This window comes from Parageobacillus caldoxylosilyticus NBRC 107762 (assembly GCF_000632715.1).
Classification (GTDB): Bacteria; Bacillota; Bacilli; order Bacillales; family Anoxybacillaceae; genus Saccharococcus; species Saccharococcus caldoxylosilyticus.
On record NZ_BAWO01000016.1, the window covers coordinates 1 to 84,537 of the forward strand.

The window sequence follows — 84,537 nt, forward strand, 5'->3', positions numbered from 1 at the left end:
TTTTTTGCGCGCCGCTATAGTCGCCCCTATTTAATCGTTTTTTCGCCTCGGCGAGCTGCGAGCTTGCTTTCATTAATTGTTTTTCTGTTATCATATCGGTAAATAACATCATATCGCTTTTCAAAATAGCATTGTCTAATTGTTTGATTGTCGTTTCTAAAAGCTGTTTCGCCTGAGGTTGGGCGCTTTGTTTATATTTCTCCATTAATTGGGAAATCGTCTCTAAATTACGCATGATGTCGCGTTTTATATGTTTAAAGTCAATCGCCGCTTGCGCCATTTTTTTCGTAACGGTTTGTACAATGACATCTTTTGTTTGCAATTGCAAGCTTGTTTGCCATTCGGAATCGAAAAGGTTGTCTAAGCTAGTGGATGGATCGGCTTCTTCGTTGAGTGCCGGAGGCAATGAGGCTTCGATCTCTGTCAATGTTTCCAGCATCGTTTGTCTTGCAGCAAGTTCTCTTCCGTTTTCTTGCAGCTGCAATGCTTTCGCGAAAGAGTCCGTTAGTTTTTTCCCAAGCTCTGGTTCTTTGTTTAATCGCGGCATCGTTTCCGTTTTAATAAAGTCGAACGCTTTTTCTAAGTTTGCTTCACGCTGAAGTGTTTTGATGGCTTTGCGAACAGCATCATATACATGTTGGTTTAATAGTTCTTTTTCATTGGTTATATCTTTCATCTGTTCGCTTTCCAAATTTGTAAGACTAGTAAGGAGCTGTTCGCGGCCGCTTTTATCCAATTTTGCCGCTTCAAACATTGCTTTGGTCAGCTGCGCTACGATGTTCTTATCCGGAAAACGATGAAGCTGCTGGCGTATTTCCCGAATCGCCGCTTCAATGGTCTCCGCCTTGGCAATTGTTTGTTTTATTTGTTGAATCGTTTCAAGTAGATCAGCATGCGGCTTTTGTTCTTTTGCTGCCGCAGCTTTTTCTATTTGTTCAAGTGTGCGAATGAGATGGTTTTTCGCGAATGTTTCCCGGCCGATTTGTTGTAACATCAAAGCGTCTTTGATGGCTTTTTCCATTTTTTGCTGTATTTCCACAGGCACATGGTCGTTATGAACAAGCTGCGCGCGAACCTGTGCCAGCGCCTTCGTCAAATCGGCTTCCTTCATGACCTGACTGCGCACGTCTTTCACTAACTCTGCAAGATTTTGGGACCGTTGAGTGTTCACTCCATTGGCATGCAGTGCTTCCTCTTCTGCCTGCGTTAACGCCTGAACTAAACGAACACGGGCTTCCCCTTCGCGGCCTTGTTGCTGAAGTTGAACGACTTCTCGTAACGCTCGGTCGACTTTCTTCGCGATTTCTTGATCCATCTCCGGCGCATCCACGATGTGTTGACGAACGTGTTCCACTGCTTTGGTCAGTCTCGGTTCGCTTGTTACCTGTTCACTCACTTGTTTCACTTGGTTCGCCACATCGCGCATAAGCGGATTCTCTTGCTCAACAGATTGTTCTAACTCCGCTAGCGCTTGAACAACTTGACGGCGCGCCATTGCTTCTTGCCCGTTTGCTTTCAGCACCTGCGCTTCTTCAAGAACTTGGTCGACTTTTTGTCGTACTTCCTCCGGCACGTTGTCGTTATGAACAAGTTGCGTGCGGACCTGTACCAATGCTTTCGTTAAATCTGCTTCTTTCATTACCTGGCTGCGTACGTCTTTCACTAGCTCTACAAGATTTTGAGATGACTGAGGTTTCGCTTCATTGGCACGCAATGCTTCTTCCGCCTGTGTTAACACCTGCATTAAACGAAGACGGGCTTCGCCTTCACGGCCTATTTGCTGAAGTTGTACCACTTCGCGCAGCGCTTGATTCACCTTCTCTGCTACTTCCCGATCCATTTCCGGTGCATCCACGATGTGTTGGCGAACGTGCTCCACTGCTTTGGTGAGATTCGGTTCGCTTGTTACTTGTCGTTTTACTTGGTTCATAACATCGCGCACGTTCGGTTTCTCTTGCCCAACAGATTGTTCCATCTCCGTTAATGCTTGAACAACTTGGCGGCGTGCCATTGATTCTTGGCTGTTTGCTTTCAGCACCTGTGCTTCTTTAAGGACTTGGTCGACTTTTTGTCGTACTTCCTCCGGCACGTTGTCGTTATGAACGAGTTGCGTGCGGACCTGTGCCAACGCCTTCGTCAAATCGGCTTCCTTTATTACTTGACTGCGTACGTCTTTTACCAGTTCTATCAGATTCGCAGACGGTTGGGGTTTCGCTTCATTGGCACGTAATGTCTCCTCTGCCTGCGTTAACGCCTGGACTAAACGAACACGGGCTTCCCCTTCTCGGCCTTGCTGCTGAAGTTGAACGACTTCTCGTAACGCTCGGTCGACTTTCTTTGCGATTTCTTGATCCATCTCTGGTGCATCCACGATGTGTTGGCGAACCTGTTCCACTGCTTTGGTCAGGTTCGGTTCACGCAATGCTTGTTCACGTACTTGCTTCACTTGATTTGCCGGCTCTTGTGTGCGCAATTCTTGTTCGGCTTGCGTTAATGCTTGAACCAAACGAACACGCGCTTCCCCTTCTCGGCCTTGCTGCTGAAGTTGAACGACTTCCCGCAACGCTCGGTCAACTTTCTTCGCGATTTCTTGATCCATCTCCGGCGCGTCTACGATATGTTGACGAACCTGTTCCACTGCTTTGATCAGGTTCGGCTCACGCAATGCTTGTTCACTCACTTGTTTCACTTGATTCGCCACATCGCGCACGCTCGGGTTCTCTTGCCCAACAGATTGTTCTAGCTCTGTTAATGTTTGAACAACTTGGCGGCGCGCCATTGCTTCTTGGCCGTTTGCTTTAAGCATCTGCGCTTCTTTAAGAACTTGGTCGACTTTTTGTTGCACTTCCTCCGGCATGTTTTCGTTATGAACGAGCTGCGTGCGGACCTGTACCAATGCTTTCGTTAAATCGGATTCTTTCATGACCTGACTACTCACATCTTTTACGAGTTCTGCAAGATGTTGAGACGGCTGGGCCTTCGCTTCGTTTGTGCGCAATACCTGTCCAACTTGATTCATTCGCTGCTTCGCCATTTCTAACGATCTTTCCGTTTGGCCAGCTTGTTTGCTTGCAAGCTCGTTTTCAATTTGCGCGAATGCTTGAATAAGACGGTCTTTCCCAGCTTTTTGAGTGCTGGACAAGCGCTCCATGAATGTTTCGATTTCTGCCGCCGTTTTCTCATCTACATGACTAATAATTTCCGTTTTTAATCGTTGAATCGCTTCCGGCAAATTATTGGTATTCCGAATGATTTCTTTTGCTTTTCGCAGCGCCTTTACCGTTTGTTCAGCTCCATCATGAACTTGCATTTCTGGTGTTTTTGAGTTGGCTGCTATTTCATCCTCCAATTGTGTCAATGCCTGCACTAGCTTTGCTTTGGCAGAAAGAGGATGTCCTATTTGCCGCAATCTCTCTACTTCCTGGAGACTTGCAGCTATTTTTTCTTGAACATCATGAGAAATGTTTTTGTTATCCACCATCTTTTCTTTTACAAGCGCAATCGCTTTGTCCACTAACGGCTCACGTTGCACATGCTCACGTAGTGTTTGCACTTGCTCCGCTAGGTCATACTCACTCATTCCGCGTTGAACATGCTCTCCTTGGAAAACAGATTGTTCTAATAACACTAATGTTTGCACGATTTTACTGCGGGCAAATGATTCTTGACCTTTTTCATGGAAAACGACCGCTTCACGCACCGCTCTATTTAAGACTTCCGATACATCTGTTTCTGCCGTTTTGGCTAATTCGGCAACGCGTTCAATGACTTTGGCAAAATTCGGCTCGCGTTGAATTTCTTTACGAACATTTGCAATTACTTCTTTTGTAACACGGCCATTGTTTTCCATTTCTTGTTTGGTAAATGTAAAGCTTGCATCCAGTTGTTTCGCAATAGACGTTAACACTTCACCCAGAGGCTTTCCATGCAGCGCCTCATGAACCGCTGTTATCTGCGCGTTCGTTATTTCTAATTTTTTATTTACTAAAGCATGAATCGTATCTAGTTTTTGCTCGTCCGTACCCGTGGCTTCAGCGAAAAATGTTTTTAATACGGAAACCGTTTCTTTCGTTAGCGGCATTTCTTTCGAGAGCAGCAATTGGGCCGCTTGTTTTAACTCGGCGGGCACATTTTCCCCTGCGCCGAGTTGGGTTAAAAGCGTTGTGATATCATTCGTTTGCGGCTTTGCTGCGGGTTGAGGCCGGGGGACTATTTTTACTACAGGAACATCGCCTTGTTGGGTTGTTACCTCTATCACCACACGTCCTTCTTGAGGCAATTCCCCTTCTACTTGAACACGAACATCCGTTCCTTTTATATTCACTATCGCTTCATTAGCACTCATTTTTTCTTTTATCGTTGCCTCATATGTTTCGCCATTTTTTAATATGATCGGTTGTTCATACGCGAAAGCTGCCTGTCTTGCTAGGGAATTTCGAATTTCCATCACTATCACTCTCCGCTCGACATGTCCTTACTTTTAATATCGGCACATCTCCAGCGGATGTTTACTGACTAGTCATGACCGAATGAGGGTGAAGGAGGAGATGTCTGTCGCTCCGGCTTGACGCAACACTTTCGCCGCATGCCTTAACGTCGTCCCTGTCGTATAAATATCATCGATTAACACGATACGCTTCCCTTGTAAAGACGTTTTTCCCGAAAACTGAAAAACGTTTTCTGTCCGCAGCCGCTCACGGCGCGATTTTTTGGACTGTTTTTCAAGGTGATGGCGTGTGAGGATATCGTGGATGGGGAGAGCGAGTAGCTCGGCAAGCGCCTTGGCCTGGTTAAAGCCGCGTTCGTACAGCCTCTCGGCGCTGAGAGGAATCGGAACGATCAGAAAGGTATGGTCAAAATGACGATAAAATTCACGGCAAAACTCTTCTTGAAACGCTTGGACAATCGCGTAGTCGCCGCGGAATTTCCAAAGCGCAACCACTTCTTTCATCCATTCATTGTACATATATACCGACCGATTTTTCGTTAATACATCTTTCCACTCATCGTCCTCTTGCCAACGAACACAATCCGCGCATAATCGTCCCTGACGATGCGATGGTTCAAGGCCAGCAAACGGACGGCCGCAAATATCGCAAATTTCTCCGTTCATTCTCATAAACGCATGGCGGCATTTCGAACAAAGACAATCCACTTTTTCTATTGTCAGCAAATGCCGCCAACTCATCATCGGATTATACGGCGTATGGCAAATCAAGCAATTCATTGCGTTTTCAGCAGCCCCCTTTCCGCCGCCTCCTTATTCATTCTCTCCATCTGCCGTTTTGCCGCGATCATTTGCCGCGTTTTTCCGTAATGGAAAAAACGGATGTCACCGCTTGGATATTGGGCGCTTCGGCCGACGCGGCCGGCGATTTGCACGAGCGCGCTTTCTGTAAAAATGTCGTCTTCGGCGCCAAGCACGGCGACATCGATGTTTGGAACGGTCACGCCGCGTTCCAAAATCGTCGTAGTGACAAGAAGCGGAATGCGTCCGTCGCGAAACGCCTGCACTTTCTCGGCGCGCTGCGGATCTTCCGCGTGAACGCCTTCGATCCGCTGATCTAATTGCTTGAGGATGCATACGACTTGCTCGAGCACATCAATATGGGGGACAAATAAAAACGCTTGTTTTGCCGTTTTGATGCGGGATTGGACCCAGGCGAGGACATTGCGGGGAAGACGTCTATGCTTTAACTGCCTGCGCCAGTTGCTGCACCATTCGAAAGATGGAACAGGAAGGGGAAAACCGTGGTAGCGGGCGGGAATGGTGACCGCTTTTCGTTTGCCGCGCTTGATTTCCTTCTGCCAGGCTGGATGGGGAGTTGCGGTTAAATAAATCAGACTCGATGCCTCTTTGCGCGCTTTGGCGGCGGCATATTCCAGCATCGGCTCGACCGAATACGGGAAGGCGTCGACTTCGTCAATCACCATCACATCAAAAGCGCGGGAAAACCGTAAAAGCTGATGGGTGGTGGAAAGGACAAGCGGGGCGAATTTGCCGCGGTCGTCGCTGCCGCCGTACAAGGCGATCAATGGGACGCTGGGAAATGCTTGTTGCAAACGAGGGAAAAGCTCGCGCACAACGTCGGTTCTTGGTGTGGCGATGCATACGCGCTTTCCCATTTCCAGCGCCCGCGCGATACCCGGAAACAATACCTCCGTTTTGCCGGCGCCGCACACCGCCCATACGAGCAATTCGCCATTGTGCACGACCGCGTCCTCCACCGCATCGGCGGCCCGCTGTTGGCCTTGGGATAACGTTCCGTTCCAGGAGAGCGGGGAAAGATAGCGGTCCTGAGGGAAAGAAAAGCGGGATACGACGAGCGGGGTGCATGTGCTGACGCGCCCCATCATGATGCATTTGCGGCAATACGTACAAACCGTTTGGCAGCGGGCGCAAGGAAACGATGCAAAAAAATGATGCTCCTCGTTTCCGCACCTCATGCAGCGCCATCCATGCTTTGTTTTCATCATCCCTTTTTCGTAAGAAAGATAGCCGTGTTCGTAGTGCGCTTGAATGAGATCGAGAGGAAATGGAAGTTCCTCAAGGAGAAGCTGTTTTCCTTCAAGAAAAGAAAGGAGTTCTGGGGAGTAAGGAAACTCGGGGTGCATCGGGATAGAAGGCATGGAATCGATATGGCTAATCGGTTTAGCAGCTGGATCATTGGCTTTTGCCAATACTTCTGGGATCAATCTTCCTTCACTCACGATAAAACGCATACGTTCCCTCCATTTTCAGATGGTCCATCCCTATGCCGCATAAGGCTTGCGGCATAGGGAAAGCAACACTATGGCTGATACCATGTTAGTCCTAACGCGCCTTCGCCAAGATGGGTGCCGATGACAGGGCCGAAGTAGCTGATCATAAAATCGACATGCGGATACTGGCTTGCCAGCTCTTGTTTCCACTGTTTGGCATCATCAGGGCGGTTGGCGTGAATAATCGCCGCTTTGAGCGGCACTCCTTTGGCAGCGTCTTCGGCAAACAATTCTTCAATGCGTTTTACTGCTTTTTTGCGCGTGCGAATTTTTTCAAGCGGAACAATCACTTTGTTTTCAAAGCAAAGCAGCGGCTTAATTTGCAAAAGCCCGCCGATAAACGCCTGCGCTCCCGTCAGCCTGCCGCCGCGCTGCAAATGCGATAAATCGTCCACCATAAAGTAAGCGCGCAGCGTTTTTTTCATTTCATCCATTCGTGCGATGATCTCTTCCGGCGTCTTCCCATCAAGCGCCATTTTCGCCGCTTCGATCGTGTAAAAACCTTGGGCCATGCAGCTGATTTCCGAATCGTACGCATACACCTTCAGGCCATCGACCATATTCGCCGCCGTCAGCGCTCCTTGATACGTGCCGCTAATGCCGCTTGAGAGATGGATGCTTACGACCGCGTCGTAGCCTTCATCACGGAGTGATGTAAATAATTCGACAAACTCGCCAACCGGGGGCTGGGACGTGGTCGGCAGCTCTTTTTGTTGCCTCACTTCTTCATAAAACTGCTCGGCCGTAATATCGATTTCCTCGCGGTACGTCTCTGCGCCAAACGTAACGCTGAGCGGAATCATATGAATCTTGTACCTATCTCGTACTTCTTTCGGAATATAAGCCGTGCTATCGGTGACAACAGCAGTTTTCATTCGTTCCTACCTTCCTCGCCTATATAGTCTTTAATACCTATTATAGCGAAAAATGGAACGAATTTCATTAATTGTTTGGCAACAAATACGAGGCCATCTTTGCCGAATGCTTACCAAATCCGACAGGCGCCGACAATGCCAAGAATGAATGTATCAGCGCACTTCGACCCATCCGTTTTTAATCGCTACGACAACCGCTTGTGTACGATCGTTGACATTTAGTTTTTGCAAAATATTGCTTACATGATTTTTCACCGTTTTTTCGCTGATGTACAGCGCTTCGCCAATTCCACGGTTACTTTTTCCATCCGCTAGCAGCTGCAATACCTCGCATTCGCGGCGAGTTAACAGATGGAGCGGCCGGCGCACTTCCTGTTTTCTGATTTTGCTTTCGTCTTTGCCCGAGGCCAAACGCCGGTATTCGCGAATTAAATTATGGGCCACTTTCGGATGCAAGTACGACCCGCCTTCTGCGACGACTTTTACCGCTTCAATTAATGTATCGGCGTCCATCTCTTTTAATAAATAGCCTGTCGCCCCTGTTTGCAGCGCGCGCATCACATAATTTTCATCATCATGAATGGAAAGCACGACAACTTTCGTCTCAGGATACGTTTCCACCAACTGTTTCGTCGCCTCGACCCCGTTTATATTTGGCATGTTAATATCCATCAAAACGATGTCTGGACGATATTGTTCGACAATGGAAAGCACTTCACTGCCATCCGCGCCATCGGCGACGACTTCAAATTCTTCCTCAAATTCTAAAATGCGTTTAATCCCTTCCCGAAATAGTTGATGATCATCAATGATTGCAATGCGAGTTTTCATTTATGCCTCTCCTCCCTTTTTCATCCTGCATTGGAATGTTCAGTGGAATGCGAATAAACACCGCCGTACCGAATCCCACTTTGGAACGAATCGTTAACGTTCCTTCCAGCAATTCGACTCGTTCTTTCATGCCGATCAGCCCAAAGGCATTTTCTTTTTTGACAGTGGTGTCAAATCCTTTGCCGTTATCTTTTACCATCACAAGCAGCTGATCGCTATTGATCTCCATCTTTACTTCAATGTGCGTCGCTTCCGCGTGTTTAAGGGCATTTTGTACTGATTCTTGAACGAGTCGAAACACGGCTGCTTCCATACGGGACGGCAGTCTCATTTCTTCGCCGACGTGCACAAAGGAGACGGTAACCCCTTTACTATAGTCTTCGATAGTTTGTAGGTATTTTTTAAGTGTAGGCACTAAACCTAAATCGTCAAGAGCCATTGGTCTTAAATCATAAATAATCCTGCGCACTTCGGAAAGGGCGGAACGAACCATTTTTTTGAAATCGCGGATTTCGGCAATCGCTGCATCAATGCCGCGGTCTTTTAATACTTTCTCTAGCAGGTCGGAACGAATCATGACATGGGCCAGCGTTTGTGCGGGACCATCATGAATCTCGCGCGACAATCGTTTTCGCTCCTCTTCTTGCGCTTCAATAATTTTAAGACCAAACTCTTGCTTTTGTTTCGCTCCTTCAATAAATTCTCCAACTTGGCGGAAATCGCTGTCTAAGTAATGAAGCACAACGGTAATTTGCCCGACTAAATGCTCCGCGCGTTCAATGATCTCTTTCAATCCGGCTAAGCGCCGCTCAAGCTCATCGCGCCGCAGCCGCAGCTGTTTTTCCCGTTCGCGAACCATCGCCAATTCCATGTGCAATGCATGCGCCTTTTCGTATGCCTCGCGAATCTGTTCTTCGGAATGGGAGGAAAAATTTTGGCTCACTTCGGAAAGGTGGCGGCGGGAAAGGCGCGCTTTTACTTCAAGCTCGTCCGCTTCATCAATCGTCTGCTTCGTCAGCCGTTTAATTTCGATAAGCTCCTGCAGCAGCCGTTCGTGTTCCTGACGCGATTGTTCGCCAATTTGGAAAATTTCATTCTTGCTATGTTGAACCGTGTTGATCATTTTTTCGACAATTTGATCCAATTGTTTTGTATCGAAAAGTTTGTCTGCAGACATGCCAAATCCCCCGTAAACGCCTAGTTCTGTCGCTGCCAGGTTTTATATACCAGCGCCAAAAAAATTTATTTGAAGGAAAAATGTTGTCGATTTATAATAAGAAAAGCATCTACTTTATCAATCTATTTAAAATTAGTATAACATGTTTTTGTTAGAAATTAGGCAAACTTTTATCGAAAATTACAGCTCTTTTCTCTTCCAGCGAGGTGATTTTTGTTTTGTTGCAAAAGTATTATACCGTAAAGGGGTACGGAGAAAACGAGATTATTATCGAAAAATCCCGTTTTATCTGTTATATCAATAGAGCCACAACGGAAGAAGAGGCCGTTCAGTTTATTCAAAAAATCAAAAAGAAGCATTGGGATGCGACCCACAACTGTTCCGCTTATATCATCGGCGAGCACGATCAAATTCAAAAAGCAAACGATGACGGCGAACCGAGCGGAACGGCAGGCATTCCCATGCTCGAGGTGCTGAAGAAAAAAGGGCTAAAAGACACGGTTGCCGTCGTCACCCGCTATTTTGGCGGCATTAAGCTTGGCGCTGGCGGTCTTGTCCGCGCTTATGGCAAAGCGGTATCCGAAGGGTTGAAAGCCGCGGGCATTGTCGAACGCCGCCTTGCGCGCGTCATGCATGTTACCATTGACTACACACGGCTTGGAAAAGTCGAAAATGAGTTGCGCTCTTCGATATATATGATTAAGGACATCCATTATTCAGAAAATGTCGAGCTGGAAATTTTCGTTGATGAAACAAAAAAACAAACATTCATCGAATGGATGACGGAACTTACCAATGGAAGGGCGGAAATCGTCGAAGGGGAAACGGAGTATCTCGAAACGGACGTCTCTTAAAGCGGGCGCACAGTCAAAACGATGAAAAGGAGTTTTTATGATGGTAAATGAAAGAAAACGGCTTAAAAAGATAAAAAAGAAAAAACGAAGAAGACGCATATTATTTGGGCTATTTGTTTTCAGTTTATTATTGTTAGTTAGCTGCTTAGGATATGCTTCATTTTTAATGCATAAAGCCGAATCGGTGATTAACAAATCGTATGAAGAGATCAGAAACGATAATGGAAAGCATCTGGACCCAAAAAAGGATAATTTCTCTGTACTGTTTATCGGCATTGACGATAGCAAGTCCCGCAATTTTAAAAGCGATACCCGATCCGATGCGCTTCTCCTTGCCACGTTTAACGCGAAAGACAAGTCGGTGAAAATGGTGAGCATTCCGCGGGATTCGTACGTATATATTCCGTGCAAAGACAAATACGATAAAATTACACACGCACATGCTTATGGAGGCGTAAAATGTACGGTCGAATCCATTGAAGATTTGTTTGATATTCATATCGATTATTACGTCAAAATGAATTTCTATGCCTTCATGGATGTGGTGGATGCACTAGGGGGAATCAAGGTCGAAGTGCCTTATGACATTAAGGAAAAAGATTCCGAAGATCACCGTAATGCGATTGTACTGAAAAAAGGAGTTCAGACGTTAAACGGCGAAGAAGCGCTCGCCCTTGCGAGGACCCGAAAAAAAGATAACGATATCGAACGCGGGAAACGCCAGCAAGAAATTTTAAAAGCCATTTTGAAAAAAGCAAGCAAGGCCAGCTCCATTACAAAATACGACGATGTCATCGAAGCGGTTGGAAACAATATGAAAACAAACCTCACATTTGATGACATTAAGTCATTAATTTATTATGTCACAAGCAGAAAAAATATCCATATCGAATCACTCCAACTCAAAGGGACAGACCAAAATGACGGGGTTTATTACTACCAGTTAGATGAGGAGTCTGTGCAAGAAGTAGCAAATACGCTTCGAAAACAGTTAGAGTCATCGGATGAATAGCGGATGGATAAAAAAGGTCATCTCGATACAGACGAGATGACCTTTTTATTTCATTTTCTCATTTGCATAGCGAATGCCTCGCACAATTTTTAAAATTGGACGGTAATTGTGACCAACTAATCCGATTTTTTCAGCGACTAACTCCAGCGCGAGCACGACAATGGCCAATATAACCATAGATACCCATGCGGCAGCTTTGGACAAAATGATGGCCACCAGTCCAAACAAAGCGCTCATGCCGTAAATAATGAGAACGGTTTGGCGATGGCTATATCCAAGCCGAAGCAAACAATGGTGCAGATGCGACTTATCTGGCGCTGACAATGGCTGTCTTTTAAGAAGACGGCGAATAATCGCAAAAAACGTATCTGAAATTGGCACACCCAAAATAATAACAGGAATAATAAACGAAATCGCTGTGACGTTTTTAAACCCAAGCAAGGAGAGAACAGAAATCATATATCCTAAAAACAGAGCTCCTGTATCTCCCATGAAAATTTTAGCAGGATGAAAATTATAAATCAAAAACCCTAAAATGCTGCCGAGCAAAATAAAACCCATGCCTGTGACAAACATGTCACCTTTTAAAATGGCCATCCAGGAAATGGTTACTAGCGCAATGGCAGAAACTCCAGCAGCTAGCCCATCCAGCCCGTCAATCAAATTAATGGCATTGGTAATCCCTACAATCCAAAGAATCGTTAATGGAATGCTTAAAAAGCCGAAATGCAATTGCGAGCCAAACGGCAAATTAATGTATTCCACTTGCACTCCACCAAATACAACAACGACAAAGGCAGCTAACAGCTGTCCCGCTAATTTCACTTTTGGAGAAAGTTCAAATAAATCATCCAAAAATCCGGTAATAATAATGATGACGCTTCCTAATAAAATCGGGACCTCAAACACATTATCCGGATCTAAAAACACAACTCCTACCATAAACGCGATATATATCGCCAATCCGCCTAAACGCGGCATTATTTTCTGATGCACTTTCCGTTGATTTGGACGATCAGTTGCGCCAATTTTAAACGCCAACTTTTTGACAAGCGGTGTTATAAGCACGGAGGTCATAAAGCAAATCAACAAGGTAATAAAATAAGCCATAAAAAATCCTCCTTAACTTTATCATAACCACTCATTCTTTTTTCTTGTCATCATGATTTTGCATTCCCATCAAAATATTGGGAAAAATAACATGAAATCACTATGTATCATTGGTGTCAATCCGGACATAGTATAAAAAAAGACATTTTGACTACCAATGAGGATTATAACATAGACATACAAACTATTAAACAATTAATTTTACACACTACTTGTTTCATAACTTGTTTCTTTATATATCATTCGAAAAAAGCAATTCCTATAAGGGGAATGAGGACAAAAATGGTTTAGAAGTAATCAGAACAACGCTATCGTTTATACTAGTCTTTTACTTTGCATAAACGGATAGATATGTTGAAAAAATGTTTGCTATGGATGGATGTCAAATTTTTGAGGTAGGTAATGGTTATGTAGGATAATTCATGCATTTTGTATAATATTTTCACATTTTTGCTTGTCTACCATGTGGGTTATGGTACAATAAAAGTAAGGACCGTCTTCCGTTTTGTATCAGGATATAGATCGAGAGTGCGATGGACGGGTTGAGGCCAGGAAAGATATCCACGAATAGGTGGATATCTTTTTTTATTTAAAAAAGCTAATATTCAACGTTGTTGAAACGTTGAATATTAGCTTAAACAGACAGACGATCTATGATGATTTTAACAGTGAATATTTTCTTATTTTACAGTGGATATTTTCCATTTACTCAAATCTGGCGCAGACTTTTGGATGAGCTCTTTCGGAAAAATAAATGTCCACGGTTTTGTCGTGTTTGCTTTTACTTCCAAACGGTCAAGGACGAATCCTCCGCGTGCGACCACCTCACCTGCCGCGTCTTCTACTTGAAGCGGAAGCTGCTCAAGATAAATAGTTCGGTCGCTGCCGTTACGAATTAACACGGTGATGTGCAATCCATGTTCCTCCGTTAGTTTTGCCTGAAGACCAAAGAAATTGACTTCCCCTGGCTTTGGCGGCTCAAGTTGATCCACGAATTGCCGTAATTTTTCCTTTTCTTCTTCAGGAAGCGCTTTTTCCCAGCTTTCCTCCAATTCCAAGCGATGCTTTGATTTTAATTCGAAAGCAAGCTTCCATCCTTCGCTTGGAATATCATCCATTTTTAATGTCGCGTTTTCGAAAAGAAAGTGCCATGGCCGGCTGCTTTTTGCCGGAAGTTCCCCCATCTCCTCTAAATCGAACTCTTTCCGCGCAATGATCCCATCGTCTGCGCTTAACAATAAAAGCGTTGCTTTTCCAATTTGAATCGGCTTGGATAAACTATGGCGCACGAACGCGGATACAACCACGCCATCAGCTTCCCTTCTTAAACTAATGCCAGATAGGGAAATTTGGTTTGGTTTTAACGGCGGTAGTTCATTGTTTAAAAAGCGCAGCACATATTGCTCTTCAAGCGGTAAATTCCACGATGGATGCAAGGAAAGCTCTGTATAAACGTCTTCGTCGCCGGCATCATCCGTTTCTTGAATGACATCTTGCGCAGAAACGGCGGTATCTCCGCCGCTTTTTTTCTTTTTCTTTAAAAAGGGAAACAACGTTTATTCCTCCTTATTCGTCCGAAGTATGTTGGAATGATTGCAACAACTGGGAAAGATGCAAACTCATTTCTTTTTCGATCGTTGCGTACATCATCGTGAATAATTCGAATCCGTCCTTTTGATATAATCGCATTGGATCTTCTTGCTGGTAATGGCGCAGCCCGATTCCTTCTTTTAAAAGCGCCATATTTTCTAAATGCTTCATCCAATTTTGATCAATCACCGTTAACATGATATTTTTTAATGCTGTCTGAAGCGATAGGTTGTTTTTCCATGTTTCAAGATACTGAATATAGGAATCTACCGCTTCCTTCACTTTCTGTTTCACATCTTCCATATCTTCTAATGAATGTTCAAAGGAAACTTGCTGCGGGTAGAGAAGACGGTTTAACTCCTCGGTCATCGTTTTAACATCCCATTCTTCTGGAATAAGCTCTGGCAGACAGTATTTTTCGACAATGTTGTTGCACGCGGATTGAACCATCGGAACGATAAGAGAAATCCTGTCTTCTACTTTTAATACTTTATCACGTATATGGTAAACAACGTTTCGCTGCTCATTAATGACGTCATCCAGCTTTAAATTGTATTCCCTAATCGAGAAATTAAGGCCTTCTATAATTCGTTGTACTTTATCCACAAACTCATGAATGTTGCTGTTTATAATTCGTCCTGTTTCATCTGTTTTTAGTTTCGGTTTTAATTTTTCCGTTTCTTCCTTCGCAAAGCGGCGAAACATATCATCTTCAAGGGAAATGAAAAACTGACTCGAACCCGGATCCCCTTGGCGGCCCGCTCTTCCTTTCAGCTGGTTGTCAATTCTTCGGCTTTCATGCCGCTCTGTTCCGATGACGTGCAAACCGCCAAGTTCAGCAACTCCTTCGCCTAACAAAATGTCTGTTCCCCGGCCGGCAATATTCGTAGCAATCGTGATGCGGCCGCGCTGCCCGGCTTTGGCAATGACCTCCGCTTCCTGCTCGACCGTTTTCGCGTTCAACAGCTCATACGGCAAATTTTCTTTATCTAAATATTTAGCTACTTCCTCTGACTGCAAAATCGAAGTCGTCCCTATTAAAACCGGCTGTCCTTTTTCATGACGGCGTTTTACTTCTTTCGCAACTGCCACATATTTGTCATGTCTTGTCATGTACACGTTATCCGGCATATCCACACGAATTTTCGGCCGGTTCGTCGGAATCGGGATGACATCCATTCCGTAAACGTGCTGGAATTCTTTTTCTTCCGTTTTCGCTGTTCCTGTCATCCCTGATAAAATCGGATACATACGGAAATAGTTTTGAATCGTAATAGAAGCTTGCGTTTTGTTTTCTTCGGTAATTTCCAAACCCTCTTTCGCTTCAATGGCTTGATGAAGCCCATCGCTTAACGAACGCCCTTCCATTACGCGGCCTGTAAACATATCGACCAGCATTACTTTTCCGTCCCGGACGATGTAGTCAACATCTCTCTTGAAAATCACATGCGCCCGCAACGCCTGAATGACGTAATGGTATAAAATTTGGTGCTGCAAGTCATACAAGTTGTCAATGCCGAACGCTTTTTCCACTTTTTCGATTCCTTTTTCCGTTAAATTCGTTGTTTTCATTTCTTCATCATATATATAGTCAACGTCACGCTCAAACCTCTTGACTAAACGTGCCGCGATATAATGAAGTTCCGAGCTTGATCTCGTTTTTCCCGCAATAATGAGAGGCGTTTTCGCTTCATCGATTAAGACGCTGTCGATTTCATCGATAATGGCGTAATGATAAGGGCGTTGCACTTTATCGGAAAGATCGTACACCATGTTATCCCGTAAATAGTCGAATCCAAACTCTGTGCCAATTCCGTATGTAATATCGGCTTGATACGCTTTTTTCTTTTCCGAAGGAGACATCATTGGAAGATTCAAGCCGACGGTAAGACCAAGAAATTCATGAATTTGGCCGATTAAATTTCTGTCGCGTTTTGCTAAGTAGTCATTGACCGTGATCACATGCACGCCTTTTCCTTCCAGCGCGCGCAAATAGCTTGGAAGCGACGCGACAAGCGTTTTCCCTTCCCCAGTGGCCATTTCAGCGATATTTCCTTCAGCAAGGACAAGCCCGCCCATAAGCTGGACGTCGAAATGCCGCATGCCAAGCACCCGTTTCGCTGCTTCTCTCACCACCGCGAACGCTTCCACCTTAATATCGTCAACGGACTTTCCCAAAGCCAATTGTTCTTTAAAATATTCTGTTTTTGCCCGCAGTTCCTCATTCGTGAGCTTTTCCATTTGTGGTTCGAGCTGATTGATTTGTTCAACCAGCTGTCTATATTTTCTTAACCGCCGTTCACTGGCATCTCCGATTGTTTTTTTTAAGAGTGAAAGCATTCTGAATTACGCTCCTTTATGACTAATTCTAATATAGTATACCAAATTAGCCATTGTTATGAAATGTGAATCTATTATAGGATGTTTTGTTATTTTTTTGAAAATCATCCCTTGCTTAACTCCTATTTCAAATATGACACTTTATGTGAAAAAATTACTTGTCGACAAACTTTGTCGAATATTATAGAATGACATCGATAGGATTTAGGTTGATAAGCCAGTCCACGGTTTCCGTGGCTGGCGCTTTTTTTGTCTGCAGAAACTATTGAAAAAGAAAAAAGAAACATGATGCCACCTCTTGATGGCACCATGCTTTCTTACTCATGCAGATGGGACCAAATATTTGTATCAACAGAACTTCCACATCGTTACCGCAATCACATCTTCGAAATCCATCTCCACAGGGATATAATCCATAGACAACAAAGTGACATTACTTGGGAAAAGTGCTATACTAACCATTTGAAAGACATTTCATTTTTAGGATGGAGTATATCAAGGGAGGATCGGTAGTGGATATTCTCGTCATTATCCCTGCTTATAATGAAGAAGCGACCATAAAAAAGACGGTCATGAATTTAATCCAAACGTGTCCATATGATTATATTGTGATCAACGATGGCTCCACCGACCGAACATTGGATATTTTAAAAGAGAACCGATTTCATTATTTAGATTTACCGGTTAATTTAGGAATCGGCGGCGCGATGCAGACGGGCTATCGTTACGCACTTAGAAAGGGATATCAATACGCGATTCAATTAGACGCGGACGGTCAGCACGATCCAAAAGACCTAGAAAAGCTTGTTGCGGAAATCAAACAATCTGGCTGCGATATGGTCATTGGCTCTCGATTCGTAGAGAAAACGAATTACAAAGGCAGCCCTTTTCGAAGAATGGGGATTCTTTATTTTTACTATCTGCTCTATTTTCTTTCTGGAGTGAAAATCACCGATCCGACCTCGGGATACCGCATCGTAAACAGAAACGTGATGCGCGAATTCGCGAATTATTACCCTGTCGATTATCCTGAAGTCGAAGTCATCGCGAAATTAGCGAAAAAAGGGTATAAAATTAAAGAAATCAAGGTGGAAATGAACGCAAGACAAGGCGGAAGATCATCGATCACCCCGTTAAAATCGCTATACTATATGACCAAAGTAACCTTTACTTCTTTGATTCGGTCTATTTTTTAAAAAAGGGGGGGAAGGGTTCGGATGAACAAAGTACAGCTAATAACCATTATGTTCGCTTCTCTTTTCCTCATCCAAGTCATTTATTATTCGACTCGCAATAAATTGAGGGACAAGCAGGCATTTCTTTGGTTTTTGCTGGCGGTAATCGGTCTTTTTATCGCCATCTTTCTCGAACCGCTGAATAAAGTTGCCGCGGTGCTCGGTGTTTCTTACATGCCTACCCTCATCTTTACCATCGCGTTTTTAGTTGTCCTAAACGCGCTCATTTACCAATCGATTACGCTTTCCGATCACCAAGAAAAAATAAAAACGCTCGTCCAAGAAATCGCTTATATCAAACACGAATTACAAAATGATCAACGTAAGGAAGAGAAAGATGAGTCTTGTTAATTTTGTATTGATTTTATTAAATACGGTCATTCTCGTCGCAGGTCAGTTTTTGTGGAAATATGGCATGATGAAAACAACGTTGAAACTGGATCCTCTTTCTATTATCAAAATATTGTTTTCACCGTTCATTTTTTCCGGATTAGTGATGTACGGTTTCGCCACCATTTTATGGCTTTTTATTTTATCGCGCGTTCCATTAAGCGTCGCCTATCCTGTGCAAAGCATTGCGTATGTGCTCGCCGTATTTGGCGCCTATTTTGTCTTTCATGAGCCCCTTTCGTCGACAAAAATCATCGGGGTCATTCTCATTATATTGGGTGTTTCCCTCATCGGAATATCACCTAATACTCAATAAAATATTGGAGTGAATATCATGGTGCTGTCCAATAAAAAGAGAAACATCATCATTGCCAGCATGCTGTTAACCGCGCTTGTCTTTCGCCTTTTTGTTTTATGGAAATACGGATTGTCCCTTACCCTGCACAGTGATGACATGGGATATGTAAGAAGCGGCAAAATTCTTTTAGAGAAAGGCATGCTCATTTACCATAATATGAATGAACCGACCGTTCATATCATGCCGGGGATGCCGGTATTGCTGGCAGCTGTTTTTTTTATTTTTGGCACCGGTAGCGTCGGATTGTACGCCGCAAAAGTGGTGATGATTTTATTCGGCACAGCCAGCGTCTATCTCATCTATGTAATCGGAAAAGATATCAACCAAGAATGGGCTGGCATCATCGCTGGATTTTTCACTGCGCTATTTGTTCCGCTTATCGAAACGGACAATTTAACGTTAACCGAACCGCCTTTTCTATTCGGATTTCTTCTTTTCATTCATTTCGCTATCCAACTTGGACGAAATCATAAAATGTCTACTTTCTATTGGCTGATGTTTTCTTACTTGTTCTGCCTGTTGTTTCGAGCTACCTTCGCGTTGATTCCATTCGCGCTTCTTGGCTACTTGCTGCTTATCCAATATCCGCTTCGCCTCGCATGGAAGCAACTAGGAGTAGCTGTCCTGCTCGTGCTGATCGTACTTGGACCATGGTGGGTGCGCAACTATGTTCACTATAAAGAATTCATTCCATTAACCGGCGGTTCCGGTGATCCGCTTCTGTTAGGCACTTATCAAGGATATGGATACCGATATGGCGAGCCTTATAAAGAAGTCATTCAAAAAATCAATGAACAATACCCACATATAAGCAATTACGAAAAACAAAAACTGGAAAAACAAATAGCGATAGAGCGAATAAAAAAATGGTATCATGCAAATCCGAAACAATTCATCGAAAGCTACACAACAAAAAAGGCAAAAACACAATGGGAACAACCTTTTTACTGGATTGAAATCCTAGGCGTACCGAAAGCCGCCGTGGTTTCCTTACACCAATGGATCGTATCACTGGCGTTTGCATCCGTGGCGCTCACCTTGTTTTTGTTCAAGCGCCACCGAAAAGAACTGTTGTTTTTTACTTTCATCATCGCGTACTTTACCATTTTAAACAACGTGTTTTTTGCCTACCCGAGATACAACCTTCCGTTAATGCCGCTTTTGTTTTTATATATCGGCCTGCTCGTTTCAGCCATTGCACGCATGTTTTTCCGCAAAAAAGCAACCTCCTCTTAAACCTCATTGTTTAAGGGGAGGTTTTGTCCTTATTTTGTCCTGGTGTTCATCATGGTTGGAACATCCGCAACGTCATGCTGGAGTACACCGATTGCCGCTTTAACTCCAACCGTAGATCACTTGTTTTCAGGCAAATTTCTAGTTGTCGAATCCGCGATTAAAGCTACGGAATCTGTTTCTCTTGCTCTTCGATTCGGCAACATCATATTTCCACTAATGGATGAACAGCGTCCGAACCTTGATGGGATGCAGCGAGAATTTGATTTCGGTTCGCCGCCTTCCCCTCCTGTCTAAATTGTGTTTTTCTTTGCGGCCGGCTAATTTTTTGATCGTTCTCCACTTTGATCCCTTCCCAAATCTAGAAATACTTTTTCCGCTTCAATGATCTTTTGGAAGAAATGTCTACTTTGTTCCCAATGTTCCTCTTTCACTTTTATTACACTAATTCCATAAATTTAGTATTTTCTTTATCTTTCGTTTTGATTTATACTAAACAAGTATAAACAAGTATTATTTTACTATGGGGGTTATTTTATGAAAAAATTGATTATTTTTACTATCGCGGCATCTCTTGCAATCGCAACATTGCCTGCTTCTGCTTTTGCGATTAGTCCTAATGATCCTGAGCTTCAAACCTACTTAAATGAGATCGGTATGACACAAGAAGAACTAGAAGAATATTTAAGCTACGATGGCTACACATTAGAAGATTTTAAAGATGTCAACGATCTTCGCAACGAGCTTGGCGATGTATTGACAGAAGAAAATTTAGAACAATTGCTTGAAGATTACGGCTTAACGAAAGAGGAATTAAAACAACTTCTTATCGATAACGGTGAACTAGAACCAAACGAAGAAATTACGGAAGCGTTTAAGTTTTATAACGACTTAGAAGAGTTCCTCCTTTTTGAACAATCCTATTCAACACCGATTACCGAAGAAACGCTTGCCGATTTCTTGCAACAGCGGAATATGACGAAAGAACAATTACTTGCACTCCTTAGCAGCCATCATGAATCATTAAAAGATTACAGCTCCATCGGCGAATTGGCTGATGCGATTGATTATTATCAAAGCTTAACTCCGCTTACGGAAGAAACATTGAACGAACTTTTAGACACACTCGGACTTACACGACAACAATTGGAAGAGTTGCTTGCGGCAAACCACGATTCGTTAGATAACTATACGACAGTGGAAGAACTATCAGAAGCCATTGTCGATTATATGCTTCCTGATTTAGAAGAGCTTGGTCTGACGAACGCTGAACTCGAAAAATTGTATCATCACTTCCAATCACTGAATATGGAAGATCCGCAATTTGCGAGCCAAATGGAAGAACTCGGCCGGCGGCTGGAAGCCATTAGTTCGTACGATTTTGAAGGGGTAACAGAGTTGTCCCCGGCACAAATAGCGGAAATTGCCGATGTGATACACGACATGCTTGACATTTTCCAATTGGATGTGAAATTTTATTTGACGAAAAACGGGGAGAAAAAGCCATTAAGCCTAGCCACGCTGCTAACGATGGAATCCACCAACGGCTATGACCTCTTGATCGAAATTTATAACAAACAAGGCGAACTGCTTGCCGACTTCATATTGACAGCGGACATGTTCAACTCTGATTTATTTGAAAACGTAGGCAAAGATTTAGAGAAAGCTGGAAAAGTCGCAAAGATAGAGAAAAAGATTGAGAAAAAGGTAAAACTAAAACCGGTAAAAAGAACGGTAAAAGGAGCAAAACTTCCAAAAACAGCTTCCCCATATGTATCGAATGTGCTTATGGGCGTTGTATTCATCGCTTTGGGAGCGTTCCTATTCCGTGTGAGAAAAGGATTAGGAGCAAAATAAAATGCAAAAACAACGAATCGTTCGCTTTCTTGGCATTAGCTTGATGGTAGTTGGCTTCGCTCTCGTCTTGCTCAACGGCTACCAATACGCAAAGGGGATCAACGCCGCAAAACCGGCGCCAACGGAAACAGCAACGAAAGCAGCCTCTACACCGCCAAAGACTGCAGCAGCGATTTACCCGCGCCAACCAAAAGTGGGCGAAAATATTGGGGAGCTCATCATTCCGAAACTGAACGCCAGTCTTCCGATTTATCATGGCACCAATGAAGAGGAGTTAGAAAAAGGAGTCGGTCATTACGCTGGAAGCGTCCTGCCAGGAGAGCCAGATAACTGCGTCCTTGCAGGACATCGCGACACCGTCTTTCGCAGACTGGGCGAGGTGGGAAAAGGAGACTTGCTGATTGTCAAAACGATCGCTGGAGAGTTTACCTATAAAGTCCGCAAAGTGCGAATTGTAGATGCCGATGACAGAACCGTGATTGTGCCCAAGCCAAAAGCTACATTAACCGTCTCCACCTGCTATCCGTTTCACTACATCGGTGCGGCACCAAAGCGGTATATCCTCGTCGCTAACTTAGTGGCGGCAAGGCATTGATGCCTGCTTTATCCCTTTACTCTCTATGAATTTCATAAAAACATAGTTGTTTCAGTCACCAATCCTTTTTATACAACCCCCACGGAGTTTCCGTGGGGGTTTTGTGATTCGCTCTTCGCTTGCGAAACACTTTTTTCACCAACATGAACGGCATCCATATAATACGTTGCTTTCGTGTAGTGAAGCGTGACAGGCACAAAATGAAAGAGAACTGTCATCATCATGCCGTAAATAGAATTTTTTTAAAACATTGTATTCCCAAGAAAAATAGTTATTTCCCTAGCGCAACTGTAAAAAGGCAAAATGAAATTGCCTGCCTCCTGTTAAGTTTCGGAAACAGGCAATGTCCCAAATAAGCGGGTCAATCCAAACATGAAAGGAGATGTTTTGTATTATGGAGATAATAACTGCTCAAACTGCTGCAATGTAATGTGAGGATATACCCATTGCCGTTTTAACTCAAAAACCGGATCACCTGGATAAACCGTGCCTTTTTTCGTCGTAAACGCCATCGTAAACCCCGCATCTTTCACGATTTGAATCGTCCGTTTGTCGTACGCACCGAACGGATACGCGATAGCCGTCGCATTTACTTTGGCGATGCTCGCTTTTAAATCGTCCATAATTTCGTGATACGGTTTAAACAATAAATAAGGCCCGTTCTTTTTATCAAATAAATGAAAATGATTCGTGTGGCTTTCAAATGTAAACACATCCTGCATTTTTGCTACTTCCTGCTTGCTTAAAAACTGCAAGCCGCTCGGGTCAAACGGCTGCGGAGCCGGTCGCATCCGCCCTGTAATCATAAAGATCGTCGCTTTAAAATTCAACCGTTTCAATACCGGATATGCGTACACATCATTCGATTTCAACCCATCATCAAATGAAATTAATACCGATTTTGGCGGAAGCAGCTGCTCCTTCTTGACGTACGCCAATAGTTGCTGCGGAGTAATCGTCGTATAATGCTGCTCCTTTAAGTAATTCATTTCATTCGTAAATTGGCTTAACGGGACGGTTGTCGTAGCCCGGAAAATCCGCTCATCTTTATCTTCCAAAATATGATGATATAACAAAACCGGAACTCCTGGGTCTTTCTCCGTTATATGTTTATAAATATACCCGTCTCGTCCTCCCAACTCCACAACATAAAACTGTTTCGTCTCCTCCTTTACTGGATAACGAACGCCTGCATGAATCTCCCCAATCGACTGTTTATTTCCATTTTGGAACATATACACTTGCAAATCTTTCGTTCCAATCACGCTTCTTTTTAAGCGGTCTGCTAGTTTCGTAAACTCCGATGGCGGACCAAGTTTTACGTCTTGCTTTTTCACCATCCCTTTTACAAAGCCGTATTGAATGAAATAATAGGTTTCGTTTTCTCCGACTACTTCAAAGGCTTGTCCATGATATATTTTTCCCACTTCCTGAAGCTCATCTGCCACATATGCATACACGGGGGCCGATGGACCGATGGTTTGAATAGATGGACCGGTGGTTCGAATAAATATTTTTTGATTCACGGACGCCTGTTTTTCATAAGGCAATAAAAACAGAAGAACCAAAATCATCATGATGCCTAGTGCCCTGCTGCGCAACGGATTCCCTCCCTGTATCCATTCTATTTTATTATTATTTTATTTACTATTATTTTAGCATTATTTAGTTTACCATGATTTTTGTACCATTTCCTCTTAAACATAAACATTACTTTCGAATGATAACATAATGTGATCGTAACAGGTAAAAATTTGCCTCTTTGTAAAAGAAATACTCGATTGATGACAAATTCTGCACATTTGTATTACAATATGCTTATGCCTATATTGATACATATGGGGGACTAGTCTATGATGTATAAAAGCAATCCGCTAAAGGAAATTCTTCATCCGAAAATCGCATTTGCCCAGCTTAGAGAAGCGGAACGGGTGAAAAATGTAATATTGGTCGCCCTTCTTCTCTTGCTTATGAACGTCATCCTTTCGTTGCTGCGGGCTTATTTTGGCATTGGCACGGAAGAACTGACCAAGCATCTCGACCGGTACACCGGCGAACAATTTGCTTTCTTGCAGCTTTTATTCGCGTTCGGCCATGCCTTGGGCGGTCTGTGCGTTCCACTATTATTTTTATTCATATCCTCTATCATTTATTATTTGCTTTTTGATATAGATTTTGTGAAACTATTAACAATTCAACTGCCGATTTTGCTCATTTTCTTACTCGAAGATTTGTTTCTCTTTCCATTCCAATTATGTTTCGGCGTAAAGGATCTCTTTTCCCCATTTTCCCTTGGTGTGTGGGGGCCTTACATAACGAAACATGCTTTTATATGGGCGCTGTTGCGAACCGTTTCACTCTTTTCCATCTGGGCCATATCGATACAAATTATTGCCCTTCGCTCCTTGACAGAAAAATCGGTTCAACGCATCGCGATGATCGTCATCGCCGTCTACCTCTTTTTCGCTTTATTAGCAGCAGCAGGCACAGAATTTCCGTTTAATGGATTTTAATGAAAGGTAGGAATACCAATGAAACGATGGAAACGATACATATTCATCGTCATCGTGCTATGTATATGCGCAAACTTTTACATCTTGTTTCATGCCCAAAGCAAAATTCCAAAATCGGTCTATGTGAACGAACGGACAAAACCAGAAAAAACAAATATCAAAGAAACCGTCCACACTACCGGCATGACCGTGCCAACAGAGCGAAAATTCATTTACTATAATCCGCAGCTCGGCGCCATCGATGAAATTCTTGTCACAAAGGGGCAAGAAATACAAGTCGGCACACCACTGATACGCTACGTGGATGAAGAAATCGACCGGGAGATTCATCGAATCGCACGAAAAAAAGAACAATTAAACGCGCAAATCGAGCAGCTTTCTAAAGATATCGATGATTATACGGCCATGTCCTCTTCTGCCAAAGAAGATAGCATAGAGAAGATGCAATGGGAGGAAAAAGCAAGGGAAGCGGAGCGGGAAAAAACGCTGCTGGAATGGCAAATGAAGGAATATGAGGAACAACAACATGAACTCACAGAGAAAAAAGACGAACTGATCGTGGAAAGCAACACAGCTGGCGTAGTCGAAGAAATCAGCTATGACAAATCCAAACCGCTGATCACCATCGCTTCCCCTTCCGCTGTCGTTCGCGGAAAAGTGAAAGAAGAAACCATCGGAAAACTCGCTGTCGGACAGACAGCAACCATCAACGTTCCGAACGAACATGAGTCATTTGCCGGTACGATTGCCGATATCGGCAAATTTCCAATCAAAGAAGCGAGCTTTCAAGAAAAAAGCGAATATCCGTTTACTGTGCAACTCAACGAACAACCGAAACAACTTCCTTTCGGGTATCATGTAAACATCACCGTAGTGACAAAAGAAAAAAACGGCGTGATCACCGTTCCTGCCGAAGCGGTGTGGCATGAAAAAACAAAAGCATTTGTCTATGTCATTCATAACGGCAAACTCGAAAAACGAAACGTAATACTAGGAATCAAACATGGAAAGAAACAAGAAATCGAGCAAGGCCTGCGCCAAAACGAATATATTGTGTCCCATCCGACAAAACAGATGAAACACGGAATGGACGTCATCGTTCCGTTTGAGGTGGCAAAACCAAGAAAAGAAACAATCAAGCAATTATCGAAATGGGACATCGTCAAACACTTCCTCGACGGATTTTTCCGTTCCTTCTATTGATAGGGGTTTTCTAAAGAAAAACTGGCCTTTTCCTAAGATATACAGGAAAGGCCAGTTTTTTTCTGCCTTCGCGGCGAAAAAGCCTTACAGAGACTTTTCTCCGCAGGGCTTTCGGGCTTTTTCAGAAAGTGACAGGCGTTTCATCAACTTCGCGGATACTAAAAATGCCAATAATACTTTCGCCATTTGATCGCGTTTGATATAGCTGTTTGGTTCAAAGCGCCCATTTGCTCCCATGGAAAATACCGCTTGATATACTTTTTCAACGGCTTCCCGCGAGGAAGCACCAATTTGTTTTACGTCCTCAAAATCTGTTGCTTTTCTGTTTTTGTTCAGTTTGGTAAAGTCATCGTTTAAGAAAGAGAGATTCATCACTCGTTCGATCATCATAGCCGCTTGCGCTCTCATCGCATTACGGGTGGGTGACAGGCACGCATCCCAATGGGGAGAGGATTGTATTAATTCATCGGTTGATCTGTTGTTTGATCTGTTGATGGATCCGTTGATTGGTCCTGCGGTGATTCATCCGTTGTTCCTTCATCCCATTCACCTTCGTAACTTTCACTCTCATTTAATTCATGATCTTCAGCCGTTTCCTCTCCATCAGACGGCTCTTCTTCTAGATCTGTTTTTTCATCCGTTGGTTCGTCGTTTATTTCTTCCTCATGCCAGCTTTCCTCTTCAGAGATATTGCTTCCATCAATGGAATCGTCCATCTCCACATTTTCTTCTATCGCATCGCTTTCATCGTCGTTTTCATATTCACTATCCGTTTCGGACTCTTGTTCATCATAGTTCCAAACATCATATGTATCATATGCTTCGCTGTAATCTCCGCCCTCGAAATACCCTTCACCTTCGAGGCTCTGATAAAAATACATTCCTTCATTGTTGTAAAACATTGCATAAATCTCATCTTCCGCAAGCGGTGAGGAAATCCACTTCTGTATAAGGCTATATATTTTAAAAATTGGGATACTAAAACCGATATTCGCCTCTGTTGCATGGCGCGCCGAATTAATCGCTAGCACTTTTCCTGTTTTTCGTTCCAATAACGGTCCGCCACTGTTTCCAGGCGCCATCGGGGCAGAGATTTGGTAAACATCTTCATATATATGCGGTTCGATCACGAAATTACGGTCTACGCCGCTAATATACCCAAATGTCACTGTATTTTCCAATCCCATCGGACTTCCGAGCGTAATGACTTCTTCGCCAACTTGCGCTTTTCTTGTTGTTTCCAAAAGAAGCGGGCTTTTATTTTTCAGCGCAGGAACGCGCACAACGGCAACATCGATGTCATTGCTGTAACCGATTACTTTTCCTTGAAATTCTTCTCCGTTTTTGTCACGAACCATGACGTCAATCGACCCTTCGACCACATGCGCGTTCGTTAACACATCTCCTTGTTTGTTGATTAAGAAACCGGATCCTTGCGAATAGCCAGTATAAATGGTAAATACTTTTTCTTGCGCTTCGGCAATAATTTCCGTTACGTCTTTGTTCGTATTCGCCGCTGTTGCTTTGGCGGCAGGTGCGGTCTGGCTTTTCACTTTTTCCACAGGTGTTTTTCTTTCTTTTTTTACCTGCTCGATTGGCTTGCTGGCGACTTCCTCCGTTTTTTTCTCATCATGTCGCCATTGATGGACAAGTGCCGTCCAAATACTAACACAAACGACAAACATGAATATAGCCGTCATCACTAATAGCTTATTAGACTGAGGACGCACAGAAGCACCACAGTTGCTGCAAAATTTTGCCCCAGACTCTGTTTTGTTTCCACATTTAGCGCAATACACGTGAAAAAACCCCCACCCTTTGATCATTTTATATACTTCTATCATATTAGTAAAATATACCTATTTCAACAAAATATCTACAATAATGGGTGATTTTCTGCGATAAACAAACTATTGTCAACAACGATTTAAAATTAGTTCTTACGCTAATTTGGGTAGATGACTTTCTATTAACTACATGGATATAATAGATATCAATAAAAATAAAGGGGCTCGTAACGATGATTAACCTTTCTTGGTCTCCTCTTGATTCAATTATCGAGTTACTAGATGTGTCTGATGTCGATGACAGTTTACGTTTAACGGTAAAAAGCAACCGAAAGTCTTCTTCCTGTCCTGCCTGTCATCATGTTTCCTCCCGCCCGCATAGTCGGTATACACGTGTGATTCAAGATCTTCCTATCGCTGATCGGCCCGTTCAGCTCCTGCTTATTTCTCGAAAATGGTTTTGCGATGATCCTTCCTGTTCCTTTAAAGTGTTTACTGAGCGTTATGACTGGCTGGCGCCGCATAGCCGTCGTACGCTTCGGGCAGAACACACTTTGCGACAAATTGCCTTTTCCACAAGTTGTTTAGCTGCGGAAAAGATTGCACAGGCGATTTATCTGCCTATCAGCCATGATTCATTGTTAACGATGATTCACAAAACTCCTATTCCTGTAGAGGTGTCTCCCTTTCCTCGGAGTCGATGATTTTGCTTTTCGAAAAGGCCATACGTATGGAGCGATAATTTGTGATCTTTGCAGTCATCATCCCTGTTGCTCTCTTGCCAAATCGGCTGCCGCAAACACTTACTGAATGGCTGAAAACCTATTCCCATGTACAAGTGATGAGCCGGGATGGATTTACAGGATTCCGTCAAGGGATTGCTAATGCCAATCCTTCCATCCTTCATGTTTACGATCGATGGAATTTTATGGGAATGAGAAGAAGAGACTAGATTTCCTTCTTTTATCCCTCGTTCCTTCTGTGATGACATGGAGTGAATCGAACACATCTGTTTATGAAATCGAAGTGACAAAGGCAAAAAAGAGGAAAAAGCAGCGCCAGGAACAAAAATGGACACTCATTCAAGAAATCCAAATGGCTCATGAGACGAATCATCGTGACGAATGAACGTAACGATGAGGTGTTTCCAAATGTTGAACACAAGAGGGAGAATAGCGCCTGCTGATCTGCAGAAAAGAACATGCGGAATGATGAAATGCGATTCCTTGTTTACAAATGGTCGTGCCGGCGGAAAAATGGATCCATCGCTCACAAAGATCCATCTGACCACAAAGGTCTTGTATGAAATTCGTTTGTAAGAGAAAAAGTAGACAAAAATCGATCCTACATGATTATTCTAACTTGCCTATTGCCCCCTTTTTAACCCTTCACTTCGAACTTCTTCCTGTAAAATAACAAATCCACTCCACTTTTTTTGATCCGTTGAGCGGATTTTGTCCGTTATGGTGAAGATTTCCCCTATATCCCCTATAATCAATAGCGGCCGCGTCGTCCGCTCCATCCCTCCGTCATCGATGATTTGGGCGTATCCCTCTTTCCTCTCGTTTTTATTTTTTGTCTGACGTAAAATATCCATAAGCATAGGCCTAACCATTGGCCAGCCTCATCCACTCTCAGTCATTACCGCCTTCCTTTTTCACGATCTGGTTGAACATCATCACTTGAAAAGAGATTTGGAGGCTTTGTGTATCGGCTTTACACCCCATGTCCTACGATATGAAAGAGGCCATTTTTACGACTTTATTTCTCCCCGTTTCCTTCGCCCGATATAAGGCTTGATCGGCTTTCTCCAGAAAACCGCTTATCGATCGCATCCTAAGAGTTATGGTATCCTTATCACAAAGGTAAAAATCAAGGCAGCTAAAATAAATCCAAAGCCCAATCGAAAGGAGCAACCAAAGCATGGACGAGAACAAAGAATTCTGCCCATACTGCGGCGCTGATTTGCAGGGAGATCCGATTCCAAAAGAATGACAACGTCATTACGGCAATGCTACCCATTTTAGCAGAAAAATTGGCATATCAAGTCTAGAGGAAGATCCAGTAATTAAATGGCAATGTCCTGACTGTGGGAAGGAATGGGATCGAGAGAAATAAAGAGAAGGAAGAAGCGGTTTGTGGCGTGGCATAGGCATAGCAGCGTATAAGAGAATAAAAAGTCTTGCAGAAAATTCCCTCTGCAGAACTTTTGACATTTTCCGAGTAGTGGTGACAGGCACCGGACCAACTGGAGTCTGTCTGGGAAAGAGCAGTTAAAAGTGAACAGGCTAAAAGTGCTTATTCTTCACTGGTCCGTTTTTGGAAACGAAATAAAACGGAAAAGAGAAGAGGTGTTGATTAAGGTTTCAGATCACTAGATATCATCCATTTCAGAGGAAAGCCATTGCCACTTTGCCTTTTTTCTTTTTAATCGAAGAAAAGGAAGGAAAAAAGAAAAGCCCAGCAGAGATTTCTCTCCGCAGAGCTTTTCGATATATTTCGCTCGATGATAAAGCACTATTTCCTAAGAAGATTAGTCACCAACAACTACTTTTACAGGTACTTGATATCCACCAAAGTTAAATGTTGCTTTAAACGTTTCACCATTATCAGCTCCAGAGATAGCCACAGAAGCAGTACCGTTACCAATAATTGTATGATTTGCTGTGCCGACACTTGTATAGTCAGTAACTAGAATTGATGATGATGCTGTAGTTGTGTCTGCAAAAGTAATTGCACCATTTGCAGGGTTGATTGTTACTGTTTCACCATATTGATCCTCTACAGTTGCTCCTGTTACTAATGCAAACAGATTAGCAGCACTAATATTACCAGATGAATCAGCTACGTTAGCAACACCGTTGTCCACGAGATTTTTATCAAATTTAACAGAAGCTACTTGAGGTTTCGCTTGTGTAATTGTAAACTCTTGTGTTAACTGTTTACCATTAGCATTAATAGTAATTACTGCAGTACCTTTTGCCTCAGTGGCATCTTTTGCATATTGAACAAGTGATGTTCCTGTTCCTGAAGTTTCAGCAGCTTGAACGTTTAATTGATAACCGTGTGATGTGTTTGGTTGAATTACTTCAATACCTTTTGTAGAGCTTGTAACAGTGTATGCGCTTGATGGAAGTACAACTTTCTGACCATTCGCTAATACACCATATACTACAACATCACGAACATAAGAATCAGTATCTGAAGCGGCATTGATATCCACTTTAGAATCATCATATAATGGGTCAATTGCTTTTACTTCGTATGATACATATTCATCAGCTGCTGCTACGCGAGAAGTAAAGCTAAATTCGCTACCTGCAATAGGATTTCCTGCATTATCAAGAAGCGTAAGAGTAACTGTTTCTGTTCCTTTAGCTTGACCTTTAAGAACAATTTTATCTGCATTAGCGTCAATTGTATCTTGAGATGAAACAAAGTCAAGAACTGTATTAGATGGAATCATAGCCTTAATTTGATATTGACCTGCGCCCGTACCTACTTTATCAGTTAATTTGAACTCACGCTCATATTGGTCTTTTACTACAATATTGCTTAGTCCAAGTTCAAATTTTTGACCTACTTCTACGTTAGTAGTAACATCTTTCACACCAGCAATGTAAACTGGCTTAGCTGCTTCTTTTACATCAACAACGAGGTTCACAACTTTTTGAGTTGGTGTAATAGCTGTTACTGTTACTTTTGTTGGATTAGTGACACTTGTTAAGTCTAATACAAGGTTTGTAGTATTTGCTTTTGCATCTTTAACAAATGCAACACTCCCCGCTGTTGAAGTAACTCGAACTGCATTCAATAATTCATATTTATCAACTTTGTTTCCTTGTTTATCGTAAGCCTCGAATGGAAGCACAACTTTTTCTTTTGCTACAGCTAGTTCAGGTTGAGAAAGAACAAAGTTATCTACCTTTGCTCCTTCTTTAACTTCAACTTCATATTGTGCAACTTTTGCAGATGCTAGTGAAATGATTGAAACTGTTGTTTTACCAGCTGTTGCAGTTGAAGTATCAAGTTTCAATGCAATACGTTTTTTGCCATCTACTGTGATTTCTTTAAAATCGCTAGCTGTAGCTTTCGCAACTAGTGGGTTTGAAGAGTTAACAACTACACTGCTCGCATTTAAATCACTAGCTTTCAATTCGTTACCATACTGATCTTTTGCATTGATTAATAGGTAGAAATCAGCATCTCTAGTGTCTTCACTAAGTTCTTTTTTATCAGCATTGTAAAGACCTTCAATTGTTACTTCGCTTACTTTTGAAGCATCACTAACAGTTAATACTTTACTTGTTGCAGTTGCAGTTTCGCCATGAACGAGCGTTAAGCTTAATTTGTCACCTGCTTTAGGATTTGTTAAACCTGTAATATTAACGATACCTTTCGCTGCGTCTGCAGATGCAGAACCAGAACTTGATGTTGCAGTGATTGTTGTTTTTGCAGTGATATCTTCACCATATTGGTTATACACTTTGTAACCAACGCTAACCGAAGAAGTACCTGTTAATACTGCAAGATCGGAAGCAATTTCAATTTTTGCAACTTTTTCGTTTTCAACTTTAACAGTTCCAGTCAATACTTGGTCTGCTAAACCTGTTACGTTTACAGTATAATCTCCAGCAAATAATTTGCTTGCAAGTTCAATTTGAGCTGCAGTTTTATCTTTATTCCAAGTGATTTTTGAAACGTTAGCAGTGATATTGCCACGTTTTACTTCAAATTTAGCTTTAGTATCGTCAACAGCTTTGTTAAATTTAACTTCTAATGTTTTAGCGTTAATCGCACTTACCGAAACCACTTGTGGAGCTACATCAACATTCGCCGCTCTATATACAAATACCGCAAAATCACCGCGAGTGATGTTGTCGTTAGCACCAAATTTAGTTTCAGATTTACCTTTTGTGATTCCGTTTTTGTAAAGCGCTTTTACGTATGGTGCCCATGTATCGTTTACATCCGTGAATGGAAGTGTTACATCGTCACCTTTTAATTTGTAAGCATTCGCAATGATTTTTGCCATTTCAGCGCGAGTTAGTTTGTCGTATGCACCGAATTTGCCAGCTGCTTTACCGTTTAGTACGCCAGCATCTACAAGCGCGTTGACGTATTTTGCACGGTCTTTTGGCACATCTGTGAAGCCTGCGTCTTTTGCATTGTCAACGTCCAGTTTTAATACTTTTGCAAGGATCACTGCTGCATCTAGACGAGTGATTTCATCGTAAACACCGAATTTTGTTTCAGATTTACCTTTTACACCTGCTGATACTAAGAAATCAACTGCATCTTTGTATTGCGATGCAACATCTGTGAAGCCTGCTGCAGCAGATACTACAGGAGCTACCGCAGATGCGACCATGGCAGCTGTTGCAGTTGTTGCAACAAACTTGCGATAGGACTTAGGTTGATAAGCCATGAATGATTTCCTCCCCGTTTTGTGTATATTTTTATGATGAATCGAAGGTATCATAAATACCATCGATCAGTTACCGAGATTAGGAGCTGTAAAAGCCTTTCTATGAGCCATTTCATAGTAGAAAAGGCATGAATCATAAACATAAAAACTCCAAAACTCCCAAACTCTATTACTATTCTACCAAAGACATAGGATTTTTCAACTGTTTTTTTACAAAATTCTCATCACATGCGTTTTTTATGTAACAAATGTTTTATTTGGCTAATAAACGTTAATTTTCCATAACGGACATTCTACATAAATAGAAAAATTGTAAATTACTTTTCTGTGAAAATAGCAAATCCATGCGTGGTTAGGGCTATTTTCATGTCTGGCGGGGAGTAAAATTTACTCATGGATGTTTTTTGTAAAAAAAAAAGCATGCAGCTTATTGCTGCATGCTTGCTGGTTTTTCTTTATTTTGATGCACAAAGGCGATGGCCAGTCCCGACACAAGCCAAAAGATCGTGTTCAACTGCGGGATGAAAATGAGATTGTTAGACAAGTTTTGCACCATGAACGTAGCGCTTCCGGCGATCAACCCGATGACAACGATCTTGCTTAACCGGTTGGCGGCGGAAAAATAAAGGCGGAGCAAGTACACGTAATAGATGACATAGATGGCCAAAAATGCGGCTAGCCCAATAAATCCTGTTTCCGCGCCGACCTTTAAATATGAGTTGTGCACGGAATACTGGTCATGCCCGATATACAGTTCTGGATATTTTGTAACATAGTCTTTGTATCTCACCAGATAATTTCCGATGCCAACACCAAGGATAGGGTTTTCTTTCATCATCACCCATCCCGTTTTCCATAGTGTGACACGGGAGACAACAGCGCGGCTCGTCGTCGCTTCATCCTCTGCTTTTCCTTCTTCTTCCGGTTCTTGTGTAAAAAATCCTCCGCCTTCCCCTTGTGAATGATCAGTATCGGTGACATGGCCTGGAAGGTTGCGAACGAGAATTTTCTCCATTGCATACAGCGCCGAATACGTACGGGACTGGACATCTGGCATGAAATAGACAACCGTAAGCAAGACAACGAAAGAGAGAAGTATATGCGGACGAACGGCGTTTTTGATGAAATCTTTCGGAATGAGCAAGACCATTAATACGAAACCGCCGATCATCGCCACCCAGGCCGCGCGCGTATAGGTGAGCACCAAATTAATTACGTAAATGCCATACAGCGCGAACATCAATAGCTGCGCTTTTTTATCTTTGAAATATACAACCGCTAGTAACACTAAAGTCGGAATGACAAAATTAAGAAAAGAGGCATAGTAATTGGGATTCACCAGCGTTGAGTCTACGCGTCCCTTCGCTTCCTTTAGGGCATACAACCCAGCGGTATTCAAAGAAATGCCGAAAATGTACTGCACAATTCCGTAAACACCGATGATCAAAACGGATAGGCCAAACACTTTTGCAAAGTGGATATATTGTTCGCGTGTAAAGCGAACTTTCACGACAATCAGAAACAAGACAACGTACGAAAGATAGCGGGCAAGCTCCATTGCGGCTGGAGCAAGGCTGACCGCTTGCGTTAACGAAATAACCGCAATGATGAAATATAACAGAAACGCCACTGCGATCGGCTTTATGTTGAAATCATTCAACGCGATTCTTTTCTGCGCATAATCTACGATAGCGGCGATTGTTAACAACGGAATCATCACGACTTCCGCTGACAGCGGCAAAGGACCGATATACGTTTTATAAGAAACAAGCGGAACGAGAAACAGAGATAAAATCACAGCATAATAAGTAAACGGTTGTTGAAGACGCATCGCTTAAACTCCTTTTTACTCACTTCGATTTACAAAAATCATTTTTGATGATGTTTCTCCAGCACATTTTGGTAAGTAGTGATTGTTTCTTTGTACAAGCGATGTAACGAAAAATGGGAAGAGGCGTATTCGTACAACGTCTGCCCCATTTGTTTTAATTGCTGCTTTTTTTCGCGCGCTTCTTGGATTGCCCCAGCCAGCGCCGCGCTGTCGCCGACAGGAACGATCCATCCCATCTCCTTAGAGGCAATGAGCTGTCTAACTCCGCCAACATCGGTGGAAATGACGGGAATGCGTTCGTTGGCCGCTTCGAGCAAGGCTAACGGAAAGCTTTCGCTGTAAGAAGCCATGAGCGCGACGTCAGAGAGGGAATAAATGGCGGCGATATCGCGACGAAACCCAAGAAATTTCACTTGATTTTCGATTTGCAGCTTCGCCGCCTTTTCTTTCAGCTCCTCTTCCAGCGGGCCGTCTCCGACGACTAGCAGCTTGATGTCACGATACGGCAGCGATTGGAGCGCTTCGAATACAAGCGCATGACCTTTAATGGGATGCAATCTTGCGACCATAGCGATGACAAAATCGTCTTCGTTCACGCCAACATGGGTTCGTTGCAGCAGATGGTCAGGAGATGTTTCGTTGAAGTCGATGCCGTTGTAAATCGTCTTGATCCGTTCTTTCGGAATGCCAAAGGCGACGAGATTGTCTTTAAACCGCTCGGACACGGCAAAGAAATAATCGACTTTTTTTAGCGCCCATAAATTTAAGCGGGTAAAAAGGAAGCCTTTTAATCCCGATTTCATAAAATCAAGGCGCGGGTCGCTATGAATCGTCGTCATCCACGGAATCCCGATTTTCCGCTTGATCAGCGCGCCATATAAATTGGCTCTCGGACCATGCGTATGCAACAAATCATAGCGCTCGTGCTGAATAAGCTCCACGAGCTTATGCAAGACAGATAAATCATAGCGGGACGATTGCGGAAGAAGGCGGACATCAATATGATGTTCCCGCGCTTCTTTCGCGAGCGGCCCTTCTTGAAACACCACGAGCGTTGCCGTCTCCTTCGGGAATTTAGATAACAGGGTGACGACGTGTTTGCGCGACCCTCCCGTTTCCCCGCCGCTAATGACGTGCAATACTTTCAACCGAATCTCCCCTTGCTGTTGGAATGAACGAGACACGACTTATTGGACCAAGCCGGTCATTCCACCGATGGTTTTTCCCATAACACTTTCCATAAAAACTTTGGCAATGCAAGCTGCCGTTTGAACCGTTTCGGGTCTGTCACAAGGCGGTAAAACCATTCTAACCCAAGATTGCGGAACAGTTTTGGCGCCCGTTTGACATGCCCCGCGAACACGTCGAAGCTTCCGCCGACGCCTTGCAGCACTTTCACGTTCAAATCGTTCATATATGTTTTGATCCACAGCTCTTGCCGAGGGCTTCCGAGCGCCACAAATAAAATATCAGCATTCGACTCATTAATTTTTTGGATAAGCGAATCGTAATCGTTGACGTAGCCGTTGGAGTAACCGACGATTTGCAATCCAGGATATTTTGCTTCGAGATTTTCCTTCGCTTTTTTGACGACCTCTTCTTTCGCGCCAAATAAGAACACGCGATACCCTTTTTTCGCGGAAAGCTCAATTAACCGCTCCATCATATCAATCCCCGTCACGCGCGAGGTGATGCGTCCGCCTTTCAGCTTTGATGCGAGCACGACCCCAATGCCGTCGGGAATTTGATACGTCGCCGAGTTAATGAGCTGTTTGACGTTTTCGTCTTTACTGGCGGCAATGAGCTTTTCCGGATTCACCGCAACAATCGTTGATTTTTCTCCTGCTGCCATTCTCTTTTCGATATCGGCAAGAATTTCGTCGTAATTTAGCGTGGAAACATACACGTCTAAATATTTTTCTTTCCCCATCACCGATCATACTCTCTTTGGCTGTTATTCTTGGATTGCTTTAACAGAATATAAATTTCCTATTTTATATACCGTTATGCTTTCATCGTTAAGATGTACGCAGTTTTTCGTATCGAAAATGACCTTTGTTTTCATCGCTGCAAAATCTTCCGCTTTCATGTTTTTAAATTCGTTATGGTCAGCGAGAACGACAACTAAGTGCGCGCCATGAACGGCTTCTTCCAACGTAGAAAGCGGAAAAGATACTTGCTCTTGTTTGACATGCGGATCGTACGCGCGCACTTCGAACCGGCTGTGCTGCTTTAATAATTCATAGATTTTAATCGCCGGGCTTTCCCGCACGTCATCCGTATTTCCTTTATACGTCAAGCCAAAAATCGCCACTTTTGGGGACGCAAGTTCGGCGGTCATGCGTTGAATTTGTTCCACGACAAAATACGGCATGGAATTATTAATGCGTCGAGCCGTTTGGATTAACGGTGATTCTTCTTTCGCTTTTTCGATAATAAAATAAGGGTCAACGGCCAAACAGTGACCTCCGACGCCAGGGCCCGGCAAATGGATGTTGACACGAGGATGTTTGTTTGCCAGCTCAATGACTTTGTGCGCATCCACGCCAATCCGTTGCGAAATTTTAACCAGTTCATTGGCAAGTGCGATATTGACATCTCTAAACGTGTTTTCCATTAACTTCGACATTTCGGCGGTGACGGCTTCTGTTTCGATCACTTCGCCTTTGACGATGGCGCGGTATACGTCAGCCGCTTTTTTCGCCGCTTCTTTCGTGACACCGCCGACAATTCTTGTATTTTCAACAAGTTCAATTAAAATACGACCTGGCAATACCCGTTCAGGGCAATGCGCCAAATAAATGTCTTTTTCTGGATCTAACCCGTGTTCGCGAATAATCGGCGCGACGACATCATCCATCGTGCGAGGCGGAATCGTCGATTCCACAATAACAACATTTCCTTTTTCTAAATAAGGAACGATCGATTTCGTCGCGTCCACGACATAATCAATATTTGCTGTATAGTCTTCGTGAATCGGTGTTGGAACGGCGATAATAAACACATCTGCCTTTTCGGGAACAAGTGAAGCTCTGAACTTGCCTTCTTGCACTACTTTTTTGAAAAGTTCAGGCAACCCGTTTTCTTCAATATGTATTTCGCCTGTGTTCAATGTTTGTACGACTTTTTCGTTTACATCCACACCGACGACTTCAAAGCCAGCATTCGCGAAAATCGCTGATGTCGGCAGTCCAATATATCCTAGTCCAACTACACAAACTTTTTTCATCGCAAAAAAACCTCGCTTTGGTTTAGAAATTGGCAAATGTACTTGCCACGCTTCATTATGCTCACTGCAAGCCGTTTTTGTCAATCATGATATAGTATATCAAATTACGACATATTTTGCATCATTGAATATAGAATAGGCAAATGCTACAATTAAGGTTGATTTTTGTGGCAGAAATTATTTTTAAGAAAAAACGATATTGGATAGAGGGAGGAAACGTTTCTTTGAAAATCGTTATTTCAGGTTTTTACGGTCTTGGAAATACTGGGGATGAAGCGATTCTGGAAGCGATTATCGACAATCTTCGCGCAGAATTGGATCATCCGGAAATCACCGTATTTTCTCTTTCTCCAGAAAAAACGGCAAAAACGCATAACGTGAAAAGTGTTTACCGCGGATGGCGTCATGATAATAGAAAAAAAATCAAAGCATTACGCGAAGCGGATTTGCTCATTAGCGGAGGAGGAGGATTGCTGCAAGATACATATCCGACGAGATTTCTATTCGGACCTCTTCCTTATTATTTATTAATTGTCTTTCTTGCAAAGCTTTGTGGAACGAAAGTAATGTTTTTCTCGCAAGGCATCGGTCCTGTAAATACGACATGGGGAAAAATATTAATGAAAGTTTTCGCCAATATGGCTGACTTTATTACCGTACGTGACCAATATTCGAAAGAATTGCTGCATAAACTCGGAGTCACCAAACCAGAGACAGTCGTCACAGCGGATATCGTCTTTGCGTTTAAACATAAAGTGGATGATGCCTGCTTTGATAGCCTTCCGTTAAAAGGAGACGAAAAGCTCGTTGCTGTTTCCGTCCGACCATGGTTTCACCATGAGGAATATTATTCACAGTTGGCGGAAGCGCTCGATCGCTTAATAGAGGAAGAAACTATTACCCCTGTTTTCGTGCCGATGGAAGGTCATCATGACGTGAGAGCCTCCAAACAAGTAATAGAAAAAATGAAGCGGAAAGACGCATGTCATCTTCTTGGTCCGGACTTTACGCCAAACCAATATTTGCACTTTATTAGCCGCTGCCGGATGACAATCGGCATGCGACTGCATTCACTCATTTTCTCCGCACTTACTGGAGTCCCGCACATCGGCATCAGCTATGATAAAAAAGTGGAAAGTTTATTGAAACGCTCGGGAATGTGGGAATATTCTTTCCGCTTAGGAGAAATCGACGTGGAACGTTTGATTGCGAACGCCAAATACGTGCTCAGCCATCGCGACCAATTAAGCGAAATCGTGCAGAAAAACGCCGAATCCATGCGTAAAGATGCGATGGAAAACATTCGGTTGTTAAAGGAAAAATTTCTCGTACATTAATTCTCTTAAGGAGAAGATGAAAGATGAAAATATTATTAGCTACCGTCTTCGATTATCCTCACGCTGGAGGATTATCGACCCATGTCACCACATTAAAAGCCGGATTGGAAGCGAGAGGACATGAAGTCGATGTTCTCTCCTTCAGCGATATTAGCCCTGTAAGCCAAAATCTACTCGCAAAAGGGCCAAGTTTTATTTTGAACAAACTATCGAAAGGCAGCGGAATTATTTGGAGCCATCACGTCCGGCAAAAAATGCTTTATCGCTTGATCGAACAGCATAAATCGAAAGGATACGACATCATTAACGCCCAAGAAGTATTCGCAACGCTTGCGGCGGTAGAAACGGGGATTCCGACCGTCACGACCGTGCATGGATATATGACATATGAAGCAATCAGCCGCGGCTCTGTTGTAGAAGGAAGCCGGCAAGCCCGTTATTTATTGCAAAAAGAAGTCGAAGCCTATACAAAAACAAGAAAAATTGTTACGGTCGACCAGCGCATCAAAAATTATGTTTTTGAGAAAGCAGGCGTAGAGGCGACAGCGATTCGCAACTTTATTGACATTAACAGTTTTAAGCCAGATAAAGAAAATCGTCTTGCTTACCGCCGCAAACACGGCTTTGCCGAAGATACGAACATTATTTTTGTTCCAAGGCGTCTGACGAAGAAAAACGGCGTCATTTATCCTGTACTCGCGCTTCCACAAGTGCTCGAAAAATATCCGAATACGATGCTCGTCTATGCCGGCATGGGCGAAGCCTTTCAAGAATTAAAATCACTGATTCACGAAAAAGGATTAGAAGAGAAAACAAAGTTGTTAGGAGCGATTCCGCATGAAGCGATTAAAGAATATTATGCGCTATCGGATATCGTTCTTGTGCCAAGCGTTCATTCAGCGGGCGTAGAGGAAGCGACGTCCATTTCCGCTCTCGAAGCGATGGGATCTGGCTCCCCGCTCATCGCTTCCGCCGTCGGCGGTCTAAAAGAAATTGTCCGCCATGAACATGATGGTCTTCTGGTGGAAGAGAAAAACGTCGATCAGCTTGCCCAAGCTATCATTTACTTGCTTGATCATCCGGAAATCGGACAAAGGCTTGCGAAAGAAGCAAGACGAAAAATTGAAGAGGAATATTCCCACTTGGCTGCAGCGAAAAAGTATGAAGAAATCTATGCAGCAGCGTTACAGCAATAAAAATGCGGCTGTCTCGTAGCCCTTTAGAGACAGCCTTTTTTCGATTTTTTTATAAGGAAGTGAGACAGATGTCATCATTAAAACGAACGGCGCTTTGGATTACGTTGCTTGCGTTGCTCGTCAAATTATCCGGTTTTCTTCGCGAGAGCATTATTGCCAAACAGTTTGGGGCAAATGAATACACAGACGGCTATTTATTGGCATTTTCGTTTATTACGCTCGTGTTGGCGATCATTTCCGGCGGATTTAATAACGTATTTCTTCCTTTATATATACAGAAGAAAAAAAAGGATCCTGAAGCAGCGGAACAAAACGCCAACGGCATTATGAACGCAACAGTGGCGATTTTCCTTCTCGTTACGGTCATTGGGTATTTCTTCGTTCCTTCGTTCGTCCCGATTATTTTTGGCAATATGACGCCGACGACAGAAAAAGTCGCTGTCGAGATTACCCAAATCTTTTTCCTATTTATGAGCGCCATTGCCTTAAACGGAATTCTTGACTCCTATTTGCAAGGACGGCGCATTTTCGTACCATCGCAAATTTCGAAACTGCTTGCCACCTTAATGGGAGCGGTGTTTGCTCTTCTTTTTTCGGATGTGTGGGGAATATACAGCCTTGCTTACGGGTTTGTGTTTGGCATTATATTAGGCATCGTGCTGATGTTTTTCTACTTACAAAAAAGCGGCTATCGCTGGTCGCCGACATTTGCAGTGGATAAAGAATTTCGCCAAACGTTTCTCGTCTTGCTTGTACCGTCATTATTAAACGCGTTTGTCGGACAAATGAACATGTTTATCGATAAAATGTTTGCTTCTGGAACCATAGAAGGAGCAGTGACATATTTAAACAACGCATCATTGTTAGTCAGCATTCCCCATACCATTTACGGTACGACCATCGCCGCCATTTTGTTTACACTGTTGTCCGAGCAGGTAGACGATCAACGTAAATTTCAACAAACGTTCTTTACGGGAATGGAATTGTCTCTCATGACACTCATGCCGATTGCGGCAGGCTTGCTGTTTGTAGGTGACGCCGCCATTTCCTTTGTCTACGAACGAGGCAGATTTACAGCGGAAGACACCCATAACACGTACATCGCTTTGCTGTTTTATTTGCCTCTTATTGTTACGCAAGGGCTGCAATATATTGTTTCAAAATCGATGTACGCGAAGGGAAAAACGGCGATTGTCCTGCGAATTAGCGTCACGACCATCGTATTAAACACATTATTAGATTATTTATTGGTGAAACCGCTTGGCTACCCTGGACTAGCTTTATCTAGTTCGCTTGTTTCCTTCTATTATTTAACGGCGTGCACCATTTCCGTATATAAAGAGTTTGAACAGGGGGAAACAAAAAAACTATTTTGGTTGATTGCCCGCGTCAGTCTGCCAACTGCTATCATGGCCGTTCCATTATATGTGGTAAAATACTGGACACCCGTTGGACATTGGTACTCCCTTCTTCAACTTGCCGTTCTGGTGCCGATTGGAGTCGTGTTCTATATGGTTGGCACCTACTTCTTTTATCGCGATGGTTTTTACCGTCTTCTCCGTATGGTCAAAACCAAACAGAGGGCAGTATAACAAAAAAAAAACGAGGCAAGCTGTTTGCTTGCCTCGTTTATTTTGCGATTAGCAGCGGTTTTAATAAGTCGCTGCGGATATATGCGTCCTCACCAGTAGGCAAATCGGTGTGGATTTTATACCAAACGTAGCCGTCTGGCTGTTTCGCTGTTTCCCCCAGCTTAATAACCGGAGTGTTATTCAACTTATATGTGTACAATGGAGACTCATTCGTATTCGGTTCACGACGAACTTTGACTCCTTCTGTTGTCGTTCCCGTAATGGTATATTTACCCCAGTCTTTCCAGCCTAAAAATTTGTCAGCCTGATACATAAGTCCAGCAATTTTTTGCCCCCAATATGGGTCAGACGCGTAAAGAACGTTAAAACCAATCGTCTTATCACCAAGAACCGCTCCATTATACTTCCAGCTCTTTGGATTGGCATATCCATTCGATATCATCGTCTGTGCCATATAGTTGATGCAATCTTCAAAGGAATTAAATGTCATAGCACTGTTGAGCGGATCGCTATCAACCGCCTGAATGCCGAATAAGTTTTTCTTCTCTTTCGCAATTTGGCTAGTTCCCCCATTGCTCTCAAGAATCGCATGCGCCAACAAATAAAGCGCATTGACGTTGTATGTTTTCTCTGCTTTTTTAAACGCCTCTCCTAACGTCTTCAGCGGACTGTCGGAGCGATTCGCGGCAGCAAACTTATTCAATTCTTCAGCTGTATAATTTGTTTTCGTACGAATTGGCAGGACGTTAAAGTATTGATATGCCGTGCCGACGAGCTTGCCTGCCCCGTTATAAAACGTTTCGCCGTCCCAACTGTAATACTTTTGCCCATCTTGCATAAACGACGGGGCTTTTCCGTACAGATAGGGTACTGCGTATTTGTTGCTTGTCGTATTGTAAATGTAATGATACAATTCCCCTTTTTTCGCCATATAATACGACCGGCCTTGCAGCAAGGCAGTTGGCACAAGCATCACTTCTGACTGTTTCACATACCCAATCGTATTGGCGATTTGCACTTTCACTTTTTCTTCGTCCGCGCCTAAATATTTCATTTCCGTATTTGGCGCAACATACGTAAGGGACTTGCTTAAAGTAGATTCATAGATTATTGTGGTTGATTTTCCAGGAGACGGTTGGGCAATGACGTTTCCGCTAGCCATTTTAACAATTTTGGTGCCTTGCACAATCACTTGCGAAGCCCAATTCGTAACGGCTGCTTCTGCCTGTGCAAACGTAGCGTAGCGCTTTGGCAGCGGCGTTAATTGCCCGTTTTGAATGACAGCGACTTGATACGCCATTTCCGGCGTCTGCTCCGCCCACACTTCAAGCAAACGATAAAGAAAAGCAGCGGCGTGCGCTCTTGTCGCATACGCTTTCGGGTCAAAGCGGAACGTTTTTCCATCCGTGTTTGGAATTCCGCGAATAATGCCATAATACACATTATGAGAGATTGCAATTTTTGAAGTCGAATAGAGCCCATCCACATCAGTAAAATGGTCGAGCGATGCCTGCTTTTTCTCTATTCCTAAATAATCTAGCGCGCGGTCAATCATTACCGCCATTTCTTCTCTTGTAATTTTATTGTACACGCCAAACGTGCCGTTCGAATATCCTTGAACGATTCCCGCCGCGCTCGCTTTGTAAATGCCATCGGCTAATTTGGAAGATGGCGACACGTCGGAAAAGTGTCCCGATCCTTCCGGAAGCTGTAACGCTCTGGCAACAAACGTAGCAAACTGGCCGCGAGTGACAGGGTCGTTAGGACGATAATGGCCATCAGGATATCCTTCAACGATTCCTTGGTTCACCATCGCGCGCATTTCTTCTTCAAGCGCAATTCCTGTAATATCATCTGCGAACGAAACGGAAATATTAGTAAACAATAAACCAAAAACTAAAAAAAGACTGGCAAGTAACCTCAATGTTTCTACTCCTCCCTGCTATGTTTTAGTAGATTTCGATAAATATGTATATGAAAGAAATTGATTCCTACATCATTCTATTTTATTCTATCAAATATGACAAAAATATGTAAGAATCGAAATTTAAATATTTCCTGTACGACCTATTTTTTCTGCGAAATCCATCATCATCTGGATTTTTTATCCTTTTGCATGATTGCTATGGTGTCATTCATAAGTGACAAATGGACAAAAAAACGGCACGAAGTGAACCCACATGAAGCTCCGTGCCGTTTTGCTTATTTTTGAGAGGCCTGAATCGCGCTGTAAACCGCCGATGCAAAGGCCATTCTTGTTGCATCCATGCCGCCGTGGAAGCTGGAGCTGTTAAATACCCCCGTACGATCGACCGCTTTGATCGCAATAATCGACGGATATGCCCAAAAGCTTGGATGTACATCATTATATTTGACCGCCGCTCCGGCAATGGCTGGACTTTGACTAAGTCGAAACGCGCGGTCGATAATGACAGCCATTTGCGTTCTTGTAATATTTTCATAAGGGCGGAACGTACCATCTTTATATCCGAATATAATTCCTGCTTCTTTCATGGCGGCAATGTCTTTTGCGAAGGACATTCCTAACGAAACATCGGAAAACGATTTTGTCGAAGGGGCAGGTAGTTTTAAATAGCGATTTAATATCGCAGCTGCTTGTCCTCTTGTAACGGGAAGGTCCGGTTTGAAATAAGAACCTTCAAATCCATGGATGATTCCGGCTTTGCCTAGCTCACTGATCGCTTGATATGCCGGATGATCCGGACTGACATCATAAAATTGCCCAGGTGGAAGCGGCTCCTCAATGACGCGTCTACCGCCGGCAAACTTTGGCCCCCAATACGGGTTGTTTATGGATGCGATGGAGACGCCCTGGCTCGTTGTTGCGCTGATGAATTCATCGTTTCCTATGTATATGCCTGAATGAGAAATTCCGGACTTATATGTATTCTTAAAAAATACTAAATCACCAGGCAGCAAATCTTCCTTGTTTACGGCAACTCCCGTTTCATATTGTTCACTGGTTGTTCTCGGCAGTGCAATTCCGACTGCATCAAATACATATTGAACAAACCCGGAGCAATCAAATCCGCTTGGGGTAGTACCACCGAATCGATAAGGAGCGCCAAGCTGTTCTTTTGCCATTTTTACAACTTCATCGCGGTTGTTTTCCGCGTAAGCTCTCGGAAGGCCGCTAATGAGGAATGTAAGCATCAGCAAAAAAGAAAGCGCTTTTTTCACCATCATCACCTGCCTATTCTCGACGATTTTTCTCAAACTTTAACAATTATAAAGAAATTTTAACAAATTTTAGCGAATTACTATTTTACATATGTATTACAAATATATTACTCAAAATGAATTCTTTGAAAAAATAGAGGAATTTTCTTCAAAAATATGATAATATTATAAAAAAGTGATAATCTTTTTATAAATTAAATTAGGAGGGAGAAATTTTTTTGAAGAAGAGAAACCAATCTAAAAAACTACTTACCTTAGGAATGGCTTTATCTTTAGCATTTGGGGGAATTCTCCCTTATGCGAACGTCTCTGTCTCTGCCGCGGAAATAAAACAACAAGAAACCGCTAACCAACTGTTGAATCGATTTGGCCTTTATCATTCTACAAACGAAGTAAAAGCAAGCACGGTGCAAAAGGATAAGGAAAAACAGTTGTTTAGCGAAACTGTGCTGATTGTCAAGTATAAAAATGTACTTTCATCAACAGAACACCAAAAAGCTGGAACAAAACTTGTCAGACGAATTTCTTCTTTGCATTATGATGTCGTGCAAATAACGGGAAAGAAAAAGTTAGAAGATGTTGTTAGCGCCTATGCAAAAAATCCAAATGTCATTTCTGTATCACGCAGCGCATATTTTTCGAGAGCCGCTGTCGATGATGCAAAAAGCTACGACATGTATCATCTTACAACATTGCAAGTAAACAAAGCTCTTGCACTAGCCGGCAAGCATCCTGTCAAAGTAGCAGTCGTCGACACCGGAATCGACGTCCATCACCCTGAATTAAAGAATAAAATTATTTCAAACTATAATGTTATGAATCCTATGCAAAAAGGAGCCGTTGATGTTCACGGCACGCACGTTGCCGGAATCATCGCAGGGGAGAAAGGAAACGGGATCGGTGGATATGGCGTGTTCCCAAATGCGCAAATTATCTCGATCGACGTGTTTAACCGTTCCTTTTTCAGTTCCGATTACATTGTGGCAGAAGGAATTTTAGAAGCGATTCGCCAAAAGGCACAAGTGATCAATTTAAGCTTAGGTTCCCCTGTCCCTTCTCCCATTGTCGAGGAAGCGATTAAAAAGGCCGTTGCCGCAAATATTACCGTTGTCGCCGCAGCTGGCAACTCCGGGATCAATACATATGAATACCCAGCTGCTTTTGAAGGTGTAATCGGAGTGGGAGCAACCAATGCAAAGAATGAACTCGCTGATTTCTCTACTTATGGCCCTGCTGTCGATGTCGTCGCCCCTGGGGAAGATATTTACAGTTCCATTTACGATATCGACAAAAAATCAACGTTTGCAAAACTAAGCGGAACGTCCATGGCAACGCCAATGGTGACGGCAACAGTAGCGATGCTGCTGTCGAAAAATCCAAAGCTGACACCGTATGAAATTAATTATATTTTAAATAAGACGGCGAAAGATTTGGGGGAAAAAGGATACGACCTCAAATACGGTTATGGCTTAGTCAATCCGGTTGCGGCGCTGCAGTTTAATCCCAAAAACATCCCAGCCAATCCGAATATTGCGGAAAAAGATTTGTTAAAGAAGGCAAAAAACATCAACGTAACGTCCTATTCTGTACAAACTGGCACCATTAAGAAGTTGAATCAAACGGACTGGTATCAATTGAAAGTTCAAAAAGGAGATTACATTCAAACAAAATTGAAAGGATCCGCCGACTACGACTATAAATTGGACATCTTATTCTTCCCTGCCGGCAAAGCAGCACCGTCTACAAAAGTGCCAGTGAATGATACATTGCAAGGTAAAGAAGAAGGCTACTTATTTGAAGCCCCGCAAGACGGAACGCTGGTGATCGGTGTAAAAGACGCGCTCGGCAACTATAGCGAAAGCGGAAAATCGCGCTATACCCTTTCCATTGACCGAACAAAGAACAAACTCGACGATGGCAACAATGCAGAAAATCCTTTCATTATTCAATCATTGCCATATCATTCGCAACGCGAACATGGACCACTTTTCTTTACAAACGAGCTGACAGACACGGAAACCCCAACAGATGAAAGTATAAAAACGGAAGAGCCTGCGAAAGAAGAAGCTCCGAAAGATACAGAGCAGGAAGAAGAAACAAAACCGCTGCCGGGAGACAGCGATTACTTCCGTTTTACAGTACCAGAATCGGAGGATGGAACGGAGCAAACGGTTCATGTTTCGCTAACAGGAGTGCCTGGAATTGATTCCACCATCAACTTATATGCCATCGAAAAACTGGAAGAAGAACCAAGCTCTGACGGAGAAACGGAGCAAACGCCTGAAGAACAACCCGAAGAACAGCCTGGAGAACAACCTGGTGAACAGCCGGCGGAAAATCAATTTATGATTGATTCCGTCAACATGAAAGGGTACGGCGAAGGGGAGGAACTCACATTTAATGCGATACCGGGCATGGAATATATGATTGAGGTTACGAATAAACCAACCCTTGATCCATTGATGACGTCCCTTTTTGGAGAACCGGAAATGGATTTAACAAGAAACTTCTCTTCTCACTTGCCTTACCAGTTAACGATTGATGCAACCACTTTGCCAGCAGATGAGGATGGTTTTCCAATGGAAGAGGAAATACCGGAAGAAGAGCTAACGAAAGGAAACATCGAAGCATATTTAGCGAAAAAAGAAGCATTAAAAGAGAAACGAAGCGCAGTTATCTCGGATCCAGGGATGCTCTCTAGCGAGGACGATGGGATCGAAAACGTTCTTAACGCGGCACAACCTTATGATTTAAGCCAAACGGTAAGCGGATATTTTCAATACAGCGGAGATGAAGATTGGTTTGCCTTTACGCCTAAGCAAAACGGAATTTACGAGTTCCGCTTTGCCGCAGATGAAAATCATGAGGTTCCAAGCATGAGCATATTCGTTTATAACGAAAAACAAAAAGAATTCTCCCATCTCGGTTCTAACCTTTCTGATTACGGCTTTGAACCAAAAGATCGCTATCAAATCGGTCTAAAAGGCGGGCAAACTTACTATATTCAACTAACGGAAAAAATGTATCGTCCATCCGTGAAAGCCTATACGTTTACGTCGACGCTGCTGGCAAGCAATACAGCAGATAAATTCGAGAATAACGATGACTTTGAAAAAGCAACAAACATCAGACTAAAAGCAATTACAGGAAACTTTGCTTCCGCCCAAGATATAGATATTTACTACTTCAAACCAGACCAAAACGGGCTTTACGGATTTGCGATGACTCCGCTAAGCGTTCCTGCGAAATACGCCAAACTGCCAAAAGAACTGTTAACGCCGATTGACCCGGTAGTGATTGTCATCGAAGATACGAATGGCAACAAAAAATTAGACAAGGAAGAGGAAGGAAAAGAATGGATAACCGACCGCGGCTTTTCCAATGAAGCAGAGCGTGGTGCCTTTAAAGCGGTGAAACCAAAAGGATACTTTATCGTTACTCTGAATTATTTCGGAGATACTTCGCTAATGCCATACCAATTTACATTGGCAAAAGCTGCCTTGCAAGATGAAGACAAAAATTCGACGGTGAAAAATAACATTCCATCAAAACCGCTTCCATTGAAAAAACCGAATAAAAACACATTCTATAATACCGGTTATATGAATGTTACCAACAATAACGGCGATGTTGATTACTATGTGTTTACGGCGAATGAAGAACGAGCATATAAATTTAAGCTCGAACTGCCTTCCGACCTTGATGGGGTGATCAGCGTTTATGATGCAAAAGGCAAACAAGTTGGAAAAGCAGATTACTATATCAGCGGGGACGCCGAATATTTGAAATTAAAATTAAAGAAAGGAAAATACTTTATCAAAGTGGAAGATGCATTTGGCAATGCAAGCATTAACCCATATAAACTCATTGTGCGAAAAGAATAACAAAGTCAAGAAAGGCTGCCTTCCATTAGGGAGGCAGCCTTCTATTTGAATATGTCATTTTCAGCGCGGGCGATGAAAACGAAAAGCTCTAGCCGCTTCACAAGCTGATAAGGTCTAAACGTACCATCAGGATACCCTTTTGTAATGTTTGCTGCAGCCATTTTATAAATTTCCGCATGCCCCGTCACCTTGTCGGTAACGTCTTTAAACGTAATGGAAGAAGCACTAGGGAGTTGGTACGCCTTCGCTAACAGCATTGCTGTTTCCGCGCGGGTGATAGGCTGTTGCGGACGAAACGTACCATCTGGAAACCCATTTACCAACCCTCGCTCATATGCAGATTGAATATATCCAGACGCGGAATTAGCAGAGCCCACATCTTTAAAAACGGTAGACCGTTTTGTCGAATCCAAATGCAACGCCCGTCCTAACATCGTTACCGCTTCGGCACGCGTTACAAAATCATTAGGCTTGATCGTACCGTTATTATATCCAGTAACAATTCCCTTGCTGAATAAATAAACAATGTGGGGCGTGTACCAAATGCCGTTTGTCAAATCTTTGTAATCTGGTTCTGAAAGGGTTACGGTGATCGGATTAGACAATGCTGATTCTGTTCCATCGCTATATACAGAAGAAAACTGATAGCGGTAAGTTCCTTTGAGCACGTAGTCTGTAAATGACGAACTAGACTGCAGCTTTTTTATTTGCTTTCCATCGCGATACACATTATATCCTTGAATACTGTCAGCAAGCGGCGTAACAGAAAAGTTTACTACTCCCGCTGCATTGGATTGCAGCTTCACTTTCAGCTGCGGCGGTTTATTTTGTTCTGCCTGTACTAATCCATAGCCGTACCAATCATCTTTTCCAGGCGTGCCTAAATCCATCGCATTTGCCCTTAACATTTGGCGAAGTTCGACATTCGTTTTATTCGGATACTGCTGCTTATATAAGGCTAATATACCGCTGACAAATGGAGCTGCCATGGACGTCCCCGCCATCCATGTATATCCGTCCGGATTGCCGTCCAAATCACAGGCAACAGGAACGGTGCTGTAAATGTTTTCACCAGGCGCTGCAACCTCGACTGCTGGGCCTGTTGCAGAATAAGCAACGCGAACGTTTTGGTTGTTGATGGCTGCAACGGCGATCGCACTGTCATATTTCGCAGGATATTCGACGGTATCTCCTGTTCCTTTTTCGTTGCCGTTGTTTCCAGCCGCCGCGACCACCAAAATTCCTTTCTGATATGCTTTATCAATGGCTTCTTTTAGCACAGGAGAACCTTCTGAAGCAGCAAAACTCAAGTTAATAATATCCATATGGTTTTGTATCGCCCATTCAATCCCTGCTAAAACAGTCGATATCGTTCCTTCGCCGAAGCGGTCCAATACTTTCACCGCATAGATGCTTGCCTCCGGAGCTACTCCAAGCACCCCAATATGATTATTTTTCGCCGCGATAATACCTGCCACATGGGTGCCGTGTCCGTTATCATCATTATAAGCATTAGGGCAATAGGATAACATGCACGCACCGCCCGATACATGTAAATCAGGATGATTCGTATCAATTCCTGTATCTAAAATGGCGATCTTCACGCCTTTACCCGTAACGCCACGGACGTGCATGCCGGTTGCTTTTGTTTTCGTTATGCCCCAGCCTACCACCTGTCCGTCAATCGTAACGGTTTCATCCTGCTGAATGTATTCTACTCCCGGTAATTGCCGCAAAAGATCCATAGAAGCCAACGGCACATTGGCAGATAAAGCTGGAATCACGTCAAACCGCTGATACACTTTTCCTTGCAGCTGTTCCACTGCTTTTTCGTCGACATGCTTTTTAAAAAGAATAATCACATTGATCCGCTTTGTTTCAGATGCAAAAGTGGAAGCAGCGGGCAGAAAACTCATCATCACGAGAACAGCACTGAAAAAAACGAGACACCATTTTTTCATATGAAATAACCTCTCATGCGAGAAAATCTGCTACTATTCTCTATTTTACTATTTCATTGAACACGGCGGTATAAATATTTCATTGAACACGGTCGTATAAAGGCTGAAAGTTCAATCCTGATTCGGATGCGTAATAGTCTAATATTCCGAGATAAATAGCTTTCGCTGCTTCTCCCTGCCAGTATGAAGAGCCTAACTTTTTGGCATCTTCTTTACGATCAATAAAACCTAACTCCACTAAAACCGCAGGCATATTATTTTCCCGAAGAACGTGCAAATCTCCTTTTTTCACTCCACGGTCCGCTGCATTCCATGCTTCGACTAACCGTTTTTGGATACATTGAGCGAGCTTCTTGCTTTTTTCTACATATGGATTTGTCGCTGCCGCACTATAATAGTACGTTTCCGTGCCCGTTCCGCCGCCTGAATTCGTATGGATGCTGACAAATATATCTCCATTCATCTTTTTCGCAAAATCAACCCTGCCGCTTAGCGGGACAAATACATCTTTTTCGCGCGTTAAAGCAATACGAAATCCTGTATCTTCAAATAATGACTTTACTTTTAAAGCGACGCTGAGATTAATATCCTTTTCTTTTAATCCATTTGCCACTGCTCCAGGGTCATAGTCACCATGCCCAGGATCGATGATAATGGTTTGCGTTTTTACATATTGCAACAGCCGGTCCGTTGGGTTAGATGGACTCATTCCACTAAGGTAAGCAGTATGTACAAAACCTTCTATTCCCGAAGCGCGAACATATGCCCAATTACCAACAATATGTAAGATCTCTACTTTTTCTCCTTTTTTCAATACAGCCACAGTACTAAAGTTGGTGGATGGTCCTTGACGGACATTCAAAGTTGACGCATTTACCGTTGCTTGTTGAACAGCTGTGAATTGATAATGGACCCGGAATTTTGGATTAATGGCTCTTGCAATAAACACCGCAAAATCGGCACGTATAATCGGTTGATCTTGACCAAACGTTCCATCCGCAAGCCCTTGGGCAATCCCTTTCGCCATTAGTTGCTGGATCGCTGTCGATATCGTGTTTCCGCCAAGCGAATAAGCGCGGTTGATAAGCAGCGCCATTTCTCCCCGCGTAACAAACTGATTAGGACGAAAAGTACCATCATTGTAACCGCTAATAATGTTTTTTTCAACTGCTTCTTGTATGTATCCCGAAGCAAAATTCCCTTTGCCTACATCTTTAAATTTTGTTGCTCTCTGTGTTCCATCGAAATTAAGCGTTCTTCCAATAATGGCCGCAGCCTCTGCTCTTGTCACATTTTTAGATGGATAAAAATATCCAGATGAACTGCCTTGAACCATTTTCCCTTGCGCTAAATAATAAATTTCTTTTGCAGCGCGATGAGTCGTGCCAACATCACGAAAATATGGAGCAGCGCTAGTGTGACCAACAGGACCGATGAGTACTGCGGCCAACAACAGACAAAAAGCGACAAATACTCCTTTTCTCATACATCCTTTCTCCCTTTTTTGATATATTTTTCTACTATTCTACCACAAACTTCATGTTTTCTAAATAAAAAATGGTTCCTTTTCCTTATCATAGACTTTGAGCCATATTTCTCACATTTCGTATGGAAGTACTTTTTCATCTTGTAGGGATAACCATCAGCATGTCCTTGTTGGATGGCTTGGTGCGCGAGGTTCTTGCGAAGAGGCATTCGTGGCAGACCGCTTGAATCGATTGGCTGTAAAGGGGAAATCTTTCCTTTTGTTTGCTTTTGCAGTTCGCTTTTAGTGTCCAGCAGCCGCATTAGAGAAAAGATGTTCCTTCACTCATCAAAGACATTCATCCAAACACAGGCAGACTTGTGATGCGGGCACACCATCGATCCGAATCCGTTTTGGCCGCAAAACAGGAGAACTCTTCCTTTCCCTGCCTGATAGGATAGCCCAAAATAGAACATATGTTTGCTTTTCATAAATAAAAATCTCCCGATTCATCTCCCCTTCCCTTCGATTAGAAGAGGAAGACTTCTCGGGAAAAATATGAAAAAAACCCCTCAAACTGAACTTTTGCACCATTCAAGTCGGCAGGTTCTGGCGTACTAGAGAGTTTTTCCTGCACCTGCGTGCAGGCATTCACTCTTGTTCCGTTAAATATCATGGACAAACACCTCATTGGCGCTTAGCTCCCTGTCGGCTTGGGTCAAAACCGTTTTCCGCTTCATCCCAATCACTTCAGCCACAGACTTTCGTGGCTAATACTTTTGCAAACCGCCAGCTTTTTCTGTCTACTTCAAGGGAGCCTGTTCATGATATGTTCATTCCTTGAGAATTACGATTGCGATGTTAATTTTTCCTTCAGCCGTTCGATATGGTACTTCGCTTCCATTCTACACGTATAGTCAATATCATCCATCCCCAATTGAGCAATAAGACTGTCCAGCGCCTTCATTTCCTGTTCTGTCGGTGGTTCTGTCAATGCCTTTTCAATCACTTCGTTTATTTTTGCAGCCAACTCTTCGTGAAAATCTGGGTTAGACTTGATCTCATCATCTATTTTCTTGAACCAAGAAGCATTTTTTTGCGCATAATCCCGCCAGTACGCAATAAAATCCTCTAAGTTATATTTTTTTTCATCCCATTGAATCATTTCCATATATTTCTCAAAGGCGGCCGAAATAGACCTCGTAATGCTTATTTTTATTCCGTTCGGAAGGCTCTTGAACATAATAGTGATATATTACCTCCTAAAGTGATGATTCATTTTTATATCTTCATCAAAAAACAACCTTATATTCGATACAACGTTTATTTTCCATTACTGATCCATATTTTGTCTAAATAGTAAAAGGAGCTGGAGCAGATTCTGCCTTGCCAAAATAATAAAGAATGGCCTGCACGATGCGTTTGGAAGCTTGCCCATCTCCGTATGGATTTGAAGCTTTCGCCATTTTTTCATATTCGTTTCGATTATTCAACAGCTCGCGGGCCATGCGGTATATCGTTTCTTCATTGGTTCCCGCTAATTTCAGCGTTCCCGCTTCGATGCCTTCCGGCCGTTCCGTCGTATCGCGAAGCACTAATACCGGAACTCCCAACGAAGGCGCTTCTTCCTGCACGCCGCCGGAATCCGTCAAAATAAGAAACGCTCTCGCGGCAAGATTATGAAAATCAAATACATCTAAAGGTTCAATTAAATGAATGCGCGGATCATGGCCAAGAATTTCATCGGCTACTTCACGTACCGCCGGATTTAAATGAACAGGGTAAACGACTTGCACATCTTCATGCTCTTGAACAATGCGCTTAATCGCGCGGAACATGTTGCGCATGGATTCGCCAAGATTTTCCCTGCGATGGGCAGTTAATAAAATCATGCGGTCGTTGCCGATTTTCGTTAAAATATCATGCTGATAATCTTCGGTCACCGTCGTTTTTAACGCGTCGATGGCCGTGTTTCCCGTAATAAAAATCGAATCGGGTTTTTTATTCTCACGGATTAAGTTTTCGTGCGCTTTTTTCGTTGGCGCAAAATGAAGATCGGCGATCACACCGGTAAGCTGACGGTTCATTTCTTCCGGAAATGGTGAATATTTATTCCACGTGCGCAACCCGGCTTCAACATGCCCGACAGCGATTTGATTGTAAAACGCCGCGAGGCTGGCGACAAACGTCGTTGTCGTATCCCCGTGCACCAGCACTAAATCCGGCTTCACCTTTTTCATCACGTCATCGAGTCCTTCTAAAGCGCGGACGGTAATATCCGTCAACGTTTGGCGGTCTTTCATAATATTTAAGTCATAATCGGGCTTTATATGGAAAATTTCTAGCACTTGGTCCAGCATTTGCCGATGCTGCGCCGTTACGGTGACAATCGGTTCAATCAGTTCCGAATGTTTTTTCAGCTCCAATACAAGCGGTGCCATTTTAATTGCTTCCGGTCTTGTGCCGAAAATAGTCATTACTTTAATTTTATCTGCCATTACTTTCACCTACAATGTAAAATGTTAGATCCGGTGCAAACTTCATTCCTTACATTATCATAACCTTTCCATTTTCTCAACCATTAGCGCATTCGTTCTCCATAAACTTGAATGCTTCCCAATAGAAAAATTGGTTCTTCTTTACTGATTAGATAGCTATGAGGGGGACTTGAGTCGGGGAAAGCAAGTTTTTTGGTAAAATTCAGGAGGTAGGTTTGGTGCGATCGCGACAATTCCTAAGGCCGAAAGCTTTCCATCATGCTCGAAAAATGATTCATATCCATAGCTTAGCATTCTAGATGGCAAACATGCATTGCTACGCGTATATTTAGAAACGAACAACGCTTCGTAAAAAAAGGACAGCTCCGGAAAACCCCAAGCCATCCCTTTTCATTGGATAAACCGTCCATCATCTTTTCCCATTTAGTATCGTTTTGCGCCCAAGTAACGCGCTTTCCAATAAGAATTATCCAAGCTGCTGATGGTAACGCCAGTGGAAGAGCCGCTATGAATAAATTGTCTATTGCCGATATAAATGCCCGCGTGGGACGGACCGGATTGGCTTGTGTTAAAAAAGACAATGTCGCCAACCGAAGGAGAGGAAACCGGCGTACCGACGTTCCAAATCGTCGCTACCGTGCGCGGCAAAGAAATGCCTTGTTTTTTAAACAAATATACAATCAACCCGCTGCAGTCAAAGCCCACCTCCGGCGTTTGGCCGCCCCAAACGTACGGCTTGCCGAGAAGCTCGGACGCATCGGCGACAAGCTCGATGACATCCAGTTTCCGCTGCGGCGCCTGCCCCGTCAATCGCTCATATGTTTCCGCATCGACAACGCCGGTCGCTTTGATGCCGACGCTGTTCTGGAATCGTTTCACCGCGTCCGCCGTAATCGCCCCGTAATACCCGGTAATTTCCGGATAGGTAAAATAACCGAGCTGTTTCAATTTCGCTTGCACCTGTTTGACCTGATCGCCTGCCGAGCCGATCGTTAGATAGATGGTCCCTTGCGAAGCAGGCGGATGGGATGGAGCTTGTTTCTTCAGCGCCTCATTGATCTTCGCGATTGTCGCGCCATCGGCCGCGCCGGTCACTGGCAGCTGATATTGTTTTTGAAACTGCCGGACCGCGGTGGCCGTCACCGTTCCGTAATAACCGGTGATCTTTGGATATGTAAAATAGCCGAGCTGTTTTAAGTTTTGCTGCAGTTTGCTTACTTCCGCCCCCCGCGAGCCGATTTTCAGCGCATTGGCTTGAGGCGGTTTGACCGATGTGGCAGACGGATGGCGCATGGCGTTTTGAATCAGCTGCAACGTGCGAGCATCAGCCACCCCGGTTGCGGAAAGCCCGTTTGCCTGCTGGAACCGTTTCACCGCGTCTTGGGTGATTACGCCAAAATAGCCGGTAATCTCCGGGTACTTAAAATAACCAAGAAGTTTTAAGTTTTGCTGCAGCACTTTTACCTCGTTTCCACGCGAGCCGATTTTCATGGCCGCATTGGCAGCGGGGCTTCCTTTCAATTTCGCATATGTAGCATCATCGACAATGCCGGTCGCCGGCAGGCGGACAGATGCTTGAAACGCTTTAACGGCCTGCTCGGTAATCGGTCCAAAATATCCCGTCGCAGTCGGATATGTGAAAAATCCTTTTTCTTTCAAGAGCTGCTGCAGCTCTTTCACTTGCGGCGAACTCATCCCAACCTTCCATTCTGCTGCTTTCCCGTCATCTGGCATCAAAAACAACGCCGAAACAAAAGCGGTCGTTAACACAACATCTCTTGGCCTGATACTCACAGCGATCCCCCTCTTCCTTTCCTGCTTTCATCCCTCGCATCTTTTCTTGAACATTCACAACATCAAACGTCCACGCGCCGATTTCGCTTTACCTCTTTTGCTTTCACGCGGTAAGTAGAATTCGCCATGGTGATCATGTCGAAAAAAAGGAATTGATGTAAAACCAGGCTCCTACATCATACAAAAGAACGACAACCTTCGTAGCTATATTCCCTTTTTCGACACGCATAAAAGCCAAAAATTGACTATACATATTATTCATCTATAATTCTTATTTACTAGTATAACGGAAATTCCTTCCTAATAGAAAGAGTTTTTTTACTTTCGGAAAAGCAGCTGTAACACCTACGGGACAAAGCAACGAAACAGGGTGATGCTGACGAAATTATCGCCATGCCATGGAAGATGCGTGCCATCAGGGAAAGCATTTGGGGCAACCCAACTACAGCATTTTGTTGTTTTTTCTCGCCGGACACGTATACAAGTAGGAAATGCGCTTATGATCAAAAATATAAATAGACTGCAAGATTTCATAAATCAGCTTTCTTTCCATCGCTAATAGTTCATTGGTATGAACGCGGAGATATTTTTGCTGCAGCTGGTTCCACTCGTAGAGGGTGATTTCAAACTTTTGCCTTTGCAAATCCAGCTTTACGATAAACATATATAATTGATTGACACATTTAAACACAAAATATAATTGAGCATCACTAGAACATATAATCGTACGGAACAGCGTATCCTCTCCTAAAAAGCGATCACGGTTTTCCTCGCTTTTTAAAAACCGCAGCGAATCGGTAAAATTCGTCGGTGCAATCGTTTTCAACCGAATCGAAAACGGATTTTTCATCTCTTTAATAAATATGCGATACGTTTCCTTTTTCCGTTTCGAGCCTTTCCGTTCACGAACCATTAAATCAGCGAGATAAATATTCACCATCATCCCCCTTTTTTTCTAATTATAGTAAATATTTACCCATTTTTACTTATTATACCATGTAACTAGTAAATGAAAAAGATGTCGAACCTTGGGGTAAAGAATGGTTTTGTTCTTTATCGGAACAAATCGGAAAACGGTTATAAACAGAACACAAGTCTCCGCCACGCTTTTCTATCTTTAAGTTATTGATGGATTTTCTGATAGCGTGGTGAATAATGATGGATTTAGGCGAAAGACTAAAATATTTGCGCAAACAGCAGCACTGGACGCAGGAACAATTAGCGCAATACTTGAATATATCGCGCTCGCAAATTAGCAAATGGGAAAATGGCGACTTGCTTCCCGATGTGCAGTCCCTGCAAAAACTAAGCAACTTGTACAACGTGAGCATCGACTTTTTAATCGGCAGGGATTCTTCCAAAAAGGAGCTGTTGCGCGAGGTAAGACGATGGTACCAAACGGACGATATTAGCGAAAAAACGCTCGATATTATCAATTATTTGAAGCAAAACCCCAACATCGAAGAAGCGATTTATTCGCTGGCACAATTGCCAAACAAAAAACGAAAACATGCTGAAGTAATGATTTCCACCATCATCAAAGAGTTTTCCGACGCCATCAAATAAAGAAGGGCGTTCCCATATCATTTTTTCTGGCCGCGCATTGCTATGTCTGCAGAAAAAAAGCGCTAACATAATCGTGCTAGCGCCATCGTTGGGGACTTTTTGGGGAAAATATATTCTTTTTCTCTTGGGGACAATGATTTGGAAAGGAAAACATGGGGAAATACAGAGGAAATTCAGGCGTGCTCGAACCATTCATTCACTTTGCTGGTGCCGATAAAGCGGACAGATTCCGCTACTACCTCAGTGACATAGACACGCTGTCCGTCTTTGTTTTCATAGTTTCGCGTTTGGACCCGTCCCGTCACCGCAATCATCGAGCCTTTTCGGCAATAATTGGCCGTGTTTTCTGCTGTCTTTCGCCAAAGGACGCACGGGACGAAATCAGTATCTACCCTCCCTTCTGCATTGCGGAAATTTCTTGCTACTGCTAACGTAATGTTAGCGACTGCTGCTCCATCGGCGGTATAGCGAAGTTCCGGATCTTTCGTTAACCGGCCGACGAGCACCACTTGATTAATCATGTTTCTCCACATCTCCCCCTTCGTTTCCTTGCATTTTCATCATAAATGACATCGATTCCCATCGTAAAATGGCGATTTTTGAATTTTTACATGATATTTATTGGTACAATAATGACTAGCATCTGTACAAAGAAAAGAAACCGGCTAGCAAAATTAAATTTTGGCATGCTTTCATGAAAAATGACAGTGGTGATATTTTTGTTCATGACACTATTTTATGGACATAACCCATTTCATTTTCCTGTATAAAATAGTAAATGGAGGACAGACATACGATCCGTTTTCCTTTTGCGATGGGAATATGCTATAATTTCTACAAGACAATGCTGACGAGGTGGATGGAATGAAAACCTTCAAGCTTGTGGGGCTCTCGGTCGTTCATGACGATTCGGACCCGCAGGATATTCCGTTTATTGATGGCCTCATTATTAATAAAGAAGACGGAAAAAACCGCTGGCTCGTGGAGGCCTATTTAGACCAACAGTATGAACCCATTTTTGCGGATTTGCAGCACAAAGAGGATGAATTTCGTCTGCAAGTGACGATTACCAATCGCAGCAATGATCCGGCCAATATGCTCGTCACTGTTCGTTCCATCACAAGAATGAACAACCATATCAGCGTGCTGATGGAAGGATCCATCGTTCCAAGCAGAACGCACTTGGCGGAAGTCGTACTAGCAGGTCTTGTCAAAAAGGGGCTGCAAGGCGAGGCGTTATTGAAAGAATTTAAACATCAGCTAGACGAACGTCGCGGGATCAAAACTAAAAATAATGAAGAAACAGTAAAGGGCTAGAAAAACGCTTCTAGCCCTTTTCTTTATTGTGCGGAAACGAGCCGGGCGATCAGCACATAGCGCTGCTTTGCCTTTCCGAAAAAATGAAATGGATAGCAGGTCGTCACCGTTAACGTTGGGCGCGGTTTTTCGACCAAAACCGTCCGGTCATGTTGATCAACAATGCGCACTTTCGTTACGCGATAAATAAATTGTTTGCTTGCTGTCTTCACCATTAATTCGTCACCAATGCCGATTTGCCCTAACTGCCGAAATACGGTATCGCGATGGCCCGATAGAACCATATTGTGCGGTTCCCCCGGCAGAGCGCTTTTTGGATAGTGGCCGATACCTTTTCGCAGCTGCTGTTCCGTCACCCCGTGGTAAATCGAGATCGATACGCTCAGTTTCGGAATAAACAGCGTGCCGATTTGCTCTCCGATCTTCGGCTTTGCTGGCAGCGCCGCCTGCTGCGGCCGGGACGCCTGCCGGGATGCTGGTTTTTTACCTTCCGCTTCTACATTTTGTACGGCATGATATCCCATCCAGTAGCAATAACCGTTCCAAAGCGCCATCCCCAAGCCGGTCACAATACATACAGCTGCAACGTACGTCTTCGCGCGACGAAACATTCGTTTTCACTCCGCCAATTTCTTTTTGCTGCTCCAATAAATGTAAAAGCCAAACAAAGCGAGGAGAACACCGGAAAGCGTACGGGCAAGATACGGAGAAGCGGTATCCGGCATTTTTTCGCCATACATCGTTTCTTTCATTTCACTTGCTAATTCCCCTGCTGCGATCCATCTTTCCCCCGCCCGCACGACATAGCCGGAAGTAAACATTTCTTTCGACAACCGCACATCAGAAAGCAATTCCCCTGCTTCGTTATATAGTTCGACCAATAACTCGCGTCCTTCCGGCATGTTTGCCGTTGCCAGCTCATGGTAAGAGATTTTCTGTTTTTTCCCGTTTTCCTCCAAATAAAATGCTGCTTTCATTTGCAAAGTAGACAATACGTCTTCCCAAATGGAAAGCAGCTGCCGGCGCTGCGTTTCTGTCAGCTGTGTCACATCTTCTACTTGCAGAAACGGTTGCAGACGGCGGTCTAGTTCGGCTAACTGCTGCCCTACATGCGGATTTGGCAGCGAGGCAATATGTTCAAACAGACGTTTTGCTTCGCTTTCAGTAAAACCAATCGCGCCAAGCATATCGTTAATTTGCTGCATCTTTTCGTTATGGCGCAAATAAAAACGGACCGCTGTATCCAAATCTTCGATAAACGTATAATCTTGCATCGTTTCCCCAAACTGCCCGAGCAGCGCCTCCAGCTCTTCTTGCGTCAGTTGGTGCTTCTTGAGCAAGCGTTGCATGTTTTCTTCCGTAATCGGCGTGCCAAGCCATTGTTTTAATTCCTCCATGCTTTGAAAATCAGCCACCGTCATCTTGTACTTGTCCAAATAATTCAGCAAATCGCTCATCGACCAGCCTATGCTTTCGATGTACTGTTCCAGTTCTTGTTTTTGAATTTGGGCAAATGCGCGCGTCCCATTGGAAGCAATGATAAACAGAGAACAAACAATCATGGCGGACAACCAGCGCTTCAATACCATTTCCTCCCTTCCATTGCATCAAGTAAGATACATTGGTAGTATTTTCCGAAGGGCGGCGTCTTATGTATAAAAAAGAAGCGGAAACGAATCTGTTTTGTTCGTTTCCGCTTCCTATGTATTCTGCTTCTTATTTGACGCTGTTTCCGACGGGTAATTCTTGAAAATACGCCTCATACAGCGCGCGCACCGCATTGGTAACGACTTCCTCTTTGACGCCAAACATCATGCTTACTTCCGATGAGCCTTGGTTAATCATCTCTAAGTTAATGTTGGCCTTCGCCAGCGCCGTCGTCGCTTTTGCTGCCATTCCAACGGTGCGCTCCATTCCTTCGCCGACCACCATAATAAGCGCAAGCCCGTATTCCACATTTACTTCATCGACTTCCAATTCCGTTTGAATGCGGTCTAAAATACGCTTTTCTTTCTCCCCTTCCAGTTGGCTGGCGCGTAAAATCACCGACATATTGTCGATGCCGGAAGGAGTATGTTCGTAGGAGATTCCTTCATCCTCTAAAATCTGCAGCACCCGGCGGCCAAATCCGATTTCCCGGTTCATTAAATATTTGCTAATGTTAATGCTGCAAAATCCAGTATCGCTGGCAATGCCGGCAATCGGCTCTTCCTGATGGTTGCGTTTGGCGACAATCCAAGTGCCTGGGGCCGCAGGATTATTCGTATTTTTGACGCAAACCGGAATTCCCGCGCGGTACACCGGCTCCAGCGCTTCATCATGAAACACGGAAAACCCAGAGTAGGAAAGTTCGCGCATTTCACGATAAGTAATTTCTTTCAACTTGCGCGGATTGGCAATAATCGAAGGGTTGACGCAATAAATCGAATCGACGTCGGTAAAGTTTTCATACACATCCGCTTTTACCCCTGCTGCGACAATCGAGCCGCTAATATCGGAGCCACCGCGCGGAAATGTCACGATATGCCCGTCGAGCGAGTAACCAAAAAACCCTGGGATCACTAACACCCCGCGCCGGTTGCGCAACTGATACAACTTTTCATATGACTCCGGCAAAATTTGCGCATTGCCCGGTTCATCCGTAACGAAAATTCCCGCCTCCCGGGGACTGACGTAGCTCGCTTCAAGCCCGGTTTCCTGTAAATACAGCGCCATCAACCGTGCGTTATGATCCTCCCCGCTCGCTTTGATCGCATCCATCAAGCGGCATGGCTCATTGCGGTACTCGCTGATTTTCCAACGCAGATCGTCTTGGAGTTCCGCTAAAAATTCCCCTGCTGGCAATTCGAGCTCATTCGCGATTTCCGCATACCGTTTTACGATCTCGTCAAGCACCTCATCGTACGCTTTCCCGTCGATCGCCGCCTGTGCCAGCTGAATAAGCATATCGGTCACTTTCACATCATCTTTAAACCGTTTCCCCGGTGCCGATACGATCACAATGCGGCGCTCAACATCGGAGCTGACAATATCCGCCACTTTGCGAAACTGTGTGGCGCTTGCGACAGAACTTCCACCGAACTTTGCTACTTTCATGTCCATAACCCTTTCTGTTCGAAAATCTCCTTATATTTGTTTATCATACCACACTTTTTTATGGGCGATGTCATTATTTTTTCGGAATTCTGACAAAAAAATTACTCCGCTTCCTTTTGTGCAACATTTCCGGCCCGGACATTGGCAATGCCTTCTTTACACACACCGTACGGAAGCCAGGAGCATTTGGCGCATAAGTAATCTAAATCGTCAGGACGCACCTTTTGTGCAGTGAGCCTCACTAGTTCCGATTTTAAGTAAACCCCGTTTTCTTCAATGCCTAAATGACGGATTACTTTTTGGTCCATGGAGGTCACATGTTTATTGGAATTCGGATCGGCTTGGCACGTCGTTTCTCCATGGTGTGGACATGCCATGCACGCATCATCCAGAGCAGCGACGACTTGAATTGGAAAGTCTTGCTCTTCATCGCGAATTTTCGTCACGACTTCCCACATCTTTTCCACAAACGATGTGCTATATCCCATTCCGCGAAATCCGTGCACACATAATAAATGATGTCCCCGTAAGCGCAGCGGCTTCATCGCTTCTCTCCTCCCCTTTTTCCATAATTCCATCTTACTTGAAGAAGCGCCGTCCTACAACATGGACATTGACGGACGTGAAGAAGACATGGCATCCTTGAAATATACAAATAAACAACATAGAAAGGAACTAACCGCCATGACGAAAGAAGAAGCAGCTCGCATCTTATCGGTTTTGCTTCATGAACTAACGAAACATTGGACGAAAGAAAAAATCCATTCTGATGTGCTCGAAACGATTATGAAATTGCGAATTCAGTCTGCGGACGAACAGGAATATATACATGGACTGCTGATGAACGTCACCTTCGCAACGGAATCGGCGCATGCACTGCAACAAATATTCGGTGCGATGCTCGAGAAACAATCGCTTTTTTCCCCGAAAGAGGTGGAAAACATGTTCAACGAAGCGCAAGCGAACATCCGCGATCATCTATTAGAACTCACAGACCGTTACCGTGAACATTTCAAACAAACTGTGGACCGGACGGAACGCAAAGAGCAGCTCGAACGTTCTTACAGCGCGCTTCTGATTGTCAATCGCATCCAAACAGATTTTTTATTTCAGTTTATCCAAGAACATAACCAAGAAGTGGCGCGACAATTTTTCAACGCCAATCCGAGCGATGTGCTGGAAGCGTTCCATCATTTAAGCAGCGTATATGCAAGCCGCTGGCTGGAAGGACTCGAACTGCATTACTAGATGCATAATTTTCATTTTTATAGAATTTTAAATAATTCAAAATTTTATTTTGACAAAATTGTCATATAATGCTAACCTAATCACTGGGAGGAATTTTTCACTTTTCTATAATGTATACGCTTTTTTGTAAGCGTATATAAAAAAGATACAAAGGGGGAAACTTGGATGATTTACGCTCAACCTGGGCAGCCTGGTTCACTTGTCACTTTCAAAAAACGCTATGAAAATTTCATTGGCGGCAAATGGGTCCCGCCAGTTGACGGAGAGTATTTTGAAAATATTTCTCCTGTGACGGGGCAAGCTTACTGCGAAGTACCACGCTCCAAAGCCGCTGATATCGAGCTTGCGTTGGATGCTGCTCATGCTGCGAAAGATGCATGGGGCCGTACTTCCCCTGCTGAGCGCGCACGAATCCTCAATAAAATTGCCGACCGCATGGAAGAAAACTTGGAAATGCTCGCAGTCGTGGAAACGTGGGAAAACGGCAAGCCGATTCGCGAAACGCTGAATGCCGACATCCCGCTTGCCATCGATCATTTCCGTTATTTCGCCGGCTGCATCCGTGCGGAAGAAGGCACTTTAGCAGAAATTGACCATAATACAGTTGCCTATCACTTTAAAGAGCCGCTCGGCGTTGTCGGACAAATCATTCCATGGAACTTCCCGCTTTTAATGGCAGCATGGAAACTGGCGCCGGCGTTAGCCGCTGGAAACTGCGTTGTCTTAAAACCTGCCGAACAAACACCAACTTCGATCCTCGTACTGATGGAACTCATTCAAGACTTACTTCCTCCAGGTGTCGTCAACATCGTCAACGGATTTGGTTTAGAAGCCGGAAAACCGCTTGCCTCCAACCCTCGCGTCGCTAAAGTGGCGTTCACCGGCGAAACAACAACAGGACGACTCATCATGCAATACGCATCGCAAAACATTATTCCAGTAACATTGGAGCTTGGCGGAAAATCGCCAAACATTTTCTTCGAAGACGTAGCGGCAAAAGATGATGAATTTTTCGATAAAGCCATTGAAGGCTTTACGCTTTTCGCTTTAAACCAAGGAGAAGTATGTACATGTCCTTCCCGCGCCCTCATTCAAGAATCGATTTACGACAAATTTATGGAACGCGCGTTAGAGCGTGTGAAACAAATTAAACAAGGCAATCCGCTCGATACGGAAACGATGATTGGAGCGCAAGCGTCTTCGGAGCAATTAGAAAAAATCCTTTCCTACATTGACATTGGCAAACAGGAAGGCGCTGAACTGCTTATCGGCGGCGAACGCAACTATTTAGAAGGCGACTTAAGAAATGGCTATTACGTCAAACCGACGGTTTTCAAAGGCCATAATAAAATGCGCATTTTCCAAGAAGAAATTTTCGGGCCGGTCGTCGCTGTCACCACATTTAAAGATAAAGACGAAGCGCTTGCGATTGCCAATGACACATTGTATGGCTTAGGCGCCGGTGTCTGGACGCGCGACATTAATACCGCCTACCGCTTCGGACGCGGCATCCAGGCAGGACGCGTCTGGACGAACTGCTACCACATCTATCCTGCACACGCCGCATTCGGCGGCTACAAAATGTCCGGATTCGGCCGCGAAACACATAAAATGATGCTCGAACATTATCAACAAACGAAAAACTTGCTCGTCAGCTACTCGCCGAAAAAACTAGGACTGTTCTAATCATGCAGGCAGCGCACCATCCGCGCTGCCTTTTCTGCCTATCCATATTCCTGCAGGGAGGGATTGTCATGAACATGAATGAGGAGCCAAAAGTGATTGCGACCGATGCCGCGCTTGCCCTGATTGAAAAATTAAAAGCAAAGTACGGGCCGCTTATGTTTCACCAATCCGGCGGCTGCTGCGACGGCAGTTCGCCGATGTGCTACCCGCAAGGAGAGCTGATCGTCGGCGATTCCGATGTGCTGCTTGGCGAAATCGGCGGCTGCCCGTTTTACATTTCCAAGGCGCAATACGAATATTGGAAGCACACCCAGCTGATTATCGACGTCGTGCCCGGACGCGGCGGCATGTTTTCGCTTGAAGGGCCGGAAGGCGTCCGCTTTCTCACCCGCTCTCGAGTGTTTGGCAGCGGATCTTGATGGTTGGCGAACCACCCCCTTCCCTAGCAAATCATCTTGCTCTTCGGCTTCCGTGGCCGCACAGCCATGCAATGTGCGGACTCCTCCAGCGGTGGTGGTGCGGTTCTCCATCACGCATCAGCTTGCCTCCGATAGTCGAAAAATTTCCTAATTCCTTGTCGGTCAAACGATCAAGCAGAACGCATCTATTTGCCGCCGTCTTTCCTCGTTTCGCAGCACAAAAAAACCGCCGCAGAGAGCTAGCTCTGCGGCAGTTTTTCGTTTTTCGCCGTTTCTTGCAATTGCCGGCGGTCAGACAGTGTGATTTTCTTCAGCCCAAATACAAGCACTGTCCCACCAATGACAAAAATAAGTCCAAATAGGAAAACAGATTGAAGCGAATCCACAAGCGACTGTTTTAAAATCGGCACAAACGTTTCCCGCATTTGCGGCGGTATTTTCGCCAGCGCTTCCGGGCTAAGCAAAACGGAATAAAGCCCTTGCGGATCATCATGAATCATATGGGCAAACCGGTCCACCATTCCTTTTGCTTGTGCAGGAAGCGACCGAAGCATTGGCATGAGACGGTCATCTAGCAGCTGGCTCGACCGATGGTTCATAATCGCCCCTAACACCGTCATACCGAACGTTCCGCCGATCGCACGGAAAAACTGGCTGGAGGAGGTGACGACGCCAAGCTCCGACTTTGGAAAACTTTCTTGCAAAGCCAGCGTTAAAATCGGCATCACTAACCCCATTCCAATCCCTAGAATAATCATATACAACGTGGCGGTGAATTTGGACGTATCCACGTCCATTGTGCTTAATAAACCGAACCCTGCCGCCATCACGACCATGCCAATGAACAGCTGTGATTTTACACCAATTTTATAAACCATTCGGCCACCAACGATGCTTCCGATAATCATCGTAATCATCATCGGCGTCATAATCGTGCCGGACTGGGTTGCACTTACTCCGACAACCCCTTGCATAAAAAACGGAACGAACATAATCGCACCAAACATGCCGACACTCATTAAAAAGCCAATTCCATTTAACACGGTAAACGTGCGGTGTTTAAATAAATGCATCGGCAAAATCGGTTCTTCCGCTTTCCTCTCTACGAATACAAACAGCGTTAAAAAGACGAGTGCCACCGCAAACAAGGCAATGATTTGCCATGATGTCCATTCATACTTATCCCCGCCAAACGTTAACGCTAAAAGCAAGCTAACCACGCCGACAACCATCGTGAACATCCCGGCAAGATCAAACTTCACTGGTCCTTCCGCTTTATATTTGCTCAATCCCATCGCAATAAAAATCGTTGCCAAAATCCCGACAGGAAGATTAATATAAAATACCCAGCGCCAATTCAAATGGTCGACGATAAATCCCCCGATTTGCGGACCTATGACAGAGGCAAGACCATATAATCCACCAAAAACCCCTTGCCATTTCGCACGCTCTTTTCCGGTAAACACATCTCCGATGACAACCATGGCCATCGGCATCATAATTCCCCCGCCGATTCCTTGCAGTCCTCGGTAAATGATGAGCTCTGTCATGTCATTTGCCATGCCGCAAAGGGCAGAGCCAACCATAAAAATGACGAGTCCTGTCACATAAATGACTCGCCTGCCTAATAAATCCGCAAGCTTGCCGGCAATCGGCACAACCGTTGTCGATGTCAACATATACGCGGTCGTCAGCCATGTCATTAAACTTAATCCGCCAAGCTCCCCAACGATGCGCGGCATCGCCGTTCCGACGATCGTTCCGTCTAACGCGCCAAACAGCATGGCAATGATAAGACCCGTAATTAATATATTCCGATGTCGAATGATGCTAGTTGGCATTTCTAATGCTTTTTCCATTTACTTCTCTCCCATCTATTATTCGTTTTCCGATATTGTTCAATATCCTTTCTTAATGCGGCCAAATCATCCGCAAGCAGCGGAAGATGCCGGTTCTCGATATATAATAAAATCCCTTGCACGACATATTCCCTCGGCGCCGACTCTTCATTCATTAATTCTGCTTCTAACGTATCCAGCGCAGCATGAAGCTCGTGCTGTATCTTTTTATCGAGCGAAAGCGATAGAATCTTTTTTTGCATATGGGCAATGCGGGCGCTAATCTTTTCTTGCAATACACACCGCTCTTTTTCTTCCATTTCGATCAGCGGCTCTACCATTTCTTTGTTTAAAATCGGCGCTTCTTCATGAGAAAAACTCGCAATGATCGCATCCAAACGCCGCACGAGAAAACGCGCCACTTCTTCGGCATGCAGCTTGCTTGGCTGCAAAAAAAAGCAAAACATATATTGGCGAATCATGCCGTTTAGCATCGTCGCCACATCAAACACGTACCGCTCTACCTCTGTTCCATATACTTCGATGAGGCGGTCGCAATACCACGAAAAGATATAAGCACGCTGCTTCAATAAATAAAGGTGAATATCGCTGCTAATTTTTGGGATTTGTTCGGTCATCATCATTTGCAAAAATTCTTTATGCTCATGCATATTCGCAAAATGCGCAGCGATTTGTTGAATAAACCGCTCTTTTTCCGAACCGCTATCCTGTGGAATGACGGTGAAACTTTCCATCATTTTTTCAAAATGGTGCTGAATGATGGCAAGCATCAAATCTTCTTTGGACGAAAAGTGATGATAAAATGCTCCTTTCGAAATGCCCCAGGCATCAACAATATCTTGAATCGATGTAGAGTAATACCCTTTTTCCGCAAATAATTTCATAGCTGTTTCAATAAACTGGACTTTACGTTCATCGGCCATTCCTTTTTTCATCTCCTAGATAGAGGAAATTTCACGAGGGCATGCATTTTGTAGCATATGCTTATATACAGACAGTTGCGAGCGCGGTTTGACGAGCTCGACGTGCACCCCATGTTTTCGCAACGCCTCCACTACACGTTCAAAGCGAATGGGTTTGTTACATTTGTCCATTGAAAGGCACCTCGATTCCTATGCCGCAAATTTGACCAAATGGTCACCGACATCACAAACACCATTATAAGCACCTTTTTATTTTTTATCAACAATTATGTTCACAAAAAATGACCATATCGTCAATTTTTTGTTGACTTAATAGTCAAAAAAAAAAAAAAAAAAAAAAAAAAAAAAATAAATAAAAATCGTCCATTTGCTTTTTTGTCTTTCTTCTTTGCTGCTACCTTCCCTGCCGATCCTTTCGACGATGAGGCAGGCTTCACCGCGGATGATGGTTTCACAAACCAAAGCTGCTTATTGATGAAGCCCACGATTCCTAATAGCTGAATAAAAAGCGTTTTTTCACTGCCTATCAAACTGCTATTTTTTGAATGTATCCACTTTCATTTCTTTTCTGCTATGTTGCCGTCCTGCCTTACAAGGTGTTGGAGCTGGTTTTTCACGTTGCCATTACAAATACCTCCGTGATAACAAATCACAGATTCTATATCTAAGTCCAAAAATTTTTCCAATGAACGAAGCGCTGTATTCATATCTAGCGTGGTTCGCTGAACCGGTCCGTGCAAAGAGCCATTTAAACATATCATTGCATCCCCGGCAACAAGGATTTTACTTTGTTTTAAATACAGACTAATATGTCCTGGAGTATGCCCAGGCGTAAAAATAACACGAATCCCCCCGCAATAAGGAAGCTCTTGGCCGTCATCCACCGTCTTGTCAACTTTCACTTTCGGAGGATTCTGATATAAAATCCGCATTTCTTCCGGAAGAGACACCCATTCTTCTTTACTTATGCGGTTGGGGTCTGTTTTGATCAGAGGCAAATCCCCTTCAATATATGGTTTGTCAAGCTCGTGCGCATACACTTCAATGCGGTTAGTGGATTCTTTTAATATTTCAGGAAGACTCCCTATGTGATCCAAATCCTGATGCGTCAGAATTACCGCTTTCAATTTATGAAAGGAGACGCCGGCCTCACTCATGGCGGCACGTATTTGTTCCAATTGCCCAGGCATGCCGGCATCAATCAAAACGGCGGTTTCATCGTCCCAAACCAGCGTAGGATTTAAAACAAAACCTTGAACTTTTAATTCAAGCATTGCTACTCCATTCGAAATCTTCATTGAATCCTCTCCCTTAATGAATAATATTAATATTAGTTTTGATGCTAAACATTTCGTAATATATTAATTACCATAGTTCCAAACAAAATGTCAATAAATAAAAATTTTATTTTACCATAAAAAAATATATTTGTCAATAAATATGGCATGATTTCATTGCTCTTATATGGTTCCATCGTTGGATAAAACAAGCAATCTGCTACTAACACCTTCCTGTACCGATTGTTAAAATCTCACAATCCTTATGCGCCATATTACCATTAACAAGCCAATGGATGCGGTGCCATCAGAAGAATGGTTTTTCGCCTCATTATAATAAAAAACGACCGTTTTCGCTGCATCCTGTTCCGCAACGAACGGTCGCATTTCGCTTCCGATTATTCATCAAGCGCTTGTTTCGCTAACGCAAGCGCACCGCAAACTCCAGCGTTATCCCCTAATCCAGGCAGGACGATATACTCATCCATTTTCTGTAAAATCACCTCGTGTTGTACGTATCCATTGAGAAACTCCATCACATGATGACGAATGTTGGGCAACAGCTGTTCTTGTTTCATAACGCCGCCGCCGATAATCACTTTTTCCGGCGATAAAATTAAGATGTAGTTAGCAATCGCCTGCGCCAAATAAAACGCTTCTAACTCCCATACTTCTTTGCGATCGGCCAGCTCCGCGCCCTTTTTCCCCCAGCGCTTTTCAATCGCCGGCCCGGACGCCATTCCTTCCAGACAATCGCCATGGTACGGGCAAACGCCGGCAAATGTGTCTTGCGGATGACGGCGAACGAGAATATGCCCCATTTCCGGATGCATCAGGCCATGGAGCAGATTGCCTTCGACAATCGCCCCGACACCGATTCCCGTTCCAACGGTAATATAAATGCAGCTTTGCAGCCCTTTCGCGGCACCCCAGCGCCGTTCCCCGAGCGCGGCCGCATTGACATCGGTATCAAAGCCAATAGGCACGGAAAAATGCCGTTTCATTTCGCCGACAAAGTTGAAATTCACCCATTGTTGTTTCGGCGTGCTCGTAATATAGCCATACGTCGCACTATCGCGACGCAAATCAACCGGACCAAACGAGCCGATGCCGATCGCTTCTAACGGGTATGGGCGGAAAAACTCAACGACACGGCGCATCGTTTCTTCCGGCGTCGTCGTTGGAAACGTCACCCTCTCCTTAATATTTCCATCATGATCGCCGATGGCGCAGACAAACTTCGTGCCGCCTGCTTCAATCGCTCCAAGATACACGCACTTCTCCCCGCTTTCTCCTCTATGATTTCCGCTTTCATTGTATCATAAAATCGACAAAAAGCAGGGGCGTCCTTTGCCGTCATGCCTGATTATCCTTTTACCGAACCAGCCAATAAACCGCGAACAAAGTATTTGCCTAGAAAAATGTAGACAAGCAAGGTCGGCAAAGCAGCAAGCAGCGCTCCCGCCATTTGCACGTTCCATTGCACAATTTGGCTGCCCGATAAGTTTTGCAAAGCGACCATAATCGGCTGCTGTGCAGAAGTGGTAATCGTGACGGCGAATAAAAATTCATTCCATATATTCGTAAACTGCCAAATCGCTACGACGACAAACCCGGTAATCGAGAGCGGAAGCATAATATAGCGGAAAATCCGTAAAAACCCGGCTCCGTCGATTTTCGCCGATTCAATCATTTCATCGGGGATCGCCGCGTAAAAATTGCGGAACATTAACGTCGTAATCGGAATCCCGTACACGACATGCACAAAAATGAGCCCCGGAATCGTATTATACAGGCCTATTTCGCGCAAAAACTGAATCAGCGGAATCAAAATGCTTTGGTACGGGATAAACATGCCGAACAAAATGAGCGTAAAAATCGTGTCCGCCCCTTTGAATTTCCATTTCGACAAGACATAGCCGTTTAATGCCCCTAACATCGCTGACAACAATGTCGCCGGAACCACTAAATAAACGGAATTCCAAAAGTTCGGCGCCAATTTCGCAAACGCGGTTTGATAGCTGCTCCAATCAAAGGTAGTTGGAAGCTTCCACATATCGGCGAGCGTCACTTCATCAAGCGGCTTGACGCTTGTCACCAGCATCACATAGACCGGCATTAAAAAAAACAGGCTCATGAAGATACAAATGACGTATAACAACAGCCTCGACCATGCCCGTTGTCTCATCACGATCCCCCCTTCCGGCTGGAAATCAAATATGGAACGATAAAAATGGCGACAGAAAGGAGCATGATCATTGCAATTGCCGCTCCGTTCGCATAATAGTTGCCGCGGAACGTCGTCTCAAACATATATACCCCCGGCACGTCCGTAACAAAGTTCGCCCCAGGGCCCGTCATCGCGTAAATCAGGTCAAAAATCTTCAGCGAAATATGGGCCATAATGATGATGACGCTGACAGTGATCGGCCGCAGCAATGGAATAATAATTTTGCGGTAAATTTGCAGCTCCGTCGCGCCGTCCATCCGCGCCGCCTCGCGCACTTCTTCCGGAATCGCCCTTAATCCGGCCAAATACATCGCAACAGCAAACCCCGTCATTTGCCATACGGCGGCAATCACCACCGCCACGATCGCCACCGGCACGCCAAATTCAATGTTCCCTAAGTGGAAACCTCCTAAAATCGTTGTATCCGTGTACCACTTCGAGTCCAATCCAAACTTTTTTAAAAACAAGTTGACACCGGTTGACGGGTTTAATAACCATTGCCAGACAACCCCCGTCACCACAAACGATAATGCCATCGGGAAAAAGAAAATATTGCGGAAAATCGACTCTCCGCGCAGTTTTTGATCTAGCAAAATCGCCAACAATTGGCCAAGCACAATCACCACGCCGATAAACAGGATCGTAAATACCAGCGTATTGCGCAAATCGGCCTGGAAGCGGAAATCATGAAACAAATAAATATAGTTTTTCAACCCGGCAAACGATAAATCGGGTACAAGTGAATTCCAGTTGCTGAGGGAGACATATCCCGTCCAGCCGATAAAGCCATAGACGAAAATGAAAATAAGCACAACCGACGGCGTGAGAAACGCAGCCGCAAGCCAATGGTCCACGGTCCATTTCCGTTTTTTCCGCGGTGCCGGTACGACCGTCACGCTTCGTTCCGATACTGTCTTTACCGTTTCCACATTTGATTCCTCCCGTCGTAACACGAAAAGGGGAAGAGAATGGTTCCCGTCCCCCTTTTCTTCTTTATTTCTTCAATTCTGCCGAAGCTGATACAAGTGTATCGATAAACGTTTTCGTATCTTTTTGCGTCACGAAAATATTGACCGCTTGATTGACTTTTGTCACAAATCCTTCCGGAGCCGCCGATCCGTGCGCTAAGCTTGGCGCCAGCTCCGCCGTTTTGAAATCTTGAATCGTTTGTTTTCCATATTCGTCATATTTAGATAGATCCGCATCAATACGCGCCGGAATCGAGCCTTTAAGAGGGTTGAACGTATCTTGTCCCTCCACGGAACCAAGCACCGCTAAAAATTTCTTCACATCATCAGGATTTTTCACGCCTTTTGGCAAACCAAACGTATCGGTAATGACCATGAATTTGCCTTCTGTGTTTGGCGTCGGCACATATCCGAAATCTTCATTCACTTTTAATTTCAAATCATTGACAAAATAGCCTTTGACCCAATCTCCCATAATGTTCATCGCCGCTTCGCCCTTGCCGACCAATTGAGCGGCATCTTGCCAGTTGCGGGAGCTGTGATCTTCGTTGACGTAATTTAACATTTTCTTAAACGTGTTGACCGCTTCTTTCACTTTCGGATCGTCAAATGACAATTCTCCTGTCCAAAGCTTTTTGTAATCTTCCGTACCGAGTGTGCCCAATAAAACGGTTTCAAAAATATGCGTTGCCGTCCACGGCTCCTTATCCCCCAACGCAAGCGGCGTAATGCCTTTTGCTTTCAGCTTTTCGGCAACTTGGAAAAACTCATCAAACGTTTTTGGCGGCTCGAGGCCGTTTTCCGCAAAGATTTTTTTGTTATACCAAAGCACGTTACCGCGGTGAATGTTGACAGGAACGGAATAAATTTTTCCATCTTTGCTGACCATGTCGATCAATGATTTCGGAAACTTATCCATCCAGCCTTCTTTTTCATACAAATCATTGAGCGGTTCCATTTTGCCAGCGGCGACCCATCCTTCATTGAGCTCCGCACCGCCGTGCACTTGGAATGTCGCAGGAGGGTCATTTCCTTGCATGCGGCTCGCTAATACCGCTTTCGCGTTCGTTCCCGCTCCTCCGGCTACCGCCGCGTTTTCCACTGGAATATCTGGATATTTTTCTTGGAATAGCTTGAGCAGCGCTTTCAATCCATCTTCTTCGCCGGCGCCCGTCCACCAGCTGAATATTTCTAGCTTCTCATGTCCTTTGCTGGCGCTTTGGTCCTCTTTCTGGCCATTATTCGATGCGGAATCGGAATTACAGCCAGATAACGTGAAACCAAACACTAACGCTAAAGACAACCATAATCCTTTTTTCTTCACGCTCTCCTCCCCCTCATTTCATCATGAAAACCCCTTCAATATGAATGTAACATGTTTTTGCGCCGTTTCCGCGAATAAATCCCTATACTTTTTTGCGATCTTCTTCACTTTTTTGTCCATCGACAAAAAAGCTCCTGGCCACGGTCATGGGGCCAGGAGCTTTTTCCGATATTCGCTCGGAGACAGGCCGGTATGCTTTTTAAAAACGCGGCTAAAATAATTCGGGTCATTATAGCCGACGAGAAAACAAATTTCTTTGAGGCTTTTATTCGGATTGGCCATTTCCTTTTTCGCGCGGGCGATGCGCACATCGGTCACATAGTCAATAAACGTCTTGCCGAAGCGGTCTTTAAATAGTTTGCTAAAGTAGTATGGACTGATGCCGACATATTCCGCCACTTCTTCCAGTGTCAGCGGATGATGGTAATGTTCGTCAATATACTCTTTTGCCTTGCCAAGCTTTCCGTTTGCCTGCTGGTGGCGCCACGCCTGGATATGGCGGGTCATGTGCTGCAGCTGCTCCGCAGCGGTTTTTTTCAATTCTTCAAGGGAACGGCATGAATGAAAAGTGGTGGTCCGCTCATACGCAATGCCGAAATCGGCCAACATGCGGCCAAGCAAAATAAACGTTTCCTCCAGCTTCTGCTGCACGGCCGCAAACGGATGATGGGCGGCGGCCTCCTCGATATACGAGAAACATTGCGGAAGCGCCTGCTCCAAATCGCCTTGGCGCACGGCATCCAACAATCGTTTTTCTCTTTCCGTTTGATCGATGGTTGCCGCTGCGAATACCGCTTTTTTCGGCAGGAACCCGCTCTTTGCCTTTTTTTGCGTGGCATAATATTGCACCGCGGCAAGTGCTTCGTAATAAGACTGTCGCAATTCTTCCAGATGTGATGCCGGGGAGCCAAGGCCAATATAAAGCGTTTGTCCATATTGCTGTTCGAACTGCTGAATCAGTTCGAGGGCAAGGGACTGGATCATCGCCTTCCATGGAAATGTTTTATCCGCGGCATCATGAAAAAACAACACCGGCATTTGTCCGTCCATCATTTTGCCAATGACATAACGCACCGCCGCCTTTTTGCTAAGCGTCTGCTCGATCCAGTGCTTCCAATCCTCCCTTTTTCCGCCGCTTGGAAACTGAATCACCATAAACATTCCCGAGTCGATCGAAAACGGAAGCAGCGCCTCCCACTGTTTCCATTCTTCTGAAGACACTTCTTCTAGCATGAGCACGGATAGCCACTCTTTTTCGACCAGCTTTTGCAATTGGTGCACTCGCTTTTGCAATTCCCGATTTTCTTCCTCTTTCCGCCGCTCTTCCATTAATTCGTCATACACCCGCCGCAGCGCCCCGATCACTTCTTCTTTCCGGCTTGGTTTTAATAAATATTCTTTTACCCCATGCCGCATCGCTTGCTTCGCATAGTCAAACGTATCAAACGCGGAAACGATAATAAACTTGATATCCGGATGGTTTCGGCGAATCCATTCGATCGCCTTAAGCCCGTCGATTCCGGGCATTTTAATATCCATCAACATCACATCCGGCTTATATTGATCAGCAATCTCCACTGCTTCTCTTCCGTTGGCCGCTTCCGCGATCACTTCCATCGCTGGGAGGTGGTCGCGAATCATTTTTTGCAACGCTTTCCGCTCCAGCGCTTCATCATCGACAATGGCGATCCTCATGCGTCTTCCCCCCTTTTGTCATTGGCAAAAGCAAGCGGATCGTTGTTCCTTTGCCAACCGCTGATTCAATTTCGATGACATCTTGTACCCCGTAAAACAGCTGCAGCCGGCGAATAACGTTCCGCATCCCGATGCCAGTCGAGTGGCCGTGCGTCTTTCCATGAGAAATGGAATCCGTTTCTTCCCCTTTGATAAAAGCGGTTAGCTTTTCTTTCACTTCTTCGCTCATCCCCACTCCGTTGTCTCTTATTTCAACGACTACAAGATCCTTCTTTTTTTCCACTTTTAACGAAAGCACCGCTCCTTTTTCATACGATTCAATTCCATGAATAAACGCATTTTCAATGAGCGGCTGCAACGTCAGCGGCGGAATCGGCAGCGATAAACATGACTCCTCTACATCCATGGAAAATTTAATGCGGTCAAAAAAACGCGTCTGTTGAATAAAAAAGTACTCGTGCGCGATGTGCACCTCGTCGGCCAACGTGACCGTGCGCTGCAAATCTCCCAAGTTATAGCGCAAAATGGCGGCAATCGCTTCGATCAGCCTTGATGTTTGGTTCGCTTCTTCTAAATACGCCATTTTGGAGACAACGTTTAACGTGTTAAATAAAAAGTGCGGATTAATTTGGCTTTGCAAACTTTTTAACTCCAACTCTTTGACAAGCCGGTCCAGCTCTGATTTTTGCTTCATTTCCTCGATCAGCCGCTTCAGGTTGCGGCGCATATCGTTAAACGTATCAGTCAGCAGCTTCAATTCATCATTGGTGGCGCTGATGACATCGGGGCCATCCAACTTCCCGCTGGCGATTTCCCGAGCGGCCCGGGAAAGGCGCGCAATCGGCTTTGTCAGCCCTCCGGAAAACCATACGGCTAAAAGGACGCCAAGCAAAAACGTCGTCACAAACAGCCCCATTCCCATATAGCGAAAATAACGATTCCGCGCTTCCACTTCATTATAAAAATGTTGATAGGTCGTTAACTCCTCGTCAATGAGAGAAAGGGTCGTCTCTTGAATAAACGAAGCGATCTTCATGGTTTCATGAAGATGGGAAGAATACAAGCTAATATTGCCTGCTTGAAAGTGGTAAACCGTCAGCGCTCCTTCCTCTAACAAACTTTCAATCATATGTTCGTAGTTTTCCACCAAAAGACGATTATTCCGGTTGGAAAGCGCTTCGCCTACTTGTCTGCGGTGCTGCTGCAGCCACCGGTATTGGCGCTCATACTCCCGAAAATAGCGCTCATCTTTTTCCGTCAAATAAGCGTTCAACTGTTCTACCAGCCGGTTTGTCCGCTGCGAAATTTCATTAAACAAAAGCAGCCGGCGCATGCTGTAGTCATAGTCGGTCACAATATCTTCGCTGCTTTGGTAGAAAAAGAAGACCGTGACGTTTAGCAGCACAATGAAAATGCTAAAATAGAGCAATACTTTCGTGCGGATTTTAATCATGTTTCACCTCGTAGTTGCGGGATGGCCGCAGCGGCAAATCTTGCTTGCGGATCACTTTCGTTTCCGTATTCGTGACCGATGGAACATCGTTTCCTTTCCTAATATCGACCATCGTTTTCACCGCGCGATACCCCATTTCGTACGGCTCCTGCACCACCGTGGCATGAATCGTTCCTTTTTGCAAATAGTGAATCGTCTCCGGCAGCGTATCAAATCCGATAATATACGTTCCCTTTTCACGGTGAAACTGCTCGACGACCTTGGCGATGCCAATCGCATCGAGCGCGCTTGTCCCATAAAACGCATTGACTTCCGGATGCTTTTTTAAAATGTTGTACGCTTTTTCCGCTGCCTGCACGCGCGTAATATGCGATTCTTCGATGGCGACGATGCGAATTCCCTTTTCTTGCTTCACCGCATTTTTAAATCCTTGCACGCGCAGCTGTTGGTGGGAAGCGGTCAAACTGCCGGTAATGATCGCCACATTCGCCTTTCCATGCATATCTTCGACTAATGCCCGTCCGGCGATAAAACCGGCATAATAGTTATCGGTCCCTATATACGCCGTGCGTTTGCTTGTTGGGGCATCGGTGTCAATGGTCACCACCGGAATATTCTTTTCCACTATATGATTGATGACCGGAGTAAACTCTTTTTCCGTTAATCCTTGTGTCATAATTCCATCTACTTTGGAAGCGGCCGCTTTTTCAAGAATATGAATATGTTCATCAATGTTGGCCTGCCGCGGCCCGACATATTCAAGGTTTACCCCCAATTCCTTCGCGGCCGCTTTCGCCCCTTTTTCTACGAGCCGCCAATAATCGTTATCCAGCTCCTCGGGAACGAGGACAAAATGATACTCGTTATTTTCCGTTTTCACTGTCGCCCCTTCACCGGGCTGATGATAGGCATACACTTTCCACGCGCAATAGATCGTAAAGGAAGCGCTTGCAACAAGCGCCACGATGCTGCCGGCATAAATGCCCCACTTCCACCATGTACGACGCATAGACAACCTCCTGTGCGAATCCAAACCATTTTCCTCTAATCATCATTGTACCTAAATTTTTCAACACTGGGATAATAAAAAATGACCCCAAAGGTTGGATGGATAACCTTTGGAGTCAGCGTTTTACGGAAATGGCCGGATATTTGCCTCGGCCCACGCTCCCTATCTGATCCACAAAAATTTCTTATTCAGCTTCCCCCTCCCCTGCGCTGCCAAGAGAAAGCCTGTCCGGAAGAAGTGTTCCGATGAGCACGAAAGCTAAGATATAAATGGTGAATCAAGCCAATTAGCACCGTTAGCCATGCGGCCATTGCAATATATACCATAAAACGGGGAATCACTAATAAAAAAGGGATATTTAACGCTTTAGCCAATTGATATGTGCTAGTCGTATACATCGCAAGCGGGAAGGCCATCCCCCAAAATTGCGGGTCATATTTCAATGGGTAATGATGGTAAAGATGGCGCCATACCATAAGAATAAACAACAACGGAATCCACCATGTACCCGTAATCCAAAAAAATAACGTGAATCCTTTTAAAAATGGCATCACTTCACCAAGAAAAGACCAATTTTGCGAATGCAGCATTAACGTCGATCCCGCCAGTGTAGTAATGGCGACCGCCCCCATATTGATCCAATATGGCGGGGTCAGCGCAGCAATTTTAAGCTCAGCAAAAGTAAACCGATAAAAAATCAAGGTAATAATGTTCAAGTATAACATACAGCCTAACAAGTACATGCATAAAGTGAAAAATAAGAGGATTTCCCGTCCGTTTTCCACATGGGAGGAAAGCAATGTGCCAAGGACAGAAATGGATTGCGTAGCCACAGCGGCAATGAGCCAAGCACCATTAATCCCTTCTGCCAAAGTAGGCTTATCCTTTCGCACCGTAACTGCCGTAAAAAATGTATACATGACGACGATCCAAAGAATAATGCCTAAAAACCATAAATAAAGCGCTAATGAATAATGATGGGCTACGGTAATCAGCTGGCTGCCAAACACACAAGTCCCGGCAACCAAAGTAAAAAACCCAGGACCAAGCGTATGGCTGGTCAAATCCGCTATGATCCGCGGCGTAAATCGAATCAGACGGAACAAAGTAAGACACCATAAAGTGATGTAAGCAACTGTGTTAAAATACAGTAACAACCTAGAAATGAGGTGCATACCAAGCAAAAATGTGGCAATCGATAGCGCTCCTGTAGCCATGACAAGGGCAAAATAACCTGGAAATAGATTGACCGACATTTGTTTAATATAACGAATCATTGTTCCACTCCTAAATGCAGTCTACATTCATTTTAAAACGTTTTTTTACATATTGTTCCAATACTTATCATGGACCTCTCCTTCCTTTTTATTTTACATGTTTTCCTTCTGCAGTTCTGTATCATTTATCATTTTTGAAAAAAAAAAAGCGATTCATCCCCCACTTCCGTTTGGCAAAAGTGAGGGCTTCTCGCTCCAATATGATATGAATGATTGGATTGGCTGGACGAGCCCACAGTTGCTCGGCATGCTATAATGAATAAAAATAATCCGCTTAAAGCAAACAAACCGAGGTGTCATTATGTTTACGCCCGAACAAATCGCCCGTTTTTCTGAACTGGACTATATCATCTACAACTATGTCACGAAACACGTCAATGAAGTAGTATATATGCGCATTCGCGAGCTCGCGGATGCGGTGCATGTTTCGCCGCCAACAATTCTGCGCTTTTGCAAAAAGGTAGGCTGCGACGGCTTTTCCGAGTTTAAAACGAAACTGAAACTATATTTGCAGCAAAACGAGCGGTCCTTTATCACCAACGCCCAAGATACGCTCGCCGAATTTTTTGAGCGGACCTTAAAAACCGATTACCAGCAGACGATCCGCGAAGCGGCCGCCGCGATCGCCCGCGCCGACAACGTCATTTTCGTCGGTTCCGGCAGCTCCGGCATTTTGGCGGAATACGGCTCCCGCTATTTTTCCGCGCTGAAAAAGTTTTCCGTTTACATTAAAGATCCGTTTTTCCCAATTTACGGCCATTATTTCAACAACTGCGTAGCCATCGCTTTATCCGTATCGGGCGAAACGTCCTATACGCTATCGCAGGTCCACCGCTTAAAAGAAAAAGGGAGCACCATCATCAGCATCACCAACCGCAAACATTGTTCGCTGGCGAAAATGTCGGATTACAACTTGACGTATTACGTCAATACCGAATTTGTCGAACAAACGAATGTCACGACGCAAATCCCGGTCATTTACTTGCTGGAAAGCCTGGCAAAAGAGATGTACCGGATGCTGAACGGGCCGCTTGCATAACTGGCAAACGCTCAAAGCTCTTTGCCGTTCGAAGCAATCACTTGTTTATACCAGTAAAAGCTTTTCTTTTTAATGCGGCGCAAATCTTTTTCCGATTCGTCATCACGGTTGACATACACAAACCCGTACCGCTTTTGATAGCCGTTCAGCCAGCTGAGAAGATCGGTAAACGACCATGTGCAATAGCCAATGACATCGACGCCGTCGGTGATCGCGCGCTGGATTTCTTGAATATGGTGGCGAAGATAGTCAATGCGGTAATCATCGTTGACGATATCGCCATCTTCCAGCTTGTCAAATTCGCCGAGGCCGTTTTCGGTAATGAGAATCGGCAGTCCGTAGCGGCTGGCGATGCGGCGCAATCCGATGTGAAGGCCGACCGGGTCAATTGTCCAATCCCAGTTCGTCGTTTCTAAATACGGATTGCGAATCGTTTTAAACAGTCCCGGAACGCCGCTTTCCGTCGAAGTTCCTTTTTTGCCGGTCGTGTTCATGATTCCCTCGCCGACACCGTTTAGCGGATTATACTCGATCGTTTTCGTTTGATAATAATTGACGCCCATAAAATCCGGTTTCCCCGCTTTCAATAATTCCATATCGCCGGGTTCTATCGTCGGGGCCAACCCTTGTTGCTCAAGATAGTTCCAAGCGGCTTGCGGATACGTGCCCCAGGCGTATACGTCCATCCACCAATGGTTTTGAAATTCTTCGGCATTTTCAAACGCCAGCACATTTTCCGGCCGGCAATCATATGGATACATCGGCGAATAAGCGAAGCTCGGGCCGATTTTGCCGTCCGGCACATAATGGCGGAACGCTTGAATCACTTTGGCGTTCGCCAAATTGGCAATATGGTTCGCCTCATACATGCGTTTAACGTCTTTGACTCCTGGCGGATGCAGCCCTAACCGATAGCCGAACGTAATGAAAATATTTTGTTCGTTGAGCGTCACCCAATATTTGACGCGATCGCCAAACCGCTGAAACAGCGTCACCGCATAATCATGAAAATCATCGATGATCTGCCGCGACTCCCATGCGCCATATTCGTCCATCAGCGCCTGCGGAACGTCCCAATGATACAGTGTGATAATCGGTTCAATATGATGCGTTAACAGTTCATTGATCAGATTGTCGTAAAACTGCAACCCTTTTTCATTCACTTCCCCTTTCCCGTTTGGAAATACGCGGCTCCACGCGACAGAGAAGCGGTACGCTTTTAGCCCCATTTCCGCCATTAACGCCACGTCTTCTTTATAGCGGTGATAATGATCAACCGCGACATCGCCGTTCGTTCCTTTAAACGTTCTGCCTGGCTGTTTGGCAAAGACATCCCAAACCGACGGTCCTTTTCCGTCTTCATTCCATGCGCCTTCGACTTGATATGCAGCCGAGGCGGAGCCCCATAAAAAGCCGTCGGGGAATGGGCGCAATTGCTTATGTTCCATCTCTTTTTCCTCCTTTTCTTCATTATTTCCCTACTTACTAAATAAACGGGTTTCCCCACAAAAAGTAAATATGTTGCCAAAATTCCGTAATTCGCACAAAACGAAAAAAATTTGTTTCATACGCGTAACAAGATGTTACTCTGATAGATTCAAAAAAATTCCCCACTGGGTAGGAATCAGTGGGGAAGTATTATTATAGAAAAATTTTCCCTGGATTCATAATACCGTTCGGGTCAAACAGCTGCTTAATCCCTTTCATAAACGGAACCGAATCGCGGTGTTCTTCGTATAGAAACCGCCGCTTGCCGATGCCGATGCCGTGCTCGCCCGTGCACGTGCCGCCATGGGATAAGGCGTAGCGGACGATGCGGGCATTTACTTCTTCGATCCGTTTCATTTCTTCCGCATCGTTCGGGTCAAACGCTAAGACGGTATGATAATTGCCATCGCCGACATGGCCGAAAATCGCGGCCGTCATGCCGTATTCATCGACGAGCTTGCGCGTTTCGGCAATCGCCGCCGGCAGTTTGGAAATCGGCACACATACGTCGGTGGATAACATTGCTTTCCCTGGGTAGGCCGCTTGAATGGCAAACGCCGCATGGTGGCGCGCCTCCCATAGTTTGGCCCTGGCGACGGAATCCTCTTCGACCTCAAACGCTACCGCGTTTTCCGACTCGCACAATTCTTTGACCATTGCAGTGCCGTCTTGGATGCTGGCGGCGCTGCCGCTTAGTTCGATAAATAATGTCGGCTTCACTGGGTAATCCGTCTTTTTATATCGGTTGACGGCGTCGATCGTTTGTTCGTCGACCAGCTCTATTTTCCCTGGCGAAACCCCCGCCTTTAAAATCGACGCTGCCGCCTGCGCTGCTTCCGCCAGCGTCGGGAAACTGACTTTTATCGCGTTCGTCGCTTCCGGGATGCCTTGCAGACGGACAATGATGCGCGTAAACGCTCCTAACGTTCCTTCCGAGCCGACAAACAGACCTGTTAAATCATAGCCCGCTGACGATTTCACCGCCATCCCGCCGGTATGGATGGTCGTTCCGTCGGCTAATACGACTTCCAAGCCAAGCACTTGGTCGCGCATGACTCCGTATTTGACGCTATTCGTGCCGCTCGCATTCGTCGCTGCCATTCCGCCGATCGTCGCGTCGGCGCCCGGGTCGACCGGGAAAAACAAGCCGTATTGTTTCAGCGCCTGATTCAGCTGCATCCGTGTGACTCCCGGCTCGACAATGGCAAGAAAGTCATCCGGGCGAATCTCGATAATTTCGTTCATCATGGTAAAATCAAGAGTAATGCCGCCTTCAACCGGAATCACATGCCCTTCAAGGCTGCTTCCGGCGCCAAACGGCGTCACCGGAATGCGCCGCTCATTGGCGTAGGACAATACCGCGCTTACTTCCGCCGCCGTTTTCGGAAACACGACGACATCCGGCTTTCGCGGTGCATGATAGGCGATGCCTTTGCTGTGCTGCTCAAGAATTGTCTCGTTTATCGTCACCCGTTCGCGGTCGCCAATCCGTTCCAGCAAATCTTCATACAGTCCCATTGCGATC

General features: G+C 44.3%; 66 protein-coding genes and 1 pseudogene. 23 read left to right on the forward strand and 44 right to left on the reverse strand.

Annotation, left to right across the window (positions count from 1 at the left end; translation table 11 throughout):
* From GCA01S_RS06045 to GCA01S_RS06070, 6 genes and pseudogenes are all read right to left on the reverse strand, one after another.
* Positions 1 to 4,447, reverse strand: a pseudogene (locus GCA01S_RS06045) (hypothetical protein); the annotation flags it as partial.
* Positions 4,448 to 4,519: 72 nt separating this feature from the next.
* Positions 4,520 to 5,227 carry a ComF family protein gene (locus GCA01S_RS06050; protein WP_042408145.1) on the reverse strand — a complete coding sequence of 236 codons (708 nt, stop codon included), beginning with the start codon at positions 5,225 to 5,227 and terminating at the stop codon, positions 4,520 to 4,522.
* A complete protein-coding gene (locus GCA01S_RS06055; RefSeq protein WP_042408148.1) occupies positions 5,224 to 6,723 on the reverse strand; it encodes a DEAD/DEAH box helicase in 1,500 nt (499 codons plus the stop codon). Before GCA01S_RS06055 ends, GCA01S_RS06050 begins: the two co-directional genes overlap by 4 nt.
* Before the next feature lie 68 nt (positions 6,724 to 6,791).
* Entirely contained in the window at positions 6,792 to 7,637 is an 846-nt protein-coding gene (locus GCA01S_RS06060; protein ID WP_042408151.1) for a DegV family protein, read from the reverse strand.
* Between the two features lie 153 nt (positions 7,638 to 7,790).
* Positions 7,791 to 8,468, reverse strand: coding sequence for a response regulator (locus tag GCA01S_RS06065; RefSeq protein WP_017436409.1), 678 nt, complete (start codon positions 8,466 to 8,468; stop codon positions 7,791 to 7,793).
* Positions 8,443 to 9,645: a sensor histidine kinase gene (locus tag GCA01S_RS06070; RefSeq protein WP_042408154.1), complete on the reverse strand. Its 1,203-nt coding sequence runs from the start codon at positions 9,643 to 9,645 to the stop codon at positions 8,443 to 8,445. Before GCA01S_RS06070 ends, GCA01S_RS06065 begins: the two co-directional genes overlap by 26 nt.
* A 218-nt stretch (positions 9,646 to 9,863) precedes the next feature.
* Here GCA01S_RS06070 and GCA01S_RS06075 point away from each other — a divergent pair, with 218 nt between their 5' ends.
* Together GCA01S_RS06075 and GCA01S_RS06080 are read left to right on the forward strand one after the other, a co-directional pair.
* A complete protein-coding gene (locus GCA01S_RS06075) occupies positions 9,864 to 10,499 on the forward strand; it encodes a YigZ family protein (protein WP_042408155.1) in 636 nt (211 codons plus the stop codon).
* Positions 10,500 to 10,539: 40 nt separating this feature from the next.
* The gene (locus GCA01S_RS06080; protein ID WP_042408157.1) at positions 10,540 to 11,511 is read left to right on the forward strand and encodes an LCP family protein; all 972 of its coding nucleotides are present in this window, start codon (positions 10,540 to 10,542) and stop codon (positions 11,509 to 11,511) included.
* A gap of 45 nt (positions 11,512 to 11,556) precedes the next feature.
* Here the strand turns inward: GCA01S_RS06080 and GCA01S_RS06085 are convergent, their stop codons facing one another.
* From GCA01S_RS06085 to secA2, 3 genes are all read right to left on the reverse strand, one after another.
* Positions 11,557 to 12,621: a glycosyltransferase family 4 protein gene (locus GCA01S_RS06085; protein ID WP_017436413.1), complete on the reverse strand. Its 1,065-nt coding sequence runs from the start codon at positions 12,619 to 12,621 to the stop codon at positions 11,557 to 11,559.
* Positions 12,622 to 13,301: 680 nt separating this feature from the next.
* Positions 13,302 to 14,174 (reverse strand): accessory Sec system S-layer assembly protein, encoded by an 873-nt coding sequence (locus GCA01S_RS06090; RefSeq protein WP_042408159.1) that lies wholly within the window; start codon positions 14,172 to 14,174, stop codon positions 13,302 to 13,304.
* Between the two features lie 13 nt (positions 14,175 to 14,187).
* A complete protein-coding gene (gene secA2 / locus GCA01S_RS06095; protein ID WP_042408161.1) occupies positions 14,188 to 16,551 on the reverse strand; it encodes an accessory Sec system translocase SecA2 in 2,364 nt (787 codons plus the stop codon).
* A gap of 485 nt (positions 16,552 to 17,036) precedes the next feature.
* Between secA2 and GCA01S_RS06100 the strand changes: the two genes are divergently transcribed.
* From GCA01S_RS06100 to GCA01S_RS06130, 7 genes are all read left to right on the forward strand, one after another.
* A complete protein-coding gene (locus GCA01S_RS06100; protein WP_217994787.1) occupies positions 17,037 to 17,747 on the forward strand; it encodes a glycosyltransferase family 2 protein in 711 nt (236 codons plus the stop codon).
* 21 nt (positions 17,748 to 17,768) lie between these two features.
* Positions 17,769 to 18,137 (forward strand): DUF2304 domain-containing protein, encoded by a 369-nt coding sequence (locus GCA01S_RS06105; RefSeq protein WP_017436417.1) that lies wholly within the window; start codon positions 17,769 to 17,771, stop codon positions 18,135 to 18,137.
* Positions 18,124 to 18,492: an EamA family transporter gene (locus GCA01S_RS06110; RefSeq protein WP_042408166.1), complete on the forward strand. Its 369-nt coding sequence runs from the start codon at positions 18,124 to 18,126 to the stop codon at positions 18,490 to 18,492. Before GCA01S_RS06105 ends, GCA01S_RS06110 begins: the two co-directional genes overlap by 14 nt.
* A gap of 18 nt (positions 18,493 to 18,510) precedes the next feature.
* Positions 18,511 to 19,770, forward strand: a complete 1,260-nt coding sequence (locus GCA01S_RS06115; RefSeq protein WP_017436419.1) for an ArnT family glycosyltransferase — start codon at positions 18,511 to 18,513, stop codon at positions 19,768 to 19,770.
* Between the two features lie 51 nt (positions 19,771 to 19,821).
* A complete protein-coding gene (locus tag GCA01S_RS06120; protein ID WP_042408168.1) occupies positions 19,822 to 20,064 on the forward strand; it encodes a hypothetical protein in 243 nt (80 codons plus the stop codon).
* 240 nt (positions 20,065 to 20,304) lie between these two features.
* Entirely contained in the window at positions 20,305 to 21,624 is a 1,320-nt protein-coding gene (locus GCA01S_RS06125; RefSeq protein ID WP_017436421.1) for a processed acidic surface protein, read from the forward strand.
* Between the two features lies 1 nt (position 21,625).
* On the forward strand, positions 21,626 to 22,219 hold the full coding sequence (locus GCA01S_RS06130) for a class D sortase (protein ID WP_017436422.1): 594 nt from the start codon (positions 21,626 to 21,628) through the stop codon (positions 22,217 to 22,219).
* Between the two features lie 392 nt (positions 22,220 to 22,611).
* Here GCA01S_RS06130 and GCA01S_RS06135 read toward each other — a convergent pair whose 3' ends face one another.
* Positions 22,612 to 23,820, reverse strand: coding sequence for a polysaccharide deacetylase family protein (locus tag GCA01S_RS06135; RefSeq protein ID WP_042408171.1), 1,209 nt, complete (start codon positions 23,818 to 23,820; stop codon positions 22,612 to 22,614).
* A gap of 252 nt (positions 23,821 to 24,072) precedes the next feature.
* On the opposite strand from GCA01S_RS06135, the gene GCA01S_RS06140 reads away from it, so the two are divergent.
* Together GCA01S_RS06140 and GCA01S_RS06145 are read left to right on the forward strand one after the other, a co-directional pair.
* Positions 24,073 to 24,732 carry a hypothetical protein gene (locus tag GCA01S_RS06140; protein WP_042408172.1) on the forward strand — a complete coding sequence of 220 codons (660 nt, stop codon included), beginning with the start codon at positions 24,073 to 24,075 and terminating at the stop codon, positions 24,730 to 24,732.
* Between the two features lie 18 nt (positions 24,733 to 24,750).
* Positions 24,751 to 25,935, forward strand: coding sequence for an efflux RND transporter periplasmic adaptor subunit (locus GCA01S_RS06145; RefSeq protein WP_042408175.1), 1,185 nt, complete (start codon positions 24,751 to 24,753; stop codon positions 25,933 to 25,935).
* Between the two features lie 84 nt (positions 25,936 to 26,019).
* Here GCA01S_RS06145 and GCA01S_RS06150 read toward each other — a convergent pair whose 3' ends face one another.
* Together GCA01S_RS06150 and GCA01S_RS06155 are read right to left on the reverse strand one after the other, a co-directional pair.
* The gene (locus tag GCA01S_RS06150) at positions 26,020 to 26,322 is read right to left on the reverse strand and encodes an S-layer homology domain-containing protein (RefSeq protein WP_162163121.1); all 303 of its coding nucleotides are present in this window, start codon (positions 26,320 to 26,322) and stop codon (positions 26,020 to 26,022) included.
* 71 nt (positions 26,323 to 26,393) lie between these two features.
* Positions 26,394 to 27,734: a trypsin-like peptidase domain-containing protein gene (locus tag GCA01S_RS06155; protein WP_042408181.1), complete on the reverse strand. Its 1,341-nt coding sequence runs from the start codon at positions 27,732 to 27,734 to the stop codon at positions 26,394 to 26,396.
* A 221-nt stretch (positions 27,735 to 27,955) separates the two neighbouring features.
* Here GCA01S_RS06155 and GCA01S_RS19240 point away from each other — a divergent pair, with 221 nt between their 5' ends.
* Together GCA01S_RS19240 and GCA01S_RS20860 are read left to right on the forward strand one after the other, a co-directional pair.
* Complete coding sequence (locus GCA01S_RS19240) at positions 27,956 to 28,426, forward strand: transposase family protein (protein ID WP_071997937.1); 471 nt, start codon at positions 27,956 to 27,958, stop codon at positions 28,424 to 28,426.
* 41 nt (positions 28,427 to 28,467) lie between these two features.
* Positions 28,468 to 28,674: a hypothetical protein gene (locus GCA01S_RS20860; protein WP_255212264.1), complete on the forward strand. Its 207-nt coding sequence runs from the start codon at positions 28,468 to 28,470 to the stop codon at positions 28,672 to 28,674.
* 414 nt (positions 28,675 to 29,088) lie between these two features.
* On the opposite strand, the gene GCA01S_RS06160 is transcribed toward GCA01S_RS20860, so the two are convergent.
* The 6 genes from GCA01S_RS06160 to GCA01S_RS06185 all read right to left on the reverse strand — a co-directional run bounded on the left by GCA01S_RS06160 (position 29,089) and on the right by GCA01S_RS06185 (position 38,210).
* Positions 29,089 to 29,337, reverse strand: a complete 249-nt coding sequence (locus tag GCA01S_RS06160; protein WP_042408185.1) for a hypothetical protein — start codon at positions 29,335 to 29,337, stop codon at positions 29,089 to 29,091.
* Positions 29,338 to 30,255: 918 nt separating this feature from the next.
* Entirely contained in the window at positions 30,256 to 33,150 is a 2,895-nt protein-coding gene (locus tag GCA01S_RS18990; protein ID WP_052510024.1) for an S-layer homology domain-containing protein, read from the reverse strand.
* Positions 33,151 to 33,577: 427 nt separating this feature from the next.
* Positions 33,578 to 34,981 (reverse strand): O-antigen ligase family protein, encoded by a 1,404-nt coding sequence (locus GCA01S_RS06170; protein WP_042408187.1) that lies wholly within the window; start codon positions 34,979 to 34,981, stop codon positions 33,578 to 33,580.
* A gap of 38 nt (positions 34,982 to 35,019) precedes the next feature.
* The gene (locus GCA01S_RS06175) at positions 35,020 to 36,129 is read right to left on the reverse strand and encodes a glycosyltransferase family 4 protein (RefSeq protein WP_042408190.1); all 1,110 of its coding nucleotides are present in this window, start codon (positions 36,127 to 36,129) and stop codon (positions 35,020 to 35,022) included.
* Positions 36,130 to 36,185: 56 nt separating this feature from the next.
* On the reverse strand, positions 36,186 to 36,911 hold the full coding sequence (locus GCA01S_RS06180; protein ID WP_017436434.1) for a WecB/TagA/CpsF family glycosyltransferase: 726 nt from the start codon (positions 36,909 to 36,911) through the stop codon (positions 36,186 to 36,188).
* 24 nt (positions 36,912 to 36,935) lie between these two features.
* Positions 36,936 to 38,210 (reverse strand): nucleotide sugar dehydrogenase, encoded by a 1,275-nt coding sequence (locus tag GCA01S_RS06185; RefSeq protein ID WP_042408193.1) that lies wholly within the window; start codon positions 38,208 to 38,210, stop codon positions 36,936 to 36,938.
* 224 nt (positions 38,211 to 38,434) lie between these two features.
* On the opposite strand from GCA01S_RS06185, the gene csaB reads away from it, so the two are divergent.
* The 3 genes from csaB (at position 38,435) to murJ (ending at position 42,335) form a co-directional block, all read left to right on the forward strand.
* The gene (gene csaB, locus GCA01S_RS06190) at positions 38,435 to 39,547 is read left to right on the forward strand and encodes a polysaccharide pyruvyl transferase CsaB (protein ID WP_042408269.1); all 1,113 of its coding nucleotides are present in this window, start codon (positions 38,435 to 38,437) and stop codon (positions 39,545 to 39,547) included.
* A 23-nt stretch (positions 39,548 to 39,570) separates the two neighbouring features.
* Positions 39,571 to 40,743 (forward strand): glycosyltransferase family 4 protein, encoded by a 1,173-nt coding sequence (locus GCA01S_RS06195; protein ID WP_042408196.1) that lies wholly within the window; start codon positions 39,571 to 39,573, stop codon positions 40,741 to 40,743.
* A gap of 68 nt (positions 40,744 to 40,811) precedes the next feature.
* A complete protein-coding gene (gene murJ / locus GCA01S_RS06200; RefSeq protein WP_042408199.1) occupies positions 40,812 to 42,335 on the forward strand; it encodes a murein biosynthesis integral membrane protein MurJ in 1,524 nt (507 codons plus the stop codon).
* Between the two features lie 37 nt (positions 42,336 to 42,372).
* Here murJ and GCA01S_RS06205 read toward each other — a convergent pair whose 3' ends face one another.
* Positions 42,373 to 44,259, reverse strand: a complete 1,887-nt coding sequence (locus GCA01S_RS06205) for an S-layer homology domain-containing protein (protein ID WP_042408202.1) — start codon at positions 44,257 to 44,259, stop codon at positions 42,373 to 42,375.
* Between the two features lie 278 nt (positions 44,260 to 44,537).
* The gene (locus tag GCA01S_RS06210; RefSeq protein ID WP_255212265.1) at positions 44,538 to 45,539 is read right to left on the reverse strand and encodes a C40 family peptidase; all 1,002 of its coding nucleotides are present in this window, start codon (positions 45,537 to 45,539) and stop codon (positions 44,538 to 44,540) included.
* 215 nt (positions 45,540 to 45,754) lie between these two features.
* On the opposite strand from GCA01S_RS06210, the gene GCA01S_RS06215 reads away from it, so the two are divergent.
* Positions 45,755 to 49,420: a S8 family peptidase gene (locus GCA01S_RS06215; RefSeq protein ID WP_042408203.1), complete on the forward strand. Its 3,666-nt coding sequence runs from the start codon at positions 45,755 to 45,757 to the stop codon at positions 49,418 to 49,420.
* 41 nt (positions 49,421 to 49,461) lie between these two features.
* Here the strand turns inward: GCA01S_RS06215 and GCA01S_RS06220 are convergent, their stop codons facing one another.
* From GCA01S_RS06220 to GCA01S_RS06250, 6 genes are all read right to left on the reverse strand, one after another.
* Complete coding sequence (locus GCA01S_RS06220) at positions 49,462 to 51,381, reverse strand: S8 family serine peptidase (protein WP_042408206.1); 1,920 nt, start codon at positions 51,379 to 51,381, stop codon at positions 49,462 to 49,464.
* 79 nt (positions 51,382 to 51,460) lie between these two features.
* Positions 51,461 to 52,867, reverse strand: coding sequence for an N-acetylmuramoyl-L-alanine amidase (locus tag GCA01S_RS06225; RefSeq protein ID WP_042408209.1), 1,407 nt, complete (start codon positions 52,865 to 52,867; stop codon positions 51,461 to 51,463).
* An 826-nt stretch (positions 52,868 to 53,693) separates the two neighbouring features.
* Positions 53,694 to 54,017, reverse strand: coding sequence for a hypothetical protein (locus GCA01S_RS06235; RefSeq protein WP_223845336.1), 324 nt, complete (start codon positions 54,015 to 54,017; stop codon positions 53,694 to 53,696).
* Between the two features lie 181 nt (positions 54,018 to 54,198).
* On the reverse strand, positions 54,199 to 55,344 hold the full coding sequence (gene wecB, locus GCA01S_RS06240; RefSeq protein WP_042408217.1) for a non-hydrolyzing UDP-N-acetylglucosamine 2-epimerase: 1,146 nt from the start codon (positions 55,342 to 55,344) through the stop codon (positions 54,199 to 54,201).
* Positions 55,345 to 55,767: 423 nt separating this feature from the next.
* Positions 55,768 to 57,078 (reverse strand): C40 family peptidase, encoded by a 1,311-nt coding sequence (locus tag GCA01S_RS06245; RefSeq protein ID WP_221198317.1) that lies wholly within the window; start codon positions 57,076 to 57,078, stop codon positions 55,768 to 55,770.
* Between the two features lie 502 nt (positions 57,079 to 57,580).
* Complete coding sequence (locus tag GCA01S_RS06250; RefSeq protein WP_033313920.1) at positions 57,581 to 58,081, reverse strand: hypothetical protein; 501 nt, start codon at positions 58,079 to 58,081, stop codon at positions 57,581 to 57,583.
* 212 nt (positions 58,082 to 58,293) lie between these two features.
* Between GCA01S_RS06250 and GCA01S_RS06255 the strand changes: the two genes are divergently transcribed.
* A complete protein-coding gene (locus GCA01S_RS06255) occupies positions 58,294 to 58,704 on the forward strand; it encodes a helix-turn-helix domain-containing protein (protein ID WP_026078572.1) in 411 nt (136 codons plus the stop codon).
* A 173-nt stretch (positions 58,705 to 58,877) separates the two neighbouring features.
* Here the strand turns inward: GCA01S_RS06255 and ssb are convergent, their stop codons facing one another.
* Positions 58,878 to 59,225, reverse strand: coding sequence for a single-stranded DNA-binding protein (gene ssb / locus GCA01S_RS06260; protein WP_017436452.1), 348 nt, complete (start codon positions 59,223 to 59,225; stop codon positions 58,878 to 58,880).
* 343 nt (positions 59,226 to 59,568) lie between these two features.
* Here ssb and GCA01S_RS06265 point away from each other — a divergent pair, with 343 nt between their 5' ends.
* Positions 59,569 to 60,021 carry a YwpF-like family protein gene (locus tag GCA01S_RS06265; RefSeq protein WP_042408222.1) on the forward strand — a complete coding sequence of 151 codons (453 nt, stop codon included), beginning with the start codon at positions 59,569 to 59,571 and terminating at the stop codon, positions 60,019 to 60,021.
* Between the two features lie 23 nt (positions 60,022 to 60,044).
* Here the strand turns inward: GCA01S_RS06265 and GCA01S_RS06270 are convergent, their stop codons facing one another.
* From GCA01S_RS06270 to GCA01S_RS06285, 4 genes are all read right to left on the reverse strand, one after another.
* Positions 60,045 to 60,632 (reverse strand): class D sortase, encoded by a 588-nt coding sequence (locus GCA01S_RS06270; RefSeq protein ID WP_042408225.1) that lies wholly within the window; start codon positions 60,630 to 60,632, stop codon positions 60,045 to 60,047.
* Positions 60,633 to 60,638: 6 nt separating this feature from the next.
* Entirely contained in the window at positions 60,639 to 61,604 is a 966-nt protein-coding gene (locus tag GCA01S_RS06275; RefSeq protein ID WP_042408227.1) for a processed acidic surface protein, read from the reverse strand.
* Between the two features lie 133 nt (positions 61,605 to 61,737).
* The gene (locus GCA01S_RS06280) at positions 61,738 to 63,117 is read right to left on the reverse strand and encodes an aspartate kinase (protein WP_042408272.1); all 1,380 of its coding nucleotides are present in this window, start codon (positions 63,115 to 63,117) and stop codon (positions 61,738 to 61,740) included.
* 101 nt (positions 63,118 to 63,218) lie between these two features.
* Positions 63,219 to 63,662, reverse strand: coding sequence for a DUF1284 domain-containing protein (locus tag GCA01S_RS06285; protein ID WP_042408230.1), 444 nt, complete (start codon positions 63,660 to 63,662; stop codon positions 63,219 to 63,221).
* A gap of 88 nt (positions 63,663 to 63,750) precedes the next feature.
* Between GCA01S_RS06285 and GCA01S_RS06290 the strand changes: the two genes are divergently transcribed.
* The 3 genes from GCA01S_RS06290 to GCA01S_RS06300 all read left to right on the forward strand — a co-directional run bounded on the left by GCA01S_RS06290 (position 63,751) and on the right by GCA01S_RS06300 (position 66,470).
* Positions 63,751 to 64,365, forward strand: coding sequence for a hypothetical protein (locus GCA01S_RS06290; RefSeq protein WP_174407478.1), 615 nt, complete (start codon positions 63,751 to 63,753; stop codon positions 64,363 to 64,365).
* A gap of 165 nt (positions 64,366 to 64,530) precedes the next feature.
* Positions 64,531 to 66,051, forward strand: a complete 1,521-nt coding sequence (gene adh, locus GCA01S_RS06295; protein WP_042408233.1) for an aldehyde dehydrogenase — start codon at positions 64,531 to 64,533, stop codon at positions 66,049 to 66,051.
* Between the two features lie 74 nt (positions 66,052 to 66,125).
* Positions 66,126 to 66,470 (forward strand): DUF779 domain-containing protein, encoded by a 345-nt coding sequence (locus GCA01S_RS06300; protein ID WP_026078575.1) that lies wholly within the window; start codon positions 66,126 to 66,128, stop codon positions 66,468 to 66,470.
* Between the two features lie 239 nt (positions 66,471 to 66,709).
* Here GCA01S_RS06300 and GCA01S_RS06305 read toward each other — a convergent pair whose 3' ends face one another.
* The 11 genes from GCA01S_RS06305 to GCA01S_RS06360 all read right to left on the reverse strand — a co-directional run bounded on the left by GCA01S_RS06305 (position 66,710) and on the right by GCA01S_RS06360 (position 80,485).
* A complete protein-coding gene (locus GCA01S_RS06305) occupies positions 66,710 to 68,329 on the reverse strand; it encodes an MDR family MFS transporter (protein WP_042408234.1) in 1,620 nt (539 codons plus the stop codon).
* Entirely contained in the window at positions 68,314 to 69,252 is a 939-nt protein-coding gene (locus GCA01S_RS06310) for a TetR/AcrR family transcriptional regulator (protein WP_042408237.1), read from the reverse strand. The genes GCA01S_RS06305 and GCA01S_RS06310 overlap by 16 nt, the downstream gene beginning before the upstream one ends.
* Positions 69,253 to 69,809: 557 nt before the next feature.
* On the reverse strand, positions 69,810 to 70,550 hold the full coding sequence (locus GCA01S_RS06320) for an MBL fold metallo-hydrolase (RefSeq protein ID WP_042408241.1): 741 nt from the start codon (positions 70,548 to 70,550) through the stop codon (positions 69,810 to 69,812).
* A 377-nt stretch (positions 70,551 to 70,927) separates the two neighbouring features.
* Positions 70,928 to 71,803, reverse strand: coding sequence for an ROK family protein (locus GCA01S_RS06325; RefSeq protein WP_042408243.1), 876 nt, complete (start codon positions 71,801 to 71,803; stop codon positions 70,928 to 70,930).
* Between the two features lie 92 nt (positions 71,804 to 71,895).
* The gene (locus GCA01S_RS06330; RefSeq protein WP_017436467.1) at positions 71,896 to 72,717 is read right to left on the reverse strand and encodes a carbohydrate ABC transporter permease; all 822 of its coding nucleotides are present in this window, start codon (positions 72,715 to 72,717) and stop codon (positions 71,896 to 71,898) included.
* Positions 72,717 to 73,655 carry a carbohydrate ABC transporter permease gene (locus GCA01S_RS06335; RefSeq protein WP_026078576.1) on the reverse strand — a complete coding sequence of 313 codons (939 nt, stop codon included), beginning with the start codon at positions 73,653 to 73,655 and terminating at the stop codon, positions 72,717 to 72,719. Before GCA01S_RS06335 ends, GCA01S_RS06330 begins: the two co-directional genes overlap by 1 nt.
* Before the next feature lie 97 nt (positions 73,656 to 73,752).
* The gene (locus GCA01S_RS06340; protein ID WP_042408246.1) at positions 73,753 to 75,051 is read right to left on the reverse strand and encodes an ABC transporter substrate-binding protein; all 1,299 of its coding nucleotides are present in this window, start codon (positions 75,049 to 75,051) and stop codon (positions 73,753 to 73,755) included.
* A 144-nt stretch (positions 75,052 to 75,195) separates the two neighbouring features.
* Positions 75,196 to 76,746: a response regulator transcription factor gene (locus GCA01S_RS06345; RefSeq protein WP_042408248.1), complete on the reverse strand. Its 1,551-nt coding sequence runs from the start codon at positions 76,744 to 76,746 to the stop codon at positions 75,196 to 75,198.
* The gene (locus GCA01S_RS06350; RefSeq protein WP_081804177.1) at positions 76,724 to 78,199 is read right to left on the reverse strand and encodes a sensor histidine kinase; all 1,476 of its coding nucleotides are present in this window, start codon (positions 78,197 to 78,199) and stop codon (positions 76,724 to 76,726) included. Before GCA01S_RS06350 ends, GCA01S_RS06345 begins: the two co-directional genes overlap by 23 nt.
* Positions 78,192 to 79,208, reverse strand: a complete 1,017-nt coding sequence (locus GCA01S_RS06355) for a sugar-binding protein (protein ID WP_042408251.1) — start codon at positions 79,206 to 79,208, stop codon at positions 78,192 to 78,194. The genes GCA01S_RS06350 and GCA01S_RS06355 overlap by 8 nt, the downstream gene beginning before the upstream one ends.
* 188 nt (positions 79,209 to 79,396) lie before the next feature.
* Positions 79,397 to 80,485 (reverse strand): tellurite resistance/C4-dicarboxylate transporter family protein, encoded by a 1,089-nt coding sequence (locus tag GCA01S_RS06360; RefSeq protein ID WP_042408254.1) that lies wholly within the window; start codon positions 80,483 to 80,485, stop codon positions 79,397 to 79,399.
* Positions 80,486 to 80,786: 301 nt separating this feature from the next.
* Here GCA01S_RS06360 and GCA01S_RS06365 point away from each other — a divergent pair, with 301 nt between their 5' ends.
* Entirely contained in the window at positions 80,787 to 81,524 is a 738-nt protein-coding gene (locus GCA01S_RS06365) for a MurR/RpiR family transcriptional regulator (RefSeq protein ID WP_042408256.1), read from the forward strand.
* A gap of 11 nt (positions 81,525 to 81,535) precedes the next feature.
* Here GCA01S_RS06365 and GCA01S_RS06370 read toward each other — a convergent pair whose 3' ends face one another.
* Positions 81,536 to 82,972: a glycoside hydrolase family 1 protein gene (locus GCA01S_RS06370; RefSeq protein WP_042408259.1), complete on the reverse strand. Its 1,437-nt coding sequence runs from the start codon at positions 82,970 to 82,972 to the stop codon at positions 81,536 to 81,538.
* A gap of 193 nt (positions 82,973 to 83,165) precedes the next feature.
* Positions 83,166 to 84,530, reverse strand: coding sequence for an FAD-binding oxidoreductase (locus tag GCA01S_RS06375; RefSeq protein ID WP_042408262.1), 1,365 nt, complete (start codon positions 84,528 to 84,530; stop codon positions 83,166 to 83,168).
* Between the last annotated feature and the right edge of the window lie 7 nt (positions 84,531 to 84,537).

Coding starts and splice junctions, on each gene's coding strand:
- GCA01S_RS06050 (WP_042408145.1), bottom strand. CDS start 5,227: ATGAATTGCTTGATTTGCCATACGCCGTATAATCCGATGATGAGTTGG.
- GCA01S_RS06055 (WP_042408148.1), bottom strand. CDS start 6,723: ATGCGTTTTATCGTGAGTGAAGGAAGATTGATCCCAGAAGTATTGGCA.
- GCA01S_RS06060 (WP_042408151.1), bottom strand. CDS start 7,637: ATGAAAACTGCTGTTGTCACCGATAGCACGGCTTATATTCCGAAAGAA.
- GCA01S_RS06065 (WP_017436409.1), bottom strand. CDS start 8,468: ATGAAAACTCGCATTGCAATCATTGATGATCATCAACTATTTCGGGAA.
- GCA01S_RS06070 (WP_042408154.1), bottom strand. CDS start 9,645: ATGTCTGCAGACAAACTTTTCGATACAAAACAATTGGATCAAATTGTC.
- GCA01S_RS06080 (WP_042408157.1), top strand. CDS start 10,540: ATGGTAAATGAAAGAAAACGGCTTAAAAAGATAAAAAAGAAAAAACGA.
- GCA01S_RS06085 (WP_017436413.1), bottom strand. CDS start 12,621: ATGGCTTATTTTATTACCTTGTTGATTTGCTTTATGACCTCCGTGCTT.
- secA2 (WP_042408161.1), bottom strand. CDS start 16,551: ATGCTTTCACTCTTAAAAAAAACAATCGGAGATGCCAGTGAACGGCGG.
- GCA01S_RS06100 (WP_217994787.1), top strand. CDS start 17,037: ATGGAGTATATCAAGGGAGGATCGGTAGTGGATATTCTCGTCATTATC.
- GCA01S_RS06105 (WP_017436417.1), top strand. CDS start 17,769: ATGAACAAAGTACAGCTAATAACCATTATGTTCGCTTCTCTTTTCCTC.
- GCA01S_RS06110 (WP_042408166.1), top strand. CDS start 18,124: ATGAGTCTTGTTAATTTTGTATTGATTTTATTAAATACGGTCATTCTC.
- GCA01S_RS06115 (WP_017436419.1), top strand. CDS start 18,511: ATGGTGCTGTCCAATAAAAAGAGAAACATCATCATTGCCAGCATGCTG.
- GCA01S_RS06120 (WP_042408168.1), top strand. CDS start 19,822: ATGGTTGGAACATCCGCAACGTCATGCTGGAGTACACCGATTGCCGCT.
- GCA01S_RS06125 (WP_017436421.1), top strand. CDS start 20,305: ATGAAAAAATTGATTATTTTTACTATCGCGGCATCTCTTGCAATCGCA.
- GCA01S_RS06130 (WP_017436422.1), top strand. CDS start 21,626: ATGCAAAAACAACGAATCGTTCGCTTTCTTGGCATTAGCTTGATGGTA.
- GCA01S_RS06140 (WP_042408172.1), top strand. CDS start 24,073: ATGATGTATAAAAGCAATCCGCTAAAGGAAATTCTTCATCCGAAAATC.
- GCA01S_RS06145 (WP_042408175.1), top strand. CDS start 24,751: ATGAAACGATGGAAACGATACATATTCATCGTCATCGTGCTATGTATA.
- GCA01S_RS06150 (WP_162163121.1), bottom strand. CDS start 26,322: ATGATCGAACGAGTGATGAATCTCTCTTTCTTAAACGATGACTTTACC.
- GCA01S_RS19240 (WP_071997937.1), top strand. CDS start 27,956: ATGATTAACCTTTCTTGGTCTCCTCTTGATTCAATTATCGAGTTACTA.
- GCA01S_RS06160 (WP_042408185.1), bottom strand. CDS start 29,337: ATGGTTAGGCCTATGCTTATGGATATTTTACGTCAGACAAAAAATAAA.
- GCA01S_RS18990 (WP_052510024.1), bottom strand. CDS start 33,150: ATGGCTTATCAACCTAAGTCCTATCGCAAGTTTGTTGCAACAACTGCA.
- GCA01S_RS06170 (WP_042408187.1), bottom strand. CDS start 34,981: ATGCGTCTTCAACAACCGTTTACTTATTATGCTGTGATTTTATCTCTG.
- GCA01S_RS06180 (WP_017436434.1), bottom strand. CDS start 36,911: ATGGGGAAAGAAAAATATTTAGACGTGTATGTTTCCACGCTAAATTAC.
- GCA01S_RS06185 (WP_042408193.1), bottom strand. CDS start 38,210: ATGAAAAAAGTTTGTGTAGTTGGACTAGGATATATTGGACTGCCGACA.
- GCA01S_RS06195 (WP_042408196.1), top strand. CDS start 39,571: ATGAAAATATTATTAGCTACCGTCTTCGATTATCCTCACGCTGGAGGA.
- murJ (WP_042408199.1), top strand. CDS start 40,812: ATGTCATCATTAAAACGAACGGCGCTTTGGATTACGTTGCTTGCGTTG.
- GCA01S_RS06210 (WP_255212265.1), bottom strand. CDS start 45,539: ATGGTGAAAAAAGCGCTTTCTTTTTTGCTGATGCTTACATTCCTCATT.
- GCA01S_RS06220 (WP_042408206.1), bottom strand. CDS start 51,381: ATGAAAAAATGGTGTCTCGTTTTTTTCAGTGCTGTTCTCGTGATGATG.
- GCA01S_RS06225 (WP_042408209.1), bottom strand. CDS start 52,867: ATGAGAAAAGGAGTATTTGTCGCTTTTTGTCTGTTGTTGGCCGCAGTA.
- GCA01S_RS06235 (WP_223845336.1), bottom strand. CDS start 54,017: ATGGAAATGATTCAATGGGATGAAAAAAAATATAACTTAGAGGATTTT.
- wecB (WP_042408217.1), bottom strand. CDS start 55,344: ATGGCAGATAAAATTAAAGTAATGACTATTTTCGGCACAAGACCGGAA.
- GCA01S_RS06245 (WP_221198317.1), bottom strand. CDS start 57,078: ATGCCAGATGACGGGAAAGCAGCAGAATGGAAGGTTGGGATGAGTTCG.
- GCA01S_RS06250 (WP_033313920.1), bottom strand. CDS start 58,081: ATGATGGTGAATATTTATCTCGCTGATTTAATGGTTCGTGAACGGAAA.
- GCA01S_RS06255 (WP_026078572.1), top strand. CDS start 58,294: ATGATGGATTTAGGCGAAAGACTAAAATATTTGCGCAAACAGCAGCAC.
- ssb (WP_017436452.1), bottom strand. CDS start 59,225: ATGATTAATCAAGTGGTGCTCGTCGGCCGGTTAACGAAAGATCCGGAA.
- GCA01S_RS06265 (WP_042408222.1), top strand. CDS start 59,569: ATGAAAACCTTCAAGCTTGTGGGGCTCTCGGTCGTTCATGACGATTCG.
- GCA01S_RS06270 (WP_042408225.1), bottom strand. CDS start 60,632: ATGTTTCGTCGCGCGAAGACGTACGTTGCAGCTGTATGTATTGTGACC.
- GCA01S_RS06280 (WP_042408272.1), bottom strand. CDS start 63,117: ATGAAAGTAGCAAAGTTCGGTGGAAGTTCTGTCGCAAGCGCCACACAG.
- GCA01S_RS06285 (WP_042408230.1), bottom strand. CDS start 63,662: ATGAAGCCGCTGCGCTTACGGGGACATCATTTATTATGTGTGCACGGA.
- GCA01S_RS06290 (WP_174407478.1), top strand. CDS start 63,751: ATGGCATCCTTGAAATATACAAATAAACAACATAGAAAGGAACTAACC.
- adh (WP_042408233.1), top strand. CDS start 64,531: ATGATTTACGCTCAACCTGGGCAGCCTGGTTCACTTGTCACTTTCAAA.
- GCA01S_RS06300 (WP_026078575.1), top strand. CDS start 66,126: ATGAATGAGGAGCCAAAAGTGATTGCGACCGATGCCGCGCTTGCCCTG.
- GCA01S_RS06305 (WP_042408234.1), bottom strand. CDS start 68,329: ATGGAAAAAGCATTAGAAATGCCAACTAGCATCATTCGACATCGGAAT.
- GCA01S_RS06310 (WP_042408237.1), bottom strand. CDS start 69,252: ATGGCCGATGAACGTAAAGTCCAGTTTATTGAAACAGCTATGAAATTA.
- GCA01S_RS06320 (WP_042408241.1), bottom strand. CDS start 70,550: ATGAAGATTTCGAATGGAGTAGCAATGCTTGAATTAAAAGTTCAAGGT.
- GCA01S_RS06330 (WP_017436467.1), bottom strand. CDS start 72,717: ATGAGACAACGGGCATGGTCGAGGCTGTTGTTATACGTCATTTGTATC.
- GCA01S_RS06345 (WP_042408248.1), bottom strand. CDS start 76,746: ATGAGGATCGCCATTGTCGATGATGAAGCGCTGGAGCGGAAAGCGTTG.
- GCA01S_RS06350 (WP_081804177.1), bottom strand. CDS start 78,199: ATGATTAAAATCCGCACGAAAGTATTGCTCTATTTTAGCATTTTCATT.
- GCA01S_RS06355 (WP_042408251.1), bottom strand. CDS start 79,208: ATGCGTCGTACATGGTGGAAGTGGGGCATTTATGCCGGCAGCATCGTG.
- GCA01S_RS06360 (WP_042408254.1), bottom strand. CDS start 80,485: ATGATTCGTTATATTAAACAAATGTCGGTCAATCTATTTCCAGGTTAT.
- GCA01S_RS06365 (WP_042408256.1), top strand. CDS start 80,787: ATGTTTACGCCCGAACAAATCGCCCGTTTTTCTGAACTGGACTATATC.
- GCA01S_RS06370 (WP_042408259.1), bottom strand. CDS start 82,972: ATGGAACATAAGCAATTGCGCCCATTCCCCGACGGCTTTTTATGGGGC.
- GCA01S_RS06375 (WP_042408262.1), bottom strand. CDS start 84,530: ATGGGACTGTATGAAGATTTGCTGGAACGGATTGGCGACCGCGAACGG.